The sequence below is a fragment of the Kribbella sp. NPDC050459 genome, assembly GCF_040655315.1.
Lineage (GTDB): Bacteria > Actinomycetota > Actinomycetes > Propionibacteriales > Kribbellaceae > Kribbella.
In genome coordinates this window covers 281661-396249 of sequence record NZ_JBFAJQ010000006.1, presented here as the reverse complement: position 1 = coordinate 396249, position 114589 = coordinate 281661, and the positions used below count along the sequence as shown (strand labels likewise).

The following is a 114589-nucleotide window of genomic DNA, read 5'->3' as shown; positions in this document are numbered from 1 at the left end:
AGGAACGGTCCGTTGGCCACCAGGTTGTCGCAGGACACGATCGTCAGCGGCTCGTCGCGCCGGGCGATCGCCGCGGCCAGCTGGCCGACGACGGTGCGCGGCGGGCGGCCGGTCAGGTCGGCCTCGATCTCCGCGTCGTCGAGGTTCAGCCCGGCGCCGGCGGCCCGATACCCCTTCTCCGTGACGGTGAGCGTCACCACCGACACCGCCGGGTCCGCGATCCGCGCGACCACCGCCTCCGGGTCCTCCGGCGCTGTCAGCACCTCGCGGACGCTGCCGATCACCTGCACCGACGGCTCACCGAGACCGCGCTCCAGGACCGAGTAGAGGCCGTCCTGCGGCGCCAACTGGTCCCGGACCGCGGTGGAGCGCTGGCTCACGCCGGCAATCCCCCACCGGGTGTCGCCCGTCTCCACCGCCGCCCGTTCGGTGACGACGGCCTGGTGCGCGCGGTGGAACGCGCCGATCCCGAGATGCACGATGCCGACCGACACCGCGTGCGGGTCGACCGCGGGGGCGACGGGGAGCTGGGTGAGACTCAGCCTGTTCAACTGACGGAACCTTTCACTCTGAGGGTTCTTCCTTCACACGGGCCACGAGTTGCGTGGGATTCACGAAGCGCAGCGCCACCACCAGCAGGACCAGCATCATCGCCGTGTAGATGACGGCCATCGCGTCGACCGACTGCTGCGCGCGGATGCCCGCGGCGGACATCGAGTAGTACAACGCGACCACGAGGGTCTGCGAGTCCGGTCCGGCGGTCAGGAACGTCAGCTCGAACATACCGACGGTGCGGACCAGCACCAGGATCGCCGAGGCCAGCAGGCCCGGGACGAGCAGCGGGGCGAGGATCTTCAGGAACACCGCGCGGGTGCCGGCGCCGAGCATCCGGGCCGCGTCCTCGATCCGCGGATCGACCTGCTCGATGAACGGCGTCATCGTCAGGATCACGAACGGCACCGACGGCACCAGGTTCGCCAGCACGACCCCCGACAGGTGTCCCGCGAACCCGAACTTGTAGAGCACGGTCGCGAGCGGGATGCCGTAGGTGATCGGCGGCATCAGGATCGGCAGCAGGAACGTCAGGTACATCAGCCGCTTGCCGGGGAAGTTCTTCCTGGCCAGCACGTACGCCGCGGGCGCGCCGACGAGCACCGACAGGACGACGACCAGCGCCGACACGAGCAGCGTGACGACGATGACGTGGAACAGCGTGAACTCGCGCCACGCGTCGCCGTACCACTGGGTGGTGAAGCCGCTCGGGAACCAGGTGTCGAACCACTTCGTGCCGAACGAGCTGACCAGCACCGAGAACACGACGCCGGCCAGGTTCACGAAGAAGAACACCACCACGGCCCAGATCACCCAGCCGAGCGGCGTGGCCCGGACGGATCTCGCCTTCGCGCTCATCCCTTGCCTCCCGTCGATCCGGTGTAGAGCCGCGACCGCCACAGCAGCACGACCGCCACCACGATCAGCTCGACCGCGCCCATCACCATCGCGATCGCCGACGCGTACGCGTAGTCGTACTGCTCGTACGCCGCCTGGTACGCCGCCAGCGAGATGACCCGGGTCGATCCCGCCGGGTTGCCGACCAGGACCGCGGACGGGAACACCGAGAACGCGAGGACGAAGGTCAGCAAGAAGGTTGTCGCCAATCCGGGCGCGAGCAGCGGGAGCGTGATCCGGCGGAAGCGCTGTGCCCGCGACGCGCCGAGGGTCGCCGCGGCCCGCTCCAGCGTGGGGTCGATACCGGACAGGTACGACAGCACGAGCAGGAACGCGAACGGGAAGCCGGTGATGACGAGTGAGAAGAACACGCCCCAGTAGTTGTTCGTCAGCCGGATCGGATTGTCGACAATCTGCAGGCTGAGCGGGATCCGGTTGAACCAGCCCGTCGGGCCGAGGTAGTTCAGCAGCCCCTGCGCGGTGAGGACCGTGCCCAAGGTGATCGGTACGACGAGGATCGTGGTCAGCAGCCGCTTGCCGCGGAACCGGCCGCGCAGCCGGAAGGCGATCGGCACCGCGGCGAGCACGTTCAGCAGCGCCGCGGGCAAGGCGATCTTCAGCGTCGTCGCGATCGTGTCGCGCTGATAGGCGTCACTGAAGAACTTGTCGTAGTTGGCCAGCACGCCGCCGCCGTTCATCGGCTGGAACGACAGGCTGAGCCCGTAGAGGAACGGGTAGACGAACAGCAGCAGGACGAAGATCGTGGCCGGGAGCAACAACCACAGCCGCCGGTCGACGCCGCGTTCGGCCAGCCGGTGCTGCCAGGTCGCGCTCATGACGGATACACCAGGAGCCGCCCCGGCGTGACGGCCAAGGCCACCCGCTCCCCCGGCTCGACCCGCTGCTCGGTGCGCACATGCACCCGCAGGTCCCCATCCAGGACCACCTCGACCGCCCGCTCGCGCCCTTGGTACTCGACGACCTCGACGAGTCCCTTCACGCCGTCGTCGCTGAGCTTGAGGTCCTCGGGGCGGACGGCGGCGATCACGTCGTCTCCGTGCGCGACGGCGCCCTGCGCGGCGCCGCGCACCGGGGTACCGCCGAGCTCGACCGTCACCTGGTCGCCGTGCAGTTGCGCCGCCTTCAGCGGCAGCAGGTTGCGGTACCCCATGAAGTCGGCGACGTGCCAGGTCGACGGTTTGGTGTGGACCTGCTCGGGAGTGCCGATCTGCTGGACCTTGCCCTGGCGCATGACGACCAGGCGGTCGGCCATGCTGAGCGCCTCCTCCTGGTCGTGCGTCACGTACACGGTCGTCAGCCCGAGCGACTGGTGCAGCCGGCGGATCTCGGTACGCATCTCCAGCCGGAGCTTGGCGTCCAGGTTGCTCAGCGGTTCGTCCATCAGCACCAGCGACGGCTCGAGGACGGTCGCGCGGGCGATCGCCACGCGCTGCTGCTGCCCGCCGGACAGCTGGCCCGGCAGCTTGCTCGCGTGCTCGGTCAGCTGCACCATCTCGATCGCCTCGGCGGTCCGCCGCCGGACGTCTTCCTTCGGCAGGTGCCGCATCCGCAGCCCGAAGGCGATGTTGTCCCGGACGGTCAGGTGCGGGAACAGCGCATAGTTCTGGAACACCATCCCGAAGCCGCGCTTCTCGGGCGGCAGCGTGTCGATCCGCTGGTCGTCCTGCCAGATCGCGCCCGCGGTCAGCGGGAGCAGGCCGGCCAGGCAGTTCAGCGCGGTCGACTTGCCGCAGCCGGACGGCCCGAGCAGGGCGATGAACTCGCCCCGCTCGATCGTCAGGTCCAGCCCGCTCAGCGCGTCCGCCGTACCGAACCGGCGGGTGACGCCGTCGAGCCGGAGCTGCGTGAATCCCGAGGTCGGCGAGGTCACTGGCTCTTCACCTTGCTGCCGCCGACCTCGCGGTCCCACTTGTCGAAGGCGGCCACCAGCGCCTTCGCGTCCAGCGGCACCTCGGTCGGATTGTCGGCAATCAGCTTGTCGTACTCCGGCCGGCCGAACTCGGTGATCGCGTCCTTGCTCTCCTGCGGCGCCTGCGCCAGCTCGACGCCCTTGATCGCCGGGCCCGGGTAGAAGTAGCCCTTGTCGTACGCCTTGGCCTGCTGCTCCGGCGTCAGCATGAACTGCAGCAGCTGCAGGATCGCGGCCTGCTTGTCGGCCGACACCCCCTTCGGTACGACGGCGTAGTGCGCGTCGGTGACCCAGTGGAAGCCCTCCAGCGGCGTGATCGCGGCCTCCTTCGGGACCGTGCCGAGCACCCGCGGGTTGATGTCCCACCCCGTCGTACTCGCGATGATGTTGGCCGACCCGTTGGCGAGCGCCTTCATCGTGTCGGCGGTGCCGGACGGGTAGAAGTCGACGTACTGGTTGAGCTCCTTCAGGTACGCCCAGGTCTTGTCCCAGCCGTCCACCGGGTCCTTCGGGTCCTTGTCGCCGAGGATGTACGGCAGGCCCATCAGGAACGTGCGGCCGGGGCCGGAGTTGGCGGGCCGGGCGTACATGACCTTGCCCTTGTTGGCCTTCGCGTAGGCGAGCAGGTCGGCGGCGGTCTTCGGCGGCGACGCCACCTTCGACGGCATGTACTCGAGCAGCGGGCCGGACGGGTAGTACGTGACCGTCACGCCTTCCTTGCCGCCCAGCTCCTGCATCTTCTGCGCTGGTGGGAGGTAGTCCTTCATCCCGGGCAGCCGGTCGGAGTACTTCGAGAGCAGGTCGGTCCACAGGCCCTGCTCCTGACCGGCCGCGAGCCCGTCGGTGCCGGTGAGCACCAGGTCGATGTCGACCCGGTTCGCGTTCTGCTGGGCCTTGATCTTGCCGGCCAGCTCGGGCGCGGGGCCTTTCGAGTAGGTGACCTTCGAGATCACGTCGCGGTGCTGCTGGACGAAGTCGTCGATCATCCCCTGGGTCAGCTGCAGATTGCCGGCCACGTCGAGGACGTTCAGCGTGACGGCCTTGGCCGGCTTCTCGGGTACGTCGCCACCGCTCTCGGTGGCGGGCTTGTTCGGCGCCGGGGCGCCGCACGCGGTCACCGCGGCGAGCACGGCCACCAGACCGGTGGCCGCGATCAGCTTCCGCTGCAGATGCATCGGGTGTCTCCTCGGATCAGGGCGGGCCCGGCACGGCGTCGCCGCCGCGCCGGGGTGATCACTTCTGTGGTGCTGGTCCGGTCGAGTCCCGGACGATCAGTTCCCCGTGCAGTTCCCCGTGCTTCAAGCGCTGGCCCTGGGCGGCGTCCGGGTCGTCGAGCAGTGCGAGCAGCAGCTCGACGGCGATCCGGCCGGCCTCCTGCTTCGGCAGCCGGACCGTGGTCAGCGCCGGCCGGGCCATCCTGGACATCGCGATGTCGTCGACCCCGACCACGCTCAGGTCGCCCGGGACCGAGATGCCGCGGCTGTGCAGGCGGGCCAGCAGACCGATCGCGACCAGGTCGTTGTAGGCCACGACCGCCGTGGCGCCGGTGGCGACGACCTGATCGGCGGCCGCCATGCCGCCCTCGTACGTCGGCGCGAAGTTGCCTACCGGCGCCAGCTCGGCCTGGAGCGCCTCGGCCGCGGCGCGCAGACCGACGCCCCGGTGCTGGGTCGACCAGGAGGTGGCGGGCCCGCCGACCCAGGCGATCCGGCGGTGGCCGAGGGCAACGAGATGGGCGACGGCCTGCCGCATCCCGTCCTCGTTGTCGTAGGTGACGCCGGGCAGGCCGCCGGCGGTGCGGTTGACCAGCACGACGGCCGTGTCCTGGGCGATCGCCTCCAGCTCCGCGTCGCTCGCGCGCGGCGAGCACAGCACGACACCGTCGACCTGCTTCGACAGCGCCCGCACCAGGCCGGCCTCGGCGGCCGGGTCCTCGTCGGTGTCCGCGACGAAGACGGCGACGTCGTGGTGCCGGGCGCGGGCCTGAACGCCCTTGGTGAGGCTGGCGAAGAACGGGTTCGCCAGATCGGGGACGAGGAGGCCGATGGTGCCGGTCCGGCCGGTGATCAGGCCGCGGGCGGCGCGGTTCGGCTCGTAGCCGAGCTGTTCGACCGCGGCCGCGACGCGGGCCCTGGTGGCCGCGTTGACCATGCCGGGCAGTGAGAGCGCCCGCGAGACCGTGGACGGCGATACGCCGGCCAGCCGCGCCACGTCCCGGATCGTTGCCGCCATGGTCATCTCCTCAGGTCGGGGTTGAGTCTGCAATCGGTTGCAGTTTGTGTCAAGGCACCGGGTCGTGGACGGCGGCTTGTGCTGACAAGGTCCGACTGCAATCCTTTGCAGAACACGTTTCAGCCCAGCATCGGAGGATCAATGCCGAAGGCTCTGCAGCCCCATCCGGACCGCGCCCTGCCGACCGGCGCCGCGCGGGACGTCGCCCGCCGGATCCACGCCTCGACGAAGGACCTGCCGCTGCTGTGCCTGCACGGTCACGTCGACATCGGGCTGTTCGCCGCGGACGCGCCGTTCGGCAACCCGGCCGAGTTGCTGGTCGTGCCGGACCACTACGTGACCCGGATGCTGATCTCCCAGGGCGTCTCCGCCGACAAGCTCGGACTCCCGCGCCGCGACGGCCGGCAGACCGCCGAGCCGCGGGAGATCTGGCGCGAGTTCTGCACCAACTGGCACCTCTTCCTCGGCACCCCGAGCCGCTACTGGCTGGAGCACGAGTTCGCGGAGGTGCTCGGGCTGACGGTGCACCCGTCCGCGGAGACCGCCGACGAGCTGTACGACCAGATCATGGCGCGGATCGCGGAGCCCGGCTTCCGGCCGCGAGCGCTGCTGGATCGGTTCAACATCGAGCTGATCTCCACCACCGACGCGGCCACCGACGACCTCGCCCAGCACGCGCAGCTGGCCGCCGACCTGCCCGGCCGGGTCGTGCCGACCTTCCGCCCGGACGCCGTCGCGCACGTCGACCGCGACGGCTGGCCGCAGCTCATCACCCAGCTCGGCGCACTGGCCGACGTCGACACCTCGACGTACGACGGATTCCTGGAAGCCCTCCGGCAGCGTCGCCAGGCGTTCGTCGCGGCGGGCGCCCGGGCAACGGACCACGGCCACCTCAGCGCCGCCGCCGTCCCGCTGACCGATGCGGAAGCGCAAAGGATCTACGCCGGCGCGCTGAAGGGCGATGTGACGCCGGCGGACGCCCAGGCGTTCGCGGGCCACATGCTGTACCAGTCGGCGGTGATGTCGGCCGAGGACGGTCTCGTCATGCAGCTGCACCCAGGTGTCCTGCGGGACCACGACCCGGCGATCTTCGCGACGTACGGGCCGGACCAGGGGCACGACATCCCGGTCGCGGCCGAGTTCACGCGGTCGCTGCGGCCGCTGCTCGAGCGGTTCGGACACGCCGACAACTTCCGGCTGGTGCTGTTCACCGTCGACGAGACGGTCTACAGCCGGGAGCTGGCACCCCTGGCGGGCGTGTACCCGGCCGTGCGGCTGGGTGCGCCGTGGTGGTTCCTGGACAGCCCCGACGGTATGCGCCGGTTCCGCGAACTCGTCACCGAGACGGCCGGTTTCTACAACACCAGCGGCTTCGTCGACGACACCCGCGCGTACCTGTCCATCCCGGCGCGGCACGACCTCGCGCGCCGGATCGACGCCGGCTACCTGGCCAACCTCGTCGTCCAGCACCGGCTGGACGAGGACGACGCGCTCCAGGTCGCCAAGGCGCTGGCGTACGACCTGGCGAAGGACACGTACCTCTCCAACCGGTAGTCTCACGCAATCTGTTCGCCGGGGGTGCGTGAAGGGACCGGGATGAGGCGTGGGGCCGTCGCGGCTGCTGGAGCCGCGGTGCTGATGTTGTCGGGGTGTTCGGACACGGGCACCGCTCCCGAACCGTCGAAGGCCCCGCCGACCGTCACGGTGACGGTTCCAACCGCTCCCCCGGCCGCGGCCGCCGCCGTACTCGGACCGACGGGCCCGAGTACGGCGAAACCGTGCAGCGGGACTGCCATCGCGGTCGGCGTGGACCCGCAGCCGATCATCGACGCCGCCCCCGCCGGCACCACCTTCTGTTTCGCGAAGGGCCTGCACCGCATCACGCGAGCGATCCGCCCACGCCAGAAAGACACGCTTGCCGGCGACCCGGGCGCAGTGCTGAGCGGTGCGATCCGGCTGACCGGGTGGGCCCGCAACGGATCTGTCTGGTCGGTGCAGGGCGTGCTGCCCCCGGCGTACCCGCTCAAAGGCCAGTGTGAGGACAACAAGACCAACCCCTGTCAGCTCGGCGAGCAGCTGTTCGTGGACGGCAACCATCTGACCCGGGTCATGAGCCGCGCGCAGTTGAAGCCCGGCACGTTCTACGGCGACTACACCGCGAACATCGTGTACGTCGCCGACGAACCGGCCGGCCACGTCGTCGAGATGTCCCGGACGCGGACGGCGATCGAGAAGTCCGCGGACGACGTGACCGTCACCGGCCTCACGATCGAGCACTTCGCCTCGAAGCCCCAGGGCGGCGCCGTCCAGGTCGGCACCGGCTGGAAGGTCACCGGCAACGAGGTCCGCCGCAACCACGCCGTCGGCATCATGGTGATCGAGGGCGACAACGCCGAGGTCAGCCGGAACACGGTCGCCGACAACGGCCAGCTCGGCATCGGCCAGTACAAGTCGGCCGGGGTGAAGATCACCGCCAACCTCGTCAGCCGCAACAACACCGACGGGTTCTGGATCGCGGACTGGGAGTCCGGCGGGATCAAGTCGACGCGGTCGTCCGGCGAGGTGAGCGGCAACGACATCGTCGCCAACAAGGGCGTCGGGATGTGGAGCGACATCGCGGAGTACGACCGCCGGATCACCGGGAACCGGATCCGCGACAACGCCGCGGACGGCATCCGGTACGAGATCAGCTACGCCGGCGTCATCGACCAGAACGTCGTCCAGCACAACGGGTTCGGCACCGGCCGCGGGTCCGGCGGCACGCTCTGGGACGGCGGCGGCATCAACGTCAACACGTCGTCCGACGTCCAGGTCCGCGGCAACCTGATCCAGGACAACCGCAACGCGCTGTCGATCCAGTCCCGCACCCGCGGCGACGGCCCGCGCGGCACGTACGTCCTGCGCAACGTCCTGGTCGAGGGCAACCTGGTCGTGATGAGCGAGGAGTCGACGCTCGGAGTCGTCGAGAACAAGCGCTCGCCGACGCAGCCCGGATCCGTCACCTTCCGCCGCAACAGCTACCAGGGCGCCGACCGGTTCGCGTACCGGGGCAGGACGATGACCTGGCCGGAGTGGCAGCAGTCCGGCTTCGACAAGGACTCAGTGAGCAGCTGAACGAGCGCTCGAGCAGGGGTGAGGCCGTGTGTTTCAAGTTTCGTGGCTGACGGCTCACCTGGAGCCCGCGGCAGACGCAGGGCGCTGGACGCCGACTCGTGACATTCGGTTCCAGGCTTCCACCCCGAGTCGTGGATCGCGGTCCTTTCAAAGCGCCGATTCCCACGACTCGAGAAATTTCCCTCCCATCCTCACCTGCTCCTTCTGATTACCGCTGCCGGGATTCTTCGGCGTCTGAGCCGGTCCGCGTCGCAGATCGCCGCGGCGACCAGCAGGTGCACCGTCATCGACGACAGGTCCGACAGGCCGCTCTCGTTCAGCGAGGCAGCCGTCACGTATCCGAGCAGCAGGGCGCCGCAGGCCTTGACGTACGGTGTCGGCGCGCGCAGCACCGACACCCAGGCGAGGATCAGCGCGAGCCCGACGATCGCCACCGCGAGCAGCCCGGTCTCCCAGTAGAGGCCGAGCCAACTGTTGTCGATCGCCATCACGTCGACGTCACCCTCGCCGCGGGTGAGCAGCACCCGTTTGTTGCCGAGGCCGTGGCCGATGATCGCGGTCTGCGTGGACACCTTCTCGTCGAGGACCGCTTGCCAACTGGTGGTCCGGCCGCTCAGCGAGCTGATCTGCCGCGTGCTCTGGCCGCGCAGCAGCCAGTCGTGCAGCGAGCCGATCGTGAGGAACGCCAGCCCGAGCAACCCCGGTACGGCGAGGCTCACGAATCGGCCGGTCCAGGTCTTCCGCGTGATGATCAGCGCGATCACCAGGCCGAACGCGACGGCCGCCGCCGACGTCCGCGTCCGGCTCGCCGCGATCAGCACACCGCCGAGACCGATCAGCGTCACCGCGGGCAGCGTGGCCAGTTTCCGGCAGACCAGCCCGATCACCGCCAGCCCGAGCAGCACCGCTCCGACCTCGCCGACGCGCGGCGGCAGCATCGGGATGATGACGCCCTGCAGCCGGTACCCGGCGCCGAGGGACCGCAGCGGGCGCCACGCCTGCGACGGCGCATAGGCAAGACTCAGCACGACAGTTGCCGCCAGCAACAGGTGGGCCCACAGGTGTGCGCGGACCAGCCGCTCCGGCACCTGGACCAGCGGCCGCCAGAGCAGGAAGATCAGCACCAGGCCGATCAGGAACCGGGCCAGGCGGGTCAACGGCCCCATCGGCTCGGCCAGCAGGAACGCGGTCGCGCACGCGAACAGCACGTACATCACGTACAGCCAGGAGGCTGGATTCACCCGCGTCCGGAACCCGGGCTTGGTCGCCGCGAGCGCGACCAGGAAGACCGCACCGAGCAGCAAACCCTTGGCGATGCTGTTCGTGGAACCGGTGGTGCCCTGCGGCGCCGCGACCCGTGACGACCACGGCTGGACGCCGAGCACGAACAGGCACCACAGCAGCAGCCAGAACCAGGCCGGGCGCTCGCTCTCGCCCTCGACCGTGCCCGGCACCGCCGGAGCCAAGCGTGTGCCCGACATGCTGGCCATCAGCGCGACGGCGTGCCCGCGTCCAGCGGCTTGTAGTTCAGCGGGATGCCGAGCGTCTCGTCCTGGGTCGACGTGCCGATCAGGACGACGCCGAGCACCGGCGCGCCGGCGAACTGCAGCGCGCCCGTCAGCCGCGCGACGTCCATCTCCTTGTCGAGGCCGACCTGGACCACCAGCACCGAGGCGTCGACCGCCGCGGCCAGCGGCGTGATGCCGTGCCGCCCGACCGAGGCGGGACCGTGGATCACCACGGAGTACCCCGGCGGGAGGTCCGCGACGATGCCGGGGACCAGTGACGGGCCGACCGCCGCGGCGGTCTCCTCGTGGTTCAGGCCCGGCGGCAGCACGTACAGGTCCGCGACGGTGCCCGGGCGGAACAGCTTGCGGGCCCGGATCGCGCGGGTGGCGGCCGGCTCGTTCACAAGATCCGTCAGGCCCTCGTGGCCGGTGAGGTGCGGGAGGACCGGCGTACCTTCGATGTCGGCCAGCACCAGCAGGGTCTCGCGGCCGTCGCGGGCGTTCGCCTCGGCCATGGCCAGCGCGATACCGGCGGAGTTCGGGGTCGGGGACGCCGACACGACCAGGAGCGCGCCCGGGCCGCCGCCGGCGAAGGCCCGCGGGTTCAGTTCACGCCGCGCCAGCGCGCCGCTCGCCTCCGCGCCGAGCGCGGTGATCTCGTACTGCGGAAGCTCCGGGGCGGACCGCTGCCAGAACCGGCGCCGGTTGCCCTCGGAGGCCGCGATCACCGGCGCGGTCGCCGCCCGCGCCGCCTGGTCACGGGTGAGGATGTACGGCGTCAGGTGCGAGCGCAGCAGCGCCAGGCCGAAGCCGAGCACCAGGCCGAGGATCCCGCCGACGAGGATGTCGCGGGCAACCATCGGCGACGAGCTCGCGGTGTCGGTCGTCGCGGGCGTCACCAGCTGGCTCCCCGAGCCGACCGTCGACAGCGCCTTCAGCATCGCGGCCGCGTCGTCCGCGGCCTGCCGCGCCTCGGTCGCCAGGCCGACGCGCTGGTCCCGCAGCGCCGCGGCGGTCTGGTTGTCGCCGCGACCGACCGCCTCGTCGATCTGGCTGACCAGACTGCGGGACTGCTGGGTCGCCGTCCGCGACCGGGCCTGCGCCTGCTCGGCCAGGTTGGTGAGCAGCGCCTTGGCCTCGGCGTTGCGCTGCGCGAGGTAGATCGTCGCGATCGCGTTCGCCCGGTCGACCGCCGTCTGCGCGGTCGGGCCGTCGGTGGTGACCAGGTAGGCGTTGTCGGTGACGGCCTTCACCCGGGTGACCGCGGCCAGGTTCTGGATGGTCTGGTCGTTGTCCGGCATCCCGAGCGCCTTGACGACGGCCTTGAGCAGTGTCGGGCTCGCCATCACCCGCGCCTGCGTCTCGGCCGGCAGGTCCATCCCCAGCGGGCCGCTCTTGTCCGCGGACGTCGACAGCTTGCCGACCAGCGCCGGCGGCACGGCCGGGCCGATCACCAACTGGCTCGAGGCGGTCCACCGCTCGGTCTGGGAGAGCGCGAACACCGAGGCGCCGAGCAGCCCGAGCAGGATGCAGCCGAGGATCAGCCACTTCTGCCGCAGCAGTGACTGAGCGGTCTCCCGCCAGACCACGGTGCCCGGTTCCATCCGTTACCTCCTGGTTCGCCAGCGCCCCAGGATATCCACAGGTGCGGGCGGGACGCTCACGCGATCTCGCGGTTGTGCCCTACTCTCTTCCCGGGGGATTTCTGAGGGGTCAGGCGCCACGCGCGCCGATCATGTCCAAGGGGGGACATCGCTACATGACGAAAAGACGGCTGTTCACACGGCTGGGGGTCGTAGGGACGGCACTGGCCGTCGTCGGGACCGTGCTGATCGCGGCGCCGGCGCAGAGCGTCGAGGCATCGCTCGCGGCCACCAGCAGCTCGACCTGGCAGACCAACGCCAGCGTCCAGGGCATCGCGGTCGCCGCCGGTAAGGCGTACGCGGGAGGCCGCTTCACCAGCGTCCGCCCGCCGGGCGCCGCGCCCGGGACCGGCGAGGTCGGGCAGGCCTATCTGGCGGCCTTCGACGCGGGCACCGGCGCGCTGGTCACCTCGTTCACCCCGGTGCTGAACGGTCAGGTCTACGCGGTCGCCGCGTCCGCGGACGGCTCCCGGATCTTCGTCGGCGGCGACTTCACCACCGTCAACGGCCAGACCCGCAACCGGATCGCCGCCTTCGACACCGCCACCGGCGACCTCGTGGCGAACTGGAAGCCTTCGGTCTCGTATCGCGTCAAGAGCATCGCAGTCTCCGGCACGACGGTGTACTTCGGCGGCTCGTTCGGCCTGGTGAACGGCGTGGACCGGCTCCGGCTGGCCGCGGTCACCACCGACACCGGCACGCTGCTGCCCTGGGCCCCCGCCGTGAACGGCGACGTCTACGCCGTCGACGCGGCCGATGACGCCTCCAAGGTGTACGCCGGCGGTCAGTTCAGCACCGTCAACGGCACCACGCAGAACACCGTGACGAGCCTCGACCCGATGACCGGCGCGGTGCTGCCGTTCCCCGGCGCCTCCGCCGTACCGCCGCCGAACGGGTCCTGCACAACGCGGGTGAAGACGATCGACGCCAGCGGCGACACCGTGTACTTCGGCAACGGCGGTGACGGCGGCGGCTGCTTCGACGGCACCTGGGCGGCCGACATCGCGACCAACACGCTGAAGTGGAAGAACCAGTGCCTGGGCGCGACCGAGGCGGTCAAGGTCGTCAACGGCTGGCTGTACAAGGGCTCCCACGCGCACGACTGCGCCAACCAGGGCGCCGGCGGCTTCCCGCAGGGCTTCGGGTACCGCTTCCTGCTGAGCGAGAAACTGACCGACGGCTCGCTCGGCCCGTGGTTCCCGAACACCGACGCCGACCCGGACAGCGTGACGAACGTCGGCCCGCTGGCGTTCGCGACCGGCGGCAACGACCTGTGGGTCGGCGGCGACTTCCTGAACGTGAACGGCACCGGCCAGCAGGGCCTGACCCGGTTCACCAACGCCGCTCCGGGCGCCGCCCCGGCCAAGCCGGCCAAGCTGACGCCGTACAGCGTCCAGCCGGGGGTCGTGCAGATCCACTTCCCGACCGTCGTCGACAACGACGACAGCACGCTGACGTACCGGCTGCTCAAGGGTTTCAGCAACACCACGATCGCGACCTGGACGGCCAAGTCCACGCCGTGGGACCGGCCCTGGCTGAGCTACACCGACACCTCCTCGGCGCCGGGTGAGCAGACCAACTACCGCGTCGAGGTCACCGACGGCAGCACGACGGTGCGCGGCAACTACTCCGACCCGATCACGGTCGCCTCGGCCGCGTCGACGGCGTACGACCAGATCGTCAACGCGGACGGCCCGCAGGCGTACTGGCGGCTCGGCGAGCCGGCCGGGACGACGACGTCCGTCGACTCCTCCGGGCAGAGCAACAACGGCACGTTCACCGGCGTCACGCTGGGCGGCGCCGGGGCGATCGCCGGCAACACCTCGATGACGACCAGCACGAGCAGTGGCCGGATGGTCGGCGAGAAGGCGTACAGCATGCCGCAGCAGTTCACGGTCGAGGCGTGGGTCAAGCAGAGCGGCTTCAACCGCGGCGGCCGGATTATCGGCTTCGGCAACTCCAAGACCGGGAACAGCGGCGGTGGCGGCGACCGGATGCTGTACATGCGGACCAACGGCTCGATCGTCTTCGGCGTGAACGACGGCTCGCAGCGCACGCTGACCAGCCCGTCCGGCAACAACGACGGCCAGTGGCACCATGTGGTCGGCAGCTACGAAAACGGCGCCATGAAGCTCTACGTCGACGGTGTCCTGTCCGGCAGCGCGCTGGTCGGGCCGGCGTCGATCTACTACGGATGGTGGCGGGTCGGGTACGACCTGACGAACTCGTGGCCGGGCGGCGGAGCGACGCAGACCGGAATGGGCATCGACGAGGCGGCCGTCTACCCGTACGCGCTGTCACCGCTCCAGGTCCAGTCCCACTACGCCGCAAAGTGAAAAGTTAACTCTGGCACAAACTCATAACGCGATCAGGAGGCCCGTTTCCAGTGGGCCTCCTGCAGCGCTAATGTCCTTCGCTGGTGCGTGATGAGGCACGCGCTGACTGATCCCCGCCCAGTCGAAGGACATCAATGAAGAAGTTAGTGCTGGCCGCCATCACCGTTGTGGCCGTGGTGGCCGCGGCGTTGATCCCCTCCGGACCGCCGGTGGAGGCGGCGCAGCCGGGCTTCGCTTCCGCGGTCTCGGCGATCAAGCAGACCTCGTGGCAGACCAACAACAGCGTGAACGCGCTGGCGATCGCCGGGAACACCGTGTACGCCGGTGGTCTGTTCACCAGGCTCCGGCAGCCGGGCAAGGCCTCCGGCCAGGCGCCGGAGGCGGTCCGCACGTACGTCGCCGCCTTCGACCGCACCACCGGGAAGCCGACCGCCTTCGCGCCGACGCTGAACGGCCCGGTGTACGCCATCGCCACCAGCCCCGACGGCAAGTGGGTGGTGATCGGCGGTGACTTCACCACGGTGAACGGCATCCGGCGCAGCAAGATCGCGATGTTCTCGGTCGCCACCGGCAAGCTGGTCGCGGCCTGGGACCCGGTCGTGGCGGCCCGGGTGAAGGCGCTGGCGATCTACGGCAACAGCGTGTTCATCGGCGGGGCGTTCCGCGCGATCGACGGCGCCACGCGCAACCGGCTGGGCGCGGTCCGGCTGATCCAGGGCGACCTGCTGCCGTGGAACCCGAACGCGAACAACGACGTGTACGCGGTCGACGTGGCCGACAACGGCACCCGGGTGTTCGTCGGCGGCCCGTTCAGCACGATCAACGACAAGGACCACTACTCGCTGGCGATGCTGAACAACACCACCGGCGCGGCCTTCGCGTTCCCGGCCGCGGCGGCGATCCCGAAGCCGACCGCGACCTGCACCACGCGGGTGAAGGACATCGACACCCTCGGCGACAAGGTCTTCGTGTCGAACGGTGGTGACGGCGGCGGGTGTTACGACGGCGTCCTCGCCGCCCAGGTGAGCACCGGTCAGCTGCTGTGGCAGAACAAGTGCCTGGGTGCGACCGAGGCGATCAAGGCGATCGGCAACTGGGTCTACAAGGGCTCGCACGCGCACAACTGCAGCTCGTCGCCGAACGGCTTCCCGGACGGCACCGGCACGCACTACCTGCTGGTCGAGAGCGCGATCAACGGCAACCTCGGCCCCTGGTTCCCGAACACCGACGCGAACCCGAAGAGCACCACGCAGGTCGGCCCGCTGGCGATGGCCGGCACCGCCACCGACCTGTGGGTCGGCGGTGACTTCCTGCACGTGAACGGCACCATCCAGGTCGGCATCACCCGGTTCACGAACGTGGCCGGCGGCGCGGCTCCCGGCCTGCCGAAGGCTCCGACGCTGACGGCGACGACCTCCGGCCGGGTGTACGTGAGCTACACCGACACCTACGACCTCGACAACCTGACCTTGACGTACAACGTCTTCCGTGGCTCGCTGAACGTCGGCTCGAACCAGTACACGTCGTACTTCTGGCAGCCCCGCAAGGTCTACCAGGTGGTCGACCGCGGCCTCGCGCGCGGCTCGACGTACACGTACCACGTGGAGGTCCACGACGGCCGCAACATCAGGAAGGGTGCCTCGGCAAGCATCAAGATCCCTTAACCACGGCCGCGGCGGTGGGCCGCTATCGCTCGGTGGGCCTCGTTCCACCAGAGCAGGAGGGTTGCGAAGGAGGCGCCGGCCAGGCCCCAGGCCGCGCCTTCGGGCCCCCAGAGGTAGGCGCCGCCGATGCCGCAGGTGATCAGGACGACGGACGAGATCAGGCGGACTCGGAGGCCGCGAGTGGCGGCGGTCAGGGCGCGGAGGATCGCGAAGGCGCCGGCGTTCGAGGCGCCGAGGGCCTGCAGCAGGATGACGGGGACGAGGACGTTGTGGGCCTGGGTCCAGACGCCCGGGCCGAGCAGCTCCCGCCCGACGACCGGGGGCAGCAGCAGGAAGATCGCGCCCCAGGCCAGCGCGCCCGCGCCGATGCCGAGCGAGATCGCGAGCCCGACCAGCCACAGCCGCCGGTACGAGTGCCGCAGGGCGCGGGCCGCCTCGGGGACCGAGATCATCCGGATGCCCTGGTTCAGCACGTTCACCGGGCCCAGCAGGACCTGGGCGCCGCGGATGCCCGCGGTCGCGACCAGGCCGGCGGCCGCGGTGATGCCGAGCATGTAGACCTGGATGGTGCCGGACACCGCGAGCATCTCCCCGACGTACTTCGGGGTCAGGTCCCAGTTCCGCCGGACCCATTCGCGGATCAGCTGCCGGCGCGGCGCGACGCCTGCCTGGAAGCGGCCGGCGATCGCCGCGATCACCGCGCCGAGTCCCCACGCGAACGTCAGCGAGAACGCCGACGCCGTGTCGGTGAGGTACAGCCCGCCGAAGATCGCCAGCATGCCCAGGAGCCAGATGAGGTCGTTGACGAAGGCCTTCTGCCCCTCGCCGACGACGAAGAACGCCCAGCGCCAGGCGTCTTGCAGGAGCAGTCCCGGCATGGTGACGGCGAAGGCAATCAGGACACCTCGCGACGGAACACCCGGGAACGCCGCGATCGCCAACCCAACGGCCAGAGCCAGGAGGCCGCACAGCACCGCCGTCGCCGTGCTGGCCCGGACAGCTCGTTGCCAGTCCGGTGTGCGGTCTCCGGAGTGCCGCACGGCGAGCGGCTCGGTGGAGACTGCCCGGGACACGTTGAGGGCGATCGTGTAGCCGCCGAACGCGAGGGCGTAGACACCGAAGTCCGCGACCGTGCTCGACCGTGCAACGACGACCCCGACGGCGAGGTTGCTGAGACTCGACAGGGCCTGGTCGGCCAAACCCCAGCTCGCGCGACCGGCCGGTCCGGCCAGCCGCCGGAGTTTCGGCCGCCGGATTCTCACCGCCTCACTCTAGAGGGGACGCGGCGGATGCCGCAGGACACCCAGGAGAAAGCGCGGGATGCCGAGCACGTACCGCTTCCAGAGCCGGCGCGGCTCCTTGTACAGCCGGTAGCTCCACTCGAGCCCGGCGCGCTGCATCCACCGCGGCGCGCGGTCCAGCCGGCCGGTGTGGAAGTCGAAGGCCGCACCGACCCCGATCAGGATCGTCGCGTTCAGCCGGCCGCGGTGGTCGGCCATCCAGCGCTCCTGCTTCGGCGCGCCGAGCCCGACCCAGACGATGTCCGGGCGGGCCTCGTTCATCCGCGCGACCGTCTCCGCGTCCTCCGCGTCGGTCAGCGGACGGTACGGCGGGCACTCGACGCCGACCACCTTCAAGGCCGGGTGCCGCTCCTGGAACCGCTCGCGCAGCTCGTCCGCCACGCCCTCGGCCCCGCCGTAGAAGTACTGCGTCCAACCGCGCTGCGCCGCCTCCGCCAGCACCCGCTCGAGGAGGTCCGGGCCGGCCACGCGGTCCATCTGCTCGAATCCCGCCTTCTTCCCGGCCCACACCAGCGGCATCCCGTCCGGCACGGTCAGCCCGGACGTGTTGTAGACCGCGGTCAGCCGCTCGTCGGCGCGGGCGTGCAGCAGGGCGTTCATGTCGGTCACGCAGACCAGCTGCCGGTCCCCTTGCTCGATCCAGTCGGCGAAGGCGCCGACCGTGTGGTCGAGGTTCGTCACGCTGACGTGGATGCCCAGCACGTCGACGCGGTCGGCGGCCGTCGTGGGTTCGGCCTGGATGTCGGTCATCGGTCGTCCCGTTCCGTCAGCGCCGCCAGATCGGCGTCGACCATGATCCGGACCAGCTCCGGCACGTGCACCTGGGCCTTCCAGCCGAGCTCGGTCGTGGCCTTGGACGCGTCCCCGATCAGCGAGTCGACCTCGGTGGGACGCTCGTAGCGCTGGTCGTGGTCGACGTACTTCTCCCAGTCCAGCCCGACGTGCTCGAAGGACAGCGCGACGAAGTCACGCACGCTGTACGACGTCCCGGTCGCGATCACGTAGTCCGCGGGGGTGTCGTGCTGCAGCATCCGCCACATGCCCTCGACGTACTCGGGCGCGTAGCCCCAATCCCTGGAGGCCTCCAGGTTGCCCAGGTACAGGCGCTGTTCCAGGCCGAGCTTGATGCGGGCGACGGCCCGGGTGATCTTGCGCGTCACGAACGTCTCGCCGCGCCGCGGGGACTCGTGGTTGAACAGGATCCCGTTCACCGCGAACATGTCGTACGCCTCGCGGTAGTTCCGGGTCATCCAGTAGCTGTACAGCTTCGCCGCGCCGTACGGCGACCGCGGGTAGAACGGGGTGTCCTCGTTCTGCGGCGGCGGGGTCGCGCCGAACATCTCCGACGACGACGCCTGGTAGAACCGGCAGTCCAGCCCGATCATCCGGATCGCCTCGAGCAGCCGCGTCGTCCCCATCCCGGTGGTGTCACCGGTGTACTCCGGCTCGTCGAAGCTCACCCGCACGTGCGACTGCGCGGCCAGGTGGTACACCTCGGCCGGCTGGATCGACGCCAGCAGCGTGACCAGGCGGGACCCGTCCGTCAGGTCGCCGTAGTGCAGGAACAGCCGCTTGTCCTGGGCGTGCGGATCCTCGTAGAGGTGGTCGATCCGCTTGGTGTTGAACGTCGACGCGCGGCGGATCAGGCCGTGCACCTCGTAGCCCTTGGCCAGCAGCAGCTCGGCCAGGTACGAACCGTCCTGGCCGGTGATACCGGTGATGAATGCTTTCTTCATGTGACGTTCTCCACGTACCAGCGGTAGGTGGCGGCCACACCGTCTTCGAGGGAAATCGACGGCTTCCACCCGAGCGCCTGCAGCCGGCTCACGTCGAGCAGCTTGCGCGGGGTGCCGTCGGGCTTGGACAGGTCGTTGCTGAGGGCACCGGTGTAGCCGACCACCCGGGCGACCAGCTCGGCCAGCTCCCGGATCGTCACGTCCGCGCCGACGCCGACGTTGATCGGCTCCGGCGCGTCGTAGTGCTCCAGCAGGTGCAAGCATGCATCCGCGAGATCGTCCACGTGCAGGAACTCACGCCGCGGCGTACCGCTCCCCCACAACACGACCTCCGGCGCACTCGAGGCCTTTGCCTCATGGAACCGCCGGATCAGCGCCGGCAGCACATGCGAGGACGCCGGGTCGAAATTGTCGTGTGGACCGTACAGATTCGTCGGCATCGCGGAGATCCAGCGCAGGCCGTACTGCCGGCGGACCGCCTGGACCTGCATGATGCCGGCGATCTTCGCGATCGCGTACGCGTCGTTGGTCGGCTCGAGCTCGCCGGTGAGCAGGCTCGACTCGCGGATCGGCTGTTCGGCGTACTTCGGGTAGATGCACGACGACCCGAGGAACAGCAGCCGCGGCGTGCGGACCTCCAGGCAGGCGTCCATCAGGTTCACCTGGATGCGCAGGTTGTCGCTGAGGAACTCGGTCGGGTGGTCCCGGTTCGCCAGGATGCCGCCCACCCGCGCGGCCGCGTCGATCACCACCGCCGGGCGATGATGGCGAAGGAACGTGAAGGTCTGCGCCCGATCGCGCAGATCCAGCTCCGCCGACGAAGCGCCGATCAGGTTCGTGTAACCGGCCGCCTCGAGCCGGCGCCACAGCGCCGACCCGACGAGACCGCGGTGACCCGCGACGTACACCGGTGCATGCCTGGGCAACTCATTGGCCATCAATACGCTCCCGCGCCGTAGAACACCGCGCGCACGGTCTTCCAGAGAATCAGCAGGTCCAAGGTCATCGACCAGTTGTCGACGTACCGCAGGTCGAGGCGGACCGACTCGTCCCAGGACAGGTCGCTGCGGCCGCTGACCTGCCAGAGTCCGGTCATGCCGGGCTTCACCAGCATCCGCCGCGAGTCGTCGGCGGCGTACAGCGCGACCTCCTCGGCCAGCGGCGGCCGCGGGCCGACCAGCGACATGTCGCCGCGCAGCACGTTGAACAGCTGCGGCAGCTCGTCCAGCGAGAACCGCCGGATCCACCGGCCGAGCGGGGTCATCCGCGGGTCGTTGCGCATCTTGAAGATGACGCCGTTGCCGTCGCTCAACGCGTACAGGTCGCTGAGCCGCGCCTCCGCGTCGACGTACATGCTGCGGAACTTGAGCATCGTGAACTCGACGCCCGCGCGGCCGACGCGCTGCTGCCGGAACAGCACCGGGCCGGAGCTGGACAGCTTCACCGCGAGCGCCAGGCCGATCAGCAGCGGCGCCAGCACGACGACGATGCCGAGGGCAACGACCCGGTCGAAGACCGCCTTCATCAGGTGCGGCCCGCCGCTGACCGACGGCCGCTCCAGGTGCAGCAGGGACAGGCCTGCCACCGGGCGGACCGAGATCCGCGGACCGGCGACCTCGATGATGCCCGGCGAGACGATCAGCTCGATACCGCGCTGCTCGAGCGCCCAGGACAGCCGGCGCAGCGACTGCCCGGCCAGCTCGGGATCGGTCGCGATCGCGACCACCTCGACCGCGTGCCGGTCGGCGGCGGCGAGGATGTCGGGCTCGTCCAGCGCCTCGACCTCACCGGACTCGCCCCGCGGCCGGCAGGTCGCCACCACCCGGAACCCGTCGGTCGGACGGCTCTCCAGGTGCTCGCACAGCGTCGCGGCCGGGCCACTGCGCCCGACCACGAGAACCCTGTGCATGCAGCGACCCCGGACCCGGTGCCGATGCAGGTCCTTGCGCAACGCATACCGCAGCAGGAGCGCGGCGACCACCATCACCGGGATCGCCAGCACCACGAAGCCGCGGGCGATCTCGGCCTTCGTCACGTACGACGTCATCGCGACCGCCGCGGTGAGCCCGACACCGGCGCGCATCAGCGACCGGAACTCGTCCGGCCCGGCCCCGTAGAAGCGCGGGTCGTAGCCCTTCGACAACGCGACGGCGGCCACCCAGGCCAGCGGCAGCACGCTGCTCACGACCAGGTAGCTCGAGCCGACGTGGTACCCGAACCGGGTGAGCAGCGCGATCGAGACGCCCAGCATCGCGGCGAGCAGGTCCCCGCCGACCGCGGCCCAGCGGTACACCCCCACCCAGCGCGGCTCGGTCGACCGCGACGGCAGCGGAACGATCGCCGGGACCTCGTGCGGGACGACCCAGAGCGGCCGACGGCTGTCCACAGCGTCAGGCGCTTCTGCTCCGCTCACTGCGGCCCCTCGTTCCCTCCCGCAACCACCCGGTCACTAACAGTGTCCGGCCTGGAGTGCAGCGTGTCCTTGTTAACCCGCGCGTCGGCGACGAGTCACCGAACATTACTACGCGGGCAGGCCGCGGGCGACACAGACTCCACAACCTTGTGAAGACTTTTCACAAGGTTGTGGAGCGGGCGGTTGGAAGGGGCTCAGGCGACCTCGACCTTGGGGATGTCGAACGCCTCGACGACGTCGGCCGGGATGTGCTCCAGGTCGCTGACGCGCAGGTAGTCGCCCATCGTCGTCCCGGTGCACTCGGAGTCGATGTTCGGCGCCGACCGGCCTTCCAGCGCGTCGGCGAGGTGCACGGTGCGCAGGTCGATGCTGAACCGGGTCCGGCCCGAGGTGTTCGGCACGCTGGAGTGCAGCTGCGCGCCGGAGAACAAGATGACGCCGCCCGGCTTGCAGATCGGCCGGATCTGCGGGATCAGCTCGACCTCTTCCTCCGGTACCGGCTGCACGCGGGTGTCGGTGCCGATCTGGGTGGCGGCGATCTTCCGGCTGGTCTCGTTCCACTCGGCGTAGTTGTAGACCCGCGAGCTGTTCTTCAGCGGCGTCTGCCAGTACTTGCGGTGGAAGGCCAGGCCGTTGTCGTCGGTGATCGCGAAGATCGGCAGCCACCAGTTCAGCTGCACGTGCGGCGCCGAGTACCAGGTGTCGCGGTGCGGGTGGAACGCGAACGCGATCCCGGTGGTCAGGTAGTCGTTCGACGTCGAGCTGCGCATCCGCGGGACGTCGAAGTACGTCTGCTCCTGGTCGCACCCGAAGTCGGCGAGCATCTCCTGGATCAGCCGCTTCGACTCCGGGTGGTGGATGAACTCCGGCTTCAGCTTCGCCAGCAGCGCGGCGTAGTCCTCGACCGCCATCTCGAACTGGGCCGTCTCCGGGTCCAGCGGCGCGAACGCCTCGCGGGCCATCGCCGCGGCGAACTCCGTCAGCGCCAGCGTCGACGGACGCGGCGAGTAGACGAACAGGTCACCGTCGTAGAGCTTGGCGCGCCGCTCGTCGTCGGTGAAGTCGGCGTCGACGTAGATGGAATGCATGATTGTCTCCTCTCAGACAATCGACCGCGCGGGGCGGATCCCCGTGTGTTCGAGAAATGCCAGCAGCCGTTCCCCGGCAGCGGCGGCACTGAACTCCGCCGCACTCCGGGCCCGCGCGGCGGCCGCCAGCGTGGCGCGTCGTGCGGGGTCTTCCATCAGGCCGATCAGGACGCGTGCCGCGGCGCCGGCATCGTCCAGTGGCCAGAACAGGCCGTCCACACCGGGCCGGACCACCTCGGGCACTCCCCCGACGGCGGCCGCCAGCACCGGCAGGCCTTCCGACATCGCCTCGGCGAGCACGATGCCGAACGATTCGGTCGTCGACGTGTGGCAGTAGATCTGGTGCCGGCGCATCAGCGCGCGGGCGTCCGGCTGGTACCCGAGGAAGGACACCTGGCCGGCGAGTCCGAGCTCGGCCGCCCGCGCCTCGAGCGCCTGCCGGTCGACGCCGTCGCCGACGACCGAGAGCGTGTACCGGTGGCCGCGCGCCGCGGCCGCGGCCAGGATCTCGAGCAGGTACCGGTGGTTCTTCCGGGAGTCCAGCCGGCCGACCGTGATCAGGTCCGCGAGCGGCTCCGCCCGGTCGACGGCCCCCGCGGTCCGCGAGACCGCGTTCGGGATGACCGCGCTCGGCAGGTCGCGCAGCGCCGGGATCCGGTTCTCGAGGCCGGCCTTGGTGAACTCCGAGACGTAGACGATGCCGTCGAGTCCGCTCAGCACCCGCTCCTCGAACTGCCGGATTGCGCCGAACAGCCGCCCGTCGCGCGGGATCTCGCCCTCGTCGGCCCATTCGTCGGCCTGCGAGATGTTGAAGTGCGCGACCATCACGACGGGCTGGGTACGGCGGACCTGCAGCGCCACCCCGGCCGAGATCGGGCACTGGGCGTAGATCACCGCGTCAGGACGCGCGGCCAGCCGGGTGCGCAGCGCCGCCTTCAGGTAGTGCGCGTGCCAGTACTGGTGCCACCACACGGCGGCGGGCCGGCTGACCGGCCGGATCCCGACCCGGCCCGCGAACACCGGCAGGACGAACGGTGACCGGGCCTCGAACGGGCTGACGATGCTGACCGGCCGCGACGAGTCCCGCAGGTATTCGTCGAACGTGCGGACGTGGCTCTGCAGCCCGGATCCGCCGCGCTGGCGCATCAGGGTCGCGATGACGATCTCGGACCCGGTCATACCGCTGCGCCCTCCGCGGCCGTGCGGGCGTACTCGTGCCGGGACTTGGCCAGCCTGCTCCACCAGATCCCGACCCCGGCGACCGAGGCGATCGCGCTGCCCCAGACGACGCCCTGCGCGTCCCACAGCACACCGCCGATCGCGGCGAGGCCGACGAACAGCGACGTGACGACGATCTGGCACTGCATGGTCCGATCGGCACGCCCGAGGGCCCGCAGCCCGGCGGACGGTCCGACGTGCAGGCATCCGGCCGCGGCGCTCACGATCACGCCGAGCACCAGCGCATGAGCGCCGGGCCAGACGCTGCCGAGCACCAACTCGCCGAGGCCGAGCGGGAAGACGACCAGGACCACCGCACCCCAGCCGAGTGCCATCGCGGACAGTCCGCCGCTCAGTCCCGCACACAGCCGCCACAACGACCGGTCACCGCGCTGCAGCGCCCGGGCGGCCTCCGGTACGGCGACCTGGCCGACGCCCATCAGCAGCGCGGCGACCGGGCCGATCAGCATCTCCGCGCCGCGGATGGATCCGGCCGCGGCGAGTCCGCCGGTCGCGGCGACGATCAGCGTCCGGACCTGGCCGCCGGCGCCGAGGACGACGTTCTCGACCAGGAACCGCGGTCCGAGGTCGCTGTGCCGCCGCAGCCAGCCGACGGCGTGCGCGGGCCGGGGCAGCACCCCCGATTGCCTGATCCCGTAGAGACCGGCCAGCGCCGCCGTACCGCCGAAGGTGAGCAGCGCGGCCGTGATCCCGAAGTCCAGGTAGCGGCCGCCGAACAGCACCGCCAGCATCAGCACCGTCCACACGGTGTCGTTCACGAAGGTCTTCGCACCCTCACCGGCCGCGAAGAACGCGGACCGCCAGCTGTCCTGGAACGTGAGCCCGGGCATGACGATGCCCAGGGCAACGAAAGCCGCGCCGACCTCGGAGCCCGGGGTGTGCAGCTTCAGGCCGAACCCGATCAGCAGGCAGATCACTCCGCTGATTGCACCGACCAGCAGCGCGACACCGCCCGACGCGGCCATCGCCTGCTTGCGGGCGTCGTGATCCGACACGCTGTAACGGACCATCAGGGCGTCGGTCGACAACGCCCGCGAGCAGTTCAGCGCCACCGAGTACGCGAGGAAGGCGAGGCCCAGCGCGCCGAGACCGGTGGCACCGAGCAGCCGGGCGACGAACACCCCGAGCAGGAAGTTGCCGAGGCTGGACACCGCCTGGTCGCCGATCCCCCAGCCGAGCCGGCCCGCGACCTGCTTGCGCAGGGCAACGCGATGCCCGCCGGCATGCTTGGTCGCGTGGCGTCCGCTCATCGCACCGCCCCGCGAACCGGCTTGAAGAGAGCGTCGGACAGGTCGCGGAAGAGCTCGCCGAGCCGTGCTCTGTTGTCGGCGTTGCGCTCGGCCAGCGTCTTCTCGATCACGGCCTCGTCGGCCTCGAGCTCGCCGACCTGTTCGACCAGGCGCTCGAGGTCCAGCGACCGGACGTCCTGCACGTACCCGGAGAGACCCATCTGCGCCATCACCGCGTCGTGCTTGCGGCCGTAGCCGATGGCCAGCGTCGGCCGTCCGACCTTCAGGCCGGCGACGACGCAGTGGTAGCGCATCGCGACGACCGTCTGGACCGATGCGACCTGGTCCGTCAGGCCCTCGAACGAGGAGAACGGCTCGTACGACACAGGCAACCGGCTGAGGCCGGCCCAAGCACCTTGCGCGTCGGCCAGCACCTCCTTGGCGACCTCCTCGTCGAGCCGGTCGCCGATGAGCAGGCGGACGCTCCGGCCGGATTGGACGAGCAGCCGCGTGAGCTCCTTCATCTGGTCGACGTACTTGGCGTGGACCTCGTCGGCGCGGGACCGGTCGCCGGGTGAACCGTAGTAGGCCATCACGCCGAGCCCGACCGACTTCGGTTCGGGCTCCCGGGTGACCTCGAGGGGCAGCCAGAACGCCATGTCGGCATAGGCCTTGTCCTGCGGCGCCGCCACCCCGGTCTCGCGGCCGACCTCCAGCGAGTACTCGTCGCGGAACGAGCGGTAGTTCACCAGCCGGGCCGCGGCGCGCAGCAGCAGCCTGATGGCCCGCTCCTCGACGCGCGAGCCGCCGACGCAGACGAGTCCCGTCCGGACGCCGAACAGCCGGCCGGAGACCGCCATCACCAGCATCGTGTACGGCAGCTCCCACGGCCGCTCCGGCAGCGTCCCCTCGAGCACGCCGGCGCCCGGGACGATGACGACGTCGTGGCGGCGCACCCAGCGGGCGGTGCGCCAGGTGTCGATGACACCGGCGACCGGGATCCGCGCCAGCGTCAGCAGCTTCTGCGCGATCCTGGACCGGGCGGGTTTGCGGGACTGCAGCCAGTGCATCTCCATGGCCGGTACGCCGAACCGCTCGGTGATCTCGTCCGGACCCTCGCACATGAAGTCGAGCGTCGCGTCGGAATGCCAGGCGCGCAGGTGATCCATGACGGCGTCGAGCATCGCGTCGTTGCCGATGTTGCCGCCGCCGAGACGCCCGTACAGACCGACCCGCATGTCAGTTCCCCTCCGAGCCGGCCACCACGGCGTGGACGGACAGCGTGTCGATCGCACCGAAGTCCTGGATCGGCGCCGGTTTCGAGCGGCCGGGCATCCGGCGGGTGACGCGGCTGGTCAGCCAGCGGCGGATGTGCCGGTTGCACTCGCGCCGCTCGGCGGGCGTCAACGGAGCCCGCCGGACGGCGGCGAAGTAGCCGAGGATGTACTCGGCGACCAGCCGGGCCGGCGGGTGGACGAGCTTGTTGGAGCGCCGCGGGTCCAGGTTGCGCGACCAGCTGCTGATGGTCGGGTTCGCCTGCAGCGCGCGGCCGTCGTGGTGGCGCCGGAAGTACAGCCAGTCCGGCACCTGCAGGAAGCGGCCGTGCAACGCGACCTCGGCCATGAACACCTGGTCGGCGTGGTAGAAGCTCCCGTGCGGCTTGACCTTGCGCAGTACGTCGGTGCGCATCACGCCGTAGAAGTCGTCGGCCTGGATCGCGCCGGGCAGGTCGCCGTCGAACAGCATGCTGCGCAGCCGCTCGGGCGCCTGCGGCGCGTCGGTGTGCAGCGGGTACTCGAGCGCCTGGATCACGGTGTCCGCGCCGTCGATCGCCGCCGTGTAGCTGTGCGCCAGGATCGCGTCCGGGTGCTGGTCGAGCAGCTCGACGCAGCGGGCGACCAGGTCACGCGCCCACAGGTCGTCGCCGGAGGCCCACTTGAACAGTTCGCCCCGGCTCTTCTGCAGGACGAAGTCGTGGTGCGGCGCGGCGCCGACGTTGCGCTCCTGCCGGTAGAAGGTGATCCGCGGGTCCCGTGCGGCGTACTCGCGGCAGATGTCGTCGGTGCCGTCGGTGGACGCGTTGCTGGACAGGATCAGCTCGAAGTCGGTGTAGGTCTGGCCGAGGACCGCGTCGATCGACGCGCGCAGGTAGTCCTCGCCGTTGTACACCGGCAGGCCGATGCTGAGTCGCGGCCGAATACGGTCAGCGGTCATGACAGGCTCCCAACTGAGTGCGGCGCGGTCCGGTGGACCGGCGTGAGAAAGCGAGGCGATGCGGCAACGACAAGCAGCGGTACGGCGAGCAGCAGGCCACCGATCACGTCCGTGAACCAGTGCATCGACAGCAGCAGGAGCGACAGGCCCATCGTCAGCTCGGCCACCACCGCCACCCACCACGCCCAGGCCGGTGGGCGTTCCCGCCACAGCAGCAACACGCCGCCGAGGCAGGTCAGCAGGATCACCATGTGACCGGACGGGAACGAGCCGCTGAACGAGCCGACGTGCCCTTGCGGATCCGGTCGCGCCACGATCGCCTTCGCGACCTGGGTGATCACGACGGCGGCCAGCGCGAGGATCCCCGCGAACACCAGCGGCCGCCACGACCTGCGCCGGACCGCGGTCAGCGCGGCGACCAGTGCGAACACGACGAGCGCGACCTCGGGCGCCGCACCGTCGACGACGTTGCCGAAGATCTGTTGCCAGATGCCCCAGACGTCGTCCGGGCGGAAGACCTGGCGCAGGTCCTGGTCGAGGCCGTTGACGTGCCCGGCCGACGCCACCACGGCGAGCACCACGAACGCCACCACGCTGGCTACGGCCAGGAGGTTGGTCGAGGTGAACCGGGCAGCTCGCATGAGGTTCCTTCAGACGTACTTACGGAAGACGGGCCGCACCGGACGGCCGCCCAGGAACGCGTTCACGTCCTGGGCGTCGAGTGCCTGGCGGTAGACCGTGCACGCCTTCGCGACGACCTCGACGGTGCGGTCGAGGTCGGCGTCGGTGAGCGCGCTGCTGACGACGAACGACGGCCCGATCACACCGCCGGTGATCAGCTCCCGGAGGAACAGGGTGCGGTAGATCTGTGACGGTTGCCGGTCTTCGTCGAGCGTCGCGAAGACGAGGTTGCTGGCCCGGCCGCGGACCACGACGTGCTCCTGGACTCCGGCCGCCGCGGCGACCTCGCGGACGCCCCGGGCCAGCCGCTCACCGCGCTCGTGCAGCCGCGCGGCGATGTCCTCCTCCGCGTAGACCTCGGTCACCGCGATGGCTGCCGCGAGGGCGTGCGACTCGGCGCCGTGCGTGGTGGACAGCAGGAAGACGCGCTCGTGGCTGTCCCGCAGACCGCCGCGCTCCATGTACTCCCGCTTGCCGGCCAGCGCGGACACCGCGAAGCCGTTGCCGAGTGCCTTGCCGAAGGTGGACAGGTCAGGCGTCACGCCGTACAGGCCCTGGGCGCCGGCCGCGGAGAACCGGAAGCCGGTGATCATCTCGTCGAAGATCAGCAGCGCGCCGTAGCGGTGCGCCAGGTCGCGCAGGCCTTCGAGATACCCGGCCGGCGGGTCGTGCTGGGTCGCGGCCTCCAGGATCAGGCAGGCGATCTCGCCGTCGTGCTGCCGGAACAGCTCCTCGGTGGCGGCCAGGTCGCCGTACGGGAAACCGACCGTCAGCGCGCCGATCTCGGCGGGGATCCCGGCCGACATCGGCGTCCGGGTGATGAACCAGTCGTCGATCGAGAAGAACGCGTGGTCGGCGCAGATCGCCACCAGCCGGCGGCCGGTGACCGCGCGGGCCAGCTTGACGGCGGCCGACGTCGCGTCCGAGCCGTTCTTGGCGAACTTCACCATCTCCGCGGTCGGCACCGTGGCCAGGAAGCGTTCGGCGGCGTCCAGCTCGACGATGCTCGGGCGGACGAAGTTGCTGCCGCGGTCGAGCTCCCGGCGGACCGCCTCGAGCACCTTCGGGTGCCGGTGGCCGAGGCTGACCGCCCGCAGGCCGGAGCCGTACTCGATGTACTCGTTGCCGTCGACGTCCCAGACGTGCGCGCCGTCGCCGCGCTCGATCACCGGCGCCATCTGCTCGGGGAACTGGTCGTCGCCCTTGGCGTAGGTGTGCGCGCCGCCCGGGATCACGTCGTGCAGCCGCTTGTTCGCGGCGTTGGACTTCTCGAACGATCTGGTCATGTCAGCCTCGCAGTGGCGAGTGCCAGTGATGCGGCGGCCTTGTCGCGCTCGGACATCAGCGTGATCGGCAGCGGCCACGGGATGTCCAGATCGGGGTCGTCGAAGCGGATCGCGACGTCCTCGGACGGGTCGTGCGCACGGTCGATGCGGTACGAGACGTCGGCCGGCTCGGTGAGGGCCTGGAACCCGTGCGCGCAACCGGCCGGGACGTAGACCGTCACCTGGTTGTCGCCGGTCAGGTCGAAGGTCTCCCGGTTGCGGTACGTCGGCGAGTCCGGGCGCAGGTCGACGACGACGTCGAACACCGCGCCGTACGAGCAGCGCACCAGCTTGGCCTCGCCCTTGCCGGAGCGGGTGTGCATGCCGCGGACCACGCCCTTGCGGGACCGGGAGATGCTGTCCTGCACGAAGGCGTCCGGGTCGAGACCGGCCTTGGCGACCACGTCCCGGTCGAACGTGCGGGAGAAGAATCCCCGTTCGTCACGGTGCGGCGCCGGCCGGAACAGCAGGACGCCGGCGATGCCCGGGATCTCGATGACGTCCATGTCAGCGACCTCTCTCGTGCGGTTCCGGGAGCGGGACGAGGTACGTCGTGCCCCAGCCGCCGTCGGCCTCCAGCTGGGCGATGATCTCGTCGGCGATGTCCCAGGTCAGGACCAGGACGACGTCGGGCTTCGCGGCCAGCAGGTCGGCGATCGGGCGGATCGGGACCAGGCAGCTGCCGGGGATCCGGCGGCCGTGCTTGCCGGGTGCGAGGTCGACGGTGAACGGCAGCAGGTCCGTCGTCACGTTGCTGAGGCCGAGCAGCACCGGCGCCTTCGACGGGGCGCCGTACCCGAGCACGGTCCGTCCGGCGGCCCGGTGGCGGGCCAGTTCGTCGTGCAGCGCGCCGGCCGCGTGCCAGGCGGCCTCCTGCAGGCTGCCGAGCTGCACCTCGTCCGCGAGGCCCGCGGCGTCCTCGTCCTCCAGCACCACGTCGATCGATGCGTCCGGCCGCGCGTCGGCGGTGTGCCGCAGCATCACCATCAGGCTGCCGCCGTACATGTCGACCTGCTTGACCGACTCGACCATCAGGCCGTGCAGCGCGGCGAGGTTGCGCAGCGCCCGCAGCGACACGTACGCCCAGTGCCCGTGCCGGATCGTGTCGAACTGGTTCCCGACGAACAACGGCAGCAGGTGGTGGAACTCCATCACCAGCAGCCCACCCGGTGCCAGCCGCTCGGCGCGGAGCTTCAGCGACGCGCCGTACTGCGGCTCGTGCACGATCCCGTGCACATCGATGACGAGATCGGCCTTCTCGCCATGGCCGGCAAGCCGGCAGCCCGCCGCGGTCAGGTGGTCGAGCCAGGACCCGCCATGCGGACTGCCGAACTCGAACACCACCCCGCCAGTCAGTTCCGGGTAGTCACGAAGGATCTCCTTGACCGAGGCCTCCGCATGCGCCCGGCTGGTCGCCGACTCCACCGCCAGCGGCTCCTCGGCGATCTGCGCCTCGACCGGACCGAGCTGCACCAGCGTGCAGTCCCGGCACAGCCACAGCGCGAGCGGCCAGCGCGGATCAGGTCCGGGCGCATCGGCAGCCGGGAAGTAGTCCGCGCACGGCTGCTCGCCGATGTCCACGACGGGTACGGCGTCGGCCGACCCGCACCCACGGCACCTGAAGCTCACTACATCCCCCTCCTTCACCATGTCAGCGTGGCTTTGGCCGTCGTGAACGCCTCGGCGTACGGCGCGCGGCACTCCATGCCGCGCAGCCGGGCCAGTCCGGCGAACACCTCTTCGTCGAACCAGTCGTGCGGGACCTGGGACGGGTAGGCCTTGTGCAGCAGCGCCACCTTGTCCCGCAGCTGTTCCTCGGTGAGCTCGACATACAGCCACGGCCGGCCGAAGTCGCCGTCCCACTTGGGGATCTCGTAGTGCAGCACCAGGTGGTTTCGCCACACCGTCGGCGCGAGCTCGGCGATCAGCCGGTGGTCCTGGTGCGCGTCGTGCTTGCCCGGGGCCAGGACCAGGTCCGGCGTGCGGCCCTCCGCGGCCGTTGCCTCAAGCAACTCCTTGGTCTCGTTCCAGTGCGCCGGCAGCCGCCCGTCCGGCAGCCCGGCCGAGGTCACGCTCACCTCGCACTCCGGCAGGAACAGCTCCGCCGCGCGGCGCGCCTCGTCCAGGCGCGCCGGCGTACCGGTCGCGATCACGAACTCGGCGGTCAGCTCCGGCACCGACTCGGCCAGCTTGAGCAGCGTGCCGCCGCAGCCGATCTCGATGTCGTCCGGATGCGCGCCGAGGGCGACCAGGTGGACCGGCCCGTCGATCAGGCCGAGCTGGAACGGGAGCATCAGATCGCCACCACTACCGGACCGTCGGACAGCCCGTCGGACACCTTGTCCAGCACCCGGCCGTGGTGGCCCCGGTTCTCGTGGCTCCACAACGCCCACGGCTTCTTCCCCGACCGGTACAGCTCCTCGAGCTGGCTGCGTTCCTTGAGCGTGTCCATCGGCGCCCAGAACCCGTGGTGCGGGATCGCCTCCAGCTTGCTCATCGCGGCCAGTCGCGGGAACGCGTCGCCGACCAGGTCCTCGTCCTCGTGCAGGACGTCGAAGATGTCCTTCTTGAGCACGAAGTACCCGCCGTTGATCCACGCGTTCAGGTCGGCGGCCGACCGCAGCCCGGTGACCCGGGAGTCGGTGCCGAACTCGACCACGTGGAAGGACGCCTGCGGCGGTACCGCGAGCAGGCTGGCGGTGACGTCGCTGGTCACGACGTGGTCGATGATCTTGTCCATCGGCGCGTCGGTCAGCACGTCGCCGTAGTTGGCCAGGAACACGTCGTCGTCCTCGAGGTACGGCCGGACCCGGCGCAGCCGCTCACCGATGCTGGTGTCGATCCCGGTGTCGACGAAGGTGATCTTCCACTCGCTGATGTCGGAGTCGAGCAGCTCGATGCGCTGGCCGCCCTTGGTCATCACGAAGTCGTTGGAGACCGTCTCCTCGTAGCGCAGGAAGTACTCCTTGACCGCCGAGCCGCCGAAGCCCAGGCAGAGGATGAACTCGGTGTGGCCGAAGTGCGCGTAGTACCGCATCACGTGCCACAGGACCGGCCGGTCGCCGATCGTCATCATCGGTTTCGGTGCGGAGTCGACGCCGCTGCGCATCCGCAGCCCGAACCCTCCGCAGAAGATCACGACCTTCATCAGACTTCCTTCCCCCCAACGGCTTTCAGAGCCCAAAGACGATTCAGAGCACAGTGAGGCGCGGGATCGGGACGACGAACTTCGCGCCCCACTCCCGTGCGTAGCCGAGCTGGTGGACGATCTCCGTGCGCAGGTTCCACGGCAGGATCACGATGTAGTCGGGGCGCGTCTCGGCCAGGCGCTCCGGGGCGAAGATCGGGATGTGCGTGCCGGGCAGGTACATCCCGTGCTTGTGCGGGCTGCGGTCCACCGTGTACGGCAGCAGGTCCTCGCGGATGCCGCAGTGGTTGAGCAGCGTGTTGCCCTTGCCGGGCGCGCCGTAGCCGGCGACGAACTTGCCGTCGCGCTGCGCCTGGATCAGGAACTCGAGCAGGTCGGACTTGATCGTGAAGACCTCGGCGGCGAAGCCCAGGTGCCCCTCGACCGTGTGCAGGCCGGCCTCTTCCTCGTCCATCAGCACCTTGACGACGAGGTCGGACGGTTCGCCCGCGGTCTCGACCGGGGTGCTGAACACCCGCAGCGAGCCGCCGTGGCTGGCCAGTTCCTGGACGTCGACCACCTTCAGACCGGCCGCGGCGAGCGCCGCGGAGGCGGTCTTGAGGGTCAGGTACTGGTAGTGCTCGTGGTAGATCGTGTCGTACTGGCGGTTCTCGATCAGCCGGAGCAGGTGCGGGAACTCCAGCGACACCAGACCGTCGTCCTTCACCAGCGCCCGCAGGCCCTTCGCGAAGTCGACGATGTCCGGGACATGCGCGAACACGTTGTTGCCGACGACCAGGTCCGCCCGCCCGTGCCGCGCGGCGGCGTCCTGGCCGGTGGTCTCGCCGAGGAAGTAGCTCTCGGTGCGGATGCCCTTCTCGTTGGCGACCTTCGCGATGTTCGCGGCCGGCTCGATGCCGAGCACCGGGATACCGAGCGCGACGGCGTGCTGCAGCAGGTAACCGTCGTTGCTGGCGGCCTCGACGATCAGGCTGTTCCCGTCCAGGCCGAGCCGCTCCTGCATGTCGACGACGAACCGGCGCGCGTGCTCGACCCAGCTGGTCGAGTACGACGAGAAGTAGAGGTAGTCGCTGAAGACGTCGTCGGCCGCGACGTACGCCGGGAGCTGCACGAGCAGGCAGTTGTCGCAGATCCGCACGTGCAGCGGGTAGAACGTCTCACCGCTGTCCAGCTGGTCGGCGCGCAGGTAGCTCTCGCACGGCGGTGACATGCCTAGGTCTACGAAAGTCCGAGTCAATCCCTGGCCGCACAGGCGGCACGCGAGCGCGTCCGTCATGACGCCATCTCCTTCGGTCCCGGGAACGGTTCGTCGGTCTGCCGGCGCAACTGGTCGTCGACCAGGCCCGCACCGAGCAGCTGCTGGATGCGGCGCAGCCGGACGAACTGGGCCGAGTTGAAGTCGTCGAGCGTGAGACCGTGCCGCTGGTAGGCGTCGTACAGCTCGTCGACGCCCGTGCGGACCGTCCAGGCGAGCTTCAGGTCCGGGAACGTCTCGTTGAGCTTGCTGAAGTCGACCTTGTAGTTGCGCAGGTCCGGTCCGGCGCCGTCGGCGATCGACAGCGTCGACCCCGGCACGGCCTCGCGGACCATCTCGGCGATGTCGCGGACCTGCACCACGTCCTCGGACCGGCCGACGTTGAAGGCCTCGTCGTGGATCGTCTCCCGCGGCGCCTCGAGCACGGTGGCGAACGCCCGGCTGATGTCCTCGATGTGCACGAGCGGCCGCCACGGGGTGCCGTCGCTCTCCAGCCGGACCTGGCCCGACGTCAGCGCGATCGCGGTCAGATTGTTGACGACGATGTCGAGCCGCAGCCGCGTCGAAGCGCCGTACGCCGTCGCGTTCCGCAGGTACGTCGGGCTGAACGAGTCGTCGGCAAGCTTGGCCAGCTCCTGCTCCGCGAGCGCCTTCGTCTCGCCGTACGGCGTGACCGGGAACATCTCGGCGTCCTCGGCGACCGCCTCCGAGCCCGCGGCGCCGTACAGGCTGCACGAGGACGCGAACAGGAATCGTCCGACACCGGCGTCCTTCGCCGCGCGGGCGAGGTTCAGTGTCCCTTCGAGGTTGACCGAGTACGTGGCGTCGCGGTTCAGGTGGCCGAGCGGGTCGTTCGACAGCGCGGCCAGACACACCACCGCGTCGTACCCCGCCAGCTCCTCCGCCGTCACGTCCCGCATGTCCCGTGGTGCGCGGCCGCCGATCGGCTCCGGCCCGCCCAAGAGGTCGCAGCCCTCGTAGAGGCCGGTGTCCAGCCCGTCCACCTGATGCCCGGCGGCTCGCAGGAACGGCACCATCACCGCTCCGATGTAACCCCGGTCCCCGCTGACCAGAACCCTCATCCGTCGTCCCCTCACCCCAGCACTGGTCTGTCGACCAATACAGATCACCGGGACCGCCCGTTGATACAGGCAAATTTCTTCCGGCGATTTTCTTCGGCCGGTATGTATCAGGACGGCGTCGCGGTCGCTCTCATGGGCGCTGTGGGGACGTGGGCGAAGCCGCGTCGTGAGCCTGTGGGGGGCGTTATGAAGGTGGCCGTTTTCGGCTTGGGGTACGTGGGGTCGGTGACCGCGGCTTGTCTGGCCGCCGCCGGTCACGACGTCTGGGGGGTGGACGTCGACACGGCGAAGGTCGACCCGATCACCCAGGGACACAGCCCGGTCGTCGAACCGGGACTCGACGAGCTGGTCGCGGCCGGCGCCACCTCGGGACGGCTGCACGCCACCACCGATCCCCGGCCGGCGCTCGACGGCGCCGACGTCTCGCTGATCTGTGTCGGCACCCCGTCCACGCAGGCGGGCAGCACCGACCTCACCTACATCAAGCGCGCGGTCCGCGACATCGCCGAGGCCGCGCAGGTCGTGGTCCGGCCGGAGTCCGGTTTCCACACCATCGTCGTCCGCAGCACGGTGCCGCCGGGCACCGTCGACGAGGTGGTCGCCAAGGTGCTCGCCGACGTACCGCCGCCGGAGGGGCTCACCTTCGGTACGGCGATGTGCCCGGAGTTCCTGCGCGAAGGATCCGGCCTGGCGGACTTCTACGAGCCGCCGTTCGTCGTGGTCGGCACCCGCAGCCCGAAGGCCGGTGCCGCTCTGACCGACCTGTTCGCGTTCCTCGGCGCCGAGGTGCAGGTCGTCGACGTGCGGACCGCGGAGGCGCTCAAGTACGCCTGCAACGCGTTCCACGCCACCAAGGTCTCGTTCGCCAACGAGATGGGCCGGATCTTCCGGCACTTCGGCGTCGACTCGCGCGAGGTGATGAAGATCTTCGTGCAGGACACCAGCCTGAACATCTCGCCGTACTACCTGAAGCCCGGTTTCGCGTTCGGCGGCTCGTGCCTGCCGAAGGACCTGCGCTCGGTGCTGCACCTGGCGCGCACCCACGACACCGAGCTGCCGCTGCTGGCCGGCGCGCTCGCCACCAACGAACGCAGCGTCCGCGACGTCGTCGACCGGGTGATCGCCGGGCCCGGCCGCGAGATCGCGCTGCTCGGCCTGAGCTTCAAGCACGCCACCGACGACCTGCGCGAGAGCCCGAACGTCGAGCTCGCCGAACGGCTGATCGGCAAGGGCTACAACCTGCGGATCTATGACGCAATCGTGAACCCGACCCGCCTGGTCGGAGCGAACCTGCGCCACGTCCGCAGCAAACTGCCGCATCTGCAACGTGTGCTCACCGACGACCCGAACGCCGCGCTCAGCGGCGCCGACCTGGCGATCGTCTCGGCCACCGACACCGGCGCGATCAACGCGCTGCTCGCGGCGCCACCGCCCCGCATCATCGACCTGAGCGGCCGGCTCGGCGCCGATGTCGAGGCACTGCACGGATACGAAGGAGTGGGCTGGTGAGCCGTCCGCGCGTGCTGATCATCATCCAGAACCTCTGGGTGCCGTTCGACCGCCGCGTCTGGCTGGAGTGCCAGGCGCTGGTGGCGGCCGGGTACGACGTCACGGTCGTCTGCCCGAAGGGGCCGGGCGATCCGTCGTACGACGTCATCGACGGTGTGACCGCGCACAAGTACAAGGCGTACGCGCCGGGCGGCAGCAAGATCAGCTTCGTCTGGGAGTACGCGTATTCGTTCCTGCTGACGCTGCGCCTGGTCTTCCGGGCCCGCAAGGCCGGGCGGTTCGACGTGCTGCAGGCGTGCAACCCGCCGGACATCTTCTGGCCGATCGCGATGCTGCTGCGCCGGCTCGACGGGACCAAGTTCGTCTTCGACCACCACGACCTGTGCCCGGAGCTGTTCCAGTCCCGGTTCGGCGGTACGTCGAGCCTGCCGTACAAGGGCCTGCGGTTCCTCGAGCGGACCACGCACCGCCGGGCCGACCACGTGATCTCGACGAACGACTCGTACCGGCGGATCGCGATCACCCGCAGCGGCAAGGCGAACCACGACGTGACCGTGGTCCGCACCGGGCCGGACCCGGACAAACTGCTCCGCGGCGCAGCGGACGAGTCGCTGCGCCGCGGTCACCGCCACCTGGTCACCTACATCGGCGTGATGGGCCCGCAGGACGGCGTCGACATCGTCGTCCGGGCCGCGGACCACATCGTCAACACGCTCGGCCGCACCGACGTCGCGTTCACGCTGATGGGCGGCGGCGACTCGTTCGACGACGTGGTCGCGCTGCGCGACGAGCTCGGGCTCGCCGAGCACGTCGAGTTCACCGGACGGGTGCCGGACGAGACCGTGCGCGCGGTGATGTCGACCGCGGACCTCGGCCTGTCGCCGGACCCGAAGAACCCGCTCAACGACGTGTCGACGATGAACAAGACCATGGAGTACATGGCGTTCGAGCTCCCGGTCGTCGCCTTCGACCTGGTCGAGACCAAGGTCTCCGCCGCGGACGCCGCGGTGTACGTCGAGCCGAACGACGTGGCGCAGTACGGCGACGCGATCGTCGAACTGCTCGACGACCAGGTCCGCCGCCGCCGGATGGCGAAACTCGGCCGCGAACGGGTCGAGCGGGTGCTCGCGTGGCGGCACCAGCAGAAGGCGTACCTCGGGGTGTACGACCAGCTCACCGGACACGTCAGCCGGCTCGCCGACGTCACCGGCATCAAGAACGCCGCGGGGTCCTGAGGTGTGCGGCATCGCCGGCTGCTACCAGCAGCGCGACGGCTTCGCGCTCGCGGCAGCGATGAGCGACCGGATCGCGCATCGCGGGCCGGACGCACACCAGATCTACCGGTTCGAACAGACCGATGTGAACGCCCACCTGGCGCACCGCCGGCTGTCGATCATCGACCTGTCCTCGGCCGCGGACCAGCCGTTCAGCAAGCAGGGCCTGACGATCTGCTACAACGGCGAGCTCTACAACTACCAGGAACTGCGCGCCGAACTCTCGAAGGCCGGCGTGCACTTCCGCACCCACGGCGACACCGAGGTCGTGCTGGAGGCGTGGCGCCGCTGGGGCCCGGACGCGCTCAGGCGTTTCCGGGGCATGTTCGCGTTCGCGATGCTGGACGAGGACAGCGGCAGCCTGTTCCTGGCCCGCGACCCGCTCGGCATCAAGCCGCTGTACTTCCTGCGTCGCCAGGGCGGCGTGATCTTCGCGTCCGAGCTGAAGGCCCTGGTCACCGCCGTCGGCTCCGAGCTGCGCACCGAGCCGGGCGCGCTGATCGCGTCGATGCTCTACTACTGGCTGCCCGAGCAGCGCTGCGCGATCGACGGTGTGGAGAAGCTGCCGCCCGGCTCGTGGGCGGAGTTCCGGCCGGACGGCAGCAGCCGGGAGGCGACGTACTGGCGGGTGACCGAGGTCGCGACCGAGGCCGCGGCCGGTCCGCGGGCCGACCTGCGCCAGGTCATCGAGGAGTCCGTGGCCGCGCACCTGGTGGCCGACGTGCCGGTGTCGACGTTCCTGAGCGGCGGCCTGGACTCCAGCCTGGTCACGGTGCTGGCGAAGCGGATGGACCCCGGCGTCGACTCGTACACGATCACGTTCCGCGCGCAGGACCAGAAACTCGAGGCGATGCCGGACGACGCGGTCTACGCGCGCAAGCTGGCGCAGCAGTTCGGGATCGACCTGCACGAGATCGAGATCGCGCCCGACGTCGTCGACCTGCTGCCGCGGATCGTCGACATCCTCGACGAGCCGATCGGCGACCCGGCGGCGATCAACACGCTGCTGATGTGCGACACCGCGCGGGACGCGGGCGTGAAGGTGCTGCTGTCCGGGATGGGCGCCGACGAGTTGTTCGGTGGCTACCGCAAGCACCTCGCGTGCGTGATGGGAGCGCAGTACCAACGACTGCCCCGCGCTCTGCGCAACGGTCTGGTCGGGCCGGCGGTACGCCGCCTCCCGGTGACCGTGAACGGGCGCGGACTGCGCTACGCACGCTGGGCGAAACGGTTCGAGACCTTCGCGAACCTGCCCGAGGAGACCGCGTTCCGCCGCAGCTACACCATGTACGACGGCGACCAGCTGGCCGGCCTGCTCAGCCCGGACCTCGAGCCGTACGTCGGGAAGCTGCTCGCCGAGCACAGCGACATCTACCACGACACCACGCTCGACGACCACGTGAACCGGATGTGCCTCGCGGACTCGCGGCTGTTCCTGCCGGGGCTGAACCTGGCCTACACGGACCGGGCCAGCATGGCGGCGTCGACCGAGGTGCGGACGCCGTTCGTGGACCCGGTCGTGGCGCGTGCGGCGTTCTCGATCCCGGGCGCCGAGAAGATCCACCGCCGGGTCGGCAAGCTGGCGCTGAAGAAGGCGGCCGAAGACTGGTTGCCGAAGGAGATCATCTACCGGCCGAAGGCGTCGTTCAGCGCGCCGCTGCGGGCGTGGGTGCGGAACGACCTGCGCGAACTGGTGGACGACGTGCTGCTGCGCGGGGAGCTGGTCGGGAGCGGGTTCTTGCGGCAGGCCGCCGTACAGAAGCTGGTCGACGACGAGCGGGCCGGGCGCGAGGACTACTCCAAGCAGATCTGGCAGTTGCTGACGCTGGAGACCTGGACCCGGAACATGCGGTCCCTCGGCGTCACGATCACCTCCCTCTGACTTTCGCGAAGGACGGATATGAAGCAGGTTGCGCAGAACTACAAGTCCGGTGAGCTGGCGGTTCTCGACGTACCGCCGCCGGGCTGTGCGCCGGGCGGGGTGCTGGTCCGTTCGCTGTACTCGCTGATCTCCACCGGGACCGAGCTGATGAAGGTCGGCGAGGCGAAGCTGTCGCTGGTCGGCAAGGCGAAGGCCCGGCCGGACCAGGTCCGCAAGGTGCTGGACACCGTTGCGCAGCAAGGTGTGATGAGCACCTACAAGAAGGTCATGAACAAGCTCGACTCGTACACGCCGCTCGGGTACTCGCTGTGCGGTGTCGTGGTCGAGGTGGGCGCCGGCGCCGAGGAGTTCAGCGTCGGCCAGCTGGTCGCGGCGGCGGGGAACGAGTACGCGCTGCACGCGGAGTACAACTGGGTGCCGGTGAACCTCTGCGTGCCGGTGCCGGACGGGGTGCCGCCCGAGCAGGCCGCGTTCTCGACCGTCGGCGCGATCGCGATGCAGGGCGTGCGGCAGGCCGAGGTACAGCTCGGTGACACGGCGGTGGTGATCGGGCTCGGGCTCGTCGGGCAGCTCGTCGTACGGCTGCTGGTCGCGGCCGGGGTGCGGGTGTTCGGCATCGACACGGTCGCGGACCGCTGCCGGATGGCGGAGAAGGCCGGGGCGTTGCACTGCTCGTCGCCCGACGAGGCGGGAGTGGCGTCGCTCGAGCGCGCTCTGCTGGAGGCCTCGAACGGCCTGGGCGCCGACCACATCCTGCTGGCCGCCGGCGGTCACTCGAACGGCCCGGTGGAGACCGCGGCGCGCCTGGCCCGCGATCGCGCCCGCGTCGTCGACATCGGCAAGACCAAGCTGGACCTGCCGTGGAACGCGTACTACGACAAGGAGCTGGACGTCCGGTTCTCCCGCTCGTACGGCCCGGGCCGGTACGACGACCGCTACGAGCTGCAGGGCATCGACTACCCGGCCGGCTACGTCCGCTGGACCGAACGCCGCAACCTCGAGTGCTTCGTCGACCTGATCGCCCGCGAACAGATCGACGTGGCGTCCCTGATCGCCAACACCTTCCCGATCGCGGACGCCACGGACGTCTACTCAAAACTGAGCACAGGCGGGTACCCAGGCGTGGGTTTCCTCTTCGAGTACCCAAAGGAAGATCTGGCGACCGACAGCCACCCGGGAACCGCCGCGACCACCAATTCCAGGAGTGTCGCGCCCTCCGCCGGCGCCGTACGCATCGGATTCGTGGGCGCCGGAAACTACGCATCGAGCATGCTCCTGCCGCACCTGCAGAAGAACGAGCACGCCGTCTTGGCCCGAGTAGCCACCAACAAATCCCTGTCCGCCGCCAACGCCCAGCGGAGGTTCGGCTTCGAAGCGCTCTCCACCGACGCCAACGAAGTACTGTCGGACGAGAGCCTCGACGCCGTCTTCGTGGTGACCCGCCACAGCTCCCACGCCGACCTGGCCTGCCGCGCCCTGGAAACCGGCAAAGCAGTCTTCGTCGAGAAGCCGCTCGCGCTCACCGACGAGGAGCTCGACCGGATCGTCGCCACAGTGGATGCCACCGGCAACGACCGCCTGATGGTCGGCTTCAACCGCCGGTTCGCCCCGCTGCTCACCGACCTCAAGGACCGTTTCGGTGACCCCGGCGGCGCGTTCTCGCTCCGCTATTTGGTGAACGCCGGCAAGCTCGACTCCACCAGCTGGTACCTCGACGCCGGCAAGGAAGGCAGCCGGTTCGCGGGCGAAGGCGGGCACTTCGTCGACACCCTGACCTGGTGGCTGAACAGCCTCCCGACCGAGGTGTACGCCGTCCCCGGCCCGGACGCCGGCGACGTCGTCGTCACGCTCCGGTTCGCGAACGGCTCGGTCGCCACGATCAGCTACGTCGGCGGCGGCACCGCGCGCTTCCCGAAGGAGACCATCGACATCACCGGCGGCGGCCGCAACGCCCGGTTCGACAACTTCCAGAGCGCGTCGGTGTGGACCGGGCGCAAACCGTCCACCCGCAAGTCCCGCAGTACCGACAAGGGCCAGCGGATCGAGCTCGAGCGCTTCGTCGCCGCGGTGAAGTCCGGCGGCCCGATGCCCATCCCGTTCGACGCCCTGGTCGCCACCACCCGCGCGACGATCGCCGTCGACCGCAGCCTGGCCAGCGGCCGGCCGGAAAAACTGTGAGCCGCCAGCCCTTGGGCTGGTACGTCCGCCGCCTCCGCCGGATGTCCCCCACCGAACTCATCTGGCGCACCCGCGATGCCGGACGCCGTTCTGCCTGGGCCTACCAGCAGGTCAGGCCCGGGCAGGACGGAAACCTGAACCTCCCGCTCCGCAAGCACCTCACGTTCGGCGCGACGGTCCCGTCGCGCACCGACGTACCGGAGGACGCCCGCAAGGCGGTGATCGCCCAGGCCGACGCGATCCTGGCCGGGAACCTCGAGGTCCTCGGTGTCGACCGCACGGATCTGCGCGCACCGGACTGGTTCCGCGACCCGACCACGGGCCGCCGGTCCGACCCGGCGCAGTACGTCTTCAAGCTGAACCACCGCAACGAGCAGGCGGTCGGCAACATCAAGCAGGTGTGGGAGCTGTCCCGCCACCATCACCTGACCCAGCTGGCCGCCGCCTGGTACCTGACCCATGACGACCGGTACGCCGAACGCGTCGCCGACCACCTGAACGACTGGTGGCGCTCCAACCCGTTCCTGTCCGGCGTGCACTGGGCAAGCGGTATCGAGATCGGCCTGCGGCTGATCAGCTGGACGTGGGTCCGCCGGCTGCTGAACGACTGGTCCGAGGTCACCGACCTGTTCGAGCACAACGAGCTGGCGCTGCAGCAGATCTACTGGCACCAGCGCTACCTCGCCGCGTTCCGCAGCCATGGCTCGTCGGCGAACAACCATGTGATCGCCGAGGCGGCCGGACAGCTCGTCGGCGCCTGTGCGTTTCCCTGGTTCAGCAAGAGCGACCGCTGGCGCACGGACGCGGCAGCCCTGCTGGAGAAGGAACTCGACGCCAACACGTTCCCCTCCGGTGTGAACCGCGAGCTGGCCACCGACTACCACCGTTTCGTGTCGGAGCTCGGTCTGTACGCCGCGGTGGAAGCAGAAGCCTCCGGACACCCGCTCAGCGCGCAGACGTGGGCGCTGCTGACCCGCACGGTCGATGTGGCCGCAGCAATCGTCGACACGACCCTGCGCCCGCCACGCCAAGGTGACGACGACGAGGGCATGGTCCTGGTCCTCGACCCACCAGATGCCAGCAACTGGTCGGCCTACCTCTCGCTGAGTGCTGCAGTGGTCGGCAGGGCACCCTGGTGGCCCGACAGCGAGCCCACGGCGACGTCCGTCATCGTCGGCTCGCTGATCAGCAAGAAGCAGCAGAACCGCCCTGCAGAGCGACCGGACTGCTTCCGCGACGCCGGCCTGGTCATTCTGCGCAGCCTGGATACTGGTCCGGAGATCTGGTGCCGCGCGGATACCGGTCCGCATGGCTTCCTCTCCATCGCCGCGCACGCCCACTCCGACGCCCTCTCCCTCGAGGTGCGCGTCGACGGCGTCGACGTCCTCGCCGACCCCGGCACGTACTGCTACCACGGCGAGCCGGAGTGGCGGGACTACTTCCGCTCCACCATCGCCCACAACACTGTCGAGGTAGCCGGCACCGAGCAGTCCACCTGGGGCGGCCCGTTCCTCTGGCTGCGCGGCGCGACCGGCGTACTCCGTCGGTACGACGGGAACGCCTGGGAGGCCGAGCACGACGGCTACGCGCCCGTGACGCACCGGCGTACCGCCGTACTGGAGCAGGGCGTGCTGCGCGTGCAGGACCACCTCGACGCGCCCGCCGACGTACGGATCGCATGGCACCTGGGGCCGGAAGTCGATTTCGACGAGCCGACCGGACAACTGACGTGGTCCACGGGCTCAGCGGTCGTCGAACTGCCGGCCGGGCTGACCTGGACAGCGCACCGCGGCGACGACAACCCGTTGCTGGGCTGGTACTCACCGCGCTTCGGCCACAAGGTCCCGAGCACCACTCTGATCGGCACCGGCACCTCGAACCCCGACTCGCCCGCAACCACCATCTTCCGCTTCCGCACCTGAGGTGTATCAGCGCCGCGGTCCGCCCCTCTATTACTCCGTACCGATGGACGTTCGCTTGGAGGGGGCCTGTGAGCGCACAGCAGCTGGACGTGAAGAAATCGTGGCGGGCCATCAGGCGCAGCCGCCTGCTGGTGGCCGCCGCGGCCGCTGTCGGCCTGCTGGGCGGGATCGGCTACGCCTTCCTGCAGCCGCCGATGTACAACGCCTCGGCACTGATCGTGCTCCCGCCGCCGCCGGCGTCCGCCGCCGGCTCGGCCACGGGGGCGCAGAGCATCGACACGCAGGTCTACATCGCCGAGAGCGGACCAGTACTGCTGAGCGCCGGCCAGAACGTCACGCCGACGCTGTCGACCGAGGCCACCCGGGCCCGCGTCAAGGCGACCGCCGTCACCGAGGACGTTATCCGGATCGACGCGAAGGGTCCGTCGGCCAAGCAGGCGACCGGGCTGGCCAACGCGGTCGCACAGGTCTACCTGGTGTTCATCACGACCGACCAGAAGCTGCCCGGCGACCTCGGCAAGCGCACCGGTGCCCGGATCCTGGAAGAGGCGGTCAACGCGCACGGCGGCAGCATGATCGTCCACACCGGTATCTACGGCGGCCTGGGCGCACTGCTCGGCGCGATCGCCGGAGCCGTCATCGTGCTGGCCCGGGAGCGTGGCGACCGCCGGCTCCGGCTGCGGGACGAGATCTCCGACGCCGTCGGCCTTCCGGTGCTCGCCTCCGTGTCGTCGTACCGGGCGACCGATCCGTCCGACTGGGCGAACCTGCTCGAGCACTACACGCCGACCGCGGTCGACGCGTGGGCACTGCGCAAGGTGCTGCACAACCTCGCACTCGACGTGAAGGGCGGGCAGCAGGTCTCGCTGACCGTGATCTCGTTCGCGGACGACGACAAGGCCCGCCCGCTCGGTCCGCAGCTGGCCGCGTTCGCCGGCACTGTCGGGATCTCCAGCTCGCTGGTGATCGACCAGCACCACGACAAGCCGTCCGGTGAGGTCGCGCTGGAGATCCACCTGGTCCTGGTCGACCGCGAAGCACCGCACCTGGACGGCACCGAGCGGACCACCCGCACGATCATCGCGCTCTCGGCGGGCACCGTGACCGCCGAGGAACTGGCCCGGCTGGCCGTCGCCACGGTCGCCGACGACCGTGCCATCGACGGCCTCGTGGTCACCGATCCCGATCCGTTCGACCGCACCATCGGCCGGGTCGCGCAGGCGCAACGCCGCACCGGTTCGCGGCTACCCACGCTTCTCACCGGCACGGCAAGGCGGACCCGATGACGAACCAGCAGTTCTCCGAGTCGCAGAACGGCATCAGCACCGGCTGGATGGACGACAACGACAGGCTGTTCGCCGACGACCGCTCGGCGGCGTACCCGCCGGACAGTCTGGTCACAGTGCGGTTCCTGCGCGACGCCGTGGTCCGGCATGCCCGGATCTGGCTGGCGCTGGCGATCCTCGGCTTCGCCGGCGGCCTGGCGACGTACTTCGCGTTCCCGGCCCCGCACCAGGCGTCGGCCCGGATGCTGATCACCACCCGCGAGGGCGACGACCCGGTCAAGGCGATGGCGACCGAGATCAGCCTGGCCACCAGCCGGACCGTGGCCGAGCGGGTGATCGCGCTGCTGCAGCTGCCCCAGAAGCCGGACGACCTGCTCGCCGAGTACTCCGCGACCAAGCTCACCGACCGGGTGCTGGAGATCAAGGCGTCGGCGACGACCGACGAGCAGGCCACCAAGCTGGCCACGACGGTCGGCCAGACCTACCTGATCTTCCGCCGCGAGCAGCTCGGTCTGGACGAGGCCCCGCTGAAGAAGGACCTGACCGCGGCGTCGAACGAGGTGGCGCTGGCCCGGCAGGCAGTGGTTGCCGCGGGCGACAACCCCAACGATCCGGACAACCCGAACAGCCCGGAGATGGCCAAGCTGAACGCCGCCGCGGACAAGTACCGTTTTGTCCAGCAGCAGCTGCTGGACCAGAACGTCCGGGCGTCGAAGATGAATGCCAGCCGGATGCTCGACGAGCCCTCGCCGGTGATCGTGTCGGCGAAGCGGGCGCTGGCGCTCAAGGCCGGGACCGGCCTGATCGCGGGCCTGTTCGTCGGGCTCGGCTTCGTCATCATCCGGGCGCTGATCTCGGACCGGTTGTGGAAGCGGCAGGACATCTCGAACGCGCTCGGCGCCCGCGTGCGGCTCAGCACGGGCCGTCCGCCGCGCTCGTGGCTGCCGCTCCGCCGCGTGCTGCGGTCGTCGCAGTCGCGGCATCCGGAGATCCGGCTGCTGTCGCAGCACCTCGGCCAGCGCATCATCTGGTCGAAGCGGCCGACCCCCGCGCTCGCGGTGGTCAGTGTCGACGACGTACCCGCCTGTGCGCTGGCCGTCGCGTCGCTGGCGGTCGCGCTCGCCGACGAGGGTAAGCACGTGCTGGTCGCCGACCTGACGGGTACCGGTGCGCTCGCCCGCAAGCTCGGGGTGAACGAGGTCGGGACGCGGGAGTCGCGGTTCAGCGACGCCGGCCGGCGGATCGACGTCTACCTGCCGGACCCGGAGGGTCTGCCGGCCGACGGCTGCTACCTGCGGCTCGGCGAGAACAACCGGCCGAGCGGTTCGGGTGACGTCCAGCTCGACGCGGCCTGGGACGTCGCCGACCTGGTCCTGACCCTGGCCGTTCTGTCGCCGGCGATCGGCGCCGATCACCTCGCCGGCTGGGCCTCCCGGGCCGCGGTCGTGGTGACCGCCGGCCGGTCCAGTGCGGCCAAGGTCCGGGCGACCGGCGAGATGCTGCGGCTGGCCGGGCTGGAGATCGACACCGCGGTCGTGCTTCACGCCGACCGCACCGACGAGGGCGTCGGCGTCACGGACGCGGAGGCGTCCACCACGACCGTCGACCTCGAGATGTTCGCGCGATGACCGCCGTCGCCACGATCCGGAGCCGGCTGGGGCCCAAACCGGGCTTCCGGCCGGTCGCGCCCGAACGCCGCCGGCGGCGCCGGGTCCAGCTGGTCTGGGCGATGCTCGTGCTGAACGTGCTGACGTTCTTCCCGGACTCGCGGCTCATCCTGCCGATCCCCGGCCCGATCGGGAAGCTGATCGCCCAGGGCTCGCTGCTCCTCGGCGCGCTGCTGATCCTCACCGTCAACCGGCCGGCCCGGGTCCGGCCCAGCGTCTACATCTTCCTCGCCACGCTCCTGGTGAGCGAGGCGGTCATCTCCAGCCTCCGCGCCGAGTTCCTGCTCGGTGCGATGTACCGGTCCGCGCGGCTGTTCCTGTTCGTCGCGGTGCTGTGGATGCTGTCGCCGTGGTGGACCCGCAAGGACCTGCTGCTGGTGCGGACGCATCTCATGGTCCTGTGGTGCATCGTCGGCTCCGTCGCGGTCGGTCTGCTGGTGGCACCCGGGACCGCGATGGCCGACGAGCGGCTGGCCGGCATCCTGTGGCCGATCCCGCCGACTCAGGCGGGTCACTACTCGGCCATGGCGATCGGGCTGACCGCGGTGCTGTGGATGGCCGGACTGCTCAAACGCTACGTCGCCCTGGCCAGTGTGGTCGTCTGCGTGCCGATCCTGCTGCTGACCCACACGCGGACAGCCTTGGTCGCCTTGCTCGCGGGCGCGGTGGTCGCGGGGCTGAGCCTGTTCACGTACCGCTCCCGGGTCCGTAAGTCGTTCGCGATCGCGATCGGTGTCTTCTCCGTCGGTGCGCTGTCGCTGGGTTCGGTGGTCACCACGTGGCTGGCCCGTGGCCAGGACGCGGACCAGGTCGCCGCGCTGACCGGACGGCGCGCGGTATGGGACTCGATCATCGCGCAGCCGCGGTCGACGTGGCAGACACTGTTCGGCTTCGGACTGTCCAACAAGTCGTTCAACGGCCTGCCCATCGACAGCAACTGGCTCGGTACCTATTACGACGTCGGCCTGCTCGGTATGGCGTTCTGTATCGCGATGGTGCTGTTCGTCTTCATCAGCGCGTGGTTCACGCCGCAGGGCCCACGACGGGCGCTCGCACTCTTCCTGGTCGCGTACTGCGTGGTGGCGTCGTTCACCGAGACCGGTCTGAGCGAGGCGTCGCCGTACCTGCTCGAGCTCACGCTGGCAGCGACCTTGGTGTACTCACGACCGCCGGAGCAGGAGGGTGTGCGATGAAGATCCTGCTGGTGCACAACAGGTACCGGTCGACCGCTCCGAGCGGTGAGAACCGGGTCGTCGACCAGGAGCACGAAGCCCTCGCGGAGCTGGGTCACGAAGTGCGTGTCTTCGAACGGCACAGCGACGAGATCGAGGACTGGCCGGCCTGGAAGAAGGCCACCCTGCCTGCCCGGGTGGTGTGGAACCCGGCCAGCAAACGCGACCTGGCCGAGACGCTGCGTCAGTTCCGGCCGGACGTCGTACACGTCCACAACACGTTCCCGGTGCTCAGCCCGTCGGTACTGTATGCCTGCCGCGACGCCAAGGTGCCCGTGGTCATCACACTGCACAACTACAAGCTGCTATGTGCGAGCGGTGACTTCTACCGCGACGGCGCGGTCTGCCACGACTGTGCCGGCGGCAGTCCGATCCCGGCCGTCAAGCACAGCTGCTACCGCGGCTCCAAGCTCGCCACCGCGACCACGGTCCTCAACACCAGGTCCCATCGGCGGACGTGGCGCAACCTCGTTTCGGCGTACCTGTTCGTGTCGGAGTCGCAGCGCAGGCTGCTGGCCGGCATGGACTTCGACCCGGACCGCAGCTTCGTCCGCTACAACTACGTCCCGTACGACGGTCCGCTCGCGGCGACGCCCCGGCGCCAGGTCACGTACGTCGGGCGGCTGGACGCGGCCAAGGGCGCGCCACTGCTCATGAAGGGCTGGGACGCGTACCGCGAGATCGCCGGCGACGACGCGCTGCGGCTGGTGATCGCCGGCGGCGGCCCGATGCTCGACGAGGTCACCGCGTGGGCGGCCGAGCGGCCCTCGGTCGAACTGCGCGGTCTGATGACCAAGCCCGAGGTCTTCGCGCTGATCCGCGAATCCCGCGCGGTCGTGCTGCCGTCGGAGTGGGAAGAGACGTTCGGGCTCGTGGTCGTGGAGGCGATGGCGGTCGGCGTACCGCTGCTCGCCGCCTCCCACGGCTCGTTCCCGGAGCTCGTCACCGACGGGACCGACGGCGCGTTGTTCGACCCGGGGCGTCCGGACGAGCTCGCGAAGCTGCTCCTCGACGTCGACACCGCCCCCGACAGGTACGTCGAGCTCGGCCGGGGGGCGCGCACGACGTACGAGGCCAAGCACGACCCGCACCGCAACCTCACGCAACTCCTGGACGTGTACCGCTTTGCCGTGGCGAACCCCGTCCACGCCGACCAGCACGGTAAGTAGAAGGATCGCTCATGGCCAAGCGCCGCAACCTCCTCGCCGGCGGTGCCGCACTGCTCGTCGGTGTGCTGTCCGTGGCCGCACTGGTCGCCGACGGCTCCCCCTCGCGGAACCCTGACGAACCCCGGTCCGCCTCCACCCCCGCCGTCGTACCCGCCACCGCGCCCACCGCTCCCCCGGCCAGGATCTGCGGCAACGCCAAGGCCCTGGCCGGCCCGGCCGCCCCGCCCGCCGGCGCCGTCGTGGTGAGCACCAAACAGAACCTGCAGACCCTCACCGCCGCGCACCCGGCCGGTACGACGTTCTGGCTCGCGCCGGGGCGGCACCGGTTGAGCAACGGCGCCTTCGTCCAGGTGATCCCGAAGGACGGCAACCGCTACATCGGCGCGCCCGGCGCGATCCTGGACGGGGCGAACCGCAACAAGTACGCGTTCACCGGCTCCGCCGAGCGGGTCGTGATCAGCAACCTGACCATCCAGAACTTCGGGTCCGCGCGCGGCAACAACGACGAGGGCGTCGTCAACCACGACTCCGGCTCCGGCTGGGTGATCCAGGCGAACACGATCCAGAAGAACGCCGGCGCCGGCCTGATGATCGGCAGCAAGAACGTCGTCCGTGGCAACTGCCTGCGGAACAACGGCCAGTACGGCTTCAACGCCTACCACCCGCAGCGCGTGGCCGGCATCGTCATCGAGCGCAACGAGATCACCGCCAACAACACCGACAACTGGGAGACCCTGCGGCCCGGCTGCGGCTGCACCGGCGGCGGCAAGTTCTGGTCGGTGGCGGGCGCGATCGTGCGCGGCAACTGGCTGCACGACAACAACGGGCCCGGGATGTGGGCCGACACCAACAACTCCGCGTTCGCGGTCGAGGGCAACTACATCGCCGACAACGTCGCCGAGGGCATGATCTTCGAGACCAGCTACAACGCCGCGATCCGGGCCAACACGTTCCTGCGCAACGGTCTCGGCAAGGGACCGGACAACGACGGCTTCCCGGCGCCGGCGCTGTACCTGTCCGAGTCCGGCGCCGACAGGCGGGTGCCGGGGATGTTCAACCAGACCTTCGAGGTGAGCGGCAACGTGTTCACCGACAACTGGGCCGGCGTGATCCTGTGGGAGAACGCCGACCGGTTCGCCGGATCGGCCGCCAACACCAGCACCGGCTCCGGCACGTTGGTGAACCCCACCGTGGTCACCAACGAGACCTGCAATGCCGCGAACATCAAGAACCAGCCGTACCTCGGCGACTGCCGCTGGAAGACCCAGAACGTCCGCGTCCACGACAACGTGTTCACCTTGAACCCGGACAAGCTCGGCGACAGCTGCGCGTCCCGCAGCGGCTGTGGTTACAACGGCATCTTCGCCAACTGGGGCACGTTCCCGGACTGGTCGCCGTACAAGGCCCGGGTCGTCGAGGACGCGATCACCTTCCACCAGGGCAACCGGTTCTTCTCCAACACCTACAGCGGGCCGTGGAAGTTCATGGTCCACGAGCAGGGCAACTCGGTGAACTGGGCGGCCTGGCAGGGCGCGCCGTACGGACAGGACCAGGACAGCGTGATCAAGGTGACCGGGGAGCGCTGAGGGCGATGATCGGGCCTCCGGAGCGAGTCGCCGGCGAGCAGATCGCGCTGCTCCGGTCGGTCGGGTACGCCGCGTTCGGACGGCACGAGCGGGATCTCGACGTGCTCGACCTGGTCTTCGACAGTCTCGTGGACACACCCGGCGAGGTCGGCGTACGGCGGCTGCGTTTCGCCGGGCACGGCGTGACGCTGGACGTCGAACGGGCCGCCGAGACCGTGGAGCTGCGGGTGTTGCCGACCGGTCCGGTCGTGGTCGAGGCCCGCGGCGGCGACGGGCCCGGGGACACCCAGCTGGTGAGCTTCCTGCTGCGCTGGCCGGGCGGCAACCAAAGACCGGTCCGGACCGCGTGGATCATGCTGTGAGACGGCATGATCCCGGTCGGTCCGGACCGGTCCGGTGCTGCTTCAGGAGGCAAGCAGCAGTCTGAGCTTCTCCAGGCACCGGCCCCGGATCGGGCCGATGCTGCCGATCGGGATGCCGATCGTCGCGGAGATCTCGGCGTACGGCGCCGGCGGGTCGGCCATCAGCATGCCGAGCAGTTGCTGCCAGCGGTCCGGCAGGCTCTCGAGCGCCCGGCGGACGTCGTCGGCGCGCTCGCCGGCGAGCAGCTCGGCGTCCGGTTCGGGCTGGTCGCCGGCCACGTCGTCGAACGCGGTCGCCTCGTAGGTCAGCAGCACCCGCTTGCGGAACGCCAGCACCCGCAGGCATTCCCGGCGCGTGGTGACGACCAGCCAGGCGCCGACCCGCTCGGGGTCGACCCGGTTGATGTGTTCGAGCAACCGCAGCCACACCATCTGCGAGACGTCAGCGGCGTCGCTGTCGCTCAACCGGAAGCTGCGGGTCACGGCCCAGACGAGCCGCGCATAGTGATCGACCAGTTGACTCCACGCGCCCTGGTCCCCCTCGGCGGCCCTGATCACCAGGGTCGCGGCGTCGGACCGGGCGACGGCCGACCTTTCCAGTACTGCAGTCACGGATTCCCCCCTCGGGAACAAAACACCGCTCGGCACCGGTCGGTGCTCAGTAGGCGCCGTCGCTCCCCAGCACGGCGCGAGCGGTTTTCCACAGGATCAGCAGGTCGAGTGCGATCGACCAGTTGTCGGCGTACCGCAGGTCGAGTCGCATCGACTCCTCCCACGTCAGGTCACTGCGTCCGCTCACCTGCCACAGGCCGGTCAGGCCCGGCTTGACGAGCATCCGCCGCGCGTCGTCGATCGCGTACTGCGCGACCTCGGCGGGCAGCGGCGGGCGCGGGCCGACCAGTGACATGTCCCCCCGGAGCACGTTCACCAGCTGCGGCAGCTCGTCGATCGAGAACCGTCGCAGGTACCGGCCGATCCTGGTCACCCGCGGGTCGTCGCGGAGCTTGAACAGGACCCCGTTGCCTTGGTTCAGCGCATGCAGTTCCGCCTTGCGTTCCTCGGCGTCGATCACCATCGTGCGGAACTTCAGCATCTGGAACTGCTCGCCGCCGCGTCCCACCCGGGTCTGCCGGAACAGCACCGGACCGCGGCTGGTGAGCTTCACCAGCACCGCGGTGACCAGCAGCAGCGGCGCCACCGCGAGCAGCAGGAAGCAGCCGACCACCCGGTCGAAGACGTTCTTCAGGACGTGCGGCCCACCGCTCACCGACGGCCGCTCCAGGTGCAGCAGCGACAGCCCGGCGACCGGCCGGATCGAGATCCGCGGACCGGCCACCTCGACGATGCCCGGCGAGACGATCAACTCCACGCCGCGCTGCTCGAGCGCCCAGGACAGCTTGCGCAGCGAGTGCCCGGACAGCTCCGGGTCGGCCGCCACGGCGACCACCTCGACGTCCCACTCGTCGACCGCCTTGAGGATGTCCATCTCGCCGCGGCCCAGGCGCTCCGGCTCGGGCTCCTCGAAGGCGTCGCCGCGGGGCAGGCAACTCGCCACCACGACGTACCCGTCGGTCTTGCGCTCCTCCAGGTGCCGGCGCAGCGTCATCACCTGGTCGTTGCGCCCGACAACGAGCACCTTGCGCATGCACCGGCCGACGAACCGCCGCTTGGAGATCTGCCGGTGCAGCACCCAGCGGGCGAACATCGCCGCGAAACAGGTCATCGGCACCGCCAGCACGACGAAGCCGCGCGCGACCTGGCTCTTCGTCGCGTACGACGTGACCGCGACCACCGCGGTCAGCGCGACGGCGGCCCGGATGATCGAACGGAACTCCTCCGGCCCGGTGCCGAAGTAGCGGGTCTCATAACCCCGCTCCAGGGCCACACAGACCAGCCAGGCGATCGGCAGCACGGCGCCGAGCAGCACATAGCCGAGGTTGATCTGGGCCCCGAACCGGACCACCAGGGCCAGCGAGACACCGAACAGCGCGGCCCCCAGGTCGCCGGTGAGCGCCGCCCACCGGTACTTCGCGACCCAGCGCGCCTCGGTGAACCGTGCCGCGCGCGGCACGACCGCCGGAACCTCGTCCGGTACCACCCAGACCGGCCGGCGACGCTCCCCCGACGGCGCCGGCCGTAGGTCAGCCGGTTCGGCCAACCCCTCGGACATGACAAAATCAGTCACGCACAGTCACCCCCCACAGGTGAAAACCGAAACCCGTGACCAACCCACACCCCGTCACGGACCTCGTCCAAACGCCGCCCCCACAACGGCGTGAACCAGAGAATACTACGTGGACGCGAACATAAGAAGCACTGACAGCAGAGACCCCCGGGTTCCCAATTTCCGGGTTCCCAGGGGTCTCTGGTGACTACTTGAAGTGATCAATCGCCGGGTCGGGGCACTGATCAGGGGGTGTTGCGTCAGCCGGCGATCAGACCGTCGCCGCTGATCAGCTCACGCATCTCGGCCAGCGAGCTGTCCGACGGGGGCAGGATGGCGTCGGAGTCGTGCAGCTCGTCGTCCGGCACCTTCTCACCGGAGCGGACGAAGTCCAGCAGCGCCGCGAACGCGGCCTGGTACGTCGTCTCGTCGCCGGACGACACGGCCTTCTCCAGGTCGCCGTCGACCGCGTTGAGCGCATCGAGCTTCTCGTCGGCCAGTCGCCACTGGCCTTCACCCATGATCCGAACGATCACCGAACATCTCCGTCCTGAGGTCGCGCCGGCTCGGCTGCCGGCTGCTGGGCGGTCTGGGGGGCGGACTGCTGCGCCTCACCGGAGAGCTCCTTGGGCGTGCTGCTGCCGCCGGACAGCTGGGCCTTCATGGCGGCCAGCTCGTTCTCGACGTCGGAGCCGGACGACATCCGCTCGAGCTCGAGCGTGATGTTGTCCTTGTTGGTCCCGGTGGCGTCGTCGAGCGCGCCGGAGGCGAGCAGCTCGTCGATCGCACCGGCCCGGGCCTGCATCTGCTGCGTGCGGTCCTCGGCGCGCTGCACCGCGAGGCCGACATCGCTCATCTCCTCGGAGATGCCGGAGAAGGCCTCGTTGATCCGGGTCTGCGCCTCGGCCGCGGTGTAGGTGGCCTTGATGGTCTCCTTGCGGGTCCGGAAGGACTCGACCTTGGCCTGCAGCCGCTGGGAGGCGAGCGTCAGCTTCTCCTCCTCGCCCTGCAGCTGGGCGTGCTGCGTCTGCAGGTCGTCGATCTGCCCCTGCAGCCCGGACTTGCGGGTCAGGGCCTCGCGGGCCAGGTCCTCGCGGCCCATCGAGAGCGCCTTCTGCGCCTGCTCCTGCAGCTTGGCCGACTGGGACTGCAGCTGTGACGCCTGCAGCTCCACCCGCTTCCGGCTGGTGGCCACGTCGGCCACGCCACGCCGCACCTTCTGCAGCAGCTCGAGCTGCTTCTGATACGAGTAGTCAAGGGTTTCGCGAGGATCCTCGGCCTTGTCCAGGGCGGAGTTCGCCTTGGCCTTGAAGATCGTCGACATCCGCTTGAAGATGCTCATCGATATCCGTACCCCTTCTGTGCCGGACTGACGACCCGGCGTGCGTGCCTTCCACCCTATGTCCCACCGGGTCACGACACCATCAGGACGGGCCCGGATAAAGTAGTGGGAAGGTCCGGGGACCACCCCGAGTCGCGACCTTGCCCTGCGAATGAGGTTCTGACCCCGTGTTCCGTCGTACCAAGTCTGAGACAGCTACCACCGTACCCGCCGAACCCCAGGGCAAGCCGGGCGGCAAGGGCCGTCCGACGCCGAGCCGCAAGGAGGCGGAGGCGGCCCGCAAGGCTGCCTTCAAGAAGCCGCGCAACCGCAAGGAGGCCTCGGCGATCCGGCGGGACAAGGTGCGGACCGAGCGCGCCAAGATGCAGTCGGCCATGCAGACCGGCGACGACCGGTACCTGCCGGCCGCCGACAAGGGCCCGGTCCGGCGGTTCGCCCGGGACTACGTCGACGCCCGCTATTCGGTGATGGAGTTCGCGCTGCCGGTGCTGCTGGTGGTGTCGCTGATCGGCGTGGTGTTCTCGCCGCAGTTCCCGTGGCTGGCCGGGATGGTGAACCTGTTGTTCCTGTTCATGATCCTGCTGATCGCGGCGGACTGGTTCCTGCTCACCTCGGGCCTGAAGAAGCAGGTGCGGATCAAGTTCCCGAAGGAGTCCACCAAGGGCCTCGGGTTCTACGCCGTCCGGCGGACCATGCAGATGCGCCGCTGGCGGCTGCCCAAGCCGATGGTGAAGCGCGGCGAGAAGCCGAGCTGACCGGGGCGAAGTAGGGTCTGGGGTATGGACTTCCGCTATCTGGGCAACAGTGGTCTCAAGGTCAGCGAGATCTCGTACGGCAACTGGCTGACGCACGGCTCACAGGTGGAGAACGAGCAGGCGAAGGCCTGTGTGCGGGCCGCCCTGGACGCCGGCATCACGACGTTCGACACCGCCGACACCTACGCCAACACCAAGGCCGAGTCGGTGCTCGGCGAGGCGCTGGCCGGCGAGCGCCGCGAGTCGCTGGAGATCTTCACCAAGGTGTACTGGCCGACCGGTCCCGGCGGACCGAACGACACCGGCCTGTCCCGCAAGCACATCCACGAGTCGATCAACGGCTCGCTGCGGCGGCTCGGCACCGACTACGTCGACCTCTACCAGGCGCACCGGTTCGACACCGAGACGCCGCTCGAGGAGACGATGGAGGCGTTCGCCGACGTCGTCCGGCAGGGCAAGGCGCTCTACATCGGCGTGTCGGAGTGGACCGCGGAGCAGCTCCAGGAGGGCCACCGGCTCGCCCGCGAGCTGCGCATCCCGTTCGTCTCGAACCAGCCGCAGTACAGCATGCTCTGGCGGGTGATCGAGGCCGAGGTGGTGCCGGCATCGGAGGAGCTCGGCATCGGCCAGGTGGTCTTCTCGCCGATCGCGCAGGGCGTGCTCACCGGCAAGTACCTGCCCGGGCAGCAGCCGCCGGAGGGGTCCCGGGCGACCGACGCCAACGGCTCGAACTTCATCAAGCGGTTCCTCACCGACGACGTCCTGACCCGGGTCCAGGAGCTGAAGCCGCTCGCCGAGCAGGCGGGGCTGTCGCTGTCCCAGCTCGCGATCGCGTGGGTGCTGCAGAACAGTAACGTCTCGTCGGCCATCATCGGCGCGTCCCGGCCGGAGCAGGTCACCGAGAACGTCAAGGCCGCCGGCGTCACGCTGGACGAGGGCCTGCTGAAGGGTATCGACGAGGTGCTCGGCCACATCGTCGAGAAGGACCCGGCCAAGACCGCGCAGAACGCCCCGCAGAAGCGGCCGAACTCGTGAGCTGGAACTGGCGGTTCGAGACCGCGAGCGGCGCGCTGGTCGACCCGGGCGAGGTCGGCGGGGCGGAGTTCTCCGCCCAGGGCGACGCCGAGAGCTGGCTGGGTGAGGTCTGGCGCGACCTGGCCGACCGCGGCGTCGGCCAGGTGTACCTGCTGGAGGACGGCCGCGAGGTCTACGGCCCGATGAGCCTGTCCTCGGCCGAATGACCGCAGAGTAGGATTCGGTCGAACCACACGCCTGCGTCACAGGGAAGCCGGTCCGAGTCCGGCGCTGACCCGCAACCGTAGGCCACCGCAGCGCATCAGCGCCGGGGTGGCGAGCCGGAACACTGTGACGCAGGCGGTCAGGCTCGACTACCCGCCGTGGTCCGCGGGTGGAGCCCCTACCCTGCCGGTGCAGGCGGGACCTCCTCCACCGGGCCGCGGCCCGACCGAGGAACGACAATGACTGCACATCGGACCGTACGACTGGTCCTCAGCCTGCTGGCGGGTTTCCTGCTGGCGGGGACCGTCGCGACCGTCACGGCTACCACCGCCCAGGCCGAGGACGGCTACCGGTTCTGGGGCTACTACCAATGGACGAGTGGCCAGTGGGCCTTCTCCCAGAAGGGCGCCGACGCCTACGTCCCGGCCGACGGGGCCGTCGAAGGCTGGCGGTTCGCGCTCGGCGGCGCCAAGCCCCGGGTGCCGCGCGCCGCGGGCGACTTCGAGGCGATCTGCGGGAAGACCCCGGCCGAGGCCGGCAAGAAGCGTGTCGCGGTGGTCGTCGACCCCGGGACGCCGGAGGACGCGGCCGCCGGGGAGACGCCTGGGCAGGCCACCGGCACCTGCGTGGTGACCGACCCGGCGTCGAACGGCGCGAAGATCCTCGCGGCGGTCGGCCCTGTCCGGATCGAGAAGGGTTTGACCTGCGGCGTCGCCGGCTACCCGGCCAAGGGCTGCGGCGACCAGGTGAAGAACATCAACGTCCCGGCCACCGACGCCCCGGTCACGCTGCAGCTCGGTGCAAGCGTGGGGTCCTCGGCCAAGCCGTCCCCGGCCGCCTCTTCGGAAGAAGACAGCGGCACGCCGTGGACCGGCATCATCATCGCGATCGTCGTGGTCGCCCTGCTGGCCGGTGGCGGGCTCGTCCTGAGCCGCCGCCGTACCGCGGCCAAGTAAGGTGCGCGCCGTCCACCACCTGACACTCCCCCGGGCACTCCACCCGGGGGCCTGGTGGTTGTGGGCGCTGTGCATGGCTGTTGCGGCCAGCAGGACCCGCAACCCGGTTCTGCTGGCCCTCATTCTCGCCGTGACCGGATTCGTGGTGGCGGCCCGCCGGAGCGACGCACCGTGGGCGCACAGCTTCACCGCGTTCCTGAAGCTGGGCCTGCTGGTCATCGGCGTCCGCGTGGTGCTGCAGGCCCTGCTGTCGACTCGCTCGCAGGGCAACACGGTGCTGTTCACGCTGCCGCTGATCCCGCTGCCCGGCTGGGCCGCAGGCGTCAAGCTCGGCGGTGAGGTCACGGCGGAGGCACTGCTGACAGCTCTGTACGACGGTGCGCAGCTGGCCGTCATGCTCTGCTGCGTCGGCGCCGCGAACGCTCTGGCCAGTCCGCGGCGGCTGCTGAAGTCGTTGCCGGGGGCTCTCTACGAGATGGGCGTCGCCTGTGTCGTAGCACTCACCTTCGCGCCGCAACTGGTGACCGACGGCCGCCGTGTCCGGGCAGCACGCCGGCTGCGCGGCCGTACGCGCGCTTCCTTCCGCACGACGGCCATGCCGGTCCTGGAGGGTGCGTTGGACCGGTCGGTCGAGCTGGCAGCCGCCATGGACTCACGCGGCTACGGTCGTACGGCGCAAGCTTCAAAGGTCCACCGTCGACTGACAGCGTTGTGCGTTTTGCTGGGGCTGCTCGGGATGCTGCTCGGTGTATATGCGTTGCTGACCGACTCCATGGCGTTCCCGTTCGCGGCCGGCGCACTGGCGGCCGGTGTGCTCCTGGCGGTCGCCGCCATGGCGATCGGGCGGCAGCGGGTCTCCCGAACGCGCTACCGCCCTGATCCCTGGGCGCTGCCCGAGTGGCTCGTCGTCACGGCCGGTGCGGCAGCGGCAGGAGCCATGGTGTTCGCAGCAGTCCGTGGCGTGAACGGTTTGTTGCTGGCAGGCCCGTTGGTCGTCCCACCAGTGCCGGTGCTGCCGGTTGTCGGCGTTCTGGTCGGACTGGTCCCCGCACTGGCTGCACCACCCGTGAAGAAGGCGGCGGCATGATCGAGTTCGACCACGTGACCATGACATACGACGGTGCGCGTGAACCGGCGCTGCGTGACGTCAGCTTCACCGTGCCCGAGGGCGAGCTCGCACTGGTGATCGGGCGGACCGGCTCCGGCAAGTCCACGCTGCTCCGGGCGATCAACGGCCTGGTGCCGCACTTCACCGGCGGCACACTGGCCGGGCGGGTGCTGGTCGACGGGCGGGACACCCGCGAGTACCGGCCGCGCGATCTCGCGGACGTGGTCGGGATGGTCGGGCAGGACCCGATGGCGGGGTTCGTCACCGACACGGTCGAGGACGAGCTCGCGTACAGCATGGAGTCACTCGGCGTAGCACCGGACGTCATGCGGCGGCGCGTCGAAGAGACACTCGACCTGCTCGGGCTGGCCGACGTGCGGGATCGGGCGCTGACGTCCTTGTCAGGCGGCCAGCGACAGCGGACCGCTATCGGAGCAGCACTGACGTCACACCCCGCCGTACTGGTGCTGGACGAGCCCACCTCCGCGCTGGACCCACAGGCGGCCGAGGAGGTGCTGGCCGCGCTGCAGCGGCTGGTGCACGACCTGGGCGTCACGGTCGTGATGGCCGAGCACCGGTTGGAGCGCGTGATCCAGTACGCCGACCGCGTGATCGAAGTGCCTGGTCGCGCGGCGGCTGTATCGACCGGGCTCCCGGCCGAGCGCATGGTGACCGCACCGGTCGCACCTCCAGTTGTCGAGCTGGGACGGCTGGCCGGATGGTCACCACTCCCCCTGTCGGTACGAGACGCGCGACGCGCCGCCGTCGTACTGCGAAGCGAGTTGGGCTCCACCGCCCCGGCACGTACCGCGGCCGCACTCGGTGCGGAGCTGGCGCGCTGCACCGACCTTGTCGTCGGGTACGGCGCCGTGACCGCGCTGCGTGGCGTGTCGCTGAGCATCAAGGCCGGTGAGATCGTCGCGCTGATGGGCCGCAACGGCGCAGGCAAGTCGACGCTGCTCAACGCGCTGGTCGGCATCCTGCCGGCTCGGTCAGGTAGTGCGACAGCATCCGGAGCAGACCCGCGACGTACCAAGCCGAGCGACCTGGTCAAGGCGGTCGGACTGGTCCCGCAGGAGCCGGCAGACCTGCTGTACGCCGCTACCGTCGCGGACGAGTGCGCCACGGCGGACTCCGACTTCGGTGTGCCCGCAGGTAGTTGCCGCGCGCTCCTGGAACGGCTGGCGCCGGACGTGCCGCTGGACGCCCACCCACGCGACCTGTCCGAGGGACAGCGGCTGTGTCTGGCGCTGGCCGTCGTACTGTGCGGGGCGCCCCCGTTGCTGCTGCTGGACGAGCCGACGCGCGGGCTCGACTACGGCGCCAAACGCCGCCTGGTCGCGATCTTGCGGGAACTGTCTGCTGCCGGACACGCGGTGGTGCTGTCGACGCACGACGTGGAGATGGTGGCCGAGGTCGCGACGCGGGTCATGGTGCTCGCCGACGGCGAACTGGTCAGCGACGGCGGCACCGCCGAAGTGATCGCCGGGTCACCGGCCTTCGCTCCGCAGGTCGCGAAGATCCTGGCACCGCTGCCGTTCCTGACGGTCGGCGAGGTCGCCGACGCGCTGGATCGGGCATCGTGAAGCTGATCCTGCTCAGGCCGCGGAGCACGGTCATGTTGCTGATCGCCTCGGCGGTCGGTGTGCTGGCGTTCGGGTGGCCGTTGTTCTTCCGGACCTCACAGGCGGGCGAGTCGGCGATCGGCCACACAACGGATGCGCCCTGGCTGTTCGTGTTGCTGCTGCCGTTGCTGGTCGCCGTCGTGCTCGCGGAGCTGTCCGAGGCGGGCATCGACGCGAAGGTGATCTCACTGCTCGGCATGCTCGCCGCGATCGGCGCGGCGCTGCGGGCGCTGGGACCGGGGACCGCGGGGCTCGAGCCGGGGTTCTTCCTGCTGGTGCTGGCGGGCCGGGCGTTCGGGGCCGGGTTCGGGTTCGTGCTCGGGGCGGTGTCGCTGCTCGGCGGGGCGATGATCAGCGGCGGGGTCGGGCCGTGGATGCCGTTCCAGATGTTCGCGTGCGCGTGGGTCGGGTGCCTTGCCGGGCTGCTGCCGCGGGTCGGCGGGCGGCTCGAGGTGCTGCTGCTGGCGGCGTACTCGCTGGTCTCGGGCGTGCTGTACGGCGTGATCATGAACCTGTGGTTCTGGCCGTACGCGACGTTCGGCAGCGACTTCTCGTTCGTCCCCGGCGATGTGCTCGCGGCGAACCTGCACCGGTACTTCCTGTTCGTGGTGGCGACGTCGCTCGGATGGGACATCCCGCGCGGCATCCTGTCCGCGGCGCTGGTCCTGGCACTCGGGCGGCCGATGCTGAACGCGTTCCGGCGTACCGCCCGCAAGGCGGCCTTCGAGACGCCGGTGGTTTTCGAGTCCGGGAGGACGCATGGCTGACCGGATCCTCGTTCTCGGCGGCGCCCGCTCGGGCAAGTCGATCGCCGCGGAGCGGCTGCTGGCCGACGTACCGGACGTCGTGTACGTCGCCACTGGCGGAGACGACTCGGGGAGTTCCGAGTGGGCCGAGCGGGTCGCCAAGCACCGGGCCCGCCGGCCCGCGACGTGGGGTCTGGCCGAGACGATCGACCTGGTCCCGCTGCTCGAGTCCGCCGGGCCGCCGCTGTTGATCGACTGCCTGACGCTGTGGCTGTCGCGCACGATGGACAGGCTTGACGTGTGGTCCGACCTGTCCCGTGCGGGCGAGGTCGAAACCCACATCGCCGCGCTCGCCGAGGCCTGGTCCGCGACCCCGCGCCATGTAGTTGCCGTCAGCAATGACGTGGGCTCCGGCATCGTCCCCGCGGACGCCGGCACGCGCCTGTTCCGCGACCTCATGGGCCGCCTCAACACCACGGTTTCGCTGGCCTCGGACCAGGTCCTCTGGACCATCGCCGGCCGAATCCTGCCCCTCACATGAGCTGGACCGACGCGGCGCGACTGTCGCTCGGCACGCTCAGTGTGCTGCCCGCCGGCATGCCCTCGCGGGTGGATCGGACGGTGGGCGGGCGGGCGATGGCGCTCGCTCCGATGGTCGGGGCGCTGGTCGGTGGGATCGCAGCCGCGGTCGTGGTGCTGGCGCAACTGGTGAATCCGGACGCGGACCTGCTCGCGGCCGTGCTCGGGGTCCTCGTCGTCGCAGGACTGTCCGGCGGCCTGCATCTCGACGGGCTCGCCGACTTCGCCGACGCGCTCGGCAGCCGGCGGGACCGCGAGACGATGCTGCGGATCATGAAGCAGAGCGACATCGGCCCCTTCGGTGTGGTCGCCATCGTCGCCGTCCTGCTGCTCGACATCGCCGCCCTCACCGCCTGTGTGCAGGCCGGCTTCGGCTGGCAGGCGATCCTGATCGGGGCCACCGCGAGCCGCCTCACGCTCCCGTGGGCATGCCTGAAGTCCATCCCCGCGGCCAGGCCGGACGGATTGGGAAACATGGTCGCCGCCACCGTCCGGCCAATCACAGCCGCGCTTGCCACGGCCGTCGTACTGACCGCCTGCCTGGCGCTCAGCTGGCTCACGGACTCAGGCGCCGGGCGCTCGGCCGGCGTCGGCGCCGCGGTCCTGCTCGCCGTCGCGACCAGCCTGCTCACGAGCCGTCGAGCCCGCCGGGCACTCGGCGGAACCACCGGCGACGTCCTCGGCGCGACCGTCGAGCTGGCCCTCCCGGTGGCCCTGGTGACACTCGCTCTGACCGTGTGAGCGCTCCCCTCCCTCGCACGGCCGCCACGGTGGTCTACTGTCGCGCTCGTGAGTGCACCGCTATCCGTTATCTTTATGTAATGAACGCAACCCGCCCGGCCCCGGGCTCGCAGGCTTCGCTGCGCGAAGCCAACCGTGCGCGCGTTCTCGGCGTGGTCCGCCAGCACGGCCCGCTCACCCAGGTCGAGATCGCGGCCGCCTCCGGACTCTCCGCCGCCACCGTCTCGAACATGGTCCGCGAACTGGACCAGGCCGGCATGGTCGGCCTGTCCCGCAGCATCCGCAACGGCCGCCGCGCGGTCCTGGTCTCACTGGCGTCCGGCGGCGGGCTGCTGGCCGGGGTCGCGTTCGGCGAGCGTGACGTCCGCGTCGCGGTCGCGAACGGCTCCCGCGAGATCCTCGCCCAGCAACTGATGCCGCTGCAGGCCGACCACGTCGCCGACGAAGGGATGGAACGCGCCGCCCGCCTCCTCGCGGACCTGGCCGAAACCGTCAGCTCCGGCGTCGAGGACATCTCCGCGATCGGGTTCGGACTACCGATGCCCGTCGACGCGATCAGCGGCGAGGCGGGCTCGGACGCAGTACTTCCCGGCTGGCGCGGCGTCAACGTGACCGAGGCGATGTCCGGCTATCTGCGCGCCCCGGTCGCACTCGACAACACCGCGAACCTCGCCGCACTGGGCGAACTCCACGCCGGCGCGCTGCGCGGGGTCCGCAACGGCTGCTACCTGAAGTTCTCGTACGGCGTCGGCGCGGGCATCGTGATCAACGGCGACGTGTTCCGCGGCTCGGCTGGTACGGCGGGCGAGATCGGGCACGTCACGATCGACGAGAACGGGCCGATCTGCCGCTGCGGCAACCGCGGCTGCCTGGACACGTTCGTCGGCTCCCGGGCGCTGATCACCAGCCTGGCCGCGTCGCACGGACCGCTGCGGCTGAAGGACATCGTGACCCGGGCGCTCGGCGGCGACCTGGGCTGCCGCCGGGTGATCGAGGACGCCGGCCGGCGCGTCGGCGTCGCTGTCGCCGGCGTCGTGAACCTGCTGAACCCGGAGGCGATCGTGGTCGGCGGCCTGATGGCCGAGGCCGGTGAACTCATCCTCGGCCCGCTCCGCGAGGCCCTGGACCGGTGCGCGATCCCGAGTGCCGCGGCGACCGTCGACCTGCGGCCCGCCGAGCTCGGCGACGAGGCGGACATCGTCGGCGCCATCCATCGCGCGTCGATGCTGAGTCATACCAATATCTCCATTTCTTGAATTCAAGTCTTGACGCCAAGACGCGGGAGAGCTTGACTTCGGGCAGGCCAATCAGGGCCTGTTCCGTCAAGGAGTCGCCATATGTCCCTCTCCGCAACACGTCTCGTCGGGCTCGGCATCGCCGTCTCGGCCCTCGCCGTCTCCTTGGTGGCCTGTGGCCAGGACGACGGAGGCGACGACTCCGGCAGCGGCTCAGGCAGCGCGAAGAAGATCGCGCTGTTGCTGCCCGAGTCGAAGACCACCCGGTACGAAGCGCTCGACCGCCCGCTGTTCACCGAGGCGCTGAAGGCGGCCTGCGGGAACTGTGAGCTGATCTACAGCAACGCCGACCAGGACGCCGCGAAGCAGCAACAGCAGGCCGAGGCCGCGCTCACCCAGGGCGCGAACGTGCTCGTCCTCGACCCGGTCGACGGCAAGGCCGCCGCCGCGGTGGTCAACTCCGCCAAGGGCCAGAACGTCCCGGTGGTCGCGTACGACCGGTTCATCGACAACGCCAATTACTACGTGTCGTTCGAGAACGAGGCGGTCGGCAAACTGCAGGCCCAGACCCTGGTCGACGCCCTCAAGGCGGCCGGCAAGACCTCCGGCAACCTGGCCATGATCAACGGCTCGCCGACCGACCCGAACGCCGCCGACTTCAAGAAGGGCGCGCACAGCGTGCTCGACTCCAGCGGCTACAAGGTCGCCGCCGAGTTCGACACCCCGGACTGGAGCCCGGACAAGGCGCAGGCCTGGATGGAAGGCCAGCTCAGCGCGATCAAGAACGGCTTGGTCGGTGTGTACGCCGCCAACGACGGCACCGCGGGCGGCGCGATCGCGGCGCTCAAGGGCGGTGGCGTGACGCCGCTGCCGCCGGTCACCGGGCAGGACTCCGAACTGGCCGCGATCCAGCGGATCGTCGCCGGCGACCAGGCGATGACCATCTACAAGGCGGTCAAGCCGCAGGCCGAGGCCGCCGCCAAGGGCGCCGTGGCGCTGGCGAACGGCGGCAAGCCGGAGTCCACCACCGAGAAGAACGGCGTACCGTCGACGATTCTCGACCCGGTCGCGGTGACCAAGGACAACATCAAGGACACCGTGGTCAAGGACAATATCTACAAGGTCACCGACATCTGCACCGCGTCCTTCGCGGCCGCCTGCAGCGCCGCAGGCCTGAGCACCAACTGACCCGCCCCCTCGTCGCAGTCCTCCCCGCAGTGAGGTGCGGGGAGGGCTGCGCCGGGCCTCTCCCCAACCGCGCCCCCGGCGAGGATCATGGCCTGAAATAAGCCCAGGAGGCTGATCGAGTGACTGTGACTCCACCTGCTACACCCGCTCCCCTGGACGTCGGCGCCGGCACGGTGCTGACGCTGCAGGGGATCTCCAAACGGTTCGGCGCCGTCCAGGCCCTGAAGAACATCGAGCTCGACGTCCGGGCCGGCGAGGTGCTGGCGCTGGTCGGCGACAACGGCGCCGGCAAGTCCACGCTGGTCAAGACCATCGCGGGCGTCTACACCGCCGACGACGGGTCGATGGTGTTCGACGGCAGGCCGGTCCGGGTCGGCAGCCCGGCCGAGGCGCAGCAACTCGGCATCGCGACCGTGTTCCAGGACCTCGCGCTGTGCGACAACCTGGACGTCGTCGCGAACCTGTACCTGGGCCGCGAGCTCCGCAAGGGGCGGGTGCTCGACGAGGTCGAGATGGAGCGGCAGTCCTGGGAACTGCTCCGCCAGCTCTCCGCCAAGATCCCGTCGGTCCGGATCCCGGTCGCCAGTCTGTCCGGCGGCCAGCGGCAGACCGTCGCGATCGCCCGCAGCCTGCTCGGCAGGCCCAAGGTCGTGATGCTGGACGAACCGACCGCCGCCCTCGGCGTAGCTCAGACCGCCGAGGTCCTCAACCTGGTCGAGCGGCTGCGCGAACGCGGCCTGGCCGTCATCCTGATCAGCCACAACATGGCCGACGTGATGGCGGTCGCGGACCGGGTCGCCGTGCTGCGGCTCGGCCGTAACAACGGCGTCTTCGTGGTCAGCGAGACCAAGACGCAAGACATCATCGCCGCGATCACCGGCGCCACCGACAACGCCGTCTCCGAGCGCGCCGCGCGCCGAAGCCGGGAGGACTCATGACCGCGCAAGACTCGGCCCAGCTTCCGGCCGACCTCCAGGACGAACGGCTCATCGCGAGCAGCGGGGTCAGCGGCGCCGTGTCGGCGTTCACCGCGCGGCTGCGCTCCGGCGACCTCGGATCGGTCCCGGTGGTCGTCGGGCTGGTGATCATCTGGGTGGTCTTCCAGATCGCGAACAGCTCGTTCCTGTCCAGCCGCAACCTGGTCAACCTCACGCTGCAGACCACCTCGGTCGGAGTGATTGCCCTCGGCATCGTCCTGGTCCTGCTGCTGGGCGAGATCGACCTCTCGGTCGGCTCGGTCAGCGGTGTCGCGGCCGCACTCGTCGGCGTCACTTTCGTCAACCAGGGCTGGCCGCTCGTCCTGTCGCTGGTCGCGGGCATCGCGCTCGGCGTGGCCGTCGGCCTGTTCTACGGTCTGCTGTACACGCGGTTCGGCGTACCGAGCTTCGTGATCACGCTCGCCGGTCTGCTCGGTTTCCTCGGGCTCCAACTGCTGGTGCTCGGCAAGGACGGCACGATCAATCTGCCGTACGACTCCGCGCTGGTCGGCTTCGCGACGCGGAGCTTCCTGCCGCCCGCGATGGCCTACGCACTGGTCGCGCTGGTCGTCGTCGCCTACGCACTCACCCGGCTGCAGGGCCGGACGGCGCGGGCGGCCGCCGGACTGTCCGCGGCGCCGACCTCGGTCATCGCGATCAAGGCCGCCGGCCTCGCGGTCATGCTGCTGATCCCGGTCGCGATCCTGAACGGCGACCGCGGCGTCTCGTCGATGTTCCTGCTGTTCCTTGCGCTGGTGGTCGTCACGGACCTCGCGGTCCGCCGGACGCGCTGGGGCCGCTCGGTGTTCGCCGTCGGCGGCAACGTCGAGGCCGCCCGGCGGGCGGGTTGCAACGTCCGGACGATCTATCTGACGGTGTTCGCGGCGTGCTCGACGTTCGCGGCCGTCGGCGGCATCCTCGCCGCGGCCCGGCTGGTCGCGGTCGGGCAGGCCAGCGGCGGTACGGACACCAACCTGAACGCCATCGCGGCGGCGGTCATCGGCGGCACCAGCCTGTTCGGCGGCCGCGGTTCGGCGTACTCCGCCCTGCTCGGCGCGCTGGTGATCATGTCGATCTCCAACGGCCTCGCCCTGCTCAGCCTGGACTCCAACGTCCGCTACATCGTCACCGCGGGCGTCCTGCTGATCGCCGTCACCATCGACTCGCTCAGCCGCCGCAGCCGGCAGGCGCATGGGCGAGCATAACTGGTCAAGACACAAGTAAGCCCTCCGTCGCCTTTGACGGAGGGCTTACTTGCGCTCAGGCGGTTTCCGCGATCAGATCGACCTTCGGCTCCGCGAAGTGGCAGGCGGCCGTATGGCCCGTGCTCGACTGCGGCTTGATCTCCAGCAGCGGCTCCTGCGTGGCGCAGATGTCCTCTGCCTTCCAGCAGCGGGTCCGGAACCGGCAGCCGCTCGGCGGGTCGATCGGCGAGGGTACGTCGCCGACCAGCCGGATCCGCTCCTTCGGCGGGACGCCGCGGATCGTGCCGAGGTCCGGTGCCGCGGACAGCAGCGCCTGCGTGTACGGGTGCTGCGGCGCGTTGTAGATCTGGTCCCGGCTGCCCTGCTCGACGATCTTGCCGAGGTACATCACCGCGACCTCGTCACAGAAGTGCCGGACGACGCCGAGGTCGTGCGCGATGAACACGAACGCGATGCCGAGGTCCTTGCGCAGCTCCTCGAGCAGGTTCATCACCTGTGCCTGGATCGACACGTCGAGCGCGGACACCGGCTCGTCGGCGATGATCACCTCCGGCTCCACCGCGAGCGCCCGGGCGATGCCGATGCGCTGCCGCTGACCGCCGGAGAACTCGTTCGGGTAGCGGTTGTGGTGCTCGGGGTTCAGGCCGACCCGCTCCAGCAGCTCCTGGACCCGTCCGAGCTCCTTGCCCTTCGGTACCAGGTTGTGGACGCGCAGCGGCGTACTGATGATGTTGCTGACCGTCTGCCGCGGGTTCAGCGAGCTGTACGGGTCCTGGAAGACGATCTGCAGCTGGCGGCGGAACGGACGGAGATCCTTCTCCTTCAGCTGCGCGATGTCCGTGCCCTTGAACAGGATCTGGCCGGACGTCGGCGTCAGCAGCCGGGTGATCATCCGGCCGGTGGTCGACTTGCCGCAGCCGGACTCGCCGACCAGGCCCAGGCTGGCGCCCGCCTTCAGGTCGAAGTCGACGCCGTCGACGGCCTGCACGACCTTCTTGGTCCGGCCGAGGCCGGCGGCCTCCTTGATCGGGAAGTGCATCTTCAGGTCGCGGACCTGCAGCAGCGTCTCGCTCCCGGTTTCGCTCACAGTTTCGCTCATGGCTCCTCAGTCCCCTCGTCAGCCCAGTCTCGGCGCGACCTCGGTCTCGTAGATCGAGACCTTGTCGTGCAGGTGACAACGGGACGTGTGCGCACCGGCGCCGTCGACCGGCAGCAGTTCCGGCAGTTGCGTCGTGCAGAGCTCGCCCTTGACCCGGTCCTTGTACGGACAGCGTGGGTTGAACGAGCAGCCGTCCGGCAGGTTCAGCAGCGACGGCGGCAGGCCCTTGATCGGGCGCAGCTTCTCGTTCGCCGCGGAGACGGTCGGGATCGACTCGAGCAGGCCCCAGGTGTAGGGCATCCGCGGGTTCGCCAGGACGTCCTCGGCGGTGCCGTACTCGACGCAGCGCCCGGCGTACATCACCAGGACGTCGTCGGCCATCTCGGCCACCACCCCGAGGTCGTGGGTGATCAGCACGATCGCGGAGCCGAACTCCTTCTGCAGGTTGTTCAGCAGGTCCAGGATCTGCGCCTGCACGGTGACGTCGAGCGCCGTGGTCGGCTCGTCGGCGATCACCAGCTTCGGGTCGTTGATCAGGCTCATCGCGATCATCGCGCGCTGCCGCATACCGCCGGAGAACTCGTGCGGGTACTGCGCGAACCGGCGTACCGGGTTCGGGATGCCGACCAGGTCGAGCATCTCCAGCGCCCGCTTCTTCGCGACCTCCTTGGAGACCTTGTGGTGCACGCGGTACGCCTCGACCAGCTGGTTGCCGATCGTGTACAGCGGGTGCAGCGAGGACTGCGGGTCCTGGAAGACCATCGAGACCGCGTCGCCGCGGACCTTCATCAGGTCGTTCTCGGGCAGCCCGATGAGCTCGTCGCCGCCGAGCCGGATCGAACCGGTGATCCGGGTCCGCTTGCGGTCGTGCAGGCCCATCACGGCCATGCTGGACACCGACTTGCCGGAGCCGGACTCGCCGACGATCGCGAGCGTGCGGCCGAGCGGGACCGAGTAGCTCAGCCCGTTCACCGCGCTCACCACGCCGTCGGCGGTGGGGAACTTGACGACCAGGTCCTCGACCACCAGGTACGGCGTCTCGCCGCTCGGGTTGGTCGCGCCCTGGCGGCGCTCACGAGTGGCGACCGCCGGGCCGCGCTTGGCCGCGGCCGCGCCGGCGTCCGGCGTTTCCGGCGTTTCCGGCATGATGTCCTGAACGTCCTTACCGTCGTCGTTGGCTGGTGTGGTCATGCGAGCCTCACCCGCGGGTCGATCAGCGAGTAGGCGATGTCGACGAGGAAGTTCATCGCGACCAGGATGGCCGAGGAGACCAGGACGGTGCCCATGATCACCGGCAGGTCGTAGTTGCTGAGGCTCTCCAGGACCAGGTTGCCGAGGCCGTTCAGGTCGAAGATCCGCTCGGTGAAGATCGCGCCCGCGAGACTGCCGGCGATGTCCAGGCCGAAGATCGTGATGACCGGGATCATGCCGGAGCGCAGGCCGTGCTTGTAGGTGACCACCCGGTCCGACAGGCCCTTGGCCCGCGCGGTCCGGATGTAGTCCTCGCTGAGCGCCTCCACCATCGAGCCGCGCGAGTACCGCGCGTACTGCGTACAGCTGTAGAGACCGAGCACCAGCCACGGGGTCAGCAGCCCGGTGAACCAGGCCACCGGATTCTCCGTCAGCGGCGTGTATCCGCCGCGCGGCAGGATCGGGTACAAGATCGTCAGGTAGAGGGAGATCATCAGCGCCACGATGTAGTACGGCACCGAACTGAGGACCAGCGTGCTGCTCATCAGCGCGCGGTCGCCCAGCGTCCCGCGTCGCTTCGCGGCCATCGAGCCCACGAAGACACCGATGGTGAGGACGATCACCGCGTAGCCGGCGACCAGCGACACCGTCACCGGTAGTCGTTCCTTCAGCATCTGGGTGACCGGCCGGTCGTTCTTGAAGGAGAAGCCCAGGCAGGGCACGGAGCAATGCTGCGTGACGCCGGCCGTCTCGAAGGTACGCCCGGCGACGATGCCCGCCGCGTACTCGGCGAACTGCTGCACCACTGGCCGGTCCAGGTGCAGGTTGTCCTTGATCTCGTTGTATCGCTCCTGGGTGCAGTTGCGATCACCGCAGATCGCGCCGGCCGGGTCGGTCGGCGCTACGAAGAACAGCGCGAAGGTCACGATCAGCGTGACCAGCACGACGCTCAGCGCGCTTACCAGCCGGCGCGCCACGAAGTAGAGCACGAAGGATTCTCCTCGCTGAGGGGTGGTGGCCGGACCGGAGTCCGGCCACCACCCGTCGTCAGACGATCAAACTGCTGTTACCCGAACGCCGGATCAGGGCTGCTTCAGGAAGATGGAGGTGAACTCCGGCAGACCCTGCGTCGGGTCGTTGATGACGTGGCCGAGGTTCTTACCCACCGGGTAGTTGCTCGCGCTGTAGTACAGCGGGATCAGCGGCAGGTACTTCTCCATGATCATCTTGTCGACCTTCGGCCATTCCTTGAGCTGCTCGTCAGCGGTCAGGGCGTTGACGCGGTTCAGCTCGGCGTCCAGCGCCTTGTCCTGCAGCATGCCGATGCTGTTGCTCAGCTCGACGGCGTCGGACCGGAACAGGACCGGGAACCAGCTGGCACCCGACGGCCAGTCGGAGCACCAACCCGACGGACCTTGGCCGATGTTGACCGGAGCAGCCGGGTCGTTGCGGAAGGTCCGCAGCTTGGCCTTTGCGACACCGATGGCCTTCACCTTGAAGCCGGCGGAGGTGTAGACCTGAGTCCGCAGCTGGGTGACCTGCGTGGCGATCTTGTCGTCGTTGGCGTAGTACCAGCTGAGCTCGAAGTTCTCCTTGCCGAGCTCCTTCAGCTTCGCCTTGACCTCGCTCGCGACGGCCGGGTCCTCAGCGCCCTTGCCAGTACCGACCAGGCCCGGGAGCTCGTACTTCTCGTAGCCCGGAACGGCCGGCGGCATGATCGTCGACGCCGGGATGGCGCTCTTCGGCGTCAGACCCGCGACCTTGCGGTAGGTGTCGAACGGGTACGCCTTGGCAATCAGCTGGCGGACCTCCATCGGGATCTTCCGGGTGTCCAGGCCCCACACCGTGGTGCACGGCTGCGGGCCGGTCACCAGCTGGCTCTGGTCCTTGACCTCGGGAACGAGGCTGGAGTCCAGGTCGGAGTAGTTCAGCGCGTTCGCGTCCGGCCCGTTGCTGGCCAGCACCTGGCGCTGCACCTTCAGCGTGTCCTGACCGAACTTGAAGTCGAAGGCGTCCGGGTACTGGTAGCGCACCGGGTCGGTGTTCGGGTCCCAGTGCTCGTTCTTCTTGAGCTTCAGCTCCGCACCCGGGGTGTAGGAGTCGACCTGGTAGGGGCCGGTGGTCATCGGCTTCAGGTCGTAGGACTTCTTGGTGTCCTTGGCCTGCGGGATCGGCGTGAACATCGGGAACGCCGCGTAGTACGGCAGGTCGTCGAACTTCTCCGCCAGGTGGATGACCAGGGTGTTGTCGTCCGGCGTCTCGACACCGGAGTAGTTGGCGCCGTTCGGGCCGTACGGGCCCTTGTAGGTCTTGCCGTCCTTGAAGTACTGGTCCTGGTACACCGGTCCGGCGTCGTACAGGTCGTGCGCGAAGGACCGCTTGATCGCGTACGCGTAGTCGACCGCCTTCACCGGCGTGCCGTCCTGGTACTTGATGCCCTTCTTCAGCTTGAAGGTCCAAGTAAGGCCGTCGGCAGACTTGGTGCCCAGGTCCTCGGCGAGGTCCGGAACGAGCACCGGCTTGTGGCTGTCACCGTCCAGGCGGTACTGGGTCAGCGCCCGGTACATCAACTTACCGATCTGGTTGGTGTCGGTGAAGTAGATGTTCGTCGGGTCGAGGGTGTCCGGCGAGACGTCAGCAAGGATGCTGACGGTGCCGCCCTTCTTGGCGCCGTCGAGCTCCGGAGCCGGTCCCTTCGCGGTCGCGTCGGTGGCCTTCTCCTGGGCGGTACCCGCGTCACCCGCGTTGGCCCCGTCCTTGCCGCTGTTGGACGACGGGCTGCCACAGGCCACGGCGGCCAGCATGACCGTCGCCGTGACAGCGGTGATCCGTTTCCACTGCATTGTTGTGTTTCTCCTTTTCTGCCGCTGGGGCAACGCCGGGCTACCGGCGAGTCTTGGGGTCGAAGGCGTCGCGGACCGCGTCACCGAGCAGGGCCAGCGCCAGAACGAGCGCGGTGATCCCCAGCACGGGCAGCCACAGGTACAGCGGGTCCGCCTTGAACCAGTTCGTCGCGGTCGCGATCGTCTGGCCCCAGGACGGGACCGGCTCGATCAGACCGACGCCGAGGAAGGACAGTCCCGCCTCGGCGGTCACGTACGCCGGCAGGGCCAGCGACGCCGAGATCACGATCGGGGCGACAAGGTTCGGCAGCAGTTCCTTGAACAGGACCTGCCGGGTGGGGACGCCGATGGCCTTCGCCGCGAGCACGAACTCACGCTCGCGCAGGGACAGTACTTCGCCACGGATGATGCGGGCCAGACCGGCCCAGCCGAAGAACGACAGCACGAAGATCAGCACGAAGAAGCGCGTCGACGCCTGCTCCTCGGGCGAGAGGTTGAACGACCCGCCGCGCATGCTCTCGACGATCGGCACCATCGCGATCGCGAACAGCAGGTACGGCAGGCTCAGCACGAAGTCGACCAGCCACGAGATGACGCGGTCGACCCAGCCGCCGAGGAAGCCGGCCAGCAGGCCCATCACGACGCCGATGATCGTTCCCGACAGCGTCGCGACGAACGCGATCACCAGCGACGGCCGCGCGCCGTAGACCCAGCGGGCGAAGTTGTCCCGTCCGGTCTTCGGCTCGACGCCGAACCAGTGCTGCGCGTTGGCGGCGAAGGTCGGGAAGCCGTACTCGTCGACGAACTCCGGGTGGAAGGTGCTGATGTCGCTGCCCTCGATCTTGGTCAGCAACGGCGCGAGCACCGCGACCAGGATGAAGAAGAGCACCACTCCGGCGCAGACCACGGCCACTCGGTCCTTGCGGAGCCGGTCCACTGCCACCCGGGTGGGGGACTTGCCGTGCGGTACAGCAGAACCCCGAACCGGTTCCGCCGACGCCGGGTGTTCTTCGATCCCCACGGTCGAGTCGGGTGACCCAATTGTCATTCGCACTCCGTAGCTTCAGTCGACCGGATTTCGGTCCGTCAAATTCTCTTGACAGGCGTTGTCCGCACAGCCGCGCGCTAGCCTGCCCGACACCGTGACACCAAACCAGCGGTGTCCGGCAGCAGTGCACAAATCGTTACCGGACCGCGTACCCCGATGGAACATTTGCCCCATTTCGTCACTGCCCGCAGTTGAGCCTGCGCGAAACGCGTCGGCACAGCACCGACAGTGGCCATTTTGTGCCAAGATCTCACGCAATGTAACGAAATGACACAAACGGTGCAGATCGCGGTCAGCGCACGTGGACCGTCACGAAGGGCGGTTTCACGACCTCGAAGGTTTCCTTGCGGCCGCGGATGTCGACGGTCACTTGTTCGCCTTCTTTCACCGACGCGTCGAGCAGCGCCAACGCAATACCTTTCTTCAGCGTCGGCGAGAACGTGCCGGAGGTCACTTCACCGAGCGCCGTTCCGGAATGCGCCAGAACGGACATGTGCGGCCGCGGAATACCCCGGCCGGTGGCCAGCAGGCCGCGCAGGATCCGGGCCGGTCCGCGCTCCTTCTCGGCCCGCAGGGCCTCGTCGCCCCAGAAGTGCTCCTTCTTCCAGCCGACGGCCCAGCCGGACCGCGCCTGGACGGGCGTGATGTCCGGCGAGATGTCCTGACCGTGCAGCGGGTACCCCATCTCGGTCCGCAGCGTGTCCCGCGCGCCGAGCCCGGCCGGGACGATGCCGTACTGCTCGCCGGCCGCCAGCAGCGCGTCGAACACGGCCACCGCGGCGGCGTTCGGCACGACGAGCTCGAAACCGCGCTCGCCCGTGTACCCGGTGCGGCACACCACCACCGGCGTACCGTCGACGTCGGCCGTGGCGAACGACATGTAGTCGTGGCCGGTCGGCAGCCCGATCGCGGACACCACCTCGTCGCTGTGCGCACCCTGCACCGCGAGGATCGCGTAGTCGTCGTGCACGTTCGTCACCTCGACGCCGTCGGGGGCGCCGGCCTGGAGCAGGCGGACGACCTCGGCGGTGTTCGCGGCGTTCGGAATCAGGAACACGTCGTCGTCGGCGTGCAGGTAGGCGATCAGGTCGTCGACCACTCCCCCGCGCTCGTTGCAGCACAGCGTGTACTGCGCCTGCCCGGGCGCGATCTTGCCGAGGTCGTTGGTCAGGCAAGCGTTCACGTAGGCCGCGGCGCCCGGTCCCTTGACCGTGGCCTTGCCGAGATGGCTGACATCGAAGACCCCGACCGACGTCCGCACCGCGGTGTGCTCGGCCACCACACCGGAGTACTCCAGGGGCATCTCCCAGCCGCCGAACTCGGCGAACTTGGCGCCGAGCGCGACATGGCGCTCGTGCAACGGGGACTTCTTCAGATGGGTCGACTCGGTCATGGAGCGCAAACTACCTGACGCGTAGCATGCGGAGGCAGCTTGCACGTACCGTCACGACCGGCCGTCTGAGTCGCCGGTCAAGGAGGACTGAGGATTTCGTGACCACCATCACCCTGAGCAAGTCAGATGCCGCCGGCGTCAAGAGCGACGCCGTGGTCATCGGCGTGGTCAAACTCGGCGGCGGCGTCACCCTGCCGGCCGGCACCGAGTCGCTGAACGCCGCGTACGGCGGGAAGCTGGTGGAGGTGCTGTCCGGTCTCGGCGCCACCGGCAAGACCGGCGAGGTGACGAAGGTGCCCGGGCCCCACCTGAACAAGCCGGGCAAGTCGGCCACGCTGATCGCGGTCGGCCTGGGCGCCGCGCCTGACGGCGAACTGAAGACCGAGGACCTGCGGTCCGCGGCCGGCACCGGCGTCCGCGCCGCCAAGACGTCGCAGTCGGTCGCCTTCGCGCTGCCGACGCCGGACGCCGAGTGCGTGCGGGCGGTCGCCGAGGGCGCGCTGATGGGCCGCTACTCGTTCACGGCGTACAAGTCCTCCGACGGCCCGGCCGAAGCCCCCGGCAACCTGACGGTGCTGACCGACCTGGCCCGGAACAAGGAGGCCAAGGCCGCGCTCGAGCGGGCCCAGGTGACCGCGGAGGCCGTCGCGCAGGTGCGGGACTGGGTCAACACCCCGCCGTCGGACCTGCACCCGGCCGAGTTCGCCGCCGGCGCGGTCAAGCTCGGCAAGGAGTACGGCGTCAAGGTCGAGGTGCTCGACGAGAAGGCGCTCGCGAAGGGCGGGTACGGCGGCATCCTCGGCGTCGGCCAGGGCTCGGCCAACCCGCCGCGGCTCGTCCGGCTGACCTACACGCCGCGCAAGCCGGTCACGCATCTCGCGTTCGTCGGCAAGGGCATCACGTTCGACTCCGGCGGCCTGTCGCTGAAGACGTCGTCCGGCATGGTCAGCATGAAGTCCGACATGGCCGGCGCCGCCGCGGTGATCGGCGCCACGATCGCCATCGCGCGGCTCGAGCTGCCGGTCCAGGTGACGACGTACGCCGCGATGGCCGAGAACATGCCGTCCGGGTCGGCGGCCCGCCCGTCCGACGTGCTGACCATGTACGGCGGCAAGACCGTCGAGGTGCTGAACACCGACGCCGAGGGCCGGCTGGTGCTCGGCGACGCGCTGGTCCGGGCCGGCGAGGACCAGCCCGACCTGATCGTCGACGTGGCCACCCTGACCGGCGCGTGCGTCGTTGCCCTGGGCACCAAGGTGGCCGGCGCGTTCGGCAACACCGACGCCGCCCGCGACCGGGTGGTGGACGCGGCGGTGGCGGCCGGTGAGTCGATGTGGCCGCTGCCGATCCCGGCCGAGATGCTCGACAAGCTGAAGTCGCACTCCAAGGTCGCGGACCTCGCCAACATCACCGGCGAGGCCTGGGGCGGCGCGCTCGCGGCGGCCGCGTTCCTTGGCGACTTCGTTGCCGACGGCATCGACTGGGTGCACCTGGACGTGGCCGGCCCCGCCTTCAACGACGGCGGCGCCTCCGGTTACACCCCCAACGGCGGCACCGGCTACGCCGTCCGCACCCTGGTGGAACTCGCCGCCTCAGCGGGCTGAGACGGCGTCGGGGCCTGCCTGGTGGTCAGGCCCCGCCGTTCCGCTTCATCCGCGCGTTGTACTCACGCATCCGGGGCGGGTAGCCGACGACGGCCGCGTCGTACGACGGGATGCCGAGGCGGTTCGCGAAGTCGTGCGCCCATTTGACCGACGGGACCCGGCGCCGGGTCCACTCGCCGTCGACCGCGACCAGCAGCAGGGTGTAGTCGGTCACCGCGGTCCGCGGCTCGACGAAGCCCTCCACTCCCTGACGGGTCTGCGCGAACTCCCGCAGGTGCGCCTGGTCGGGGCTGTCCGACCGGCGCATCGTTCCGGCTTTCTGCCGGCGACCGAACCACTTCATGGGAGTAAGTGTCCACTATCTGTGCAAGTCCCGGCCGAAATCCTGGATAACGGTTGCGGCCGGATCCGGCCTGCGCGCCACGGGCGGCCCGGAGATGGATCCGGCCGCGATCGGTGACAAGATGACGCCGAGGTTGGAACCCGCGATCCGGAGGAACCTGTGACTGGTACGACGTACGACCTGGTGATTCTCGGCGGCGGAAGCGGTGGCTATGCCGCCGCACTACGCGCCGCGACCCTCGGCCTGTCGGTGGCGGTGGTGGAGAAGGACAAGGTCGGCGGGACCTGTCTGCACCGCGGCTGCATCCCGACCAAGGCGCTGCTGCACGCCGCCGAGGTCGCGGACTCGGCCCGCGAGGGTGAGCAGTTCGGTGTCCGGACGACGCTCGAGGGCGTCGACATGGGCGGTGTGAACAAGTACAAGGACGGCGTCGTCGACCGGCTGTTCAAGGGTCTGCAGGGTCAGCTGAAGGCCCGCGGCATCACGGTGATCGAGGGCGAAGGCCGACTGACCTCCCCCACCACGGTCCAGGTCGGCGACACGACGTACACCGGCCGCAACATCATCCTTGCCTCCGGCTCCTACTCCCGCTCGCTCCCCGGTCTCGAGCTCGACGGGCACCGGGTGATCGCGAGCGAGCACGCACTGACCCTGGACCGGGTACCGGAGTCCGCGGTGATCCTCGGCGGCGGCGTGATCGGCGTCGAGTTCGCGTCCGCGTGGACCTCGTTCGGCACCCGCGTGACGATCGTCGAGGCGCTGCCGCGGCTGGTCCCGGCCGAGGACGCGGACTGCTCGAAGACGCTGGAGCGCGCGTTCCGGAAGCGGAAGATCGCGTTCAAGACCGGTACGCCGTTCGAGTCGGTCTCGTTGACCGATTCCGGGGTGCAGGTCCGCGTCGCGGGCGGCGAGGTCATCGAGGCCGAGGTCCTCCTGGTCGCGGTCGGCCGTGGGCCGAACACGACGGGCCTCGGCTACGAAGAGGTAGGTGTCGCTCTCGACCGTGGGTTCGTGACCGTCGACGCGACGCTGCAGACGAGCGTGCCGGGCGTGTACGCGGTCGGCGACATCGTGCCAGGGCTGCAGCTCGCGCACCGCGGGTTCCAGCAGGGCATCTTCGTCGCCGAACACCTCGCGGGCCTGGCGCCGACGGCGATCGACGAGGCCGGCATCCCGCGGGTCACGTACTCCGAGCCCGAGGTCGCGTCGGTCGGGCTGACCGAGGAGCAGGCCCGGGAGAAGTACGGCGACGTGGAGATCCTGAACTACAACCTGGGCGGCAACGGCAAGTCGCAGATTCTGAAGACCGCCGGCTTCGTGAAACTCGTCCGCGCCCGCGACGGCGCGGTCGTCGGTCTGCACATGGTCGGTTCGCGCGTCGGCGAGCTGATCGGCGAGGCCCAGCTGATCTACAACTGGGAGGCGTACCCGGCGGACGTGGCGCCGCTCGTACACGCGCACCCGACCCAGAACGAGGCCCTCGGCGAGGCCCACCTCGCGCTCGCCGGGAAACCTTTGCACTTCCATGACTGAGCTACCCGGAAGCCTGCTGGATTGCCCGAGTAGGTTAGAGCCGTGTGCAGCGTGCGAGTCCGTGTGACCCGGATCCCGCGCGCTCAGGCGGCACCGTAGGCTGACACTCGACCGATCAGACGAAGGAGCAACGACCGTCATGCCGACCTCTGTATCCCTGCCGGCCCTCGGGGAGAGCGTCACCGAAGGAACCGTCACCCGCTGGCTCAAGCAGGTCGGTGACACGGTTGCCGTGGACGAACCCCTGCTGGAGGTCTCGACCGACAAGGTCGACACCGAAATCCCGAGTCCCGTCGCCGGCACCCTGCTCGAGATCAAGGCCGCCGAGGACGAGACCGTCGAGGTCGGCGCGGAACTGGCCGTCATCGGCGACGCCGGCGAGGCCGGCTCCACTCCTGCGGCTCCGGCCGAGCCCGCCGCCGAGGCTGCTCCTGAGCCCGCAGCCGAGGCTGCTCCTGAGCCTGCCGCCGAGGCCGCTCCGGCCGGCGAGGCTGCTGCTCCGGCGCCTGCCGCTGAGGCTCCTGCTGCCGAGGCTCCTGCCGCTGAGGCTGCCGGCGGGTCCGCTTCGGGTACGCCGGTGACGCTGCCCGCGCTCGGTGAGAGCGTGACCGAGGGTACGGTCACCCGCTGGCTGAAGCAGGTCGGCGACGACGTGGCCGTCGACGAGCCGCTCCTCGAGGTCTCCACCGACAAGGTCGACACCGAGATCCCGAGCCCGATCGCCGGCAAGCTCCTGGAGATCAAGGTCGCGGAGGACGAAACCGTCGAGGTCGGCGCCGAACTGGCCATCGTCGGCTCGGGATCGGCCGCCCCGGCCGCCGCCGCGCCCGCCGAGGCCCCGGCTCCCGCCGCTGCTCCTGCTCCCGCCGCCGCGCCGGCTCCGGCCGCTCAGGCTCCGGCTCCCGCTCAGGCTCAGGCTCCGGCTCCCGCTCAAGCCCCGGCTGCTGCTCCGGCTGCTGCTCCCGCACCGGCCGCCGCTCCGGCTGCTCAGGCGCCCGCTCCGGCCCAGGCTCCCGCTCCGCAGGCTGCTCCGGCGCCGGCTGCTCCGTCCGTGTCGCCGAACGGCGCCGCCGCGGACGGCCCGAACTACGTCACCCCGCTGGTCCGCAAGCTCGCGGCCGAGCACGAGGTCGACCTGAACGCCGTACAGGGCACCGGCGTCGGCGGCCGCATCCGCAAGCAGGACGTGATCGCCGCCGCCGAGGCGAAGAAGGCCGCCGCGGCCGCACCGGCGCCGGCCGCCCAGGCTCCGGCCCCGGCCGCCGCAAAGGCCGCGCCGATCAGCCCGCTGCGCGGTACCACCGAGAAGATGAGCCGGATCCGCAAGGCGATCGCGGCCCACATGGTCAACAGCCTGAAGGTCTCGGCCCAGCTGACCACCGTGGTCGAGGTCGACGTCACCGAGATCGCCAAGCTGCGGAACAAGAAGAAGGCCGAGTTCGAGGCCCGCGAGGGCGTCAAGCTGTCGTTCCTGCCGTTCTTCGCGCTGGCCGCGGTCGACGCGCTCAAGCAGTACCCGAAGCTGAACGCGTCGATCGACGAGGAGAAGGGCGAGATCACGTACCACGCGGCCGAGCACCTCGGCATCGCGGTGGACGTGGAGCGCGGCCTGATGGTCCCGGTCGTCCACAACGCCGGCGACCTGAACATCGCCGGCCTGGCGAAGAAGATCGCCGACCTCGCCGACCGCACCCGTAACAACAAGGTGCTGCCGGACGAGATGGCGGGCGGCACGTTCACCATCACCAACACCGGGAGCCGGGGCGCACTGTTCGACACCCCGATCCTGAACCAGCCGCAGGTCGGCATGCTCGGCACCGGCGCCGTGGTGAAGCGCCCGGTCGTCATCACCCACCCGGAGCTCGGCGAGACGATCGCGATCCGGCAGATGGTGTACCTGGCCCTGACCTACGACCACCGCCTGGTCGACGGCGCCGACGCGGCCCGCTACCTGACGGCGGTCAAGCAGCGCCTCGAAGAGGCCCAGTTCGACGTCTGATCCGATCGGACACCGGCGCCGGTGCCCGTCTCCGCGGAGATGGGCACCGGCGCTGTTGTGTTGACGCGCCAGGTGTGAGCGGACAAGGAGCTGAACGGGATGAAGTACGTACTGGCCGGCGCCTCCGGTTTCCTCGGCAGGGCCCTCGCCCGCGACTTGGTTGCCAACGGCCACCAGGTCGTCCGGCTGGTCCGGCGGCCGCCGTCGGCCCCGGACGAGGTCCGCTGGGACCCGGCGGCGGGTGATCTCGACCTGAGCGCGCTCGACGATCCCGACGTCCTGGTCAACCTGGCCGGCGCGAACATCGGCCGCCCGTGGACACCGACGTACCGCCGCACGATCCGCGAGAGCCGCATCGCGACGACCGCGACGCTGGCCGCGGCCGCCGTAGAGCTCGACCGGCGACCGGTGCTGATCACCCAGAGCGGGATCGGCGGCTACGGCACCGATCTCGGCGACCGCATCCTCACCGAGGACTCCGAACTCGGTGAAGGCTTCCTGTCCGACGTCGTCCGGCTGTGGGAGGGCGCGCTCGAGCCGGCCCGCGCGGCAGGTAGCCGGGTAGCCGCTTTGCGTACAGGCGTCGTCCTCGACCGCAAGGCTCCGGCGTTTCAACTCCTCTCCCTTCCTTTCCGCATCGGCCTGGGCGGGCGGTTCGGCTCCGGGACGCAGTACTTCCCAGTGGTCTCGCTGACCGACTGGATCCGCGCCGTCCGGCACGTCGCGGAGAACGACGCCGTGAGCGGCCCCGTCAACATCGCCCTCCCGGCACCCGCAACGAACTCCGAACTCACCGAAGCCCTGGCCACCGCCCTGCACCGTCCCGCGTTCGTCCCGGTGCCCGCGATCCTCATGAAGCTCGCCCTCGGCGAATTCGCCTGGGAACTCCTCGGCAGCAAACGGGCGCTACCCACCCGCCTCCAATCCACCGGCTTCACCTTCCACCACCCCACCATCACCACCGCCATCTCCGCCGCCCTCGCCTAGCTTTTCGATTTGGTCCAATCGAACGGGTGTTCTAATATACTCGCATGACGGCGGTCGCGATCAACCCACCCCTCGGCGCACCAGCGCCGACCGAGCCGTGGTTCACGACTGCCGAGGCGGACCAGTACCGGCCTCCGCCCGACGATCTGTACGACCCTGACGACCCACAGCCTCCGCGCTTCCTGAGCGAAGAGGATCTGTACGACGACCTGCCGCCGATGTCGCGCGTCGACGAACTCGAATGGGAGTTGTGGGCCGGCGTCGATCAGGACGCCGCCGAGCGGGAGATGCTGCGCCTGAAGGCGCCCGCGTGGGTGTCCCTCCCGCCGGGCGCCGAGCTCGCGGCGGCGCTGGAAGAGCTGCGGCCGCAGCTCGAGTCGCCCGTCGCGCTGATCGAGGCAATGAAGGCCGCGTCCCGGATGGAAGCCTGGGCCGCATCCATCAAGGCCGCCGCGATGGCGTCGTTCTACCGGCAACGCAAGGCTCAATCCGTCGATACGCCCCGCCCGGCACAACTCGACTCACACGGACGCCCGATCGACCCCGAGCGGTCCTGGTCGGCGGAGATCGCCGCCGCCCTCAAACTGTCGCCCCAGACAGTCGGCCGGCACATCGACACCGCCCTCCACCTGACCGGCGCGCTGACCGCGACCCACACAGCACTCCGATGCGGTGCCCTCACCTGGTCCAAGGCACTCGCAATCTCCGAGGCGACCCGCCCCTTGCCCCCGGCCGCCGCGCACGCCGTCGAATCCCACGTACTGCGCCGCGCCCCCGGCCAGACCCACTCCAACCTCAACGCCTCTCTGCGCCGCCAGGTCGCCAAGCACATCACCCGCAACGCCGCGCCTGGTGGCACCGATCCCCACCGAGCCGCCGCAACCGAGCGCACCTGCAAGATCGTGCCACTCTCCGACGGCATGGCCGGCCTCTGGGTCGTCCACACCGCCGACAAGATCCAGCAAATGTGGGTAGTCATCCAAGCCATGGCCACCCTCGCCAAACGCACCACCCCGACTCCTGAATCCACCCCACCCACCAACGCCGCCCACCAATCCGGAGCATCGGAACGGGCGGTGCCTGGCGCACAGAAGCTAGGCACACAAGCGTCGGACCCGCCAGAGCCGGCCGCGGGGCCAAAGCGGACAGCGGAACAGCGACGCGCGGATGCCGTGGCGGATCTGTTCGAGTACATGCTGCACAACGGCCTGGACTGGCTCGGCCGCCGCCTGCCCGATCAGCACCGCAGACGGCCGCATATCGAGGTCCTCATCCCCGTCACCACGCTCCTCGGCATGGACGACGACCCCTGCGAACTCACCGGCTACGGGCCCATCCCCGCCGACATGGCCCGCCGCATCGCCGCCGACGGCACCTGGCGCAGACTCCTCACCGACCCCACCAACGGCACAGTCCTGGATGCCTCCACCACCCGCCACGACCCCGGCGTACTCGTCACCGAAACGCTCCTCGCCCGGCACCCCGTCTGCGCCTGGCCAGGCTGCAACCGCACCTCGCGCGAATGCCACCGCGACCACGCAACCCCTTTCGCGAAATCCAAACAGACCCACCTCGCCGGCCTGATCCCGTACTGCGCGTACCACCACGTCATCAAAGACACCCCTGCCTGGGGCTGGACCACAACACCCCACCCCGACGGCTCGGTCACACTCACAACCCCCACCGGCCACCGCTACACCACAGTCCCACCCGCCCGAGGCCCCATCGCACCACCACAAGACCCACCCCCAACCGACCACCCCCAAACCTCCGCGCCCACACGCCACCTGTCATCCAGCCCCCTCGGTCCCCCGCCTTTCTGACCCACCACACCCGCCCAAACCACCAACATCGCACCTCGACCCCAATCTGGACTCCGAAGTCGACGCTGAGCTCGACCCCAAGCACGACCCCAAGCACGACCCCAAGCTCGACTCTGAGCCCGACCCCAAGCACGACCCCAAGCTCGACTCTGAGCCCGACCCCAAGCACGACCCCAAGCTCGACTCTGAGCCCGACCCCAAGCACGACCCCAAGCTCGACTCTGAGCCCGACACCGAGCGCGACCCCGAGCGCGCCCCCGAGCGCGCCCCAGAGCCCGGCGGTGGGCGCGCCGCGAGACCGAGTCTGAGCGCTAGCGCGATTCGGTGCGTACGGCCCCGCCCGGCCCCGGCTCCAGGCTCAAGCCCGGCCGCATCTCGAGCCTGACCCGACCTCGGCCCGCGCTTGGGTCCGAACGCGACCCGCTTGGTGCGAGCCCAAGCGTGCGGCCCGCGTGCCGGTAACCCACCACCCGCATCCAGCGAACCTTCGTGGGTCAGGCCTGGATGATCGTGCTGATACGCCAACCGGCCGTCGGTTCGCGCTCGGAGCTGCGTGAGGGCGCCGGGCTGGGTGTTGCTGGCCTGCCTGGTGTGCTGGTCATCGTGATCAGCCTCGTCGTCGGGATGCCGCTTGGCAGCGTGGTCTTGGTGCCGCCGGCATCGATCGCCTGGCCGGCCGTCAAGCGGTCGGTGACTTTGAGGGTGACGGTCGTTGAAGTGCGACGGGTGATCGCGGTGCTGTCGATCGTGATCCGAAGGCCTTCGACGCGAATGTTCTGTTCGCGGTACCCAGCGAGAAGTGCGCGGTCCCTGAGCCAGGGCGGACTACCTGGAACGTAGATCCGATCGAGGGCATCGAGATCGAGTGTCCAGAACGCCTTGGCACGTTCGGCGTCGAGTGCTTCCAGCGTTCGCTTCCAGGCAGCTACCTCTGCTGGAGATGCCGTGGATTCTGCTGGTGAAGCAGCTGCGCTCCGTGTCGTACCCGGCGATGCCTCAGGACGCGCAGAAGCCGCCGGCACGCCAACTGTCGACCGCACCGGCGGTTCGGTTGCTGGTGCGGTCGGCGGCGCGGTCGGCGGATGCGCAGTCGGCGGAGACTTCGCGGTCGATCGTGTGGGGGTGGTCGAGGTCGCGGTTGGTTCGGATCGGTGGGTTGGCGATACCGTCGGGCGCCCAGCCGTTTGGGGTGGCGTGGGCTGCGAATGCGTGCGGCCTGGTTGAGCAACTGGTGGTGCGTCGATCGTGCGGAGTGCGGCGATTCCGATGGCGAATACGACGACCGCGCCGAGGGCGACCGCGGCGAGGACGCCGTACGCCGGGTGCAACCGCACACGGAGCGAGACTTGCGGGAATCGACGCTGTGAGGGTCGCTCGGTTCTGCAAGCACCGGCTCCTGAGAGACCAAGGGACGTGGAGCGCGAGGGGCCGCGTGCCTCGGGGCGTAAGCGGCTGCGGAGCCCAACGCGCGAGGGGGTGCGGAGCCCAAGGCGCGAGAGGCTTCGGCTCCCAAGGCGCGAGAGAGCCCAGAGTGCGGGGCTTGAACGTCGACTAAGCACAGGGGGTGAATGGCGGCGGGCCCCGGCACGCGAGCGACGGCCCAACTCGGTGCGTGGAAGGGTGGGGAACCAGGGGCGTGAGCGTCCGCCGGGCGCAGGGCCCGGTGGTCGGCGGAGCGCGGGAGGCGAGAGCGGACTCAACGTCGGACGCGCCAGTCGGCTCGGCTCGGATGCTTCGAGTCGGCCCGGCGCGGGCGATCCGAGTCGGCTCGGCGCGGGTGAATCGAGTCGGCTCAGCGGAGAGGGTTCGAGGCGGCTCAGTGCAGGGGCTGTGAGCTCGCTGGCGGACGATTCGAACCGGCTGGACGCAGGTGGTTCGAATCGGCTCGGGGCAGGCGGTTGGCGCTGGCTTGCCGCAGACACTTCGGGCTCGCCTGGCGCAGGGGCATGGCCCCGACTCGGCGCCGGAGGTTCAAGTGGGTTCGGCGCGGGCGATTCAAGTCGGCTCAGCGCAGAGGGTCCGGGGCAGGTCGGCACAGAGGGTCCGGGGCCGGTCGGCACAAAAGGTTCGAGGCCGCTCGGCACAGAAGGTCCGGGGCCGCTCAGCGCAGAGGGCTCGCGTCCGCTCAGCACAGGGGGTTCGAGGCCGCTCGGCGTAGGGGGTCCGGGCTGGCTGGCGGGTGATTCGAACCGGCTGGACGTGGGCGATTCGGATCGGGTCGGTGCAGAGGGTTGGCGCTGGATTGTCGCAGCGGGCTGGCGCTGGCCTGTCGTATGGGCTTCGGGTTCGCCTGGCGCAGGGGTTTGGAAGCGGCTTGGCGCCGGAGGTTCGAGTGGGGTCGGCGCGGGTGGTTCGAGTGGGGTGGGCGCGGGTGGTTCGAGGCGGCTGAGTGTTGGGGGTAGGCGGGCTGATGCGCGTGGTCGGCGGAGGGTGGGGCCGCGGCGGGTGCGTCTTGAGGGGGCTTTGGCGGAGGGTGGGGTGGGTTGGGGGTGGCTTGGTTGGGGTGGTGGTGCTGGTGGTGAGTTGGGCGGCGGCGGCGGAGCGAGCGGTGCGCGGGAGGCGGAGGGCGAATCGTCGTCGTCTGCGGATCCGTCTGACGGCGCAGGTTGATTGCCGAGGCGCCGGGAGTCGTGGGTCGGCTGATCTCCAGAGAGCTCGGTCGCGCTGGGGCTGGTCGTTGTGGCGGGAGACCATCCGGCGGGGAGGTTTGTGGGTGACGGTGGGGTGAGGGGGTTGGGTGGGGCCAGGTCTATAGGGAGGGCTTGGGTCAGGGCGAGGACGTGGTGGGGCAGGGTTTGGATGGGTGGGTTCGTGAAGAAGGCGGCTGGGAAAGGGGCGGGGTCGGCGGCGGCATGCTGGGTGACGGTGGCGAGGGCCTGGAGATCGGTGGTGGTGGGGTCTCGGTGGAGGGTGGCGTCGGTGAAGACCGGGCGGCCGTCGGCGTCGAACAAGACGTTGTGAGGGTGGATGGCGCCGTGGGTGAGGCCAGAGGTGTGGAGATGAGCCAGGGCGTCGGTGAGCGGGGCGAGGAGGGTGACCAGCTCGCCGTACGTGAGGGGGCCGCGGCGGGTGAGGAGGGCGGCCAGGGTGCCGGCGGCGAGGTGTTGGGTGATCAGGATCCAGCCGGTGTCGGTCTCGCGGTGCTCGAGCAGGCGGGCGACGTGCGGATGCCGGATCCGGGCGAGCATGCTGAGGTCCTCGCGGAGCCGCCGAGGGTCGGGGCACGCGCTGAGCGGGATGTGTTTGAGCACGGCATTGCGGCCGGTGGCGCGGTCCCGGACCTGCCAGACGGTGCCCGACGGTCCGGACCCGAGCTGCCGGCGCAGGCTGTAACCGGTGAGGTCTGCGAGGTCCATGCCCAAGAGGATGCACCGATCGCGACCCCGCCCGTCGAAGTTATCCACAGCCCAGGGCGCAGGCCCTGATCAGGCGGCACCTACACTCGAAGGCGTGAGGGCTATCAGGTACGTGGAAGCCGGTTTCGGTGCCGACGCGGTGGACTACGAGTCCGCGTGGGCCGAGCAGCGACGACTGCACGGGGAGGTTGCCGAGGGCACCGGCTCGGACACGGTGATCCTGCTCGAGCACCCGCCTGTCTACACCGCCGGCAAGCGCACCGAGCCGCACGAGCGGCCGATGGACGGTACGCCGGTGGTGGACGTCGACCGTGGCGGCAAGATCACCTGGCACGGACCGGGGCAACTGGTCGGGTACCCGATCGTGAAGCTCGCCTCACACGTGTACGTCGTCGACTACGTCCGGCGACTCGAGGAGGCTCTGATCGCCGTCTGCGCCGAGCTCGGCGTGAAGACCGGCCGGGTCAAGGGCCGCAGCGGGGCCTGGGTCGCGGCCGACGACCGCGGCCGGGAGCGGAAGATCGCCGCGATCGGCATCCGGGTCGCGCAGGGCGTGACCATGCACGGCTTCGCGCTGAACTGCAACAACGACCTGGCGTGGTTCGACCGGATCGTCCCGTGTGGCATCTCGGACGCCGACGTGACCACCCTGTCCAGGGAGCTGGGGCGCGAGGTCACGATCGCCGAGGTCCTCGAGCCGGTCCGCCGGCACCTCGACGAGCTCCTCGCCTGGAACGAGTACGAGCGCAGCCCGGACATCGACCATCACGAGGAGCCGCCGACCGCGATCACCTACGGGCTGACCGTCTGAGGCTCCAGACCGACCTCCGCGCGCCAGTCGGCGTGCAGAGAGCGCAGCTGGGCCACGACCTCCGGCTGAGCTGACAGCTGGTTGGTCTGCTCGCCGATGTCGTCGGCCAGGTTGGCCAGGAACCAGCCCTCCCCCATGGGCGCATGTTCGTAGTCACGCAGGTGCCTGGTGTTGGCATCGTCCGCGACCCAGCTGAGCTTCCAGTCCCCCGACCGGACCGCCCACTGGAAGCCACAGTCCCAGTGCAGGTTCTCGTGCGCCACGGAGGCGGACCCCGCCAGCACGGGCAGGATGTCGAGGCCGTCGGCGCCCTCAACCGTCGCACCGGCCGCTGCGGCCAGTGTCGGGACCAGGTCCATCGTGCTGACGAGTGCGTCGGTACGGCGTCCGGCCGGCAGTTGGCCGGGCCAGCGCCACAGCATGGGGATGCGGATGCCGCCGTCCCAGAGCGTGTACTTCGTGCCACGCAGCGGAGCGTTGTCGCCGAAGTTGCAGGTCGATCCGCCGTTGTCAGTCACGTACACGACGATCGTGTCGTCGCCCGCTGTGTCGAGTAGCCGGCCGATCTCGGCGTCCATCAGCTCCAGCTGGGCCAGGTAGTACTCGCGCCCGTGCGGCAAGTTCGGCACGATCACGTCGTCGTACCACTCCATGAACGGCCGGTCGGTGTCCGGCGACCAGTCGCGGAACGCCGGCAGGCCGCGCGCCTCCAGTTCGGAGTCCGGGAGCTGCCAGCAGAAGTTGTGTACGGCGTTGAACGCGACCATGCAGAAGTACGGCCGCTCGTCCTCCGCGCTCATGAACTCCGACGCGCGCCGACCGAACTCGGCCGTCAGGAAGCCCTCGTGCTCGACCGGCTCGTCACCGGACAGCAGCGGCTGCACGGCCATGTGGTGCGCGGCGGGCTGACCGTACGACGCGACCGCGTCCTCGGAGTGATGCAGGTAGTTGAGCCGGCCGAACGACTGTCCCGCCAGCCCGTACAGCGTCTCCTCGAAGCCGTGGTGCGGCGGACACGCCCTGTCCCTCACGTCTTCCTTCCCGTAGTGCACCTTGCCGAAGTAGCCGGTCCGGTACCCCTGGTCACGCAGGATCTCCGCCAGCGTCGGTACGTCGGCCGGCGGGAACTCGGCCGAGTCGAACCATTGGCCGCCCCACCGCTGCTGGTACCGCCCGGAGATGATCGACGCCCGCGACGGGCTGCAGATCGGCGCCGTCACGTACGCGTCGGTGCAGGTCACTCCCTCCGCGGCCAGTCTGTCCAGCGCCGGAGTACGGACGTCCGGGTGCACACCAAGGCCGCTGCGATCGGCGTACCCGTGGTCGTCGGAAACGATCAGCAGAATGTTCGGAGCGGGCAACAACTCATCCTCTCGAGAGACGCGCGGCCTGGTCAGCCTTCGCACGGGCATCGGTCGCATCTGGATCCAGCAGCAATCTCAGCTCAGCATCCAGTCGCTGCACCAGAGCCGTCTCACCGGACAGGTCATGGAGCTCCAGCGGGTCCTCGTCAACGGCCGTCGACCATGCCTTGGGCGTGGTACTCCGACAGGACCGGGCGGTCCTGTGGGTCCAACAGCGAATGCCCTGGAAGCTTTGGATCAGCTGCTAGGCCGGCAACGTCCCGGAGGGTGGGAAGGACGTCGACCAGGCTGACGTGAGCGTTGGTGCGGTGCGGTTGGAGCGACGGATGGCGCAGGAGTAGTGGGATGCCTACGGCGGGCTCGTAGAAGCACTGTTTGTGCCAGATGCCGCGGACAGCAGCCGACCGATCTGGTGGTCGAGGTGACTGATCAGGGCCCAGTAACAGACCGTCGCCTCCCGTATCTGCTCCTCAGTCAGCGGCTCGTCATTGCGGAAGCCGTGTCGTAGCAGCGAGATCACCGGGTGCTCGTCGGCTGCTGTTGCGGGTAGCTCGACGTCGGCGGGGTCGTACAGCGCGCGGAACTCCGGTGGTGCGACCAACGGGAAGTGCGGGTGCATGTAGCCGACGTACAGCAGGAACGGGTCCTCGCCCGGGTCGCGCAGGAACTCCACAGCGGCGTCCGTCGCGGCGACATCGTGCGCGGTGTGGACGTGGTGGCCCGGTCCCTGCTCGGTGACGTGAGAGTTGCTCGGGCGTCGCCAGTCCGCGGTACGACGGGGTGGGCGGCCGCTGTGGTCGAGCCAGAAGTCCAGGTCGTCGGTGAGGCGGCGGTCGAAGCCGAGCAAGCGGTCCGGTCCGTTGAAGTGGGTGCGGCCCGCGATCACCGAGGTGTAGCCGGCTTCGCGGAGGTGGTGCGCCCAGGTGCGGTACGACGCGTCCGGGATGACACCGTTGTCCCAGGCCCCGGTCTGGTGCACGTACTGGCCTGCGAGGAGTGAGAGGCGGGACGGCACGCACATGGGGCTGTTCGTGTACGCGCGGTCGTACGAAACGCCATGCGACGCCAGCCGGTCCAAATGCGGTGTCTTGACGTACGGATGGCCGGCCCACCCCGCTGCGGCGGCGGTGTGCTCGTCGGACAGGACAACCAGGATGTTCGGAGGACGGTCCACGCGCCAAGCCTAGGCAAGCGATTGCCGGGTCGGGTGGGGCAGATGTGTCCGGTGTGACGATCCGGGCGGCGCCGAAGTGTCTGCACGGCGTGGCGGCCGAACGTGGCTACCTTGGGCTCGTGGCCAAATTTCTTGGGTTTTTGCTCGGGGTAGCTGTCGCTCTGGCCGGTCCGGCGGTGTTCGGGGTGCTCGCGGCGCCGGGCGGTATCGAGCTGAACGCGAAGGAGATGGCGCTCGCCTACGGCATCGGCGCGCTGATCTTCTGGGCCGTGGTGTCGTACTTCTCCGGCGCCGGCGCGCTGGGGGCGTTCGTCGCCTTCGGCACCTTGGTCTACTGCTGGCTGTGGATCCCGAACCGGACCACGAACTTCCTGAACGACGTCCCCGGCGTCACGAGCGGGATGATCGAGGGGTCGAAGCAGTACACGCTGAACGGCGTGGTGCCGATCCTCGGGGTGATCTCGCTGGTGTACGCGATTCAGCTGATCGTCCAGGGTGTCCAGCGGCGGCGCCGAGAGCGGGCCGACGCCGAGCGGCTGCAGCGCGAGCAGGAAGCCGCGCAGGCGCAGCAGGAGGCGGACGTCGCCGCGGTGTATCCGGTTGCCGGGGGCACCTATCAGGCGCCGGCGGCGTACGAGAGCCACACGCGGTACGACGACCTGTTCGACGAGCCCGAGCCGGTCCAGCCGCGCAACCAGGCCGACGAGCAGACGCGCCAGTTCCCTGTCGGTGCGGCCGAGGAGGCTGAGCACACCCGGCAGTTCCCGGACGCAGATGCCGACAGCAACTACGCCGACGAGACGGTAGTCGCCCACGCCCCGGCCGCCGAGCCCGTCGAGGCGGACGAGCCCGCAGCCCCTCCCCTCGACGAAACCCAGCCGGTGAGCAACACTCCCCACGCAGCTGCCCCAGCCCAGCCGACACAGCCGGCCGACGCCCAGCCTCCGGAAGCCAAGCCGGCGGAAGCCGAGCCGGCGGCAGCACCTTCGGTCGATGAGGCCCGGCCGATGGAGCCGCCCCAGGCAGCTGCGCCGGTCCACCCGGCACAGCCGGCAGACGCCCAGCCTGCAGAAGCCAAGCCGGCGGCAGCGCCTCCGGTCGATGAGGCCCAGCCGATGGAGCCTCCTAAGGCAGCCGCGCCGGACCATCCGGCACGGCCGGCCGATCCCCAGCCTTCAGAGGCCAAGCCGGTAGCGCAGAGCACGCCGGAGGTGCCGGGGGCTGATCAGGCTCAGCCGGACGGAGACAGTCCGGTGGAGGAGAAGGCAGAGCGGGCTGTGGCTCCCAAGGAGCAGATGGGTGCTCAGTATCGGGAGCGGATGGAGGACCCCGAGGACACCGGGGAGTTCCACCTCGCGTTCGAGAACCCCGCAGTACGACCCGCCTGAAACCAGGCGAGGCACCGGCTGAGCTCAGGCGACGTGCATGCGTTGTTGGTGCTGGTCTCGGCGGGCATGTTCGGTGATGGCTTCGTCGTAGGCGGCGGTTGCCATGTGGAGGACGTCGCCGGCCATCTGGGCTCGCGGGGAGTCGGTGCTCCAGGCGAGGATCAGTTTGCGGTGAATCGGGTCGCCGGCCAGGGTGCGGGTGGTGACTTCGGGCGACAGCATCCGGTACGACGTGGGCGAGATCAGCGCCACGCCTTGTCCACTGGTCACGAAGCCCATCAGCACCGACGTGTCGACGGAGTGATGTTCCACGCGCGGCTGGAATCCGGCCGCCTCGCACGCCGCGCGGAACAGTACGTGGAACCCGCTGTCGTCCGGCGGTTCCCCGATCCACTCCTCGTCGCTGAGCGCCGCCAGCTCGATCTCGCCGCGCGTCCGGCATGCGACCGGGTGGTCGGCCGAGAGCGCGACGTACGCCGACTCCGACTCGACGACCGTGGTGGCCTCGACGCCGGCCGGCAGCCGCAGCTCGAAGCCGGGGAACTCGCGCAGCAACGCGAAATCCAGCCGGCCGCTCTCCAGCTGCTGCAGCAGCACGCTGGTCGACCACTCGACCTCGATGCTCACCTGCTCGATCTCGCCGTGCGAGCGGAGCCGGGACGCGATCCCGGACATCGGCGCGGTCGGGAATCCGCCGAGCCGGACAGCCGACGACTCGACCGCGGTCATCGCGGACACCGTCGCCGAGAGGTGGTCGACGTCGACCAGGATGGCGCGGGCCCGATCGACGGCGTACCGGCCGAGCGGGGTGGGTTTGACGCCGGTGCGGGAGCGTTCGAACAGCTCACCGCCGAACGCCGCCTCGATCCGCTTCAGCTGCGCGGTCAGGCTCGGCTGGCTGACCTTGAGCCAGCGGGCGGCCCGTCCGACGGACCCCGCTTCGGCCACCAGGACAACCACCCGCAGATGGCGCAGCTCGACGTTCATGCGTTGAGACCGTAGTCGAGGTCTACGCACAGCACACAGCTGCCCAACATTGCGGTTTCGTCACAGCCGGGCCCGGACCTGTAACGCCGGACCCGGCCGTGACGATTAGCTACGAAGTTTTCAGCGCCAGCGCCTCGCGGTAGCCAAGGCGGCGGCCGGTCTGCAGCAGGGTGCGTTCGTACAGCCGGGCGCCCATCCGGACGATCAGCACGGTGGTGGCGAGCAGCAGCGCGATCGCGACCAGCGGCTGCCAGAGCGGGACGTCCTCGGTGAGCATCCGGCCGGGCATCGACATCGACGACGCGATCGGCACGAACGACGCCACTGTCTTGGCCGACGATCCCGCGAACACGGAGAAGAAGAACGGGATCATCAGGATCATCTGCCCGGGCAGCGTGGTCGACCCGAGGTCCTCCTGCCGCGTCGCCAGCGAACCGGCGACTGCCCACAGCCCGGCCAGCGCGACGAACCCGAGCACGAAGAACACCACGAACCACCCGGCGACCGGCGCGACCACCTCGAGGATGTCGGCCTGGTCGGTGGCCAGCAGCCCGATCAGCGAAACGCCCGCGATCAGCACGATCTGGGACAGCGCGAGCACCGTGTTGCCGAGCACCTTGCCCCACAGCAGCGACCGGATCGGCACCGCGGCGGCGAGGATCTCGACGACGCGGCTCTCCTTCTCCTGGACGACACTCTGCGCGATCATCATGCCGAAGCCGAGCGCGGTCATGTAGAACACCAGCGCCAGCCCGATGTTCACGAAGTCCGACACCACGTCAGGCAGCGGGCCGGGCGTCAGCAACTCCAGCGAGACCTTCGTGCCGGCGTGCAGTTCCGCCGGGCTCAGGCCGGCCTTGGCGGCGTTCGCCTCGGTCCCGACCGCCGCGGCCGCTTCGCGCAGCGCGCCTTCCAGGCTCGAGTCGACGCGGTCCTTGCCGAGGACGACGTACCCGTCGGTGCCCGGCAGCAGCGCGGCCTTCACGTCGCCTTCGGTGACGGCATTCTCGGCGGCCGCGCGGTCGGCGACGCGAGTCGCCTCGAAGCCGTCGCCACCCGCGGTGGTCGAGGCCTGCTGGACCACCTTGACGCCCGAATCGTCGATGACCGCAATCTTGTCCGGGCCGCCCTTGCCCGCGAGCACAGCGGGAATCAGCACTGCCGCGATCACGATCAGCAGCATCACCAGGGTCGAGCCGATGAACGTCTTGTCCCGCAGCTTCGTGGTGATCTCGCGCTCGGCGATCAGCACCCAGGGCCTGTCCAACGAGTTCATCGGGTCGCCTCCCGGAAGACGTCGCTGAGCGCCACCCGCTCCGGCCCGAACTCACGGACCGGTCCACGGCTGAGCGCCTCGTGCAGAATCCGCTGCTCGACAGCACCGTCGAGTACGTCGAACAGCGCCGTACCACCGGCCACGTCGCGCACCTTGATCCCCGGCATGTCCCGCAGCCACCCGGCGTCGCCGTCGACCATCAGGCGGTACGTCGTCGTGGGGCCGGCCGCCAGCTCGGCAACGGCCCCGGCCGCGACGACCTTGCCGCGGGACAGCACGACCAGGTCGTCACACAGCCGCTCGACCAGGTCCAACTGGTGGCTGGAGAACAGCACCGGCACCTCCGGCGTGACCTCCTCGCGGAGCAGGTCGACCATCGCGTCGACGGCGAGCGGGTCCAGGCCGCTGAACGGCTCGTCGAGCACCAGCGCGATCGGCTCGTGCACCAGCGCGGCCGCGATCTGCACCCGCTGCTGGTTGCCCAGCGACAACGTCTCGAGCACATCATTCGCGCGCTCGGCGAGTCCGAGCCGCTCGAGCAGCTTCTCGGTCCGCTCCAAGGCGCGCTCCGCGGAAAGCCCGTGCAGCCGGCCGAAGAACACCAACTGGTCGCGGATCTTCATCTTCGGGTACAGACCGCGTTCCTCGGGCATGTACCCGAAGTCCCGGCGCACCTCCTGGGTCAGCGGTTCGCCCTGCCACCGCACCTGGCCGGCCGTCGCGGCCAGGACGCCGAGGATGATCCGCATCGTGGTCGTCTTCCCGGCCCCGTTGGCCCCGACGAACCCGGTCATCCGTCCCGGTACGACGTCGAAGGTCACGTCGTCCAGCGCCAGATGATCACCGAACCGCCGGGTGAGCCCTTCCACCCTGAGCATGTGTCACCGTTCCCGTTGAGGTTCCGCCGGGCGCTCGCCCGACGCTCCCAAGCTAGTCAGCCCAGGTACGTCGGCACGTCGCCCGTGAGGGTGACGAATCGAGTCATCCGTACGACGGACGAATCATCCGGTCGGATCGTCGCCAGGGGTGACCAGGCCGCACTCGTAGGCGAACACGACGGCCTGGACGCGGTCGCGCAGGCCGAGTTTCAGCAGGACCCGGGAGACGTGGGTCTTGACCGTCGCCTCGCCGACGTACAACTGGGCGGCGATCTCGGTGTTGGTCAGGCCGCGGGCGATCAGCCCGAGCACCTCGCGCTCCCGCTCGGTCAGCTCCGCCAGCAGGTCCGGCCGGTACACCCGCTCTCCCCCGCCGGTGAACCGCTTGATCACCCGCCGGGTCACCTCCGGGGCCAGCAGCGCGTGGCCGGAGTGCACGACCTGGATCGCCTCGACCAGGTCCTCCGGCGCGGTGTTCTTCAGCAGGAAGCCGCTCGCCCCGGCGCCGAGCGACTCGAACAGGTAGTCGTCGCGGTCGAACGTGGTGAGGATCACGACCTTCCCGGCGTCCTCGGCGACGATCCGCTGGGTCGCGGTGATCCCGTCCATCCCGGGCATCTGGACGTCCATCAGGACGACGTCGGGCCGCAGCGCCAGCGCCAGCTCGATCGCCTTCTCGCCGTCGGACGCCTCGCCGACCACCTCGACGTCCGGCTCGACCGACAGGATCATCCGGAAACCGGCGCGGACCAGGTCCTGGTCGTCGACCAGGAGTACCCGCATCGCCTCACTCAACTGTGACTCCAATCAACGGGATCCGGACCCGGACCCGGAATCCTCCCACGGGCCGCGGGCCGATCTCGCTCTCGCCGCCGAGCAGCCCGACCCGCTCCCGGATCCCGACGTGGCCGAGCCGGCTGCCGACCGGCGCGTGCTTGGGGCGGCCGTCGTCGATCACTTCGAGCTCGACCGCGTCGCCGAGGTAACGCAGCGTGAGATGGGCGCTGCGCGCCGTCGAGTGTTTGCGGACGTTCGAGAGCGCTTCCTGGGCGATCCGGTAGACCGACACCGAGACGGTCTTCGGCAGTTCGGCCGGCGCGCCGATCTGGTGGAACCCCACCTCCAGGCCGAGGCCGTTCGCCTCCGCGATCAGCGCCGGCAGCCGGTCCGCGCCGGCCTGCGGCTCCTTGGGGTCCGGCGTACCGACGTCGACGTCCGGGTCCGCCGAGCGGAGCATGCCGAGCAGCTGGCGCATCTCGTTCACCGCGGTCCGGCTGGACTCCTCGATCACGTTCAGGGCGTTCTTCGCGGCGTCCGGGTCGGTGTCCATCACTCGCCGGGCGCCGCCGGCCTGGATGCCGATACTGCTGATGTGGTGCGCGACGACGTCGTGCAGCTCACGCGAGATCCGCAGCCGCTCGTCGATCACCGCGCGCCGCGAGTTCGCCTCCTGCTGCGTGGCCAGCTCGGTCGCCTGCTGCTCGAGCTCGAACCGCTGCCGGGCGGTCGCCCACGCGGTCCGGCCCCAGAAGTACGCCCCGAAGAAGTAGAGGACGTTCAGCACGACCGTCAGGATCACGCTGGAGACGTACGGCGAGAACAGGGCGTGGTTCGGCCCGTCGATCGCGTTGTTCCGCAGCGCCGAGACGAAGTTCACCGCCAGCCAGCCGAACATGCCGATGAACACGACCGTGATCGCGGCCTTCATCAGCCGCCGGTCCTGCGCCCACGCGACGGCGGCGTAGATCGCCATGAACATCGTCGCCTGGGTGACCAGGTTGCCCGCGAACGCGAACGCCGCGCGCTCGCCGTTCACCACGAACAGCACCGCGACCAGCAGCAGCACCGGGATCGGCCAGCGGCGGCGGAAGCACAGCGGCAACGCGGCGGCCGCGCTGAGCACGTACGGCTCCACCCCGCCGATGCCGAGGTCCACGTGCTGCGGCGCCGCGCCACGGGCGAGTTCGGCGCCGAGCAGCCCCGCCAGCGCCATCCCGAGCCCCAGGAGTACGTCGTACCGCTGCTCGCGCGCGGTCGGCACCGGACGTGTCCACATTCTCATCAGCCTACGGGTGGAACGCGCCCGATCCGGGACGCGTACCCTGGAGGGCGTGACCATCGCCCCAGAAGGACGGAAACTGCTCAGGCTCGAGGTGCGCAACGCGGAGACCCCGATCGAGCGCAAACCCGAGTGGATCAAGACCCGCGCCAAGATGGGCCCGGAGTACCAGGCTTTGCAGAAGCTCGTGAAGTCCGAGCAGCTGCACACGGTGTGCCAGGAAGCCGGCTGCCCGAACATCTTCGAGTGCTGGGAGGACCGCGAGGCGACCTTCCTGATCGGCGGCGACCAGTGCACCCGGCGCTGTGACTTCTGCCAGATCGACACCGGCAAGCCGGAGGCGCTGGACCGCGACGAGCCGCGCCGCGTGGCCGAGTCGGTGCGCACCATGGGCCTGCGGTACGCGACCGTGACCGGCGTCGCCCGCGACGACCTGGACGACGGCGGCGCCTGGCTGTACGCCGAGACGATCCGCCAGATCCACGAGCTGAACCCGGGCACCGGCGTGGAGATGCTCGCGCCGGACTTCAACGCCGTCCCCGAGCAGCTCGCCGAGGTGTTCTCGTCCCGGCCGGAGGTGTTCGCGCACAACGTCGAGACGGTGCCGCGGATCTTCCGCCGGATCCGCCCCGGGTTCCGCTACGAGCGCTCGCTGGACGTCATCACCCAGGCCCGCGACTACGGGCTGGTCACCAAGTCGAACCTGATCCTCGGCATGGGCGAGACCCGCGACGAGGTCAGCCAGGCGCTGAAGGACCTGCACGCGGCCGGCTGCGAGATCATCACGATCACGCAGTACCTGCGGCCGTCGGTGCGGCACCACCCGGTCGAGCGCTGGGTGCGGCCCGAGGAGTTCGTGGAGCTGGACGCCGAGGCGCAGGAGATCGGTTTCGCCGGGGTCATGTCCGGTCCGCTGGTACGGTCCTCGTACCGTGCCGGGCGGCTGTACCGTCAGGCCGTTGAGTCACGTATGAACAACCAGGACAGGTAGAGCAGGTAGAGATGGCCAAGAACGACGCGCCCGAAGAGAAGACCAGCCGGCTGAAGCAGATCCGGTCGGCGTACCAGCTGACCAAGAAGTCCGAGCCGCTCGTCGGCCTGGTGCTGGCCGGGATCTTCCTCGGCATCGTCGGGCTCGCCGTGCTCGGCGGGTTCCTGGTCGGGCCGCTGCTGGTGTGGATCCCGCTCGGTGTCGCGCTGGGCTTCCTGGCCGCGACCATCGTCTTCGGCCGCAAGGTCGAGAAGGCGGCGTACAGCCAGATCGAGGGCCAGGCCGGTGCGGCCGCCTCCGCGCTGCAGACGCTGCGCCGCGGCTGGAACGTGGCCCCGGCCGTCGCGGTCACCAAGAACTCCGACATCGTCCACCGGGTGGTCGGCCGACCGGGCATCATCCTGGTCGGCGAGGGTCAGCCGAGCCGGGTGAAGAACCTGCTCGCGGCCGAGGCCAAGAAGCACAACCGGGTGGCCGGCGGCGCCCCGGTCACGCAGATCGTCGCCGGTCAGGGCGAGGGCGAGATCGACATCCGCAAGCTGACCAAGTACGTCATGAAGCTGCCGGCGGTCCTGCAGCCTTCCGAGATCACCGACCTGCTGCAGCGGCTGAAGGCGCTGGACGCGGTCCGGCCGCAGGTGCCGATGCCCAAGGGCCCGGTCCCGACCAGCCTGAAGGGCGCCCGCCAGGCGATGCGCGGACGGTGACCACAAGGTAACCAAGCTGCATGCTCGGCAGTTGATCTGTTCAGAGATGCGCCGTGGGGAGGCTGGTTGCCCTTAGGGTGCGACCAGGACGGATTACAGGGGAACAGCTGAAATGACGGATCTGATGCCGCGTGCGCAGCGTGCCGTGCACGAGCCGGTGGCCGAGACCTGGCCGACGCTGGCCCGGCCGCGCTCCAATCCGGTCCGTCGGTACGGCGCGGCGACGGCGATCCGGATGGTCGCCAAGGACCTGCCGGCCACGATCCACCTGGACAGCAACCGTTCCTACGGTCTCGGCGGCCCGTCGATGCGCGTGCACCGGACGGCGGCGTTCCTGGACCGGCTCGGGCAGGACGCCGGATCCGGGTTCGGCGAGGCGTACCTGGCCGGCGACTGGGACCCGGAGCCGGGCACCGACCTGGCCGATCTGCTCGTCCCGTTCGCCGAGCGGTTCAGCAACGAGGAGACCCGGCACCTGCTGCCGAAGTGGGCGCAGTCCCTGCGCTGGCTGGTCACGAAGTCCCAGCCGGGCGAGCAGGACAACGACCGCGCCGGCGCCCGCGAGAACATCAGCCGGCACTACGACCTCAGCAACGCGATGTTCTCGGAGTTCCTGGATCCGACGCTGACCTACTCGGCGGCGTACTTCCCCGACGCGACAGCCGACCTGGCCACCGCGTCGTACGACGAACTCACCGACGCGCAACTTCGCAAGCTGGACGCGATCCTCGACGCCGCCGGGGTGCGGTCCGGGTCCCGGGTGCTCGACATCGGGTGCGGCTGGGCGAGCCTGGCGATCCGCGCGGCCCAGCGCGGCGCGTGGGTGACGGCGATCACGATCGCCGCCCAGCAGGCGTTGCTGGCGCAGCGCCGGATCGCCGACGCGGGCGTCGGGGACCGGGTGCAGGTCGCGCTGCGTGACTACCGCGACCAGATCGGCGAGTTCGACGCCGTGCTGAGCGTGGAGATGATCGAGGCGGTCGGCGAGAAGTACTGGCCGGTCTACTTCGACGCGATCGAGCGCCGGCTCGCGCCCGGCGGCGTCGGCGTCGTCCAGGCGATCGTGATGCCGCACGAGCGGATGCTCGCCACCCGGAACACCTTCACCTGGGTGCAGAAGTACATCTTCCCCGGCGGCCTGATCCCGTCGATCAAGGTGATCGAGGACGTCACCGCCCAGCACACCGGCCTGCGCGCCGAGGTGATCCGGCATCTCGGCGCCGACTACGCGCGCACCCTGCGGATCTGGCGGAACCGGTTCATCGAGCGCTGGCCGGCGATCGCGGCGCTCGGCTTCGACGACACGTTCCGGCGGATGTGGGAGTTCTATCTCGCCTACTCCGAGGCCGGGTTCCGGACCGGCTACCTGGACGACGTCCAACTGCTGCTGACGCGGCGCTAGCGGCGTACGACGATCGTCTTCGCGGCGAGGTCGTGCAGGCCGCGCCGGTCGCGGTCGAAGACCACCGCGGGGATGACCAGGCAGATCAGCAGCGACCGGACGATCCCGGCCAGCAGTCCGGGCGGGGCGACGAACGTCTTGCCGGCGCGGACCGGGCGCACCTGCAGCCCGCAGATCCGGTGGCCGATCGTGCAGCCGAGCAGACCGGTCAGGATCGCGGTCGTCCCGAAGAAGACCGCCGTGTTGATCGAGCCGTAGTTCGGGCCGCCGTCCCAGATCGGGCGGGCGGTGATCACGGACGTGATCAGGGCCGCGATCAGCCAGTCGATGAGCAGCGCGAGCACCCGGCGGCCCCAGGTCGCCGCCGAGGCCGGGCCGTCCTCGGGCAGACCCAGCCGATTGCCCGGGTAACGGAATTCTTCGGTGGGCCCGGTTGCGGCCGCCGGGGATGATGCCATGATGTCTAGCCTACGGACACGTCGTGAGCGGTCCCACGCGGGCCGCGATATCTCACGCCGTAACCGCCGTACACCAGTGGGTCAGCGCGGACACGCTGGGCGTAACATCCGCGAAACATCAGGGTCATGACGGAGAAACCGGCGGGCCCTACGTTCAGATGCAATCTCTGAGCCACCCTAGGAGTACGTATGTTTTCCAGCGCTGAGGAGCTCCTCGCCTACGTCAAGAACGAGGGCGTCGAGATCGTCGACGTCCGGTTCTGCGACCTGCCGGGCATCATGCAGCACTTCACCGTCCCGGTGTCGTCCTTCGGGCCCGAGGTCTTCGAGGACGGCCTGGCGTTCGACGGTTCGTCGGTCCGCGGTTTCCAGCAGATCCACGAGTCCGACATGAAGCTGCTGCCGGACCCGACCAGCGCGTACATCGACGAGTTCCGCACCGCGAAGACGCTGGTGATCAACTTCTTCGTGCACGACCCGCTGACCGGCGAGGCGTACAGCCGCGACCCGCGCAACATCGCCCGCAAGGCGCAGGAGTACCTGAAGTCGACCGGGATCGCCGACACCGCGTTCTTCGCGCCGGAGGCCGAGTTCTACGTCTTCGACGACGTCCGGTTCGAGACCAAGGCGAACGGCGCGCACTACTCGATCGACTCCGTCGCCGGCGCCTGGAACACCGGCCGGGTTGAGGACGGCGGCAACCGCGGCTACAAGGTCCGCTACAAGGGTGGCTACTTCCCGGTCGCGCCGACCGACCACTTCGGCGAGCTGCGCGACGACATCACGCTGGCGCTGGAGCGGTCCGGACTGATCGTCGAGCGCGCCCACCACGAGGTCGGCACGGCGGGCCAGGCGGAGATCAACTTCCGCTTCGACGAGCTGCTCAAGGCCGCCGACGACGTGATGAAGTTCAAGTACATCGTGAAGAACAAGGCGTGGGAGGCCGGCAAGACCGCGACCTTCATGCCGAAGCCGATCTTCGGTGACAACGGCTCCGGCATGCACTGCCACCAGTCGCTGTGGAGCAACGGCGACCCGCTGTTCTACGACGAGTCCGGGTACGGCGGCCTGTCCGACACCGCCCGCTGGTACATCGGCGGTCTGCTCAAGCACGCCCCGTCGCTGCTGGCCTTCACCAACCCGACGGTGAACTCCTACCACCGCCTGGTGCCGGGCTTCGAGGCACCGGTCAACCTGGTCTACTCGTCCCGGAACCGTTCGGCCTGCATCCGGATCCCGATCACCGGGTCGAACCCGAAGGCGAAGCGGATCGAGTTCCGCTGCCCCGACCCGTCGGCGAACCCGTACCTGGCCTTCGCGGCCCAGCTGCTGGCCGGTCTGGACGGTATCCGCAACAAGATCGAGCCGGCCGACCCGGTCGACAAGGACCTGTACGAGCTGCCGCCGGAGGAGCACGCGGGCATCGCCCAGGTGCCGACCTCGCTGCCGGCCGTGATCGACGCCCTCGAGGCCGACCACGCCTTCCTGCTCGAGGGCGACGTCTTCACCGAGGACCTGATCGAGACCTGGATCGACCTCAAGCGCGAGCAGGAAATCGCCCCGATCCAGCTCCGCCCGCACCCGCACGAGTTCGAGCTGTACTACGACGTCTGAGTTGTAGCTCCCGAGAAGCCCACCCGGTCCGTCCGGGTGGGCTTCTTCGTGTTTCAGGGGTCGTTCTGCGTTGGCGTGTGGGTCCTTGGACTCTGGGGTGACAGCGATCCGGCTTCGTATCGTGGAGGGTCCCGGCGGACGACTGATGAGGGGGTTCGGGACATGTGTCGATGGCTTGCCTACTTGGGAGAACCCCTCAGACCGTCCAGGCTGGTCCTGGACTCGCAACATTCGCTGGTCGCACAGTCGCTCGACTCGCCGTTGGGCGCGGAGACGGTGAACGGTGACGGGTTCGGGTTCGGTTGGTACCCGGCCGATCCGGAGCCGGGTGCGGAGCCCGGGATCTTCCACAGCATCGAGCCCGCGTGGAACGACCAGAACCTCAGGGAGTTGACCCGGGCGGTCGAGTCGTCGCTGTTCTTCAGTCATGTGCGCGCCGCGGCCGGCCCGCCGATCCAGCAGACGAACTGCCATCCCTTCCGGTACGCGAACTGGCTCTTCATGCACAACGGCGTGCTGGCCGGCTTCGGTTCGGTCAAGCGTGACCTCACGTTCGCAGTGGATCCGTCGCTGTATCCCCACATCAAGGGGACGACCGACTCCGAGGTGCTCTTCCATCTGGCGTTGACCCTCGGGCTGCAGCAGGAGCCGGTGAGCGCCATGTCGAAGGCGGTGCAGATGGTGGAGTCAGTCGGGCACGAGCATGGAGTCACCTTTCCTGTGCAGGGCACTGTCGCCGTGTCGGACGGCAAGACCATCTGGGCGTTTCGCTACTCCTCGCAGCATCGCAGCCGCACCCTGTTCCACTCGGTCGACATCGAGACACTGCAGCAGATGTACCCCACCGAGGAGCGCCTGCGCTCCTTCGGCCGGCACGCACACGTCGTGGTGTCGGAGCCGCTCAACGATCTTCCCGGCGCGTTCGTCGAGGTCCCCGAGTCGACCGTCGCGATCCTCGACCAGTCGGGCTACCACCACGAACCGTTCCTTGCCCAGTGACGCCCGGCGCCGCAGCGTCAGGCGAAGGACTGGGTGCCGATCACGCGGAGCAGTTCCAGTTTTTCGCGGGCCTCGGTGCCTTCGATCGGGACGAAGGCCCGGATCCGGAGGTCTGCCTCGGGGGTGAGCAGGAGCTCGCAGGTCAGGTCGAGGGTGCCGACCTCGGGGTGCAGGATGCGCTTGCTGGCGAGGCGGCAGACGGCGACCCGGTGCAGCTCCCACAGGTCGCGGAACTCCTGGCTGCGGTCGAGGAGCGCGTCGACCAGTTCGGTGACGTCGCGGTCGCCGTTGCGGCGGGCGTGGGTGGCGCGGAGATCGGCGACGTGGGCGGCCGAATGGGCGTCCCAGTCCTCCTCGGGGAACAGCCGCCGGGTGCCGGGTTCGGTGAACCACGCCCAGGTGAGGTTCCGGCCGGCTCCGCCGCCGAGCACGACGTCGGCCAGGTGGTTCTGCCAGAGCACCTCTTCGATGTCGGTGGTGATCGCGACCGGGATGTCGTCGAGCCGCTGGACCAGCCCGATCAGGCCGGGGTTGATGTGCCGCCCGGCGCGGCGCAGCGGCGGCGTGAATCCGGCCAGGTGGTACAGGTGGTCGCGCTCGTCCAGGTCACAGCGCAGCGCGCGGGCCAGGCCGGCGACGATCGGCTCCGACGGGTTCGCGCCGCGGGACTGCTCCAGCCGCGAGTAGTAGTCCGTGGACATCCCGGCCAGCTGCGCGACCTCCTCGCGGCGCAGTCCCGGCGTACGGCGGCGTGCGCCCTCCGGGAGGCCGACGTCGGCGGGCCGCAGCACCTCGCGGCGGCGTCGGAGGAAGTCGGCCAGGGCGTCACGATCGATCACACGTTCCATCTTGCGTGATGCCTCAAGCGCTATCCAGGGACAACCTGTCCGTGGATGAAGTGGGCCTTCTCCCCCGCCGCCGGCGCCGCCAGGGTTGGAGACAACCCAAGGAGGAACACCCCATGCTTTACCGCACGCTCGGCCGGACCGGAATCAAGGTCAGCCCGTACGCCCTCGGCGCGATGATGTTCGGTGCCGTCGGCAACGACGACCGTGACGAGTCGGTCCGGATCGTCCACAAGGCGCTCGACGCCGGGATCAACTTCGTCGACACCGCCGACATGTACTCCCACGGCGAGTCCGAGGAGATTGTCGGCGAGGCGCTCAAGGGCCGCCGTCAGCACGTCGTCCTGGCCACCAAGTCGCATCTGCCGATGGGTGACGACCCCAACCAGCGCGGCAACTCGCGGCGCTGGATCATGACCGCCGTCGAGGACTCGCTGCGCCGGTTGCGGACCGACTACATCGACCTGTTCCAGATGCACCGGCCCGATCCGGAGACCGACGTCGAGGAGACGCTGTCCGCGCTGACCGACCTGATCCGCAGCGGAAAGGTCCGGGCCATCGGTACGTCGACCATGCCGGCGAGCGAGATCGTCGAGGCGCAGTGGGTGGCCGAACGGCGCGGTCTCGAACGGTTCCGCACCGAGCAGCCGCCGTACTCGATCCTGAACCGCGGGATCGAGCGCGAGGTGCTCCCGATGGTTCAGAAGTACGGGATGGGTGCTCTGGTCTGGAGCCCGCTCGCGGGTGGGCAGCTGACCGGGCGGGCGCCTTCGGACCTGCGGCGGACGGCGATGTTCCGGCACATGTCCGACCAGCGCCGCCTCGACGCCGTCGAGCAGCTGGTCCCGGTCGCCGACGCCGCCGGGCTCAAACTCACGCATCTGGCGATGGCGTTCGCGATCGCGCACCCGGCGGTCACGTCCGCGATCATCGGGCCGCGGACGATGGAGCACCTCGACGACGCGCTGGCCGGAGCCGACGTCGTCCTCGGCGACGACGTGCTCGACCAGATCGACAAGATCGTCCCGCCGGGCACCGACGTCGGCCGCCTCGACATGGACTACAACACTCCCGCGATCCTCGACGCGGGCCTGCGGCGCCGGAACCTCGGCGACCGGCCGGCGGCCTAGCGGCCGGCGGCGGTTCCCCGCTGTCCCTGGTCCTGGCACTCCCAGGGACAGCGGGACCTGGTTGGTCCGGTCGCGATCGCGGATCCTCGGTGGTGGGACCACTGAAAGGACTGTTGCCATGAGCAAGCTCGCTCTCGTCACCGGAGCCACCTCCGGTATCGGCCGGGCGTTCGCCGACCGTCTCGCGGCCGACGGCTACGACCTGATCGCCGTCGGCCGCAACACCGACCGTCTCGACCAGCTCGTCGAGGCCCGGCCGGACGTGAAGATCTCGCCGGTGGCCGCCGACCTCTCGACCCTCGACGGCATCCGGGCGGTCGCCGACCTGGCCGCCGCCGAACCCGTCGACCTGCTGGTGAACAACGCCGGCGTCGCGCACTACATGCCGCTCGCCGAGCTGCCCGCGGACAAGGCGGCGGAGCTGGTGATGGTCAAGGTTCTCGCTCCCACCCTGCTGACCCGGGCCGTGGTCGGCGGGATGCAGCAGCGCGGCAGCGGAGCGATCGTCAACGTGGGCGGGATGATCGCGTTCAGCGGACCGGCGCCGAGCACCGTGATGCCGCGGCGCGCCGTGTACGCCGGCGCGCTCGCGGACCTGCTCGCCTTCTCCCAGACGCTGAGCGCGGAGCTGGAAGGCACCGGCGTCGCGGTGCAGGCGCTGCTTCCCGGTGTCGTCGCCACCGAGTTCCACACGCGTCAGGGCCTGGACCTCAGCGCGATCCCACGGATGAGCGCCGAGGACGTCGTCACGGCGAGCCTCCGCGGCCTGGAGCTCGGCGAGACGGTCACGGCTCCGGGAGTCGAGGACGTGAGCCTCCTGGAGACCGTGTTCGCCGCGGACCTGGCCGCGTTCGGCGGCCAGAGCCCGCAGGTGGCGACTCGCTACCGAGACTGAATCAGTTGTACGCCGCCGTCACGTGGTAGACGCGGCCGCCCCAGCCGTCGTCCGGGAACGAGTCCGAGATGCGTACGTACCCGGCCTTGTCGGCGCCGAGGTGCGGCGTCAGGTCGAAGGTCCGGACGGCCTTGTTCTCGCCGTCGTGGTACGGGGTCGTCTCGGTCGCCACCGTGGTCCAGTTCTGCCCGTCGCCGCTGACCTGGACGACGAACTGGTTGTCGATGGTCAGCGCCACGGACGCCGACGTCGCGTCGGACGGGAACGGGAACCGGTAGACGAAGTACGAGTGCCCATCGGCGAACCGGTTCTGGACTCCGTTGCTCTGCGACCCATCGGCGTCCCACAGCCACGGGGTCTCGGCCGCCGTACCGGTGTCGAAGTCGGCGGTGTGTGCGATCAAGATGTCGGACCGGGTGCTGTACGACAGCTGGGATCCGGACGTCACCGTCGCGGTCACCGAATGCAGACCGTCGGCCGTCCCCGCGGGGATCGTGACGTCGAGCTCGACCGACGTCTGCACCGGCACGGCGTTGCCGCGCGTCCGCAGCGTCACGGTGGAACGAGCCGGCGTTACCGTCCAGCCGGACGGAGCGGTCGCCTGGACGACGGCCTGGAGCTGGTCGCCGACCGGGCCGGTGGCTTGGACGTCGACCTTGACCTTCACGTGCGTCCCGCTGCCGGTGGCAGGCATCACCACGGGCAGGGCGGGATCGGTCGTCGCGGACAACGACCGCGTCGGCGGCGTGGCCGGTACGGCGGCGAGCAGGGCGCTCAGCGCACTGGCCTGGGTCCGCCAGTCGAAGACGTTCGGGGTCGCGCCGGACCACCGCTCACCCAGCCGGTCGGAGGCGTCGCGGTCGTTGTTCCAGACCGTGGCGGCCTGCTGTGCCACGAAGTCGGTGTAGCGACGGTCGCGCGTGGTATCCGCGAGATCCATCCAGTAGCGCATGAAGATGCCCTTGAACTGCTTGCCGTTGTCGTCGCACGTGCGGCCAGGGACGTCGCAGGCCTCGGTCAGAACCCCGTCGGTCACCAGTCCGCCGGGAGCGATCGCAGCGTCGGCCAACCGCCGTACCGTGGTCAGCAGTTTCGGGTCGCGGGTCGCGCGGTAGAGCTCCAGACCGGCACCGATCGCGAGGCCCTGGTTGTAGCTCCAGACCGTGTCGCCGTTGCTCTCGCAGTTGCTCCGCAGGCCGTCGTTGACGAGGCCGGCCGAGTTGATCATGCCGCTGCCGGTGAACCAGGTCCAGCCTTCTTGCGCGCGGCCGAGCCAGCGCTTGTCGCCGGGCATCCGGTTGTGCAGCTCGGCGGTGAGGCGGATCCACAGGCCGTTGGTGACGGCGTTCTTGTAGGTGCGCTCACCGTCCCACCACACGCCGCCGCCGCACGAGCTCGGGTCCCAGTAGCCCTCGACGTACTCGGCGATCGTGACCGCCATGTCGAGGTACTTGCGGTTCTTGGTCAGGTCGTACGCCTGGATCCAGGTCAGGCCCCACCACTCGGAGTCGTCGATGGCGCGGCTGGTGAAGTTCCCGAGCAGCGGGTCACCGGACAGGTACCCGGCCGGGAAGGCGCCCTTGTCCTTCTCGAACGTGTTGTCCAGCTGCCCCAGGTAGCGCCGGTCGCCCGTGCGCTGCATGTAGTCGCCGATGGTCTGCAACGCGACCGCGGAGTTCCACCAGCTGGACGGGAACCAGGCCTTGTTCGGCTCGTACGAGCTCATCAGCTGGTCCGCGGCGACCCGGGCGCGGGCGACCGCGGTCGCTCCGTCGGCGGCGCCCGTGGCGCCCGCGGACTGTGGGGCGAGGGCCGCGGCGAGCAGGATCGCCCCGGCCGTGAGTACCTTCAGAATCTGCACACGACGATTCACGCGCTCTCCTCGAGATGCTTCGTGGCGGCTCGGCGCACCGAGGTTTGGAAACGTTTCATCAAGCTTCGAGGCAGTATCGTCGTCGCCCCAGACAACGATGTCAATGGTGAGTGTCAGGCCAGGATCGCGGCAATCTCGTCCAGCTGCTCCGCCGCGAGCGCGCCCCTCCAGTGTCGACCAGCACGCGAGACACACAAAGTCTAGTAAATGACTGAACTTAAACTGCTTCGCATGACCTTCCTGTGGTACATCCCGAACCAGGTCGGCCCCGGGCACCGTGGGGACGACGCCGTCCAGGGACACAACAGCATCGAGCGGCTGACCGAGCTGGCCCGGCTCACCGAGGAGCACGGGTGGTCGGGTGCGCTGATCGGCACCGGGTGGGGCCGGCCGGACACGTTCACCGTCGCGACCGCACTCGCCGCGCGGACCACGACGTTCCAGCCGCTGGCCGCGATCCGGCCCGGATACTGGCATCCCGCGCATTTCGCGTCCGCGGCGAGCACGCTCGACCAGCTCACCGGCGGGCGGCTGCTGATCAACATCGTCTCCGGCCAGGACAATCTCGCGGCGTACGGCGACAGTGAGGGCGACCAGCCGCAACGGTACGCCCGGACCAAGGAGTTCCTCCAACTGGTCCGGCGGTTGTGGACCGAACAGGACGTGACGTTCACCGGCGAGTACTTCTCCGTCACCGGCTCGACGGTCGCGACGCGGCCCGTCGTACGGGAAGGGCGGCCGCATCCCCGGCTGTACTTCGGCGGCGCGTCGGACGCGGCGCAACGGGTCGCCGCGACGGAGGCCGACGTCCAGCTGTTCTGGGGCGAGCCGCTGGACGGCGTCGCCGGGCGGATCGCCCGGCTGCGCTCACTGGAGCAGGAGCTCGGTCGCGAGCATGCGCCGCTCGAGTTCGGGTTGCGCATCACGACGCTGGTTCGGGACACGACCGATCAGGCCTGGGCCGACGCCGAGGCGAAGGTCGCCGAGATGGCCGAGAAGCAGGGCTCGCGGGACCGCCGCTGGTTCAAGGCGGTCGGCCAGCAACGCCTCCTCGACCTGACCGAACGCGGCGAGGTCCTCGACGACAACCTCTACACCGCCCCGGCCAAGTACGGCGGCGGCGGCGCCGGCACCACGTGGCTCGTCGGCTCCCCCGACGACGTCGCCAAGTCCCTGCGCAGATACCGCGACCTCGGCATCACCCACTTCATCCTCTCCGACACCCCGTACCGCGAGGAAACCGCCCGCATCGGCGACCAACTGCTGCCGCTGCTCGCCTGAGATGGTCCCCCGGGCTGAAAGGATGTGCTCCATCGCTTGACGGGTGCGTGCCGGCCGTGATCGGTTGATTACCGAGCGCCAACCGCGGGTATGTGGCGTTGTGAGGCATGTGAGGAGCACTGATGGTCGATTACCTGCCCCGGTCCGCATGGAACGCGCGGCCGCCCAACGGCGGGCCGGGAAACCTGACCGTGTCGCGAGTCGAAGGTGCGGTCATCCACTGGCCGGGCACCGGATCGACGTCGGTCATCCACACCAAGGCCGCGGTCGCGTCCGCGTTGCGCGGGTGGCAGGACTACCACATGGACACCCGCGGCTGGTCGGACATCGCGTACCAGGTCGCCGTCGACCAGGCCGGCCGGGCCTGGACGCTGCGCGGCCTGCGGACCCAGTCCGGCGCCAACGGCGACACCGACGTGAACGAGCGGTACGGCGCGATCCTGCTGATCCTGGTCACCGGGGAGCAGCCGTCGGCCGCGATGAAGGCGACCACCCGCGCGGTGATCGCCGACTTCCGCAGAATCTATCCCCGCGGTACGGCGATCCGGCCGCACTCCGCGGTCCGCCCGGAGCCCACCGACTGCCCCGGCGACCCCGCCCGCGCCGCGATCGCCCGCGGCGAATTCACCCCTGGCCACTCGGAGGACGACGACATGACCCCGGCGCAGATGCAGGAACTGAAGAACTTCATCGAGGCCCGGACACAGGCCTACGCGCTCTGGGTCCACAAGCAGCTGCGCCGCGACCTGTCCGCGGTGGTGAAGGCGTACGCGCTCGACATCAAGAACTACGAGCGCCAGACCGACGCCGCCGACGCCGCCCGGGCCGCCGCCGCGGTCTGGGCGACCGCCCCGAACAGCCTGCAGACCAACGGCGAGGCTCCGGCTGCTCCGGAGCAGCCGGCCGCGCCGGACCCGAACGTCGATCCGGAGCTCAACCTCCCCGACCTCGACCCGTTCCCGGACGCCCCGGCCGAGGATGCCGCCGACGCGTCCAAGTAGCAGACCTTCCCCGATCAGGTCCTGCCGCGGTTGTCGGCGGGACCTGGTTGGGTGTCGGGATGGACCTCAAGCAACTGTCGGAGCGGCTCGAGAAGATCTCGGTCGGGTACGGCGAGCGCCTCGGCTTCGACCGTGACCCGGACTGGTTCCTGCTCAAGCTCCAGGAGGAGGTCGGCGAGCTCACGCAGGCCTACCTCCAGCACACCGGCCGAGCCCGCGCCAAAGGCGCGACACCGGACGGCATCCGGGACACGTTCCACCAAGAGTTCGCAGACGTACTGTGCCAGTTGCTGCTCTTCGCGCGCCGGCACGACGTGGATCTGCCACGCGAGATCGAGCGGAAGTGGCTGGTCTACGAAGCCTGACGCGGAGGACGGGCGTTCCAGACCAGGGCGGCGGTCAGCGCGACCGTCACCACCGCGTCGGCCGCCAGGCTCAGCGCGATCGGGGCCTGGAAGAACGTATCCAGGAACATGACCACGGCGTAGCCGATCGGCCAGGTCAACGTGCCGATCAGCTTCCAGATCGGCGTCCAGCGGTCGGACATCCAGAGCATGCTCACGCCGATCACCCAGCCGAACACGGCCAGCAGGCTCGCTTCGAGCAGGTACGGCGCGACCAGCAGCAGCCCAACGGCGACGAAGTCCCACGGGCGTAGTCGCGGCGGGATCTCGACCCGCACCAAGCCGTCGGTGGCGGCGGTAACGATCTCGCTGGGCCGGCCGAGCGACGTCAGCACCTCGCGGATCTCGTCCTCGGACGCGGCACCCGCCGCGCGCGCCTCGGCGATGTGGGCCCGCACGTCGGCGAGCAGCTCGTCGCGCCTTCCGGCCGGCAGTTCCGCGGCCTCCGTGGCCAGCTCGTTCAGGTAAGCGTCGACCAGGCGATCGCTGTCCAATTCCCTGTTCATCCCCGTCTCCCACTCTCCAGGATCGCGTCGACCGAGGCGCAGAACCGTTGCCAGTCCGCCGTGAACGCGGCCAGTGCCTGGCTGCCCTCGGCCGTCGATGTGTAGTACCGCCGCGGCGGCCCGGACTCGGACTCGCGCCAGCTCGTCTCCACCAGGCCTTCCCGTCGCAGCCGGGCCAGCAGTGGATAGATCGTGCCTTCGGTCGTCACCAGACCGTCGACCTCGCCCAGCGCCTTCACCAACTCGAAACCGTAACGGGGCTCTCCCTGCAACAGCGCCAGTACGCAGAACTCCAGCGTCCCGCGGCGCAGTTGCGTGAAGACCTTCTCCGCTACCATGCGAGACAAGGTACCTGTCCGCACCAAGATGCAGCAAGGATGGCTGCCGCGTCAGCGATCTTCAGTCGGTTTTCGGGCGGACGGCCAGCATCGCGAGCAGTACGACGGCCGGGACCACCACCACCCAGAGCGGGCTGAGGTTGAGCAGCACCGGCGCCAGGCACAGCACGAGCAGGTCGAAGCCGCGGGCCGGCTGCGAGAACAGGCCGGGCGGGATCGCGCCCATCGGCGACGTGACCAGCGGGCCGGCGTACGACGGGGGCCGGGCCGACGCCTGCCGGACGGCGCCGGAAATGATGCCGGCGGCAACGGCGAAGGAGGCCGACGCGCTGCCGATCGCCGGGAAGGCGCAGGCGGACCAGACGATCGTGAACAGGCCGGGGACGACCGCCATGATCACCCGGAGCTCACGCAGGTCCCAGCCGAGCGCGCGGACCAGACCGGTCGAGCGGCAGGCGGTGCGGAGGCCGTCGAGCATCGGGCGTACGGCGATGAAGCCGGCGATCGCGGCCGCGACGGGGACCAGGATGTGGAAGCCGGCGCCGTGCACGGCGTACGGGACCACGAGCAGCGCGAACGCGACGGCGAGCCGCCGGGGCCAGCGCAGGATCCGGAGGAACTCGCGATGCACGAGCGCGGCGCCCTGCGCACCCCGCCCGCGCCGCGAGTGCACCCGGCCCTTGAGCCGCCAGTGCCGTCCGGCGATCACGTCACCGAGCATGCTGATGTCGAGACTGCTCGCCGCCCCCGCCAGTCCGGCCAGCAACTCCCCACCCGCGATCACACTGATCCGCCCCAGCCGGTCCAACGTCCGCGAGACGAGGAAGACCAGCACAGCGCACACAACGACTGCTACCGCAAACACCAGCAGGGGGACGGCGCCGGACCGATCGTCCTGGATCTGGCCGAACGCGAGCGTCGGGTAGCCGTACTCGTCGACGAACTGCGACGCCAGGACCACGGTGCTGGACTGATCCTCGCGCGGCTGGAAGGCCAGCAGCACCGCCGGCACCACGGCGGCCAGCAGCAGGACATCCGCGACGCGCAACGCCCATCGGCTGCGTCGCGCCGATTGCTGCGCCCACACCGTCGCGACCGCGGCGCAGACCAGCGTCGCGCCGATCAGAACGGCCGCCAGAAGTACGTCGGTCAGCGAGGCTCCGAGAAGGGCCCAGACGAGCGCGCCGACGACGACGCCGAGCACCGCGACAGATCCCATCACCAGCCGGTACGCCGGGCGCAGCAAGGCGGCTCGGTCGACCGGAGTCGCGAGCAGCCAGAAGCCGGTGGCGCGCGACGCCGACACCGGCCCGATCGCGAGCAGCACCCGGAGGGTGATTGCCAGCAGCAACGGTACGGCGATCCACGGCATCCAGTCGGCGAGCTGACCGCACGTCCGCGACGTACAGCCGGACGCGTTCGAGTTCAGGTGCCGGACGACGTTGCCGCCGGTCGCGCCGGCCATCGCGATCGTGAACAGGACCAGGTAGACGTCCTCGAAGATCTCCCAGAACGACCGGTCCGCGTGCTGCCGGCGCGTCGTCCGCATCCACTGCCGCAGCGACCGCGACGACGGGATCGCCCCGAAGTCCGCCGGATCGAACTCGACCGGCCCGTCGGCAGCGCTCATGGCAGCGGAGTGAGCGTGACGACGGAGTCCGCGACCGTCTCGACGAGCGCCGGGTCGTGGCTGGCGAAGAGAATCGCCGTCCCGGACTTCTTCTCCGCGACGAGGCGCTCGGACAGCCACTGCACACCGCCGGTGTCGAGCCGGGCCTCGGGCTCGTCGAGGACCATCAGCTTGCGCGGGCGGACCAGCGCGGTCGCCAGCGCGAGCCGGCGGCGCTGGCCGGACGACAGCGAGCCTGGCAACTGGTCGGCGGCCGGCAGCAGGCCGATGTCGTGCAGCGTGGTGTCCACGAGGTCTTCGGGCGACGCGTTGCCGTGCGCACGGGCGAGCAGGTCGAGATGCTCGGCCGCGGTCAGGTCCGGGAAGAAGTCCAGGTCGTCGAGCAGCGTGGCGACATCCCGGCGAACGGCATCGGCCCGCTCGTCGATCGGCACGCCGTCGAGCAGGATCTTCCCGGCGGCCGGTTCGGCCGCGCCGACGATGCACTTGAGCACGGTCGTCTTGCCGGCGCCGTTCGGCCCGACCAGTGCGATCGCCTGACCGGCGGCCAGTGTGAACGTGAGACCCTCGATCACCGGCCGGTCGCCGTACTTGTGCTGCAGATCCGCCACCGAGAGCCGGGGCGCCGCCTTCTTGCTCACTTCTTGCGGACCAGCGTCAGTCCGTCGCCGATACCGAGCATGATGACGTCCACCCGGTCGTCCTGCGCGACGTGCGCGTTGAACTCCTTGCGGTCGGCGGGCCCGTCCTCGTCGATCACCCGGCCGCCGGCCAGCGTGTTGTCGAACAGCAGCAGCCCGTTCGGCCGGATCAGCGGCAGCACGGTCTCGAAGTACCGGATGTACCAGTCCTTGTCGGCGTCGACGAAGGCCAGGTCGAACTCGCCGTCGAGCCGGGCCGCCGACTCGTGCGCGTCGCCGATCCGCAGGTCGATCTTGCCCGCGACGCCGGCCCGCTCCCAGTACTTGCGGCCGATCGAGGTCCACTCCTCGCTGACGTCCAGGCAGATCAGCTCGCCGTCGTCCGGCAGCCCGCGCGAGATCGCCAGCGCGGAGAACCCGGTGAAGGTCCCGATCTCGACCGCCCGGCGGGCGCCGATCAGCCGGGTCAGCGTGGTCAGCAGGCCGGCCTGGTCAGCGGTGGTCAGCATGCCCGCGGGGCTGCCGAGTTCCTCGGTCTCGGCGCGCAACTCGGTCGCGATCTCGTCCAGCGGCATGCCGTGGGCGAGCATGTACTCGTGCAGTTCCTCGGTCACCGGCACCTGATGGCCCATGGAAATCCAGCCCTCCGTGTATTAGATCGGTCGCCTGTAGTCTCTATGGGTTGTTCGTCGCTCTGACACCCACCCCACCCGAGGGAGCACCCAAGCATGCGCATCGCCGTCGCCGGATCGATCGCGTCCGACATCCTGATGACGTTCCCGGGCCGGTTCAAGGACCAGTTTCTCGAGGAGCAGCTGCACAAGGTCTCCCTGTCGTTCCTGGTCGACGAGCTGGTGGTGCACCGCGGCGGCGTCGGCGCGAACATCTGCTACGGCATGGCCCAGCTCGGGTTCCCGTCGCTGCTCGTCGGCTCGGTGGGCGCCGACTTCGCCGAGTACGGCGCGGCGCTGACGGCGGCCGGCGTGGACATCTCGCACGTCCGCGTCTGCGCGGACGTACACACCGCGCGGTTCACCTGCACGACCGACCTGGACGCGAACCAGATCGCCTCGTTCTACACCGGCGCGATGGCCGAGGCGCGCGAGCTCGACCTCGGCGCGATCCACCAGGCCGCGGGCGGTGTCGACCTGGTGCTGATCGGCGCCGACGACCCGGACGCGATGCTCAAGCACACCGAGCTCGCCAAGCAGCACGGGATCGCCGTCGCGGCCGATCCGTCGCAGCAGCTGGCGCGGATGGACGGCGAGGACATCCGCACGCTCGTCGACGGCGCGGCGTACCTGTTCAGCAACGAGTACGAGGCCGGCCTGCTGGTGCAGAAGACCGGCTGGAGCCACGACGAGATCCTCGAGCGGGTCGGCGTCCGGATCACCACGCACGGCGGCGACGGCGTCGTGATCGAGGACCGCACCGGGATCCTGGCGAAGATCCCGGCCGTCCCCGCGCCGGACCTGGTCGACCCGACCGGCGGCGGCGACGCGTTCCGGGCCGGCTACCTCACCGGTCGCGCCAACGGTCTCGACCACGAGGCGGCCGCGCACCTCGGGTGCACGCTGGCGACCACGGTCCTGGAGACGGTCGGCACCCAGGAGTACAGCCTCGACCACCCGACGTTCCTCGACCGGCTGACCAGCGCGTACGGCGCCGACGCCGCCGCGACCGCGAAGCAGGCGCTCAGGTCCGCCTAACCCAGGCGGGTCAGGACACCCGTCTGGGCGAGCAGCGCGAAGCGGTCCGGGCAGCCCCAGTGCTCGACGATCCGGCCGTCGACCACCCGCGCCTGCTCGAACAACGCCATGTCGATCGGCGCGTTGCTCGGCGGCCCGAAGAACGCCCCGGTCGCCGTACCGCGGGCCCGTCCGCGCGCCCAGACCAGGTCGCCGACGACGACCGAGTCCTCCAGCGTGTAGACGATGTCCGGCATCAGCTCGTGCACCTGCCGGATCGCGGCCTTCACCTGGTCCCGCGCCTGCTCACCCCGCCCGGACAGGCCGAACTGGTGCTCGATCAGGTCGGGCGCACACACCTCGTCGACGATCGCCGCGTTCCCCGTCGCGAACCCCTCGTGCAGGATCCGTTCCAACACCGCCAGCGGTTCCATGATCCCCTCCCGTTGCACTATTGATGCACTCGATGCAGTACTACTGCACTGAACACAGTGATAGTGTGCCGACGTGCCCGAA

General features: G+C 69.8%; 101 protein-coding genes, 1 pseudogene and 1 riboswitch (2 of these 103 only partly in view). Of the genes and pseudogenes, 47 read left to right on the top strand and 55 right to left on the bottom strand.

Annotation, left to right across the window (positions count from 1 at the left end):
* The 6 genes in view from AB0I12_RS22835 to AB0I12_RS22810 are tightly spaced (at most 58 nt apart) and all read right to left on the bottom strand, a layout consistent with a single transcriptional unit that may run on beyond the window.
* Positions 1 to 551: the beginning of a mannitol dehydrogenase family protein gene (locus AB0I12_RS22835; RefSeq protein ID WP_359933091.1), read on the bottom strand. It extends 832 nt beyond the left edge of the window; the window shows 551 of its 1383 coding nt (coding positions 1-551); the start codon lies at positions 549 to 551; the stop codon falls past the left edge of the window.
* Between the two features lie 13 nt (positions 552 to 564).
* Positions 565 to 1410 carry an ABC transporter permease subunit gene (locus tag AB0I12_RS22830; protein WP_359933089.1) on the bottom strand — a complete coding sequence of 282 codons (846 nt, stop codon included), beginning with the start codon at positions 1408 to 1410 and terminating at the stop codon, positions 565 to 567.
* A complete protein-coding gene (locus AB0I12_RS22825) occupies positions 1407 to 2285 on the bottom strand; it encodes a sugar ABC transporter permease (RefSeq protein WP_359933087.1) in 879 nt (292 codons plus the stop codon). The genes AB0I12_RS22830 and AB0I12_RS22825 overlap by 4 nt, the downstream gene beginning before the upstream one ends.
* The gene (locus AB0I12_RS22820) at positions 2282 to 3340 is read right to left on the bottom strand and encodes an ABC transporter ATP-binding protein (RefSeq protein WP_359933085.1); all 1059 of its coding nucleotides are present in this window, start codon (positions 3338 to 3340) and stop codon (positions 2282 to 2284) included. The genes AB0I12_RS22825 and AB0I12_RS22820 overlap by 4 nt, the downstream gene beginning before the upstream one ends.
* Positions 3337 to 4554, bottom strand: a complete 1218-nt coding sequence (locus AB0I12_RS22815; protein WP_359933083.1) for an extracellular solute-binding protein — start codon at positions 4552 to 4554, stop codon at positions 3337 to 3339. Before AB0I12_RS22815 ends, AB0I12_RS22820 begins: the two co-directional genes overlap by 4 nt.
* Before the next feature lie 58 nt (positions 4555 to 4612).
* A complete protein-coding gene (locus AB0I12_RS22810) occupies positions 4613 to 5611 on the bottom strand; it encodes a LacI family DNA-binding transcriptional regulator (protein WP_359933081.1) in 999 nt (332 codons plus the stop codon).
* Between the two features lie 141 nt (positions 5612 to 5752).
* On the opposite strand from AB0I12_RS22810, the gene uxaC reads away from it, so the two are divergent.
* Both uxaC and AB0I12_RS22800 read left to right on the top strand, forming a co-directional pair.
* Entirely contained in the window at positions 5753 to 7165 is a 1413-nt protein-coding gene (uxaC, locus tag AB0I12_RS22805) for a glucuronate isomerase (RefSeq protein WP_359933079.1), read from the top strand.
* Positions 7166 to 7207: 42 nt separating this feature from the next.
* Positions 7208 to 8725 (top strand): right-handed parallel beta-helix repeat-containing protein, encoded by a 1518-nt coding sequence (locus AB0I12_RS22800; protein WP_359933077.1) that lies wholly within the window; start codon positions 7208 to 7210, stop codon positions 8723 to 8725.
* Between the two features lie 191 nt (positions 8726 to 8916).
* Here AB0I12_RS22800 and AB0I12_RS22795 read toward each other — a convergent pair whose 3' ends face one another.
* Together AB0I12_RS22795 and AB0I12_RS22790 are read right to left on the bottom strand one after the other, a co-directional pair.
* Complete coding sequence (locus tag AB0I12_RS22795) at positions 8917 to 10206, bottom strand: hypothetical protein (RefSeq protein ID WP_359933075.1); 1290 nt, start codon at positions 10204 to 10206, stop codon at positions 8917 to 8919.
* A gap of 8 nt (positions 10207 to 10214) precedes the next feature.
* A complete protein-coding gene (locus AB0I12_RS22790; RefSeq protein WP_359933072.1) occupies positions 10215 to 11837 on the bottom strand; it encodes a Wzz/FepE/Etk N-terminal domain-containing protein in 1623 nt (540 codons plus the stop codon).
* A 155-nt stretch (positions 11838 to 11992) separates the two neighbouring features.
* On the opposite strand from AB0I12_RS22790, the gene AB0I12_RS22785 reads away from it, so the two are divergent.
* Both AB0I12_RS22785 and AB0I12_RS22780 read left to right on the top strand, forming a co-directional pair.
* Positions 11993 to 14212, top strand: a complete 2220-nt coding sequence (locus AB0I12_RS22785; protein WP_359933069.1) for a LamG-like jellyroll fold domain-containing protein — start codon at positions 11993 to 11995, stop codon at positions 14210 to 14212.
* 134 nt (positions 14213 to 14346) lie between these two features.
* Positions 14347 to 15876, top strand: a complete 1530-nt coding sequence (locus AB0I12_RS22780; RefSeq protein WP_359933066.1) for a fibronectin type III domain-containing protein — start codon at positions 14347 to 14349, stop codon at positions 15874 to 15876.
* Here the strand turns inward: AB0I12_RS22780 and AB0I12_RS22775 are convergent.
* The 18 genes from AB0I12_RS22775 to AB0I12_RS22690 form a co-directional block, all read right to left on the bottom strand.
* Positions 15873 to 17138, bottom strand: coding sequence for a hypothetical protein (locus tag AB0I12_RS22775; RefSeq protein ID WP_359933063.1), 1266 nt, complete (start codon positions 17136 to 17138; stop codon positions 15873 to 15875). The genes AB0I12_RS22780 and AB0I12_RS22775 overlap by 4 nt on opposite strands.
* A gap of 9 nt (positions 17139 to 17147) precedes the next feature.
* Complete coding sequence (locus AB0I12_RS22770; protein WP_359933060.1) at positions 17148 to 17927, bottom strand: WecB/TagA/CpsF family glycosyltransferase; 780 nt, start codon at positions 17925 to 17927, stop codon at positions 17148 to 17150.
* Positions 17924 to 18913 carry a GDP-mannose 4,6-dehydratase gene (gene gmd, locus AB0I12_RS22765; RefSeq protein WP_359933057.1) on the bottom strand — a complete coding sequence of 330 codons (990 nt, stop codon included), beginning with the start codon at positions 18911 to 18913 and terminating at the stop codon, positions 17924 to 17926. Before gmd ends, AB0I12_RS22770 begins: the two co-directional genes overlap by 4 nt.
* Positions 18910 to 19851, bottom strand: a complete 942-nt coding sequence (locus AB0I12_RS22760; protein WP_359933054.1) for a GDP-L-fucose synthase — start codon at positions 19849 to 19851, stop codon at positions 18910 to 18912. The genes gmd and AB0I12_RS22760 overlap by 4 nt, the downstream gene beginning before the upstream one ends.
* Positions 19851 to 21326 (bottom strand): sugar transferase, encoded by a 1476-nt coding sequence (locus AB0I12_RS22755; RefSeq protein WP_359933051.1) that lies wholly within the window; start codon positions 21324 to 21326, stop codon positions 19851 to 19853. The genes AB0I12_RS22760 and AB0I12_RS22755 overlap by 1 nt, the downstream gene beginning before the upstream one ends.
* A 194-nt stretch (positions 21327 to 21520) precedes the next feature.
* The gene (locus AB0I12_RS22750; RefSeq protein ID WP_359933048.1) at positions 21521 to 22414 is read right to left on the bottom strand and encodes a phytanoyl-CoA dioxygenase family protein; all 894 of its coding nucleotides are present in this window, start codon (positions 22412 to 22414) and stop codon (positions 21521 to 21523) included.
* Between the two features lie 12 nt (positions 22415 to 22426).
* The gene (locus AB0I12_RS22745; protein WP_359933045.1) at positions 22427 to 23593 is read right to left on the bottom strand and encodes a glycosyltransferase; all 1167 of its coding nucleotides are present in this window, start codon (positions 23591 to 23593) and stop codon (positions 22427 to 22429) included.
* Positions 23590 to 24903 carry a hypothetical protein gene (locus AB0I12_RS22740; protein ID WP_359933042.1) on the bottom strand — a complete coding sequence of 438 codons (1314 nt, stop codon included), beginning with the start codon at positions 24901 to 24903 and terminating at the stop codon, positions 23590 to 23592. The genes AB0I12_RS22745 and AB0I12_RS22740 overlap by 4 nt, the downstream gene beginning before the upstream one ends.
* On the bottom strand, positions 24900 to 26120 hold the full coding sequence (locus tag AB0I12_RS22735) for a polysaccharide pyruvyl transferase family protein (RefSeq protein WP_359933039.1): 1221 nt from the start codon (positions 26118 to 26120) through the stop codon (positions 24900 to 24902). The genes AB0I12_RS22740 and AB0I12_RS22735 overlap by 4 nt, the downstream gene beginning before the upstream one ends.
* A 1-nt stretch (position 26121) precedes the next feature.
* The gene (locus AB0I12_RS22730) at positions 26122 to 27096 is read right to left on the bottom strand and encodes a glycosyltransferase family 2 protein (RefSeq protein ID WP_359933036.1); all 975 of its coding nucleotides are present in this window, start codon (positions 27094 to 27096) and stop codon (positions 26122 to 26124) included.
* The gene (locus tag AB0I12_RS22725; RefSeq protein ID WP_359933033.1) at positions 27093 to 27737 is read right to left on the bottom strand and encodes a phosphatase PAP2 family protein; all 645 of its coding nucleotides are present in this window, start codon (positions 27735 to 27737) and stop codon (positions 27093 to 27095) included. Before AB0I12_RS22725 ends, AB0I12_RS22730 begins: the two co-directional genes overlap by 4 nt.
* 9 nt (positions 27738 to 27746) lie before the next feature.
* On the bottom strand, positions 27747 to 29063 hold the full coding sequence (locus AB0I12_RS22720; RefSeq protein ID WP_359933030.1) for a glutamate-1-semialdehyde 2,1-aminomutase: 1317 nt from the start codon (positions 29061 to 29063) through the stop codon (positions 27747 to 27749).
* Positions 29060 to 29608, bottom strand: a complete 549-nt coding sequence (locus AB0I12_RS22715) for a dTDP-4-dehydrorhamnose 3,5-epimerase family protein (protein ID WP_359933027.1) — start codon at positions 29606 to 29608, stop codon at positions 29060 to 29062. Before AB0I12_RS22715 ends, AB0I12_RS22720 begins: the two co-directional genes overlap by 4 nt.
* A 1-nt stretch (position 29609) precedes the next feature.
* A complete protein-coding gene (locus AB0I12_RS22710) occupies positions 29610 to 30731 on the bottom strand; it encodes a class I SAM-dependent methyltransferase (RefSeq protein WP_359933024.1) in 1122 nt (373 codons plus the stop codon).
* A 14-nt stretch (positions 30732 to 30745) separates the two neighbouring features.
* Positions 30746 to 31396 carry a PIG-L family deacetylase gene (locus AB0I12_RS22705; RefSeq protein ID WP_359933021.1) on the bottom strand — a complete coding sequence of 217 codons (651 nt, stop codon included), beginning with the start codon at positions 31394 to 31396 and terminating at the stop codon, positions 30746 to 30748.
* The gene (locus AB0I12_RS22700; RefSeq protein ID WP_355688486.1) at positions 31396 to 32250 is read right to left on the bottom strand and encodes a sugar phosphate nucleotidyltransferase; all 855 of its coding nucleotides are present in this window, start codon (positions 32248 to 32250) and stop codon (positions 31396 to 31398) included. Before AB0I12_RS22700 ends, AB0I12_RS22705 begins: the two co-directional genes overlap by 1 nt.
* Positions 32251 to 32293: 43 nt before the next feature.
* On the bottom strand, positions 32294 to 33526 hold the full coding sequence (locus tag AB0I12_RS22695) for a class I SAM-dependent methyltransferase (RefSeq protein WP_359933017.1): 1233 nt from the start codon (positions 33524 to 33526) through the stop codon (positions 32294 to 32296).
* Positions 33523 to 34587, bottom strand: a complete 1065-nt coding sequence (locus AB0I12_RS22690) for an SDR family oxidoreductase (protein ID WP_359933014.1) — start codon at positions 34585 to 34587, stop codon at positions 33523 to 33525. Before AB0I12_RS22690 ends, AB0I12_RS22695 begins: the two co-directional genes overlap by 4 nt.
* Before the next feature lie 186 nt (positions 34588 to 34773).
* Here AB0I12_RS22690 and AB0I12_RS22685 point away from each other — a divergent pair, with 186 nt between their 5' ends.
* The 11 genes from AB0I12_RS22685 (at position 34774) to AB0I12_RS22635 (ending at position 50654) form a co-directional block, all read left to right on the top strand.
* A complete protein-coding gene (locus AB0I12_RS22685) occupies positions 34774 to 36096 on the top strand; it encodes a UDP-glucose/GDP-mannose dehydrogenase family protein (RefSeq protein ID WP_359933011.1) in 1323 nt (440 codons plus the stop codon).
* Positions 36093 to 37331 carry a glycosyltransferase family 4 protein gene (locus tag AB0I12_RS22680; protein WP_359933008.1) on the top strand — a complete coding sequence of 413 codons (1239 nt, stop codon included), beginning with the start codon at positions 36093 to 36095 and terminating at the stop codon, positions 37329 to 37331. Before AB0I12_RS22685 ends, AB0I12_RS22680 begins: the two co-directional genes overlap by 4 nt.
* 1 nt (position 37332) lies before the next feature.
* Positions 37333 to 39252, top strand: a complete 1920-nt coding sequence (asnB, locus tag AB0I12_RS22675) for an asparagine synthase (glutamine-hydrolyzing) (RefSeq protein WP_359933005.1) — start codon at positions 37333 to 37335, stop codon at positions 39250 to 39252.
* 18 nt (positions 39253 to 39270) lie between these two features.
* On the top strand, positions 39271 to 41430 hold the full coding sequence (locus tag AB0I12_RS22670; RefSeq protein WP_359933002.1) for a bi-domain-containing oxidoreductase: 2160 nt from the start codon (positions 39271 to 39273) through the stop codon (positions 41428 to 41430).
* Positions 41427 to 43352, top strand: coding sequence for an alginate lyase family protein (locus tag AB0I12_RS22665; RefSeq protein ID WP_359932999.1), 1926 nt, complete (start codon positions 41427 to 41429; stop codon positions 43350 to 43352). Before AB0I12_RS22670 ends, AB0I12_RS22665 begins: the two co-directional genes overlap by 4 nt.
* 68 nt (positions 43353 to 43420) lie before the next feature.
* Entirely contained in the window at positions 43421 to 44638 is a 1218-nt protein-coding gene (locus AB0I12_RS22660; protein ID WP_359932996.1) for a Wzz/FepE/Etk N-terminal domain-containing protein, read from the top strand.
* Positions 44635 to 46266: a hypothetical protein gene (locus AB0I12_RS22655; RefSeq protein ID WP_359932993.1), complete on the top strand. Its 1632-nt coding sequence runs from the start codon at positions 44635 to 44637 to the stop codon at positions 46264 to 46266. Before AB0I12_RS22660 ends, AB0I12_RS22655 begins: the two co-directional genes overlap by 4 nt.
* A complete protein-coding gene (locus tag AB0I12_RS22650) occupies positions 46263 to 47498 on the top strand; it encodes a hypothetical protein (RefSeq protein WP_359932990.1) in 1236 nt (411 codons plus the stop codon). Before AB0I12_RS22655 ends, AB0I12_RS22650 begins: the two co-directional genes overlap by 4 nt.
* Complete coding sequence (locus AB0I12_RS22645; protein ID WP_359932987.1) at positions 47495 to 48706, top strand: glycosyltransferase; 1212 nt, start codon at positions 47495 to 47497, stop codon at positions 48704 to 48706. The genes AB0I12_RS22650 and AB0I12_RS22645 overlap by 4 nt, the downstream gene beginning before the upstream one ends.
* Positions 48707 to 48717: 11 nt before the next feature.
* Entirely contained in the window at positions 48718 to 50292 is a 1575-nt protein-coding gene (locus tag AB0I12_RS22640) for a right-handed parallel beta-helix repeat-containing protein (protein ID WP_359932984.1), read from the top strand.
* 5 nt (positions 50293 to 50297) lie between these two features.
* Positions 50298 to 50654 (top strand): hypothetical protein, encoded by a 357-nt coding sequence (locus AB0I12_RS22635; protein ID WP_359932981.1) that lies wholly within the window; start codon positions 50298 to 50300, stop codon positions 50652 to 50654.
* 42 nt (positions 50655 to 50696) lie between these two features.
* On the opposite strand, the gene AB0I12_RS22630 is transcribed toward AB0I12_RS22635, so the two are convergent.
* The 4 genes from AB0I12_RS22630 to AB0I12_RS22615 form a co-directional block, all read right to left on the bottom strand.
* The gene (locus AB0I12_RS22630) at positions 50697 to 51266 is read right to left on the bottom strand and encodes a sigma-70 family RNA polymerase sigma factor (protein ID WP_359932978.1); all 570 of its coding nucleotides are present in this window, start codon (positions 51264 to 51266) and stop codon (positions 50697 to 50699) included.
* A 46-nt stretch (positions 51267 to 51312) separates the two neighbouring features.
* The gene (locus AB0I12_RS22625) at positions 51313 to 52839 is read right to left on the bottom strand and encodes a sugar transferase (protein WP_359932975.1); all 1527 of its coding nucleotides are present in this window, start codon (positions 52837 to 52839) and stop codon (positions 51313 to 51315) included.
* 239 nt (positions 52840 to 53078) lie between these two features.
* Entirely contained in the window at positions 53079 to 53354 is a 276-nt protein-coding gene (locus AB0I12_RS22620; protein WP_355484288.1) for a hypothetical protein, read from the bottom strand.
* Complete coding sequence (locus AB0I12_RS22615) at positions 53351 to 54160, bottom strand: PspA/IM30 family protein (RefSeq protein WP_355688512.1); 810 nt, start codon at positions 54158 to 54160, stop codon at positions 53351 to 53353. The genes AB0I12_RS22620 and AB0I12_RS22615 overlap by 4 nt, the downstream gene beginning before the upstream one ends.
* A 167-nt stretch (positions 54161 to 54327) precedes the next feature.
* Between AB0I12_RS22615 and AB0I12_RS22610 the strand changes: the two genes are divergently transcribed.
* The 13 genes from AB0I12_RS22610 to AB0I12_RS22550 all read left to right on the top strand — a co-directional run bounded on the left by AB0I12_RS22610 (position 54328) and on the right by AB0I12_RS22550 (position 66514).
* Positions 54328 to 54915 (top strand): DUF3043 domain-containing protein, encoded by a 588-nt coding sequence (locus AB0I12_RS22610; protein WP_359932971.1) that lies wholly within the window; start codon positions 54328 to 54330, stop codon positions 54913 to 54915.
* Positions 54916 to 54939: 24 nt separating this feature from the next.
* A complete protein-coding gene (locus AB0I12_RS22605) occupies positions 54940 to 55950 on the top strand; it encodes an aldo/keto reductase family protein (RefSeq protein WP_355688516.1) in 1011 nt (336 codons plus the stop codon).
* Positions 55947 to 56156 (top strand): hypothetical protein, encoded by a 210-nt coding sequence (locus AB0I12_RS22600; protein ID WP_359932968.1) that lies wholly within the window; start codon positions 55947 to 55949, stop codon positions 56154 to 56156. The genes AB0I12_RS22605 and AB0I12_RS22600 overlap by 4 nt, the downstream gene beginning before the upstream one ends.
* A gap of 42 nt (positions 56157 to 56198) precedes the next feature.
* Positions 56199 to 56279, top strand: a riboswitch (cobalamin riboswitch).
* A 114-nt stretch (positions 56280 to 56393) separates the two neighbouring features.
* Positions 56394 to 57110, top strand: coding sequence for an SCO2322 family protein (locus AB0I12_RS22595; RefSeq protein ID WP_359932965.1), 717 nt, complete (start codon positions 56394 to 56396; stop codon positions 57108 to 57110).
* Between the two features lies 1 nt (position 57111).
* Positions 57112 to 58197, top strand: a complete 1086-nt coding sequence (locus tag AB0I12_RS22590) for an energy-coupling factor transporter transmembrane component T (protein WP_359932962.1) — start codon at positions 57112 to 57114, stop codon at positions 58195 to 58197.
* Entirely contained in the window at positions 58194 to 59804 is a 1611-nt protein-coding gene (locus AB0I12_RS22585) for an ATP-binding cassette domain-containing protein (RefSeq protein WP_359932959.1), read from the top strand. The genes AB0I12_RS22590 and AB0I12_RS22585 overlap by 4 nt, the downstream gene beginning before the upstream one ends.
* Positions 59801 to 60610, top strand: a complete 810-nt coding sequence (locus AB0I12_RS22580; protein WP_359932956.1) for an ECF transporter S component — start codon at positions 59801 to 59803, stop codon at positions 60608 to 60610. Before AB0I12_RS22585 ends, AB0I12_RS22580 begins: the two co-directional genes overlap by 4 nt.
* A complete protein-coding gene (locus AB0I12_RS22575; RefSeq protein WP_359932953.1) occupies positions 60603 to 61130 on the top strand; it encodes a bifunctional adenosylcobinamide kinase/adenosylcobinamide-phosphate guanylyltransferase in 528 nt (175 codons plus the stop codon). The genes AB0I12_RS22580 and AB0I12_RS22575 overlap by 8 nt, the downstream gene beginning before the upstream one ends.
* Positions 61127 to 61909 carry an adenosylcobinamide-GDP ribazoletransferase gene (cobS, locus tag AB0I12_RS22570; protein WP_359932950.1) on the top strand — a complete coding sequence of 261 codons (783 nt, stop codon included), beginning with the start codon at positions 61127 to 61129 and terminating at the stop codon, positions 61907 to 61909. The genes AB0I12_RS22575 and cobS overlap by 4 nt, the downstream gene beginning before the upstream one ends.
* Positions 61910 to 61989: 80 nt before the next feature.
* Positions 61990 to 63165 carry an ROK family transcriptional regulator gene (locus tag AB0I12_RS22565; RefSeq protein WP_359932947.1) on the top strand — a complete coding sequence of 392 codons (1176 nt, stop codon included), beginning with the start codon at positions 61990 to 61992 and terminating at the stop codon, positions 63163 to 63165.
* Positions 63166 to 63246: 81 nt separating this feature from the next.
* Entirely contained in the window at positions 63247 to 64332 is a 1086-nt protein-coding gene (locus AB0I12_RS22560) for a substrate-binding domain-containing protein (protein WP_359932944.1), read from the top strand.
* A gap of 119 nt (positions 64333 to 64451) precedes the next feature.
* Positions 64452 to 65270, top strand: a complete 819-nt coding sequence (locus AB0I12_RS22555; protein WP_355688531.1) for an ATP-binding cassette domain-containing protein — start codon at positions 64452 to 64454, stop codon at positions 65268 to 65270.
* A complete protein-coding gene (locus AB0I12_RS22550) occupies positions 65267 to 66514 on the top strand; it encodes a sugar ABC transporter permease (RefSeq protein WP_359932941.1) in 1248 nt (415 codons plus the stop codon). The genes AB0I12_RS22555 and AB0I12_RS22550 overlap by 4 nt, the downstream gene beginning before the upstream one ends.
* A gap of 55 nt (positions 66515 to 66569) precedes the next feature.
* Here AB0I12_RS22550 and AB0I12_RS22545 read toward each other — a convergent pair whose 3' ends face one another.
* The 6 genes from AB0I12_RS22545 to gcvT all read right to left on the bottom strand — a co-directional run bounded on the left by AB0I12_RS22545 (position 66570) and on the right by gcvT (position 74088).
* A complete protein-coding gene (locus AB0I12_RS22545) occupies positions 66570 to 67613 on the bottom strand; it encodes a dipeptide ABC transporter ATP-binding protein (RefSeq protein WP_359932938.1) in 1044 nt (347 codons plus the stop codon).
* A gap of 18 nt (positions 67614 to 67631) precedes the next feature.
* A complete protein-coding gene (locus AB0I12_RS22540) occupies positions 67632 to 68804 on the bottom strand; it encodes an ABC transporter ATP-binding protein (RefSeq protein ID WP_359932935.1) in 1173 nt (390 codons plus the stop codon).
* A complete protein-coding gene (locus tag AB0I12_RS22535; RefSeq protein WP_359932932.1) occupies positions 68801 to 69793 on the bottom strand; it encodes an ABC transporter permease in 993 nt (330 codons plus the stop codon). The genes AB0I12_RS22540 and AB0I12_RS22535 overlap by 4 nt, the downstream gene beginning before the upstream one ends.
* A gap of 93 nt (positions 69794 to 69886) precedes the next feature.
* On the bottom strand, positions 69887 to 71647 hold the full coding sequence (locus tag AB0I12_RS22530; protein ID WP_359932929.1) for an ABC transporter substrate-binding protein: 1761 nt from the start codon (positions 71645 to 71647) through the stop codon (positions 69887 to 69889).
* 40 nt (positions 71648 to 71687) lie between these two features.
* Positions 71688 to 72695, bottom strand: a complete 1008-nt coding sequence (locus tag AB0I12_RS22525; protein ID WP_359932926.1) for an ABC transporter permease — start codon at positions 72693 to 72695, stop codon at positions 71688 to 71690.
* 292 nt (positions 72696 to 72987) lie between these two features.
* Positions 72988 to 74088, bottom strand: coding sequence for a glycine cleavage system aminomethyltransferase GcvT (gene gcvT, locus AB0I12_RS22520; protein ID WP_359932923.1), 1101 nt, complete (start codon positions 74086 to 74088; stop codon positions 72988 to 72990).
* Between the two features lie 98 nt (positions 74089 to 74186).
* Here gcvT and AB0I12_RS22515 point away from each other — a divergent pair, with 98 nt between their 5' ends.
* A complete protein-coding gene (locus AB0I12_RS22515; RefSeq protein WP_359932920.1) occupies positions 74187 to 75692 on the top strand; it encodes a leucyl aminopeptidase in 1506 nt (501 codons plus the stop codon).
* Between the two features lie 25 nt (positions 75693 to 75717).
* Here the strand turns inward: AB0I12_RS22515 and AB0I12_RS22510 are convergent, their stop codons facing one another.
* Complete coding sequence (locus AB0I12_RS22510; RefSeq protein WP_355688545.1) at positions 75718 to 76035, bottom strand: hypothetical protein; 318 nt, start codon at positions 76033 to 76035, stop codon at positions 75718 to 75720.
* A 159-nt stretch (positions 76036 to 76194) separates the two neighbouring features.
* Between AB0I12_RS22510 and lpdA the strand changes: the two genes are divergently transcribed.
* The 4 genes from lpdA to AB0I12_RS22490 all read left to right on the top strand — a co-directional run bounded on the left by lpdA (position 76195) and on the right by AB0I12_RS22490 (position 82377).
* On the top strand, positions 76195 to 77568 hold the full coding sequence (gene lpdA / locus AB0I12_RS22505) for a dihydrolipoyl dehydrogenase (protein ID WP_359932917.1): 1374 nt from the start codon (positions 76195 to 76197) through the stop codon (positions 77566 to 77568).
* 139 nt (positions 77569 to 77707) lie between these two features.
* A complete protein-coding gene (gene sucB, locus AB0I12_RS22500; RefSeq protein WP_359932914.1) occupies positions 77708 to 79567 on the top strand; it encodes a 2-oxoglutarate dehydrogenase, E2 component, dihydrolipoamide succinyltransferase in 1860 nt (619 codons plus the stop codon).
* A 99-nt stretch (positions 79568 to 79666) separates the two neighbouring features.
* A complete protein-coding gene (locus AB0I12_RS22495) occupies positions 79667 to 80554 on the top strand; it encodes a TIGR01777 family oxidoreductase (protein ID WP_359932911.1) in 888 nt (295 codons plus the stop codon).
* Positions 80555 to 80598: 44 nt separating this feature from the next.
* Positions 80599 to 82377: a DUF222 domain-containing protein gene (locus AB0I12_RS22490; protein ID WP_359932908.1), complete on the top strand. Its 1779-nt coding sequence runs from the start codon at positions 80599 to 80601 to the stop codon at positions 82375 to 82377.
* A gap of 494 nt (positions 82378 to 82871) precedes the next feature.
* Here the strand turns inward: AB0I12_RS22490 and AB0I12_RS22485 are convergent, their stop codons facing one another.
* Together AB0I12_RS22485 and AB0I12_RS22480 are read right to left on the bottom strand one after the other, a co-directional pair.
* Positions 82872 to 83399 carry a hypothetical protein gene (locus tag AB0I12_RS22485; protein WP_359933121.1) on the bottom strand — a complete coding sequence of 176 codons (528 nt, stop codon included), beginning with the start codon at positions 83397 to 83399 and terminating at the stop codon, positions 82872 to 82874.
* Between the two features lie 1920 nt (positions 83400 to 85319).
* Positions 85320 to 85733 (bottom strand): annotated as a pseudogene (locus AB0I12_RS22480) (protein kinase); the annotation flags it as partial.
* A 94-nt stretch (positions 85734 to 85827) separates the two neighbouring features.
* Here AB0I12_RS22480 and lipB point away from each other — a divergent pair.
* A complete protein-coding gene (lipB, locus tag AB0I12_RS22475; protein ID WP_359932905.1) occupies positions 85828 to 86544 on the top strand; it encodes a lipoyl(octanoyl) transferase LipB in 717 nt (238 codons plus the stop codon).
* Here the strand turns inward: lipB and AB0I12_RS22470 are convergent.
* A complete protein-coding gene (locus AB0I12_RS22470) occupies positions 86526 to 87905 on the bottom strand; it encodes a sulfatase-like hydrolase/transferase (RefSeq protein ID WP_359932902.1) in 1380 nt (459 codons plus the stop codon). The two genes, lipB and AB0I12_RS22470, sit on opposite strands and share 19 nt — an antisense overlap.
* Positions 87906 to 88257: 352 nt before the next feature.
* Positions 88258 to 89082 carry a sulfatase-like hydrolase/transferase gene (locus AB0I12_RS22465; RefSeq protein WP_359932898.1) on the bottom strand — a complete coding sequence of 275 codons (825 nt, stop codon included), beginning with the start codon at positions 89080 to 89082 and terminating at the stop codon, positions 88258 to 88260.
* Positions 89083 to 89201: 119 nt separating this feature from the next.
* On the opposite strand from AB0I12_RS22465, the gene AB0I12_RS22460 reads away from it, so the two are divergent.
* On the top strand, positions 89202 to 90470 hold the full coding sequence (locus AB0I12_RS22460; protein ID WP_359932895.1) for a hypothetical protein: 1269 nt from the start codon (positions 89202 to 89204) through the stop codon (positions 90468 to 90470).
* A 24-nt stretch (positions 90471 to 90494) separates the two neighbouring features.
* Here AB0I12_RS22460 and AB0I12_RS22455 read toward each other — a convergent pair whose 3' ends face one another.
* The 5 genes from AB0I12_RS22455 to AB0I12_RS22435 form a co-directional block, all read right to left on the bottom strand.
* Positions 90495 to 91457, bottom strand: a complete 963-nt coding sequence (locus AB0I12_RS22455) for a LysR family transcriptional regulator (protein ID WP_359932892.1) — start codon at positions 91455 to 91457, stop codon at positions 90495 to 90497.
* A 109-nt stretch (positions 91458 to 91566) separates the two neighbouring features.
* A complete protein-coding gene (locus tag AB0I12_RS22450) occupies positions 91567 to 92733 on the bottom strand; it encodes an ABC transporter permease (protein WP_359932889.1) in 1167 nt (388 codons plus the stop codon).
* A complete protein-coding gene (locus tag AB0I12_RS22445) occupies positions 92730 to 93611 on the bottom strand; it encodes an ATP-binding cassette domain-containing protein (RefSeq protein WP_359932886.1) in 882 nt (293 codons plus the stop codon). Before AB0I12_RS22445 ends, AB0I12_RS22450 begins: the two co-directional genes overlap by 4 nt.
* 123 nt (positions 93612 to 93734) lie before the next feature.
* On the bottom strand, positions 93735 to 94394 hold the full coding sequence (locus AB0I12_RS22440) for a response regulator transcription factor (RefSeq protein ID WP_359932883.1): 660 nt from the start codon (positions 94392 to 94394) through the stop codon (positions 93735 to 93737).
* Between the two features lie 4 nt (positions 94395 to 94398).
* Positions 94399 to 95667 carry a sensor histidine kinase gene (locus tag AB0I12_RS22435; protein ID WP_359932880.1) on the bottom strand — a complete coding sequence of 423 codons (1269 nt, stop codon included), beginning with the start codon at positions 95665 to 95667 and terminating at the stop codon, positions 94399 to 94401.
* Positions 95668 to 95722: 55 nt separating this feature from the next.
* Here AB0I12_RS22435 and lipA point away from each other — a divergent pair, with 55 nt between their 5' ends.
* The 3 genes from lipA (at position 95723) to AB0I12_RS22420 (ending at position 98770) form a co-directional block, all read left to right on the top strand.
* Positions 95723 to 96661, top strand: a complete 939-nt coding sequence (gene lipA, locus AB0I12_RS22430; protein WP_355688566.1) for a lipoyl synthase — start codon at positions 95723 to 95725, stop codon at positions 96659 to 96661.
* 11 nt (positions 96662 to 96672) lie between these two features.
* A complete protein-coding gene (locus AB0I12_RS22425) occupies positions 96673 to 97368 on the top strand; it encodes a DUF4191 domain-containing protein (protein WP_355688567.1) in 696 nt (231 codons plus the stop codon).
* Between the two features lie 112 nt (positions 97369 to 97480).
* The gene (locus tag AB0I12_RS22420) at positions 97481 to 98770 is read left to right on the top strand and encodes a cyclopropane-fatty-acyl-phospholipid synthase family protein (protein WP_359932875.1); all 1290 of its coding nucleotides are present in this window, start codon (positions 97481 to 97483) and stop codon (positions 98768 to 98770) included.
* Here AB0I12_RS22420 and AB0I12_RS22415 read toward each other — a convergent pair.
* Positions 98767 to 99228, bottom strand: coding sequence for an RDD family protein (locus AB0I12_RS22415; protein ID WP_359932872.1), 462 nt, complete (start codon positions 99226 to 99228; stop codon positions 98767 to 98769). The two genes, AB0I12_RS22420 and AB0I12_RS22415, sit on opposite strands and share 4 nt — an antisense overlap.
* Before the next feature lie 189 nt (positions 99229 to 99417).
* On the opposite strand from AB0I12_RS22415, the gene glnA reads away from it, so the two are divergent.
* Together glnA and AB0I12_RS22405 are read left to right on the top strand one after the other, a co-directional pair.
* Complete coding sequence (glnA, locus tag AB0I12_RS22410) at positions 99418 to 100842, top strand: type I glutamate--ammonia ligase (RefSeq protein ID WP_359932869.1); 1425 nt, start codon at positions 99418 to 99420, stop codon at positions 100840 to 100842.
* A gap of 183 nt (positions 100843 to 101025) precedes the next feature.
* Positions 101026 to 101841 (top strand): class II glutamine amidotransferase, encoded by an 816-nt coding sequence (locus AB0I12_RS22405; protein ID WP_359932866.1) that lies wholly within the window; start codon positions 101026 to 101028, stop codon positions 101839 to 101841.
* Between the two features lie 17 nt (positions 101842 to 101858).
* Here AB0I12_RS22405 and AB0I12_RS22400 read toward each other — a convergent pair whose 3' ends face one another.
* On the bottom strand, positions 101859 to 102689 hold the full coding sequence (locus AB0I12_RS22400; RefSeq protein ID WP_359932863.1) for a helix-turn-helix transcriptional regulator: 831 nt from the start codon (positions 102687 to 102689) through the stop codon (positions 101859 to 101861).
* Positions 102690 to 102802: 113 nt separating this feature from the next.
* Here AB0I12_RS22400 and AB0I12_RS22395 point away from each other — a divergent pair, with 113 nt between their 5' ends.
* The gene (locus AB0I12_RS22395; protein WP_359932860.1) at positions 102803 to 103816 is read left to right on the top strand and encodes an aldo/keto reductase; all 1014 of its coding nucleotides are present in this window, start codon (positions 102803 to 102805) and stop codon (positions 103814 to 103816) included.
* A gap of 118 nt (positions 103817 to 103934) precedes the next feature.
* Positions 103935 to 104711 (top strand): SDR family NAD(P)-dependent oxidoreductase, encoded by a 777-nt coding sequence (locus AB0I12_RS22390; RefSeq protein ID WP_359932858.1) that lies wholly within the window; start codon positions 103935 to 103937, stop codon positions 104709 to 104711.
* Position 104712: 1 nt separating this feature from the next.
* Here AB0I12_RS22390 and AB0I12_RS22385 read toward each other — a convergent pair whose 3' ends face one another.
* A complete protein-coding gene (locus tag AB0I12_RS22385) occupies positions 104713 to 106584 on the bottom strand; it encodes a glycoside hydrolase family 76 protein (protein WP_359932855.1) in 1872 nt (623 codons plus the stop codon).
* A 231-nt stretch (positions 106585 to 106815) separates the two neighbouring features.
* On the opposite strand from AB0I12_RS22385, the gene AB0I12_RS22380 reads away from it, so the two are divergent.
* The 3 genes from AB0I12_RS22380 to AB0I12_RS22370 all read left to right on the top strand — a co-directional run bounded on the left by AB0I12_RS22380 (position 106816) and on the right by AB0I12_RS22370 (position 109231).
* On the top strand, positions 106816 to 107865 hold the full coding sequence (locus tag AB0I12_RS22380) for an LLM class flavin-dependent oxidoreductase (protein ID WP_359932852.1): 1050 nt from the start codon (positions 106816 to 106818) through the stop codon (positions 107863 to 107865).
* Between the two features lie 122 nt (positions 107866 to 107987).
* Positions 107988 to 108866 carry a peptidoglycan recognition family protein gene (locus AB0I12_RS22375; RefSeq protein ID WP_359932849.1) on the top strand — a complete coding sequence of 293 codons (879 nt, stop codon included), beginning with the start codon at positions 107988 to 107990 and terminating at the stop codon, positions 108864 to 108866.
* A 59-nt stretch (positions 108867 to 108925) separates the two neighbouring features.
* Entirely contained in the window at positions 108926 to 109231 is a 306-nt protein-coding gene (locus tag AB0I12_RS22370; protein ID WP_359932846.1) for a pyrophosphatase, read from the top strand.
* Here AB0I12_RS22370 and AB0I12_RS22365 read toward each other — a convergent pair.
* From AB0I12_RS22365 to AB0I12_RS22345, 5 genes are all read right to left on the bottom strand, one after another.
* The gene (locus tag AB0I12_RS22365) at positions 109219 to 109776 is read right to left on the bottom strand and encodes a hypothetical protein (protein WP_359932843.1); all 558 of its coding nucleotides are present in this window, start codon (positions 109774 to 109776) and stop codon (positions 109219 to 109221) included. The two genes, AB0I12_RS22370 and AB0I12_RS22365, sit on opposite strands and share 13 nt — an antisense overlap.
* Positions 109773 to 110114 (bottom strand): PadR family transcriptional regulator, encoded by a 342-nt coding sequence (locus tag AB0I12_RS22360; RefSeq protein ID WP_133781728.1) that lies wholly within the window; start codon positions 110112 to 110114, stop codon positions 109773 to 109775. The genes AB0I12_RS22365 and AB0I12_RS22360 overlap by 4 nt, the downstream gene beginning before the upstream one ends.
* A 61-nt stretch (positions 110115 to 110175) precedes the next feature.
* Complete coding sequence (locus AB0I12_RS22355; RefSeq protein WP_359932839.1) at positions 110176 to 111744, bottom strand: DUF6297 family protein; 1569 nt, start codon at positions 111742 to 111744, stop codon at positions 110176 to 110178.
* On the bottom strand, positions 111741 to 112385 hold the full coding sequence (locus AB0I12_RS22350; protein WP_359932836.1) for an ABC transporter ATP-binding protein: 645 nt from the start codon (positions 112383 to 112385) through the stop codon (positions 111741 to 111743). The genes AB0I12_RS22355 and AB0I12_RS22350 overlap by 4 nt, the downstream gene beginning before the upstream one ends.
* Positions 112382 to 113017, bottom strand: a complete 636-nt coding sequence (locus tag AB0I12_RS22345) for a class I SAM-dependent methyltransferase (protein ID WP_359932833.1) — start codon at positions 113015 to 113017, stop codon at positions 112382 to 112384. The genes AB0I12_RS22350 and AB0I12_RS22345 overlap by 4 nt, the downstream gene beginning before the upstream one ends.
* A 96-nt stretch (positions 113018 to 113113) precedes the next feature.
* On the opposite strand from AB0I12_RS22345, the gene AB0I12_RS22340 reads away from it, so the two are divergent.
* The gene (locus AB0I12_RS22340) at positions 113114 to 114094 is read left to right on the top strand and encodes a carbohydrate kinase family protein (protein WP_359932830.1); all 981 of its coding nucleotides are present in this window, start codon (positions 113114 to 113116) and stop codon (positions 114092 to 114094) included.
* On the opposite strand, the gene AB0I12_RS22335 is transcribed toward AB0I12_RS22340, so the two are convergent.
* Positions 114091 to 114507, bottom strand: coding sequence for an ester cyclase (locus AB0I12_RS22335; protein WP_355688603.1), 417 nt, complete (start codon positions 114505 to 114507; stop codon positions 114091 to 114093). The two genes, AB0I12_RS22340 and AB0I12_RS22335, sit on opposite strands and share 4 nt — an antisense overlap.
* A 73-nt stretch (positions 114508 to 114580) precedes the next feature.
* On the opposite strand from AB0I12_RS22335, the gene AB0I12_RS22330 reads away from it, so the two are divergent.
* Positions 114581 to 114589, top strand: partial view of a TetR/AcrR family transcriptional regulator gene (locus AB0I12_RS22330; RefSeq protein WP_359932827.1) — the 5' end (the start) only. It continues 585 nt past the right edge of the window; 9 of the gene's 594 nt are visible here — the first part of the coding sequence; the start codon lies at positions 114581 to 114583; its stop codon lies off the right edge, out of view.

Bases quoted from the DNA above. Each gene is read 5' to 3' on its own strand.
- AB0I12_RS22830 (WP_359933089.1), bottom strand. From the start codon at position 1,410: ATGAGCGCGAAGGCGAGATCCGTCCGGGCCACGCCGCTCGGCTGGGTG.
- AB0I12_RS22825 (WP_359933087.1), bottom strand. From the start codon at position 2,285: ATGAGCGCGACCTGGCAGCACCGGCTGGCCGAACGCGGCGTCGACCGG.
- AB0I12_RS22815 (WP_359933083.1), bottom strand. From the start codon at position 4,554: ATGCATCTGCAGCGGAAGCTGATCGCGGCCACCGGTCTGGTGGCCGTG.
- AB0I12_RS22810 (WP_359933081.1), bottom strand. From the start codon at position 5,611: ATGGCGGCAACGATCCGGGACGTGGCGCGGCTGGCCGGCGTATCGCCG.
- uxaC (WP_359933079.1), top strand. From the start codon at position 5,753: ATGCCGAAGGCTCTGCAGCCCCATCCGGACCGCGCCCTGCCGACCGGC.
- AB0I12_RS22800 (WP_359933077.1), top strand. From the start codon at position 7,208: ATGAGGCGTGGGGCCGTCGCGGCTGCTGGAGCCGCGGTGCTGATGTTG.
- AB0I12_RS22795 (WP_359933075.1), bottom strand. From the start codon at position 10,206: ATGTCGGGCACACGCTTGGCTCCGGCGGTGCCGGGCACGGTCGAGGGC.
- AB0I12_RS22790 (WP_359933072.1), bottom strand. From the start codon at position 11,837: ATGGAACCGGGCACCGTGGTCTGGCGGGAGACCGCTCAGTCACTGCTG.
- AB0I12_RS22785 (WP_359933069.1), top strand. From the start codon at position 11,993: ATGACGAAAAGACGGCTGTTCACACGGCTGGGGGTCGTAGGGACGGCA.
- AB0I12_RS22780 (WP_359933066.1), top strand. From the start codon at position 14,347: ATGAAGAAGTTAGTGCTGGCCGCCATCACCGTTGTGGCCGTGGTGGCC.
- AB0I12_RS22770 (WP_359933060.1), bottom strand. From the start codon at position 17,927: ATGACCGACATCCAGGCCGAACCCACGACGGCCGCCGACCGCGTCGAC.
- gmd (WP_359933057.1), bottom strand. From the start codon at position 18,913: ATGAAGAAAGCATTCATCACCGGTATCACCGGCCAGGACGGTTCGTAC.
- AB0I12_RS22760 (WP_359933054.1), bottom strand. From the start codon at position 19,851: ATGGCCAATGAGTTGCCCAGGCATGCACCGGTGTACGTCGCGGGTCAC.
- AB0I12_RS22750 (WP_359933048.1), bottom strand. From the start codon at position 22,414: ATGCATTCCATCTACGTCGACGCCGACTTCACCGACGACGAGCGGCGC.
- AB0I12_RS22745 (WP_359933045.1), bottom strand. From the start codon at position 23,593: ATGACCGGGTCCGAGATCGTCATCGCGACCCTGATGCGCCAGCGCGGC.
- AB0I12_RS22740 (WP_359933042.1), bottom strand. From the start codon at position 24,903: ATGAGCGGACGCCACGCGACCAAGCATGCCGGCGGGCATCGCGTTGCC.
- AB0I12_RS22735 (WP_359933039.1), bottom strand. From the start codon at position 26,120: ATGCGGGTCGGTCTGTACGGGCGTCTCGGCGGCGGCAACATCGGCAAC.
- AB0I12_RS22730 (WP_359933036.1), bottom strand. From the start codon at position 27,096: ATGACCGCTGACCGTATTCGGCCGCGACTCAGCATCGGCCTGCCGGTG.
- AB0I12_RS22725 (WP_359933033.1), bottom strand. From the start codon at position 27,737: ATGCGAGCTGCCCGGTTCACCTCGACCAACCTCCTGGCCGTAGCCAGC.
- AB0I12_RS22720 (WP_359933030.1), bottom strand. From the start codon at position 29,063: ATGACCAGATCGTTCGAGAAGTCCAACGCCGCGAACAAGCGGCTGCAC.
- AB0I12_RS22715 (WP_359933027.1), bottom strand. From the start codon at position 29,608: ATGGACGTCATCGAGATCCCGGGCATCGCCGGCGTCCTGCTGTTCCGG.
- AB0I12_RS22705 (WP_359933021.1), bottom strand. From the start codon at position 31,396: ATGCTCCCGTTCCAGCTCGGCCTGATCGACGGGCCGGTCCACCTGGTC.
- AB0I12_RS22700 (WP_355688486.1), bottom strand. From the start codon at position 32,250: ATGAAGGTCGTGATCTTCTGCGGAGGGTTCGGGCTGCGGATGCGCAGC.
- AB0I12_RS22695 (WP_359933017.1), bottom strand. From the start codon at position 33,526: ATGACGGACGCGCTCGCGTGCCGCCTGTGCGGCCAGGGATTGACTCGG.
- AB0I12_RS22690 (WP_359933014.1), bottom strand. From the start codon at position 34,587: ATGAGGGTTCTGGTCAGCGGGGACCGGGGTTACATCGGAGCGGTGATG.
- AB0I12_RS22685 (WP_359933011.1), top strand. From the start codon at position 34,774: ATGAAGGTGGCCGTTTTCGGCTTGGGGTACGTGGGGTCGGTGACCGCG.
- AB0I12_RS22670 (WP_359933002.1), top strand. From the start codon at position 39,271: ATGAAGCAGGTTGCGCAGAACTACAAGTCCGGTGAGCTGGCGGTTCTC.
- AB0I12_RS22655 (WP_359932993.1), top strand. From the start codon at position 44,635: ATGACGAACCAGCAGTTCTCCGAGTCGCAGAACGGCATCAGCACCGGC.
- AB0I12_RS22650 (WP_359932990.1), top strand. From the start codon at position 46,263: ATGACCGCCGTCGCCACGATCCGGAGCCGGCTGGGGCCCAAACCGGGC.
- AB0I12_RS22645 (WP_359932987.1), top strand. From the start codon at position 47,495: ATGAAGATCCTGCTGGTGCACAACAGGTACCGGTCGACCGCTCCGAGC.
- AB0I12_RS22640 (WP_359932984.1), top strand. From the start codon at position 48,718: ATGGCCAAGCGCCGCAACCTCCTCGCCGGCGGTGCCGCACTGCTCGTC.
- AB0I12_RS22635 (WP_359932981.1), top strand. From the start codon at position 50,298: ATGATCGGGCCTCCGGAGCGAGTCGCCGGCGAGCAGATCGCGCTGCTC.
- AB0I12_RS22615 (WP_355688512.1), bottom strand. From the start codon at position 54,160: ATGAGCATCTTCAAGCGGATGTCGACGATCTTCAAGGCCAAGGCGAAC.
- AB0I12_RS22605 (WP_355688516.1), top strand. From the start codon at position 54,940: ATGGACTTCCGCTATCTGGGCAACAGTGGTCTCAAGGTCAGCGAGATC.
- AB0I12_RS22595 (WP_359932965.1), top strand. From the start codon at position 56,394: ATGACTGCACATCGGACCGTACGACTGGTCCTCAGCCTGCTGGCGGGT.
- AB0I12_RS22585 (WP_359932959.1), top strand. From the start codon at position 58,194: ATGATCGAGTTCGACCACGTGACCATGACATACGACGGTGCGCGTGAA.
- AB0I12_RS22575 (WP_359932953.1), top strand. From the start codon at position 60,603: ATGGCTGACCGGATCCTCGTTCTCGGCGGCGCCCGCTCGGGCAAGTCG.
- cobS (WP_359932950.1), top strand. From the start codon at position 61,127: ATGAGCTGGACCGACGCGGCGCGACTGTCGCTCGGCACGCTCAGTGTG.
- AB0I12_RS22565 (WP_359932947.1), top strand. From the start codon at position 61,990: ATGAACGCAACCCGCCCGGCCCCGGGCTCGCAGGCTTCGCTGCGCGAA.
- AB0I12_RS22560 (WP_359932944.1), top strand. From the start codon at position 63,247: ATGTCCCTCTCCGCAACACGTCTCGTCGGGCTCGGCATCGCCGTCTCG.
- AB0I12_RS22550 (WP_359932941.1), top strand. From the start codon at position 65,267: ATGACCGCGCAAGACTCGGCCCAGCTTCCGGCCGACCTCCAGGACGAA.
- AB0I12_RS22545 (WP_359932938.1), bottom strand. From the start codon at position 67,613: ATGAGCGAAACTGTGAGCGAAACCGGGAGCGAGACGCTGCTGCAGGTC.
- AB0I12_RS22540 (WP_359932935.1), bottom strand. From the start codon at position 68,804: ATGACCACACCAGCCAACGACGACGGTAAGGACGTTCAGGACATCATG.
- AB0I12_RS22530 (WP_359932929.1), bottom strand. From the start codon at position 71,647: ATGCAGTGGAAACGGATCACCGCTGTCACGGCGACGGTCATGCTGGCC.
- AB0I12_RS22525 (WP_359932926.1), bottom strand. From the start codon at position 72,695: ATGACAATTGGGTCACCCGACTCGACCGTGGGGATCGAAGAACACCCG.
- gcvT (WP_359932923.1), bottom strand. From the start codon at position 74,088: ATGACCGAGTCGACCCATCTGAAGAAGTCCCCGTTGCACGAGCGCCAT.
- AB0I12_RS22510 (WP_355688545.1), bottom strand. From the start codon at position 76,035: ATGAAGTGGTTCGGTCGCCGGCAGAAAGCCGGAACGATGCGCCGGTCG.
- sucB (WP_359932914.1), top strand. From the start codon at position 77,708: ATGCCGACCTCTGTATCCCTGCCGGCCCTCGGGGAGAGCGTCACCGAA.
- AB0I12_RS22495 (WP_359932911.1), top strand. From the start codon at position 79,667: ATGAAGTACGTACTGGCCGGCGCCTCCGGTTTCCTCGGCAGGGCCCTC.
- AB0I12_RS22490 (WP_359932908.1), top strand. From the start codon at position 80,599: ATGACGGCGGTCGCGATCAACCCACCCCTCGGCGCACCAGCGCCGACC.
- AB0I12_RS22455 (WP_359932892.1), bottom strand. From the start codon at position 91,457: ATGAACGTCGAGCTGCGCCATCTGCGGGTGGTTGTCCTGGTGGCCGAA.
- AB0I12_RS22450 (WP_359932889.1), bottom strand. From the start codon at position 92,733: ATGAACTCGTTGGACAGGCCCTGGGTGCTGATCGCCGAGCGCGAGATC.
- AB0I12_RS22445 (WP_359932886.1), bottom strand. From the start codon at position 93,611: ATGCTCAGGGTGGAAGGGCTCACCCGGCGGTTCGGTGATCATCTGGCG.
- AB0I12_RS22440 (WP_359932883.1), bottom strand. From the start codon at position 94,394: ATGCGGGTACTCCTGGTCGACGACCAGGACCTGGTCCGCGCCGGTTTC.
- AB0I12_RS22435 (WP_359932880.1), bottom strand. From the start codon at position 95,667: ATGTGGACACGTCCGGTGCCGACCGCGCGCGAGCAGCGGTACGACGTA.
- AB0I12_RS22425 (WP_355688567.1), top strand. From the start codon at position 96,673: ATGGCCAAGAACGACGCGCCCGAAGAGAAGACCAGCCGGCTGAAGCAG.
- AB0I12_RS22420 (WP_359932875.1), top strand. From the start codon at position 97,481: ATGACGGATCTGATGCCGCGTGCGCAGCGTGCCGTGCACGAGCCGGTG.
- AB0I12_RS22415 (WP_359932872.1), bottom strand. From the start codon at position 99,228: ATGGCATCATCCCCGGCGGCCGCAACCGGGCCCACCGAAGAATTCCGT.
- glnA (WP_359932869.1), top strand. From the start codon at position 99,418: ATGTTTTCCAGCGCTGAGGAGCTCCTCGCCTACGTCAAGAACGAGGGC.
- AB0I12_RS22400 (WP_359932863.1), bottom strand. From the start codon at position 102,689: ATGGAACGTGTGATCGATCGTGACGCCCTGGCCGACTTCCTCCGACGC.
- AB0I12_RS22395 (WP_359932860.1), top strand. From the start codon at position 102,803: ATGCTTTACCGCACGCTCGGCCGGACCGGAATCAAGGTCAGCCCGTAC.
- AB0I12_RS22390 (WP_359932858.1), top strand. From the start codon at position 103,935: ATGAGCAAGCTCGCTCTCGTCACCGGAGCCACCTCCGGTATCGGCCGG.
- AB0I12_RS22380 (WP_359932852.1), top strand. From the start codon at position 106,816: ATGACCTTCCTGTGGTACATCCCGAACCAGGTCGGCCCCGGGCACCGT.
- AB0I12_RS22375 (WP_359932849.1), top strand. From the start codon at position 107,988: ATGGTCGATTACCTGCCCCGGTCCGCATGGAACGCGCGGCCGCCCAAC.
- AB0I12_RS22370 (WP_359932846.1), top strand. From the start codon at position 108,926: ATGGACCTCAAGCAACTGTCGGAGCGGCTCGAGAAGATCTCGGTCGGG.
- AB0I12_RS22365 (WP_359932843.1), bottom strand. From the start codon at position 109,776: ATGAACAGGGAATTGGACAGCGATCGCCTGGTCGACGCTTACCTGAAC.
- AB0I12_RS22360 (WP_133781728.1), bottom strand. From the start codon at position 110,114: ATGGTAGCGGAGAAGGTCTTCACGCAACTGCGCCGCGGGACGCTGGAG.
- AB0I12_RS22355 (WP_359932839.1), bottom strand. From the start codon at position 111,744: ATGAGCGCTGCCGACGGGCCGGTCGAGTTCGATCCGGCGGACTTCGGG.
- AB0I12_RS22345 (WP_359932833.1), bottom strand. From the start codon at position 113,017: ATGGGCCATCAGGTGCCGGTGACCGAGGAACTGCACGAGTACATGCTC.
- AB0I12_RS22340 (WP_359932830.1), top strand. From the start codon at position 113,114: ATGCGCATCGCCGTCGCCGGATCGATCGCGTCCGACATCCTGATGACG.
- AB0I12_RS22335 (WP_355688603.1), bottom strand. From the start codon at position 114,507: ATGGAACCGCTGGCGGTGTTGGAACGGATCCTGCACGAGGGGTTCGCG.